Genomic DNA, 113,549 nt, shown 5'->3' with positions numbered 1-113,549 from the left:
CCACACGAGATTTTGCACTGGCACTGGGACGGGACGGGCAATTTGCAGGACTGCGCGCGACGCGGCCGTTACGGCTTGTTGGCCGAGTGGGCCAAGCGGGTTGGCGCGGCCGGCGTGGCAGTCGGGCACACCGCCGACGACAACATCGAAACGTTCTTGATGGAGCTTTCACGTGGCGCGGGGCTGGATGGGCTGTCCGCCATGTCGCGAGAGTTCAAACGCGATGGTGTGACGTTTCACCGACCGATGCTGCATCTACGCCGCTCTGACTTGCGCGACGTGTTGCAGGAGGCCGACATCACGTGGAGCGACGATCCGAGCAATGACGACCCCAGCTACCACCGCATCCGCCTGCGGCAACACATGGCCGCGCTAGAGGCGGCGGGACTGTCGGCGCAGATGATACTGACCTCCATCGGGCATTTGCATGACACCCGCCGTGGACTGGTGGAAAACCTCGCGCAGGAGTTGGACGGGCATTTCAAGCTGGACCGTGGCGATCTGTGCTTTGAACTTTCGTGGCTGGAGCAACTCTCGACTGAGCCGCAGCGTCGGGTTCTGAATTGCGCCCTTCGGTTTGTTTCAGGGCAGGATTACGCGCCGCGCGGAGCGAAGCTGATGCGCGTTTTGGCGGATTTGCGCCAGAAAGCCGTTCTGCATGGCTGCGTGCTGACATCCGCCGGCGACACTTTACGAGTGGCCCGCGAGTATGGCGCGGTTTCGGAACTTCGCGTGCCAACGACCGAATGCTGGGATGGCAGATGGCGGGTTGAAGGCCCGCACACACATTCCACAGAAATAGCGGCCCTCGGCGAAACCGGTTTGGCGCAATGTGGTGATGTTTGGCGTGATGCAGGACTTCCGCGCGTGTCGTTGCTTGCGTCGCCCGCCGTCTGGGACGGAGACGTGCTGCTGAGTGCTCCGCTCGCCGGATGGGACAACGGTTGGCGCCTTATGCCGCGACAACATGACCAAGACTTCCGAGAGTTTGTTTTATCGCATTGAACCTGCGCCACTTATCCCTATTTTAAGACCAACGGCTTTAGGTGACGTAAGTGTCTACGTCGGAGTCGAGCTGATTTAGGAGAATCCCCTTGGGCAACGCGAGACAAATCGCATTCTGGGTCGTACTGTTTTTGCTGATCCTGGCGCTTTTCAACCTGTTTAACGGCAGCCAATCCGCAGTGGACTCGCGCACGATCCCGTACTCGGACTTCATCTCTCGGGTCGAATCCGGTGATGTGAGCCAGGTGACGCTGGATGGTGAGAATATCATCATTCGCTCCGGCAACGAGATGTTCACGACGATCAAGCCTGAAGGCGTCGACGTGACCCCGGTTCTGTTGGAAAATAAGGTGGCGATTGAAGCCAAGCGTCAGGAACAAAACGGTCTTTTGGCCTATGTCGGAACGCTTTTGCCCTTCCTCGTGATTATCGGGATCTGGATATTCTTCATGAACCGCATGCAAGGCGGTGGCAAAGGCGGGGCGATGGGCTTCGGCAAGTCGAAGGCAAAACTGCTGACCGAAAAGCAAGGGCGCGTGACCTTTGACGACGTCGCGGGCATCGACGAGGCGAAGGACGATCTTGAAGAGATTGTCGAATTCTTGCGTAACCCGCAAAAGTTTAGCCGCTTGGGCGGTAAAATCCCTAAAGGCGCTTTGCTTGTGGGCCCTCCGGGCACTGGTAAAACGCTTCTGGCGCGTGCGGTGGCAGGCGAAGCAGGCGTGCCGTTCTTCACAATTTCAGGCTCTGACTTCGTCGAAATGTTCGTGGGCGTCGGTGCATCACGCGTTCGTGATATGTTTGAGCAGGCCAAAAAGAACGCGCCTTGCATCGTCTTTATCGACGAGATCGACGCTGTCGGTCGGTCCCGTGGTGCCGGCTACGGCGGCGGGAATGACGAGCGCGAGCAAACGCTGAACCAGCTTCTGGTTGAGATGGACGGCTTCGAGGCCAATGAAGGTATCATCATCGTGGCGGCCACCAACCGTCCCGACGTGCTGGACCCTGCATTGCTGCGCCCGGGTCGGTTTGACCGTCAAATTCAGGTTCCGAACCCTGACATCAAAGGTCGCGAAAAGATTCTGCGCGTTCACGCCCGCAAGGTACCGCTTGGCCCTGACGTGGATCTGCGCATCATCGCGCGTGGCTCCCCCGGGTTTTCCGGCGCAGATCTGGCGAACCTCGTGAACGAATCCGCGCTGATGGCGGCCCGTGTCGGACGTCGCTTTGTGACGATGGAAGATTTCGAAAGCGCCAAGGACAAAGTCATGATGGGCGCCGAGCGCCGGTCGATGGTGATGACCGAGGACGAGAAAAAACTGACGGCCTATCATGAAGCAGGGCACGCGATTGTGGGGCTGAACGTCCCGCAACATGACCCGATCCACAAAGCGACGATTATCCCTCGCGGGCGCGCTTTGGGTCTGGTGATGAGCTTGCCAGAGCGGGATCAGCTTTCTGTGTCGCGGACGAAATACACGTCGAAAATCGCGATGGCGATGGGAGGCAAAGTTGCTGAAGAACTGAAATTCGGGCCGGAGAATGTAACCTCCGGTGCGACCTCGGACATCCAGCAAGTCTCCAAAATTGCCCGTGCGATGGTGACGCAATTCGGCTTCTCTGACGAGTTGGGCCATGTGGATTACGCCAACGAGCAGCAATCTTATCTGGGCCCATACGGCGGGGGCACGAACCACTCGCAAGAAACCCAGAAGATCATTGACCAGAAGGTTAAGGAGCTGATCGACGAAGGTTACGAGACCGCCAAGCGCGTCCTGACCGAAAAGAACGAAGAATGGGAACGTCTTGCTCAAGGTTTGCTTGAGTACGAAACGCTGACAGGCTCGGAGATCAACAAGGTGATCGCAGGCCAACCGTTGAACCGCGGCGACGACGAAGAGGATGACACGCCTGACAGTGGCGCTACCTCGGTCGCCGCGATCCCGAAGACCCGCAAACCCAAGACGCCGAAATCTGACGGCGGCATGGAGCCGGAGCCTTCGGCGTAAGCCGTAGCGACAAGTGAAAAGTTCTGGAAACGCCCCGCCATTTGGCGGGGCGTTTTCTTGTGAACCACGATGTCACAGAGTTTGATTGGACGGGCGATCTGCTGTCCCTCAAAATCCTTTGAGAATTTTGAACGGAGACCCGCCGATGCCGGCTTTGATGAAAACGAAACACACTGGCAAAATTGTTTGGCTGGGGCGCGTGGAGAGTCGTGCTGCGGGGTTGCGGTCAGCTCCGGTGTCAGAGGTGCAGGTCGGCTTCGCCGGGCTGGAGGGGGAAGATCACGGCGGGCTGACACGACCGTCCTGCAGCCGAGTGACTTCGCAATACGCCAAGGGCACCCAAATCCGAAATACGCGCCAGGTTTGCATCGTGTCCGCCGAAGAGATGGCTGCGGTCGCGGCCAAAATCGGGGTGGACAGTTTCAATCCTGAATGGTGCGCGGCCAATATCGTGATTGAAGGGATACCGGATTTCACTCACATTCCCCCGTCCTCGCGCTTGCAGACGCAAGACGGGACGACCTTGACCGTCGACATGGAAAACCGGCCCTGCCATCTGCCTGCGCCTGTCATTGACGAGGATGCCCCTAGCCACGGGCGTGCGTTCAAGGCGGCGGCCAAGGGCCGTCGCGGGGTCACGGCCTGGGTGGAGCGGGAAGGCCCGCTGCGTGTGGGTGACACGGTCACGCTGCATATACCCGATCAGCGGGCGTGGTCCGGAGATTCTGACTGACTTGGCGGTGTTTGGCTCCATTTGGAGCCTGCTGTTTCCCATCTGAAACCCTTTCACCGCTATAGGCCGATTCCAGTGTCCTAAATGTCGGAATTGCAGTGTGGCTGCGGCCCCGTCCCCGATATAGGCGAAGGGACATAATAGCGCCGCAGCGCATTGCGCAGGCCAAGGGGAGACAAAACATGAGTTTCAAGACGGATATCGAGATTGCCCGCGAGGCCAAGAAACGCCCGATTCAAGAGATCGGTGCCAAGCTGGGCATCCCCGAAGCCGACCTACTTCCCTTTGGCCACGATAAGGCGAAAGTGTCTGCCGAATTCATCGCTGCCCAACGGGGCAAGAAAGACGGTAAACTGATCCTTGTGACTGCGATCAATCCGACGCCCGCAGGTGAGGGCAAAACCACAACGACCGTAGGTCTGGGCGATGGCCTGAACGCAATCGGCAAGAAAGCGGCGATCTGTATCCGCGAAGCCTCGCTGGGGCCATGTTTCGGGATGAAGGGCGGGGCCGCTGGCGGCGGGTACGCGCAAGTTGTGCCGATGGAAGAAATGAACCTGCACTTCACAGGCGATTTCCACGCGATTACCTCGGCTCATAACCTGCTGTCGGCCATGATCGACAACCACATCTATTGGGGCAACGAGCTGCAAATCGACGAACGACGCGTAACTTGGAAGCGGGTCTTGGACATGAACGATCGTGCGTTGCGTGACTGCGTAACGTCACTGGGCGGCGTGGCCAACGGCTTCCCGCGCCAGACCGGATTTGACATTACGGTGGCCTCGGAGGTGATGGCGATCTTGTGCCTTGCGATGGATCTGGACGATCTCAAGAAGCGTCTGGGCGACATCATCGTGGCCTACCGCCGGGACCGGTCCCCGATCTATTGCCGCGACATCAAGGCTGACGGTGCGATGACCGTTCTGCTGCAGCAAGCCATGCAGCCGAATCTTGTGCAGACTTTGGAGAACAATCCTGCCTTCGTGCATGGTGGTCCGTTTGCCAATATCGCGCATGGCTGCAACTCGGTGATTGCCACAACAACGGCACTGAAACTCGCAGACTACGTTGTGACCGAAGCGGGGTTCGGGGCTGATCTGGGCGCTGAGAAGTTCATGAACATCAAGTGTCGCAAGGCCGGTTTGGCGCCTGACTGCGTGGTTTTGGTGGCCACCGTGCGTGCTATGAAAATGAATGGTGGCGTGGCGAAGGCTGATCTGGCTGATGAGAACGTCGATGCCGTGAAGGCGGGTTGTTCCAACCTTGGGCGCCATATCGAGAACGTCAAATCCTTCGGCGTTCCTGTTGTGGTCGGGATCAACCACTTCTCGGGTGACTCTGATGCGGAAGTTGCCGCGGTCAAAGCCTACGTTGAAAAGCAGGGGTCCGAGGCAATATTGTGCAAGCACTGGGCACATGGCTCTGAGGGGGTCAAAGAACTGGCGACCCGAGTGGCAGAGATTGCCGACAGCGGGGCGGCACAATTTGCACCGCTTTACTCGGATGACCTGAGCCTGATGGAAAAAATCGAAACCATCGCCAAGCGTATCTACCGTGCCGACGAGGTGCTGGCAGACAAGAAAATCCGCGACCAGCTGCGCCAGTGGGAAGAGGCGGGCTATGGCCACCTTCCGGTTTGTATGGCGAAGACGCAGTATTCCTTCTCGACCGACCCGAACCTGCGCGGCGCGCCGGTTGGTCACTCGCTGCCTGTGCGTGAAGTGCGCTTGTCGGCAGGGGCGGGGTTCGTGGTCGTCGTCTGCGGCGAGATCATGACGATGCCGGGCCTTCCACGGGTTCCGTCTGCGGAAGCGATCATGCTAAACGATGCTGGCGAAATCGAAGGTTTGTTCTAAGAGGTGGTGCGGGTGTGGGGGCCATCGAGGCCCCCACACCCGCGTCGCAGCTTGGGGCAGCTTCCCTGCGCTCCATAAGAGGGCGCGACGTGTATAACTATGACGGAGACGACAGGCATGAGCGCGCATATCATTGACGGGAAGGTCTTTGCGGCCAAGGTGCGCGGGCTTGTCGCGGACGGAGTTGGCAAGCTGAAGGCCGAGCACGATATCGTTCCGGGATTGGCGGTTGTGCTGGTCGGCGAAGACCCCGCAAGTCAGGTTTATGTGCGCTCCAAGGGGAAGATGACTGTTGAGGTGGGAATGAAGTCGGTCGAGCATCGGCTGGAGGCTGACACATCCGAGGCCGACCTGCTGGCGGTGATCAAATCGCTGAATGAAGACCCGTCGATTCATGGGATTTTGGTTCAGCTTCCTTTGCCAAAACACTTGAATGAAGACCTGGTGATCAACTCGATCGACCCTGCGAAGGATGTAGACGGGTTCCATATTTCCAATGTCGGGCTGTTGGGCACTGGGCAGAAATCGATGGTCCCTTGCACGCCGCTGGGATGCTTGATGATGTTGCGCGACTATCATGGTTCTTTGTCTGGTATGGACGCGGTTGTGATTGGCCGTTCCAACATTGTTGGCAAACCTATGGCACAGTTGCTGTTGGGCGATAGCTGCACGGTGACGATTGCCCATTCGCGTACGAAAGATTTGCCCGACGTGGTGCGCCGCGCTGACATCGTTGTGGCCGCGGTGGGACGCCCCGAAATGGTGCCGGGCGACTGGATCAAGCCGGGGGCGACTGTGATCGATGTGGGCATCAACCGCCTCGACGCGCCAGAAAAGGGCGAGGGCAAGACCCGTCTTGTAGGGGACGTTCATTACGAGAGCGCCGCTGCGGTTGCCGGTGCGATTACCCCTGTGCCGGGTGGTGTGGGGCCGATGACCATCGCCTGCCTATTGGCCAACACGCTGACAGCTTGCTGCCGCGCTAATGGTCTGTCGGAGCCGGAAGGTCTGACCGCTTAAACCGGAACAATTGTGCCTTGCAGGGCGGCGATATGCGTTTCAGCGTCGCCGTTCAGTGCATAGACATCCGCCTGCACCACAATCAGGCGCCTGCCCGCCTTCAAGACTTTTCCGACGGCCTTGAGTCCGTCTCCTTGCGCCGGTGCAAGCAAGTTAATCTTCATCTCGGAGGTCAGCACTTCTTTGCCCGCGTCAACAAGGGTGAGGGCCGAGTACCCAGCCGCGCTATCGCCAATGGCGAAGGTCAGCGCAGCGTGGGCAAAGCCGTGCTGTTGGGTCATGCTGTTCAAAATCGGGGCCTTGATCACACACCGTCCGGCTGAGACCTCTGCGAGCGTAGCGCCTGCTGTCACCATCATGGCCTGTCGCGCGAAACTGACTGCGACGTCGGTCTTGTAGTTTGGGTTGCGTGGCTGAGGGGACATAGGCGCTCCGATCGTGGGTCTGGCCAAGCCTAGCTGCGCGGCATCGGGATTTCCACTGCGGATGCGCCGGTGAGGATCGCGCGGGCCGTGGGCTGCATCAGTGCCAGAAGCGGCTTGGAGGTTGTCCGAAGGCCGCCGGTGAAGGTGCCGTACGCAGGAAGGATCAGGCGTGTGTCATCATACAGAAAACAGGGGCGCGTCACTGCGCGCCCGCGCATCTGTAGGCTGGCTTTGGGATGGTAGTGCCCCGAAACTTCGCCGCTGGGGGAGGTGTTCTCTGCGATGTGCCGGAAAACAAGCGGATCAAATTCTTGTTGCCTGCGGTGCGTTCCGCCAAGAGACAGCGGGCCAGGGTCGTGATTGCCTTCGATCCAAGTCCAGTTTCGGCCGGCCATTAGGCGGGTGATCCAATCAGTGATCTGCACGGGCAGAGCCTCGCCCGCTGCCAGGTCATCAAAGCTGTCGCCAAGGCAAATCACGTGCTCGGGACTATGCGCGTCCAGATCGTTTTGCAGCCGGGTGAGTGTGTCGATGGTCTCGTAAGGCGGCAGCATCTGGCCGCTGCGTCTCGCAATGCGCTCGGATTTGCCCAGATGAAGGTCCGAGACGATCAGCAGACGCTGTTCTTGCCAAAGCAACGCACCGGACGGCAGGGCTGCGAGCGTTGTGCCGCAAAAGGTGAATTGCTTCATTGCAATCCTGCCTGCGCCATGAGTTTTTCGGCTTCATCGGCCAGGATGCGTTCTTCTGCTGCGCCTTTGATTGGAACACGCCCGATTTCCAGAAATAGCGGCGCTGCCAGTGGTGTGGCGCGCCCAAGCACCAAGTGGTCGATGACGCCTTGGGTTCGGGTGAGCATGTCCTCGATACGTCCGAAATCTATGAGGCCTTTCATAGCCTCCTCACGAGTGATGTCGAGCATGAGGTGATCATGGTCATATTTGCGCAAGGTGTCGTACAGGATGTCAGAGGAAAACGTGGCCTGACGCCCTGATTTGCGTTGGCCACGGGTCATGCGGTCAATCAGCCCGGCAATTATCGCGGAGGCGCGGAACGTGCGTTTCATCACGGCATTTCCGGCAAGCCAGTCCTCCAACCCGTCGCGCAAGTTCTCAAGTTTGAAGAGCGGCGCAGGATCGGTGACCGGTTGCAATCCCCAGATCATAGTCGCGTAATCCGTCGCAAGAAAGCCGAGAGGATCCAGACCTTGGTCTTCCATGCGTTGGGTCAGCAAAAGCCCAAGGGTCTGCATCGCATTGCGGCCCGCGAAGCCATAGATCACGGTGTAGTGGCGTTCGTCTTGCGGGAAACTTTCAATCAAGAGCCGTCCCGGTTGCGGCAGCTTGGACCGGTCGCGTTGAAGCGCCAGCCATTGCGCCGTGTGTGCAGGCAAGTCCGGCCATCTGTCTTGTTGGAATATGCGCAATATGCGCTCGCTCAACTGCGTTGAAGTTGCGAACTTGGTGCCCGAGAACGTGGCGATCTTGGGGGTGCTGGAGGCGCGGCGGGTGACTTCGACGGTCATCTCGTTCAGCCCTTCATAGCGCACGATCTGGCCGCCGATCAGAAACGTGTCTCCTTGGGACAGGGTTGAGGCAAACGCCTCCTCGACTTCGCCCAATGGCGCGCCGCCGCGTCGATTCTTGAGCCGTACTTTCATCATTTCTGTGTCGATGATTGTGCCGATATTCATGCGGATTTGCGCGGCACTTCGCGGATCGCGAAGCTGCCATTTGCCATCGCGCTCCACGATGCGCTGATAACGGTCATAGGCGCGCAAGGCGTAGCCGCCAGTTGCGCAGAAATCGAGACAGCGGTCGAAGTCCAGACGGGCGAGGCCGACATAGGGGCCTGCCGTCGTGACTTCGCGAAAAAGATCGTTCGCGTCAAACGGGCCAGCGGCGGCGCAGGCCAGAATATGCTGACACAGTACATCACGCGGACCAACCCCGCGCGGGTCGCCGTCAAGATCATGTTCTTTGACAGCATCCAGTGCGGCCTTGCACTCGACGATCTCAAACCGGTTCGCAGGCACCAAAAGCGCCTTGGACGGGGCGTTGTATCGGTGATTAGCACGGCCGATCCGCTGCACGAGGCGTTTGACGTTCTTCGGCGCACCGATCTGGATGACCAAATCCACGTCGCCCCAATCGATCCCCAAATCAAGACTGCCAGTACAAACGATGGCCTTAAGACTGCCTTCAACCATGGCCTGTTCCACCTTCAGGCGCTGCTCTCGGGCGAGGGACCCGTGGTGGATGCCGATAGGCAACTGATCCTCATTGGCGAGCCAGAGGTGGTGGAAGAACAGCTCTGCCTGCGCACGGGTGTTGTGAAAGATCAGCGTCGTGTTGTGCTGTTTGACCTGCTCTAGCACGGCGGGGATGGCATAGCGCCCGCCGCCGCCGGACCAAGGCGGGGCCTGTTCGGTTTCCAGCATCGCGATGTCGGGATCCGGGCCAGGATCGGCGTGGATGATTTGGGTCGGTTGCAGGTGACGCGCCAAAAAGCTGGCAATGGCTTCCGGGTCTTCAACCGTTGCGCTTAGGCCCACGCGGCGAAGGTCAGGAGCCAGAGATTGCAAGCGGCTCAGGCCCAACATCAATTGATCACCGCGCTTGCTTTCGGCAAGAGCATGGATTTCGTCAACCACGACACGTTGAAGGCCCTCGAAGATGCGCGGCGCGTCCTCGTAGCTGAGCAGAAGGGCAAGGCTTTCGGGTGTGGTTAGCAGGATGTGGGGAGGGTCGGCCCTTTGACGGCGCTTCTGGGTGTAACTGGTGTCGCCGCTGCGGTCTTCTATGCGGATGTCTAGTCCGATCTCCTCGACCGGAGTGCGCAGGTTGCGCTTGATGTCCGCTGCAAGGGCTTTCAACGGAGAGATGTAGAGCGTGTGCAGCCCGCGGCGTGGCGAGTCGTGCAAATCTACCAGCGTGGGCAAGAACCCCGCCATGGTCTTACCACCGCCGGTCGGGGCAATCAGAAGCGTCGAAGGGTCCTGTGCCGCATCAAGCATCGCTTGCTGATGGGGATGGATGTCCCAGCCTCGGGCGGCGAACCAATTGCGGATGGGCTGGGGCAGATCAGACATGCCCCAGATATAGTCCGCTTGTCGGCTTTGGTCAGTGCTTAATCTCTTCGTCTTTCACATACATGTTGGCCCATGCACGGTCGATCAACTCGGGGGTCATCTGATTGGGGATGCCTTCGTACTCGCAAACAGCAATCATTTGGTCGATCAGGAAGTTCGCGTGATAGTTCGCGTAGACATTGTCGATGGTCGGGTATCTGACTTTCAACAGGTGGATCAGCGCCGCCTCATTCAAAGGCATCTTCTTTTTCTTGGCGACCATTGCGAACACTTTGAGGAACTCTTCCTGCGTTGGGCCGTCAATTTTGATCTTGAAGAAAATACGACGCAGGGCCGCGCCATCGAACATTTCGTTGGGGTGGAAGTTGGTCGAGAAGATCACGAGCGTGTCGAATGGCACCTCGAATTTCTCGCCCGATTGCAGGGCCAGAATATCGTATTCGGCTTCCATCGGAACAATCCAACGGTTGATCAGGGCCTGCGGTGGTTCTTCCTGACGGCCAAGGTCGTCCACGATGAACACGCCACCGGTCGACTTCAGCTGAAGCGAGGCTTGGTAGGTGCGCGAAGTGGCGTTGTAATTCAGGTCGAGCATGTTCAGCATCAACTCACCACCGGTCATAACCGTGGGGCGCTCACACATAAGATAGCGCTTGTCATACCGGTTATCGGTGCGGCGCAATGAAGTGGTCAGCTCGGCCACGTCTTCGATTGGTGTGTGCACAATCGGGTCAAAAAGCGTTACAACTTGCCCAGCATATTCAATGCATTGCGGGATATAGATCATGTCGCCAAGCGCATCGCGGATGCCGTTGGAGATCGCCGACTTACCGTTGCCGGGTGGGCCGTAGAGCAGAATCGAACGGCCGGAGCTTACGGCTGGACCAAGATCGTTCAGCAAATGCTCGGGCAGGATCAGGTGACCCATATTGCTCAACAGTTTGTCACGGGTGATCTGGATGTTTCGAACAGATTGCTTCTTCACCTGCTCTTTATACATTTCCAATGGCACGGGCAGGGCACCGTAATATTCGGATTGGGAAAGCGCATCGAGCGCGCGCGATTTGCCCGCATCCGACAGCTGGAACGCCATTTCGGAGCCGGAGCCTGCGTGCAGCGTACCTTGTGCTTCGATCAGTTTTTGTTCCCGCGCGATCTCAACCAATTGTTGGGTTAATGGCAGGGACAGGCAGATAGCCTCCGCCATGTCTGACACGTGCTCCAAGTTTTTACGGAAAACCGTTTTCAGCAGGATATCCCGCATCATCACGATGCTAAGGCCTGTATCTTTCAAAGACTTCGGGGGAACCGGCGCCTGAACGCCCGTGGTTGTGTGCATATTCATGTGCTCTGCCTCGCGTGCCGATTATCCGGCATCCTTTCCCTAACTTTACTGTTTTCGCTGCGTCCAAACAACAAAAACCGATCTCGCTTCAAAAAGCGGGCCAGCTGCGCTAGCCTTCGTGAATAATGAACACCGCCAACAGGGCGGGACGTGAGGACGATGGGCATGGACGACGGTATGGATAAGGCCGGAGCAAGGCTTTTTCTTGTTTATCTACTAGGGTTGGTCGCACTTATGGGGGGGCTCGCCTTGGCAAAGGGCGGGCTTTACGTTGACCGCCACGAGGGTGACACCCTTCATTTGATCGAAATTCTGTTGAGGATGTCCGAAGGGCAGTGGCCGCATCTGGATTTTGTTACCCCGTTGGGGGTGCTTGCCTTCTTACCAATTGTGGCGTTTGTCTGGGCCGGTTTTGGCGTGGGAGCAGCCATCGTGCTGGGGCAAATCAGCGTGGCTTTGATGCTGGTTCCGATGGTGTGGTGGCTCGGGCGCAGCCGCTTGACGCGAGGCATGGCTTACGGTGTTGGCGCTTTGGTGATGGTGTTGGCCTTGGCGATGATTCACGGGGAAGCCGCAGCATCTTTGTCGTTGTCGATGCATTACAACCGTTGGGCATGGGCGTTTGCCTTCGTGGCGATCCTGGTCGCCGTGTTAGAGCCGAAACATGCCAATAACCAATGGGTTGACGGTGTTATCCTTGGCGTCGCGTTCAGTTTTTTCGTGATGGGAAAGATCACCTACGGGGTCGCTTTTGCGCCGGGTGTTGCGCTGGCCTTGGTGCTGCGGGGCCAATGGCGGGCGATTTCTGTTGCGCTGGCGGTTGTGGCGTTGTTCGCCATTGCCCTGACGTTCATGGCAGGTCCTGCGATGTGGTGGGCTTACCTAGGCGACCTGGCCTTGGTGGCAAGTACCGATATCCGGCCAAGGGCGGGCGTTGATCTTGCTACGCTGCTTACCGCGCCGCAATACGTCTTGGGCAATGCTGTACTGGTGCTTTCAGTGTTGGTTCTACGGCGCGGGGTCGACCCCAAGTTGGGTTTGGTTCTGATGCTTTTGGCGCCGGGTATGATTTACGTCACCTACCAAAATTATGGAAACGATCCCAAGTGGTTGGCGCTGCTTGCTGTGATGATCCTTGCTGTATCGCGCACGCCACAGATTATTGCCTTGGCGGTGGTTGCATGCACTCTGATTGCGCCCTCCTTTTTCAACATGGCGACCAGCCCCGCGCGGCACTTCGTGGCCAAGGAAGGCACGTATCGCGCCCTGTTTTTCGAGACACCATATGCCGACCGCCATGGGGACTTCTTTACCAAGGCGGAACGGGTGAACCGCATTCTCAAACGCGTCCCGATGCAGTTTGAAAGTGAGGAGTTCGCCTATCTGAACACGCTCGCCGCGCATTTGCCACCTGCAGAGTTTCAGGGCGAGGGGCTTGCATCCTGCGTTCAAGAACTCGGGCTGATTGGCGCCTCTCATGCGATGGCGCGCGACTTGGATCGCGCGGGCTTGGCCGAGGGGAAATCCGTTTTTGTGGCGGACACGTTTGGCAATTTGTGGATGTTCGGAAATCTATCGCCAACCAAGGGTGCCGCGCCGTGGTATTACGGGCGGCTAACAGGATATGACGCAGCAGATTACTTTTTGATCCCGACCTGCCCGACCACCCCGCAGGCTTATCGCTCGATCCTTAAGGATGTGGAAGCGCGAGGCGAGGTTTTGACAGAGGTGCGGCGCACCGAGCTCTACATCCTCTACGCGCGGCCCTGATTAAAAGGCGGCGCGCGCCAGATAGATTACAAGGGTCACCGCCAGCGGCAGACCCATCGGGAAGTCACGGGTGCGTTCCCAGCTTTCCCAATTCGGGGCGAGCTTGCGCAATGGTGTGACGCGGGCCAGACGGTGCAGGATGAAGGCGGCGATAGTCGTGATCGCGAAGAGTGCCGCGACGACGGTTCCGTCCGTGGCTGCGACGAACGGGGCCATGGCCGCCGCGAACTTCGCGTCCCCTGCGCCCACCACGCCGGTGATCGTCATCAAGAACCCCACGGCCAGCACAATGGCGAAATGAGCGTAGCGCCAGAGGTAAGCGTCAAGCGGTAGGGTCAGAATGCCAACGATGGCGAAGAGCACCAGCAAGGCCAAAACGGCCTTGTTCGGAATTTTCATGCGGGCCAGATCGCTCCAGGCAACCCAAGCGGAAATCAGGGTTGCGAGGGGCAGGGCCCATAGCGCGAAGGTCGCCATGGGTTAGCTTTCAAGCGTGCGCAAGGAGCGGATCGCCGCCTCGAAGTGCTGCGGATGAGTCTCGATGGCTTCTTCCAACAGGGTCTTGCCAGCTTCAACATCGCCTTGCTTGATCGCCGTCAGTGCCATGGTGTGCAGCAACTGCGCGCGCTCGGTCTGAGTCACCTGAATAATCGGCAGCGTGTAGTTTTTACGGGCGCCACGGGCCAAAACCATGTTGTTCTTGGCGGTGAACAGGCTTGGATCGTAGGTGATCGCCTCGCCAAACAGGCGTTCAGCTTCGTCGTAGTCACCGCGTGTGAGCTTTGAGAAACCCCAGTTGTTCAGAACCGAACCAGGCGTGGTGGTCAGGCCAACGGCAGTTTCGTAGAAGCTGTCGGCTTTCTTCCAGTCTTTGTTGGTGTCGGCGATGATCGCTTCTAGACGATACCGCTCAAAGGTCTCGAAAGTCGGTGGAATCTGGTTAAGAACCTTTTCGGCTTTTTTCCATTCACCCTGACGGATCAGCGCATTTGCGTAAGAAATGCGATCGTCATTGGTGGCTTCGGGATGTTTGGTAATCTTGGCCCAGATGACACCTGCTTCGGTCGCGCGTTTGGCGCGCAGAAGCGATTGGCCAAGGCCACGCTGAAGGTCCAGACGCTCCGGATCTTCGCGGCTTGCTTTTTGGAAGTAGGTCACCGCCTCGTTCGGGTCGGCAACGGTCAGCATGATGTCGTTGAGATTGCTCTCATCGATAACATTGACGTTCTTGAGGGTTTTGCTGAAATCGCTCTTCTCGCGTTTTTCGCAAGCGGTTAGGGCAATCACGCTGATTAGGCACAGCATGCCTGTCTTCATGTGGCGCATGGGGCGTCCTCTACTCTGCTCTCAATGGCCTTTGATCAGGGTGCCTTAAGGATCAGGTAGCGGCCGTTACCGCGTCTCACCAAGTCAAAAGCTCTTTCGTCTTTTTCTGAACTATATGCAGGGTTTTCAATTTTTGCGAGCGCGCGTCGAAGGTTTTCCCGGATTTCGTCAGATTTGCCACTATCAAGGGCAAATGCGGTCTTGAAGACGCGGCTGGCCTCGCCGGCTCGCCCGGTTTCCATCAGCACGACGCCGAGATTATTCCATGCAGGAACAAAGGTTTGATCGACTTTGATCGCTTGGCGAAGCAGCTTTTCCGACTGCCCGAGACGGCCAAGGCGCAAGTTGGCGGACCCCAATGCGCTAAGTACATCAACATTTGTTCCTTGTTCGCCTGCAGCTCGAAGATAGGCCTTCAGCGCCAGTTCGAATTGGCCTGCTTCCATGAGACGATGCCCAACGCTTAGGCCGTCGACGGATTGAAAGCGGGTGACATCGCCACTCGGTGGAAATGGATCAGCCCCCTCGCCAAGCGAAGGGGCCTTTTCCGCGCATCCTGCGAGGGTTAGTCCAATTGTAAGTATGCCCACCCAATTTCGCATGTTTATCCGCCGCCACCGTTTAGGTTCTTATAGATATCGTAGATCGACGGGCCGATCAAAATAATCAAAAGCGGTGGCAAACAGAACAACATCGTTCCGAGTGTGAGTTTGGTCGGCAACACGTTCGCCTTCTCTTCGGCGCGCATCACACGCTTGTCGCGCATTTCCGAGGCGTAAACCCGGAGGGCGTCGGCGATGGATGTACCAAAGCTGGTTGATTGGATCAGCACGGTCACAAAACTGGACACATCCGGCACGCCTGCGCGCTCGGCCATGTCCCGCAGCACCGAGATACGGTCCTTACCGGCTTTCATCTCGTTGGCGACCATTTGGAATTCATCTGCGAGGGCGGGATAGCCGGCACGAATTTCAGCGGCCACACGGATGATGGATTGGTCAAGTGCCTGGCCCGCTTCGACGCAGACCAGCATCAGGTCGAGGCTGTCGGGAAAGCCGCTTTCGATTTCGGTTTGACGTTCCTGACGGCGACGCTCGATCCAGTATTTCGGCAAGTAATAACCCGCACCACCTGGGATAACGATCGCAAGGATCAAATCGCGAGTCGACATGTCGTCGCCACCGAGGATCAGAACATAGAGCAGACCGCAGGTCAGGAACAGCAAGCCAAGGGCGAATTGCGCGAAGTGGAATGTGCGCACGGCCGATTTCTGCTTGTACCCAGCCTGCAAAAGCTTGAGCTTCATCCCCGCCAGTTCCTCGACGTCTTGCGGTTCAAGGAAGTTGGCGAATTTGTCGAGCTTGTCCGTGCCGCCCGCAGTGCGCAGGGATGCGTCGCCCGACTTTTTCGAGCGCGGGCCGTTGCGTTTGGCTTCTTCGCGGATGCGGTCCAGCGGGTCTTTGCGCTTCTTGAGCATGCTGGGGAGCGTGACGAGCACCATGATGATGCCGAGCATCCCGACTGCTAAAAGAGGGCCAAGTTCGCCGAAATTTTCAACGAGCAGGGTGTTAATGGTTTCGATAAACTGCATCTCATTACACCTTGATGTTGACCATGATGCGCATGAAAATCATGTTCACCACTAGGAATACGCCTACCACGATACAGGCCGGGATAAAGAATTCGGTCTCTTTCACCTCGGTATAATAGTCGGGCTCCATGATGTTGATGCCGACCAAAGCCAGGAGCGGGAAGACCGACAGGAACATTCCGGACCACTTGGCTTCAGCGGTGATCGCCTTCACGCGGCGGAACAGCTTGAAGCGGGCGCGGATCACCTGTGACAGCCCGTGCAAAATCTCTGCAAGGTTACCACCTGAGGTCTGCTGAATGGTCACGGCCACCGCAAGGAAGCGCAAATCCTGCATGTCCATACGTTCGGCCAGGTGTTTCAGGCTTTCGGAGACGTCACGCCCGTAGGCTGATTCATCCGCAATCACGCCAAATTCAGTCCCAAGCGGATCGGCAACTTCTTTGGCGACGATGTTGATCGCCGACGAGAAGGGGTGACCCACGCGCAGGGAGCGAACCATAAGTTCAATCGCATCGGGAAGCTGTTCTTCTAGCAGCGCCAGGCGCTTCTTAGCTTTGTTGTTTACCCACACGTAAACTGCGCCGACACCCATAGCGAGCGCGATCAGCCCGCGCACAGGAGCTGCGGCTTCGGTCATTTGGGTCAACACGCCGAAGATGACACCGGCGAGCACGAACATCATTGCAATCAAGGCCATCGGGGAGAAGGCGATATTGGCGCGTAAAGCTTTGTCGGCCAGCATGGAGTAGAGCGGTATGCCGCCCGAATTCATGTGCTGGTTCATCTCCTTGCGGAGCTGTTCAAGAACCTTTTCGCGCGACCCGCCCTTCGAGATCATATCCAGCCGGCGGTTAACCTTGCTGTTGAGGCTGATCGACTTGCCGAAAATGACAAGGTAGATTCCCTCGATCAGCATCAGGACGCCAACGAAGATTATGCCGTATAAGAGTGGCTCAAAACTGATTTCCATAACTGGTTACTCCGCTGCGATCGGTTCGTAGATCGACGCAGGCAGGTCGTAGCCCCACTGCTTGAACCGGTCGGAATAGTGCGAGCGCACGCCTGTTGGCGTGAACTGGCCAATGATTTTACCATCGGGTTGAAGGCCCAGTCGCTGATAGCGGAAGACCTCCTGCATGGAGATAACATCGCCTTCCATGCCGGTGATCTCGGTGATTGACACCATGCGGCGGGAGCCGTCTTGCAAACGTGACGCTTGCACAATCAGGTTCACAGCCGACGAAATCTGCGCGCGCACCGCTTTGATTGGCATCTCAATCCCGGCCATCGCGATCATGTTTTCAAGACGGGACACCCCGTCCCGCGCCGAGTTGGCGTGGATCGTCGTCATTGAGCCGTCGTGGCCCGTGTTCATGGCTTGCAACATGTCGATAACTTCTTCGCCACGCGTCTCACCCACGATGATCCGGTCAGGACGCATCCGAAGGGCGTTCTTCAGACAATCGCGCTGCGAAACAGCGCCTTTGCCTTCGACGTTAGCGGGGCGGCTTTCCATACGGCCCACGTGAACCTGCTGGAGTTGAAGCTCTGCCGTGTCTTCGATCGTCAGGATACGTTCGGAGTTGTCGATGAATGACGACAGCGCGTTTAGCGTGGTCGTTTTACCCGAACCTGTACCACCGGAAACGATGACGTTCAGGCGGCAGGCCACTGCGGCTTGCAAATAGGCCGCCATTTCTTCCGAAAAGGCGCCGAATTTGACCAGATCGTCAATCGCGAGCTTCTCTTTCTTAAACTTACGAATGGAGACCAGCGAGCCATCTACAGCGATCGGGGGCACCATGGCGTTGAAGCGCGATCCATCTTTTAGACGGGCGTCGACATAAGGGTTTGATTCATCCACGCGACGACCCACTGCCGATACGATCTTGTCGATGATGCGCAAAAGGTGCTTTTCGTCTTTGAAGCGGGTGTTGGTCAGCGACAGCTTACCGTCGCGTTCGATGAACACGCGGTTGGGGCCATTGACCAGAATATCGTTAACGGTGTCGTCTTTCAGAAGCGGTTCTAGCGGGCCTAGGCCCGTCACTTCGTCAAATAGTTCCGCGTGCAGCGTCTGGCGTTCTTCCTTGGTCAGGATGATCGCCATTTCCTCCAGACCCTCGGCGCAGATCGCTACAATCTCGGCCTTCAGGTCTGCCTCTGGCGCGTTTTCGAGCGCTGCGAGGTTGAGGTTGTCGAGCAATCGGTGGTGCAGTTCCGAGCGAACCTCTTCCAGGCGTTGGCGACGCTTAAGCTCTTTGTCCTGCGCAATAACTTCTGCCGGGGCGATTGGCGCCTTCGTTTCAGCTTTGCGCATGGATTTGATGGCTGACGGCTTTGGAGAAGCGGCCGGAGCGGGTGTCGGTTTTGCTTGTGCCTTAGGATCAGCACCTGGTTTTTTGTATCGCGAAAACATACTGTTAAACCTTTGTTATCCTGTGGCTTCCGCCTGATTTGTTTCATGCAAAGACTGCGCGAGCTTGGCGATTTCCTTGCGTAAGGGGTTCTTGGATGCGGTATCGACAAGCGGCAGGCCGTGATCGCAGCTTTGTGCCACCTGCTTGCCGCCGTCCGGCATATGCAGCTCAATGGAGATATCGAGGCTTTCTGCCATACGTTTGGCGCGGCTTTTGCCGGACAAATCCGTAAACTTCGGTGCGCGGTTGAGAACGTAACGGATCTTTTCGTAAGGCAGATCCTCGGACTTGAGCGCGCGGATCATGCGAAGCGTGTTCTGTGCAGAGCGCAGATCAAGTTCCAACATGCCAAAGTAGACATCCGACATTCCCAACACGGTTTCGGTCCATTGGACGAGTGTCGAAGGCATGTCGATGATGACATAGTCAAAGTTGCGGCGCGCGGTTGCGACCAGCTTTTCGATGTCCTCAGGGCTGACCATGTCGAGCGGGATCATGTCCGCCGGAGCTGTCAGAACCTTCACCTTTTCGTTGAAAGTCAAAAGGGTAGCGCGGAATGCGTCATCATCCATACCGTCAATATCTGACAGCATTTCCAAAACGGCGTCACGTCGCGGCAAGTCCAGATATGTCGATGCGGAGCCGAACTGGAAATCCAGATCAAGCAGGCAGACACTGACTTCGGCCTTTTTGTCGACTGTCGCCAGTTCCCAAGCCAGGTTCACTGCGAAAGTGGAAGCACCCGATCCGCCAGCAAGGCCGTGGACAGGAAGCACGATACCTTCGTTGGTGCCGACCTTTCCTGTCGCAACATGCTCGGGGGCCGCGATTTCCGGGGCGGCAACAACTTCCGCGACTTCTTCAACGGTGTTGATCCGTGCGATTGAGTCGTGGAGTGCGCCTTCGGGAAGCGGGTAGGGGACAAAATCGTTCGCTCCAAGCTTCAGCAACTGGTGTAGCGCGATCGGAGAGACGTCTTCGGCGATCAGGATCACCTTTACACCAAGGTCTTTGGCCCTGCCGATGATATCACCAATGAGTGTCAGATTGGATTCATCAGAGCTGTCTACTGCAACGGCGATGAACTCCAATTCCGAGGCGTCGGGCTGGGACAGGTACGCATTCGCGTCCTCGAAGCTCAGGTCGCCCCATGCTTCGCCCAGTTCTGTTTCCATATCTTCGATCAACAAATCAAAGTTCTGCACGTCGCGGGCGACGGTACAGGCGGTGATTGGTGCCGGATCGGTCTGTAAAGCTACACTGCTCGTCATGCCTAGAATCCCATTTGGCCAAAACAGGGCCGGGTTCGTGTTAACGAGGGCACCTTTCTTAAGGGTTAGCGCCCCCGCCAACTGTTTGCGGAATTAAAACCAACATGCCGTCTTAACGCGGATTGTGGCTTATCTCATGACAAGGAATGCTTAGGAAAAGGGGCGATAATGGGGCTAAATTAGCGAAAAACTGAGGTATTATTTCCGTTATTGCACTATTCGCTCACGCGCGAGGGTTTCGTCGCTCTTCGCGGTTTGTACATATTCGCGCAGAACCAGCACGCCGTACTTGCCATTCAGCAACATTGGGCTGCCTTCTACGAAGCCGCTGACCTCGGTCACAGTGCGGCGATTACGCCGTTCCGGGTTTTCGGTCAGGATCACAGGCCGTGTTTCACCAAATGACGCCACAGCTTCAAGCCGCGAGCGGCTGATACCTTGTGATGTCAGGAAATTCACAGCAGCCTTTGCGCGGCGCAGTCCCAATGCCTTGTTTGCGGCGTTGGAGCCGACAAGGTCGGTATGCCCGTAAACACGGAATCGAACTTCTGGGAACTGACGGATCCAGTTTGCCTGCTCCAAAAGGGCGGCGCGGGCGTTGGCATCCAGCTGGGACGAGTTGAACTCGAAGTTCACCTGGGTGTTCACGTCATTGGCAAATCGGGCGCCGAGCGTTTCAGCGACAGAAATCGAGCCATTGGCGATCAGCGTGTTGGTCATGGTCGGGTTGCCGAAGCCACCTTCGTCCAGTTCCGCGCCAGCTTCACGTTCGAAGCTGTCGCGAGGGGCGGAGCAGGCGGAAAGACCCACCGTAAAAGCGGCGATCAGAGCGATTGAAGAGGTGGATTTAAACATCTGATATTACTCCAAAACATAGCCGTAGGAGCCAGAGAAGTCTTGGCGTGCAACTTCACCGGTTGTCGTTTTGCGGGTCCGCACTTCGCGGGCGATCTTACCATTCAGGAAGAAATCACGCTCGGTGGGGGGGCGGACGCGGTCGGTCGATACGACAAGGCTATTGCCTCGGGTCGGTGAGACCAGATGTGCAGTCACGATAACGACCAGTTCCGATTGACGACGTTCGTAGTTTGCACTGCGGAACAAGGCGCCAAGGACTGGAATGTCACCGAGCCAAGGAACTTGGCCCGCCACGTCGCGGAAGTCATCTTCCAAAAGGCCCGCAATTGCGAAGCTTTCGCCGTCGCGCATCTCGACGACAGTCGAGGACGCGCGTTTGGAGAACGCGTTTACCGAGAAGCCATTGTTTTGGACAACAACCGTCGGATCGAGACCGGACACTGCTGTGTCCAGCTTCAAGTTGATGATGTCTTCGTCCAATACGGTCGGTGTGAACTTTAGTTCAACACCAAACGGTTTGTAGCTAATCTTGACCGAGCCATCTTCTGAGATCGGGATCGGGTATTCGCCACCTGCAAGGAACGTTGCCTCCTGACCGGAGAGGGCGGTCAGGTTTGGTTCTGCCAAGGTGCGAACAAGGCCTTTTTCTTCAAGAGCTTCAAGAACAACCAAGGCGCGCAAGCTGCCGCTGCCGAAGCCGAACGAGAACACGCCGTTGCGTTCCCGGGTCGAGCCAACCGTGCCGGCGGTCCCGCCGGTGCCAAGCGAGTTAGCCAGGTTGGCAGAGTTCTGAAGTGTATTGGTAAAGCCATTCGCACCAAAATTGCCGCCACCGGTCTGGAAGCCCAAACTGGCAGACAGATCTTTGGAGACGGAGCGGCGCATTTCTGCAAACCGGACTTTAAGCATCACCTGCTGGGTGCCGCCAACGCTCATCAGGTTGGAAACTGCTTCAGGTGCGTAGCGTTCTGCCAAGTCTAGTGCGCGATCAAGCTTTGCGATGCTCGAAACCGTGCCAGATAAGACAAGACCGTCGTTCGCGGTGCGAACTTCGATATTCTCACCTGGGAGGATTTCGCGCAGGCGCTCTTTGAACTCTGACAGATCAGGCGAAACACGCACGGAGACGTTGGTGATCAGACGACCGTCTGGGCCAAGCAATGTGAGAGTTGTGCGGCCTGGCGACTTGCCGAGCACGTAAATCGTGCGGTCGGACAAGGTCGCGATATCCGCGATCGCCGGGTTGGCCACGGACAATTCGGCAAAGGGGACATCACTTTCGACGACCACGGCGCTGTTGATTGCAACGTTAAGTTTGCGTGCGGTTGACTGGTTGGTCACCTTAAGATTCTGAGCGAACCCTGTCTCTGGCACAAATGACGTAAGTGCGAGGCCGAATAGGCCTGCGCAGAAAAACTGCTTCATTTTCATTGTGATCCTGCCTCTCTGATCACTAGGTTGAACGGGTCTTTTGCCCATTTTCTCGAGAACCATGCGCGAATTCCGAATTTATTGCAAGAATCAGACGTTTACCGCACGTCTTTTATGTGGGTCTCTCGCAACACCACGCAATTTATAGTGGGTAATGACAAAGCGGCACCCCAGATGGGGTGCCGCAAGATCGTTTTTATTTGGCATGAATTTAGTCGGTGCAGGGGATCGGGATCTCTACGACGTCAGCCCCTTTGCGGGTTTTGATCGTACAGACCTTTTCGGCCTCTGCCTCGATCGTCTTCTCTTCCAGAATGCCAAGAAGCTGGTTCTGGTCGATTTCGACAGCTGCAACTTCGGTGTCGTCGCCAGCGCCAACGAGGGACAATGACAACCGGCCTGAAGACTGCGCTTGGGCCAAGGCGCCGACTTTCGCTGGTGTCGCGGCAACTGTCACAGTCCGTGCAATTGTCGGGGCAGAGCGGTCGCCATCGGCGATTTGGTCGACCGCCAGCAGTTTCAGGCGCGTGTCGATAAGTTTGGTCACTTCGCGACCGCGGCTGTCGCCGGTCCAATAAACGTCTACATGGTCGCCCGGTCGTAAGAAGCCTGACACACCCGACGACACGTCGACGCGAAGGGCGAAGGCACGCATACCTTTTTCAAGACGCGAAGAGACGCCGGCATCTTCGCCAGGCTCAGTCACCTTGGAAGCCATCACAGCTTCGTCTTTTTCCATGACGCGAAGGACAGTGCGCAACGCGCCAGTCGGTGGGAATAGGTCCTCGCCCTTCTGGAACGCACCTTCAGGAATTGCATTGTTGGGCCACGCGATAATTTGGACGTCGTCTTTGGTGAGCGTTTCACCATAAGAGATCTGGCGTTTCACCGTGAAGACGGCTTCCAGTGGAACGTTGCTTTTCAGCAATTTCTCCTGAGCGGCGACTTTTGCTTGGTATTGATCGAACCTGTTCTTGGCCATGTAGGCCGCGAAGCCCGCCAAGGCGACGCCGATAACCAGCACTAACCCGAATAACATTCTCATGTGTTGCCCCTTTTCAAATGTGTAACGTCCTGCCGCATTGATCGGGCAGGCTCACTCGTCTGGGCCCGTGATGCAGGTCAAATACGGCGAAATGGAGGAAGGAGCGTGGATTTACAGCGGCGGATTGCCCCTGTGGGCAGTTTAAAAGGAGGTGCTGATCAGCTGGCTGCTTAGAGTGGCTTCGACGTCACCCGAGAGGTCTTCTGTGCCGTCGATGACGACCCCCATCGATGCAAGCGCCAAGCCAATGACACCAGCTGCCAGAATGACCCAGTCGACGGTTACAGCTCCAGATTCGTCCGTCCAGAATTCGGGTAATTTAAAAGCCATGTCACTCTCCAAAACACGGGCATGCTGCTGCCCGTTCATCTTGGGTTCATATATCGCAGCCGATTTAGGCAAAATTTGGAACAAATAAGGCGGATCTGCCACAATTGCCCTACTTGGCAGAAACTGACCGTTTCCGATTCCGGCGCACGGAACTGCCTTTGCTTAAGGTCGCAGATACGAAAAAGGGCAACGTTCCCGAGAACGCGCCCTGTATCGAATTGCGCTAAGCAACAAGGATCGCCTTAGAATGTGGTGACTTTTTCCTGAGCCTTCAACTGATAGGCCCTGTCTTTTTCAAGCTGCTCGACGCCGCTGCTTGCAAAAACCATAATGGCAATGCTCAGCAGTCCGCCTGCTGCGGCGAGCATCATCATGTCAGAGCTGATCACGCCTGTTTCGTCGTCAGAGAAGTTTTTGATGAGTGCCTTCAGTTTCATGTTCGATCCCTCAAAGGTTTTGGTGTGGTTAGTGGTTTTTTCGGACCTGGTTGGCATCAATACTTGCATTGGCCTCAGTCAAATTGTTGTTTCTAAGTGAAAAAACATGTGACGTGTGAACTGGGTGAGAATTGGACGAAATTGGTTCTTTGTGGTGCGTCGTGGATTGAGGCCACGGGGCACAGAAAAACGAAAAGGCCGCGTTCCGAAGAACGCGGCCAAATCTTGAAGTCGCTTCAGGCGACGACCAACTTAGAAAGTGGTCGAGATACCTTGGCTGGTCAGCTGGTTTTCGATGTCGCCGGACAGGTCTTCCAGACCGTCGGAAACAGATGCCATAACAGCGATGCCGAGGCCAACGATGGCAGCGGTCAGAACAACCCAGTCAACAGTTACTGCGCCAGATTCGTCAGCTGCGAAATTTTTGATCATTGCGTTCAGTGTCATAGTGTATCCCTCCAAGGATGTAAGTTTAGTTCAGTTTCCAAGTTAACCTTGACGTTAAAGCGAACCGGCCAGCCTCTGTTCTAGACCGTGTCGCCGTCTTGGTATGCAGCATGTATCCCCCTCAATCGGGGCAAGAATTGGGCGCGAATGGTTCCTTTTCAGAGCAGAGTAAAAAATCGACCTAAAATCACTCAATTAACTGTTTATAAACGATTTTTAATTTTTCTAGGTCGTTTTTGGAGATGGAATTGTCGCCTGACCTGCGTCAATGCTGGCACAGACAAATTGATTGTTGCCGTGACGCGGTAGTATCGGCCCCAGATTTCTGACAGAGTGGAAAAAATAATAACAACAACGGCAGGTCGAGCAGGCTCATGTCGATATCAATGCGAGAGATTCTTCTCCTGATGGCCTTGGGCATCGGGCTTCCGGTTGAGGCCGCGGAGCAAAAACCTGCGTTTGGCGGGAACTTTACCTTTAAGAAAATCGCACCGCCAAAGAGCGGGACCAAGAAACTCATCACGATTCAGATCGAACCGAAGCCTGTCGTTGCCAAAACACCATCTGCTCCAAAAGCGGCAGACGGACCCGCAGCACCTTCTCAGCTCGATTGGTTCTGGGACGCAGTATCTCCGTCGATCGACGCCAGCCTGCCAGGCCGGTTCTCCAATGCGGTTGCGAGCCTCGGGAAAGCGCCAAAGGGCAAAGCAGTTTCGGCCCCGCGACTTGAAACCATGCAATCCATCGCGTCGCAGCATGGCACCACAATTTTGCTTGAGACGCTCAACAAGAAGATCTCACCAGCATTTGTATTGGCGCTGATCTCGGTTGAGTCGGGCGGGCGCATCGCCGCTGAAAGCAACAAGGGCGCGCAGGGGTTGATGCAGCTTATCCCTGACACCGCCGCCCGTTTCGGTGTGACGGACAGCACCGACCCCGCGCAGAACATAAAAGGTGGGGTGGCGTATCTGGAATGGCTGATGAACGAATTTAAGGGCGACCCTATTCTGGCGCTTGCTGGATACAACGCCGGCGAGAACGCTGTGAAGAAGCATAAGGGCGTGCCGCCATACGCTGAAACGCGGAACTATGTGCCGAAAGTGCTTGCCGCGTGGAAGGTCGCAAAAGGAATGTGCCTCACACCGCCTGAACTTGTGTCAGACGGCTGCGTGTTCAGAACAAAGGGCTAGTCCATGAATCGCAAACCTTTGATATTGGATGTCGATGGCACCTTTCTGCGTACAGATATGTTGTACGAGAGTTTTTGGTCCGCCATGGGGCGCGCGCCTGTTCAGGCACTCAAAACACTTGTGTTGAACATTTCGGATCGCGCTAAACTCAAAGCCGAAATGGCCGCGCTGGCCGAATGCCGCGTCGATCTGATGCCTGTCGCGCCTCAAGTTGTCGATCTTGCTGCGCAAGCGTCTGCTCAGGGTCACGAGGTTATACTTGCCTCGGCCTCGGACGCGTCTTTGGTTAACGCCTTGGCAAAGCATCATGGAGTGTCTGATCGGGTTTTTGCATCCGACGGCGTAACTAACCTGAAGGGCCAAGAGAAGGCGGATGCGCTTGTTGCAGCATTTGGCGCTCGCGGTTTTCACTATGCTGGTAACGAGGCAGCAGATTTGCCTGTATGGCGGGAAGCTGATGACGCAATTATTGTTGGGTCGGTGCCAAATGCGCGTGAGGAATTGGAAGCTAAGGGCCATTCAGTCACGGAACTTGCAGGAGGTTGGTCTTGGGCGAGCTTGATTAAAGCAATGCGCCCCCATCAGTATGTAAAAAACATCTTGCTGCTTCTTCCGATTGTTGCGGCGCACAACTTTGGGTTGTCTGCCTTTCTTCCAGTGCTTCTTGCGATGGTGTCATTCTCGGCAGCTGCGTCTTGCATCTATTTGGTCAATGACTTGCTGGATATCGATGCCGATCGCATGCACCCGACCAAGTGCCGTCGCCCCTTCGCCAGCGGTGCGCTGCCTCTCAGAGTCGGGATGATAGCTGTTATCGCTTTGGCTGTGATCGCTTTGGGGGTCGCCATTTGTCTCAACGCCGCGTTCCTTGGGGTTGTTGTTCTTTATATGGTGCTTTCACTTGCCTATTCGTTGAAGCTCAAGCGGATGCGCTGGGTGGATATCGCCACGTTGGCTTCCCTTTACACTATACGAGTGGTGGCGGGGGCAGCCGCGGCTGAGGTTTACGTCACCGGCTACATGCTGGTTTTCATATTCCCTGTGTTTGTCACCTTAGGCTGCGTCAAACGATTGACCGAACTCACTTTGGCGACCTCTGACGAGCGTTTGCCGGGCCGCGGCTATGGGCGACCCGACCGTTCCGATCTTCTGAACGTTGCAGGGCTGGGCATGTTCGGCTCTTTACTGGTGTTCTTCCTGTACACCTTCACCGATCAGGCAAGGTCGCTCTATCCGACGCAATGGCTGCTTTGGGTGGCGATGTTACCCATCGGGGGCTGGCTGTTTCGGATGGTGTCGCTGGGCTACAAGGGAAAGCAGGACTACGATCCGATCGTCTTCGCAATGCGGGACCGGCACGGAATATCACTTATTATCTTTACGCTGACACTGATGTTCTACGCAGCAGGGTTGTTCCAGAACGCCTTCGGCTTTTAAACGCTAAGCTTTTTGAACACTCGTTCAGGTATCGCTTTGATGATCCCCATGATGAGCCGCCAGAAACCGGGCGTGTAGATTTCATTCTTGCGCTTTTCGACCGCCTTCAGAATGTCAGCGGCGACCTTATCGGGGGTCGCTACGAGGAACATACCCTCGATCCCCCACGTCATTGCGGTGTCGACAAAACCTGGTTTCACAGTGATTACATGCCCACCCGACCGTGTCAGGCGGTTGCGTAGACCGCTTAGATAGGTGTGGAAGCCTGCTTTTGCGGACCCGTAGACATAGTTACCAATGCGGCCCCTATCGCCAGCAACCGAGCCGACGCCGACAACTGTACCGCCGCCGCGCTCTTCCATTGCGGGCGCGACAAGCTGGAGGAAAGTTGCAGGGCCGGTATAGTTGTCTGTCACAGTGCCTGCGATCAGCGACGGGTTTTCATCAATATCGCTTTGGTCGGGCATGGAGCCTACAAAGACCGCCACGTTAATCATGCCTTCCAAATCCGTCGCGCGCTCAACAATCGGCGCAAACGTCGTTTCGTCGCGTGCGTCGAAGCGGACAGCTTCCGCCAAAGGAGCACCGTTCACGGCACAATCTGAAGCGGTCGCGCTCAGGTCATCCATGTCACGGCCCGCGAGCAACACCTGCGCACCTGATTTAGAGACCGCGCGGGCAAAAGCGCGCGCCATGGACGAGGTGGCCCCGAGAATAATCCAGGTTTCGGTCATGCTTGGCTCCGGATATTCAGGCGGCGGGTTTGGTCGGTCTCGTAATGGCCGTCGGGGTCTTGCTCTTTGGCGATCTTGGCGAATTTCGCGACATCGGGATACATCTTCGGCAAGTGGGCGGCATCAAGGGTCGCATCTTTTGCTAGATAAACCCGGCCTCCGGCTTTCTCTGTGATTTCTTCCAACTCTGCGATCAGCATCTCCACGCGGCCACGGTTTGGGAAGTCGACAGCGAGCGTGTAGCCCTCCATAGGGAAAGACATCAGACCGGCGCGCCCGGGGCCCATACGCTTGAGCACAGCCAAGGGGGAGGCGAGGCCGGAATGGGCGATCTTGTCGAGCATTGCGCGCAACACGGGCCCTTCTGAGACCGGGACCACGCATTGGAACTGATGAAAGCCGCGCTTGCCGTAGAGCTTGTTCCACTGGAGCAACTTGTCGAGCGGGAAAAAGAACTCTGTGATCGGCTTCACACTGGTTCGTCCGCGTTCTGGGATCCGCCGGAAGTAGAGCGCGTTGAAAAGGCGCACGACAGGACTGGACAGAAGCCAGCCGGGCGCGTTGACGGGAACAGAACGCGCCGACTTTGCATCAGGGACAAGGCCGTATCCGGTTTCTGCCTCTTCCAAAACACCGCGGCCCAATGCATCCCCGCGGGCGGTCGCGTCGATCCAGCCTACAGTGTAGGTCGACTGCGATAGGTCCAAAGCTTCAAGGAACTGATCAAACGTGTCGATCCGACGCTCCGTCACAGTGATGATGTCGCCTTTGCAGGGAAGCAGTTTGATCTTCGCGGCCACGATGATGCCAGTCTGGCCCATGCCGCCGATGGTTGCGCGAAACAGCTTGGCATTTTTGGAAGGGCTCACCGTTGCCAGTTTGCCGCCATTCATCAAAGTGATCTCGGTGACATGCTGCCCGAAGGAGCCTGCGCCGTGATGGTTTTTGCCATGCACATCATGTGCGATGCAGCCGCCAATCGTCGCAAATCCGGTGCCGGGCATTACAGCAGGAAGCCAGCCGTCAGGGGCAAAGCGACGGGCAAGGTCGCCAATACGGGCGCCAGCCTCTACATGCAGAACGCCTGTGTCTGGATCAAATCCGAGCAGCCGGTCCATGCGCGTCATGTCGACCACCGACTTGCCATCGTTGAGGCATGAATCGCCATAGGAGCGGCACATGCCGATAGCGGGGGCGGGGTCATTTGCCTGAACGGCGCTGAGGCTTGATATCCGCTCCGGGCGGGCGACTTGGCTCGTTGCCTGATGGACCCGACCCCAGCCGGAATAGTTGAGTGTGTTCCAGATCATATCGTTTTCGACTTATGTGAGAATGCTTCGGCAAATGGGAAGGCCAGTGCGCCGACGGCAATCGCAAACCAAAGTGAGGTAATTCGAATTACAGTAGTGGCAGCAAGGGCGACATGGATTGGGACGCCATTCATTGAGAGCAGGACCATCATCGCAGCCTCCGCCCCGCCAAGACCACCCGGAGCGCCAGTAAGGCCACCCGCAAGGGTCGAGAACAAGAAGATGACGGTAGCGGTGGCGTAGCTGATGTCGCTGCCCATCCAATAGAGTAAGAGGTAGAGGGCATATCCTTCGGCCAGCCACCCGATTGTGCTGAGGACCAATGCAGGGATCGAGGCCGAGAGCGTGCTGAAACGACCCATAGATCGCGCGGCTTGGCGCAACCTAACAAAAGGGCGCGGCCAGCGGCGGATAACGCTATAGATGGCTTCGACCAATTTGGCCAAAAGTGTCGGCCGCGTCACCAAGACAGCCGCCGCGATGGCGATGGCGGAGACGGGCGCCGCACTGAAGCTGCCTTGACCGGAAAGAAGGATTGCCACGCCAAGAACCAGACCCATTGCCGCCAAATCAAACGCGCGGTCTGCAAGGGGGAGTGGCGTGACCCGTTCAAACTTCCAGCCGGTCATTCTGGTGATCCACCGCAACCGCACAAATTCGCCGACACGGGCAGGGGTGATCGTCATGGCAAAGCCTGCAATGAAGTGCAGGACGGAGTATCGAAGTGGAAGGTTTACCCCGAGACGTCGCGACAAAAGATGCCATCTTGCGCCGCGGATCAGGTAGTTGATCAAAGACAAGGCCAGTAAGATCGCGATCTGGGCTACCGACAGTTTGCGCAACTCGTCCCAGACAGCTTCCCAACCAGTCGCGCTAATCAGGCCAGCCAAGCCAAATATAAAGAGCGCAATCAGACCCCAAAACAATGCTCGATCACGCCAAGAGCGGCGTGGTGCCGCCAATGCGGTGGCGGGGAGGGGTGGAATGCTGTCAGCCAAAATCATCTCCACCGTGCGCTAGCAACAGAATAGGGCAGGATTATGAAACTGTTTCCAATTTCATAACACCAATGACGTTAACGCTATTGGATTCTCAAAAATCGGGAACTGCCGGTGCTGTTGTCGAAAAACGGAACGCTATTCGGCGGCAATGCAGATTTGGCCAGCGCTTCGACTTCGGCAAGAACCACTTCGGTAATAAACGGCAGGTTTAGCGCCCGCGCTTGTGTGATTGGAACCCAGTGCAGATGCCGCAGCTCGTCGCTTGCTTTCGAAAAGTCATCCAGATCGGCCGAGACCAGTTGATCCGCATCGGCCAGAAAAAAGCGCGCGTCAAAGCGGCGCGGACGACCGGGTGGGGTGATGGCGCGAAAGAAATAGCGCAACCCAGCTGTGTCGCCCAAGGTGAGCCCCGTTTCTTCCCAAGTCTCACGCAATGCGGCAGCCAGAAGGGCAGGGCCCGTGCCACCCAAGCGTGTGAGGCAGGTTTGGGATGGCACGCCGGGCAAAGCGCAAAGCGCATCTTCGGGGTCAACTGCCCCACCTGGAAACACGTACTTGTTTGGCATGAAGGCCGCGTTCTTGCCGCGTTGGCCCATAAGCACTTTGGGGATGTCATGCGCATCGCGCAAAAGCACGACGCTGGCGGCATCTCTGATCGGGGTGTCTGTCATGGACGCACTGTGGCGCGACATCCGCGCCGCATCAACACCTATCGCTATGCCGTCCGACCGCCAAACCCGTGCATGCGCTTCGCCCATTGGAGCGCCACGATGGCCCCTTTCAAGCGGGGCAGGAGGTACAGCGACAGTGCCACGCAGCCGACGGTAAAGATGCTGGCGACAACCAACGGATCCGGCTCGAACGTGAAGAATGTCCACAGCAGCAAGGGCGCCATAATATGGCCTACGATCAGGATCGTCAGATAGGCTGGGCCATCATCAGCGCGATGATGGCTCATGTGTTCTTGGCACACAGGGCATTCATCGCGGACTTTGAGGTAGCTTGAAAACATCGGCCCTTGCCCACAGGACGGGCAGCGGCGGGACCAACCACGCAGCATTGCCGGTTTCAAATCGCGTTCATTTTCTTCTGCCACTGTATCTCTCGCCATAAACTTGCACTTTCGTCGTAGACGGTCACCATAATCGCCGACGCGGATGAAAGCAGGGTGACAGGATGTCTCGGGGTGGCGCGGAGCAACTTTTTTCTCATACCAGCGACGGAACCCCAAATGTGGCTCGTTAAAGGTGCATAACGGCGGCCAAAGACGGCCGTCGAGAAGTAGAAAACTGGAGACTGAATAATGGCACTTTTGGCAGGTAACTTGAAAACGAAACTGGCATTGGCCGGCGTTGGCCTCGCACTCGCACTGACCCCGATGGTGGCGCAGGCGAAGGGTGGCCCACAAGGTCCACGCGTTGCTTTTGAAGAGCTTGACGCTGACGGAAATGGCAGCATCACCGAAGCGGAAATGCAGGCTCATCGCGCGGCGCGGTTCACAACCGCCGACACAGATGGCGACGGGTCGTTGTCGCGTGCAGAACTGGAAGCACAGATGTCCGCCGACAAGGGCGATCGCATGGGGCGCCGGTTGGACCGCATGATCGATAGGCTGGACACCGACAAGAACGGTGCGTTGAGCCAAGAAGAGCTGGCACAAGCCGGTGGTGAGCGCAAAGGCCGCGGTGGATTCTCTCGCCTTGATAAGGACGGCGACGGTGCCGTTTCGAAGGCCGAGTTCGAGCAGATGGGCAAAAAACGTCACGGTGGTCGTGACCACAAGAACTAAGATGGGTTTGGGCGGCCATTGCTGGTCGCCCAACCTTCCACAATAGGGTATCACCCATCAGGATGAATATGGCTCTGGATCAATCGGATCAACTCGACGACGACGCGTTGCTTGTTCTGTTCGCCAATGGTGACGGCGCAGCGGCGGAGGCGTTGACGGTGCGATTGTCTCCTCAAGCGCTAAGTTTTGCGCGGCGCATGTTGGGTGATCTGGCCGAAGCCGAGGACGTGGTTCAAGAAGCCATGCTGCGTTTGTGGCGTATTGCTCCGGACTGGCGCCCGGGCGAAGCCAAGCCGGCGACCTGGCTCTACCGTGTTGTGAACAACCTTTGCATCGACCGTTTGCGTCGGCGTCAAAGGGTCGATGTCGGGCTGGATGGCACGGCCGAACCCGCCGATCCGACGCCGTCGGTAGAGGCTCGGTTGATACAGGCTGACCGGTTAGCTGCATTGGATGCCGCACTGGAAATCCTTCCGGACCGGCAGCGTCAGGCGGTGGTTCTGAGGCATATCGAAGGGCTACAAAACCCCGAGATTGCTCAGATTATGGAAATTAGCGTTGAGGCCGTTGAAAGTTTAACGGCCCGCGGGAAACGGGCGCTGGCTAATGTGCTGGCCTCTCGAAAGGAAGAGTTGTCGTCATGACAGAGTCATCAAAATTGTCGCCCGAGCTTGATGCCGAGCTAGACCTCTTTTTCGACGCGGCCCGCGAGGCGGCACCTGTGCCGTCTTCCGGTCTCATCGCGCGCGTTCTTGATGATGCTCAGGCGGTGCAGAACGGGTTTCAATCCCCTGCCGTAACACCGCAGCAAAGCGCGCGTCCTTGGTGGCGGCAGCTTTTCGACGATATTGGGGGGCTTCCTGCGATGGGCGGGCTTGCAGCATCCGCGTGCGTTGGCGTCTATCTTGGTTTTGTGAACCCCGATTTGCCGACCTCATGGAGCAGCACAGACACGGCTGAAGCGTCTATCGAAGAAGGCGTGATGAGCCATGCGCTGCTGGGCGATCTGTATTGGATAGAGGAAGGGTGATGGACATGAATAGCGAGACGACCCGCACGCCGCGACGGGTGAAAATTGTTCTGGCGGTTTCTCTCGCCCTCAATGTGTTGGTGCTTGGGGCGGTTGCGGGATCAGCGTTCCATGACGGCGGGCGAGACCGTCGGAATTACTCAGATCGTAGCAACGATAACGCCGCTATCGGCATTTACGGCCGCGCGTTAGCGCGTGAGGATCGTCGGGCTGTCGGGCAGCGCCTACGCGCAGATCGCGGGTCGGAAGGACGAGAGATTCGTGCCGAGCTTGGTGATTTGGCGGGTGAAACTGCACAGCTGTTGCGTGCAATGCCGTTCGACAAGGATGCTTTTGCGGCTGTTCTTCTGCGTCAGCAGGCGCTTATCAAAGGCCGGTCTGACAATATGCAGGCCGCGTTGGTGGATCATATCGCTTCGATGACGCCCGAAGCGCGGATTGAATATGCGGATCGCCTTCAGGAAATCCTTGAACGTACGCCCAAGAAAAATCGCTCAGACAAGAAGTGACTGGCAACGCAGCGGCCGTCAGGCCGCCGCCACAATTGCTACGACATTCCGGCCGCGCGCTTTGGCTTGGTACAGAGCGCGGTCTGTTTGTTCCAGCATGTCAGAGATTGCTTTGCTGCCGTCTTGAATAGACAGTCCGACGCTGACCGTCACCCGCAATGGGGCAGGGTAGCCTTGCACCGCGATGTCTAGCGCTCCGACGGCTTTGCGCAACCTGTTGGCAGTGGCCGACGCCTCTGCCCTGTCAGTATTTGGGAGTGCAACCATGAACTCCTCCCCTCCGGTGCGGCAGATCAAATCGCTCTCACGGAGATTCAGGCGCAGCGTCTTTGCGAGGGTGGTCAACACAGCATCCCCCACCGCATGGCCGTAGCTATCATTCACATCTTTGAAGTGATCGACGTCGAACGCCAGAATGGCGAAGCTTGATCCAGTGGCAAGGCAATCGCGCTGCATCTTTTCCAAACGCGTCGTCGCATAGCGGCGGTTATAGAGGCCGGTCAAAGGATCGGTTACCGCCTGCACAAGGCTTTCGCGCACCAGCCGTTTGCAGTTGCGGACATTGCCGTGAACTCGGGCCTGCTTGTTTATGCGTGCGATTAATGCGGTCGATCTGACGTCCAACGCAACCACGTCATGTGCGCCCAAGTCAAACGCGCGCGCGACATCTTTAGCACTTGGCGCTGCGAGAAGCAGCATGATGCGCACGTCATGCATCCGAGTACGGGATCGCATTTGGCACATGATGGACAAAGCATGTTCGGTCGCGCCGGCTTCTGCAACGAGCACCACAACTTCCGGCTCGCACGGCGATTCATCAGGTTGCATGAGCATTGAAACTGATACGGATGAAACCCTGTCAGTTCCGCGCATGCGCTGCTCAATCGCTACGATTTTCTTTTGCACCTCATTACCACCTGTGAAGGGCGGATGCGCAGGAATATGCGCGATAGCGATATTTACAGATGGTCGATCTGATTGCCCCATTTCTTCCAGGGGCATACTTGGCTGGATACTGGGCGGATGAAGATCATGGGTATGTGCATTGTCCCGCATCAGGTTTCTGATCCGCGCGAGCAAAACTTCCTCAGAAAACGGGCGGTTCAAAACATCGTCGGCGCCGGCACTCAGACATTTTTCCAGAACATCGCAGTTTGCGGTCGAATTTGGCGCGTCATGCATGAAGAGAAATGTTGCGGCTGCCCCTTGCCCGCCGCGTAGTGAGTGCATCCATGCCAAGGCGCATTCGGCGGGTATTTCGACAAGAGCGGTAGAGATCAAGATCGCCTCAAACCGGTGTCTGCCAATCAACTCGCGGGCCTGAGGCACGCTGTCTGCGACGCTGACATCATAGTGAGCCAGCGAAAGCTTGGACTTGAGGACCATCCGATTTGTTGGCACGGGATCCAGAATGAGAATGCGGCCAGCCATATGTTGGTTTTCTCTGTGAAGCGGGAATCGTCTCTTGCTTGCCTCAAGTCTGATCTGCCAAGAGTTAAAAAAGCATTTACCATCGGGATCCCCACCATGACTCCTCAGAAGGCTGAACAACTCGCATTGTCTGCGCTCGGGTGGATTGCTGCCTCTGACGATTTGATGGGGGTGTTTTTGGGGGCGACCGGGTCTTCGATCGACACTATCCGCGCACAGGCGGCAGACCCGGAGTTTCTTGGGTCAGTGCTGGATTTTCTGCTGATGGATGACAGCTGGGTGTCCGGGTTTTGCGATTTTGCCAATCTTGACTACCGCCAGCCGATGATTGCGCGGCAGGTGCTGCCCGGCGGGGAGGTCCCCAACTGGACGTAAGCAACAGCGCGTTCGTGCAGCACCCCTTTATTTTGACACACAAAACCAGCCTATCTAACGTGCGCCATGCCGAAACGGCTTAGCACGCCTCCCAACACAAAAGGATTTGTCCCATGACGACCGGTTTTTTCGAGGGTCTATCCCCTATAGCGTTCGAAGGTGGCAACAGCTCCAACCCGCTTGCTTTCCAGCATTATGACCGCGACGAAGTCGTATTGGGAAAACGTATGGAAGATCATCTACGCTTTGCCGTCGCCTATTGGCACTCCTTCGCGTGGGAAGGCGGCGATCCGTTCGGCGGTCAGACCTTCGAGCGCCCGTGGCACCCGCAAGACGACATGGGCCGTGCGAAGCTCAAGGCTGATGTGGCGTTTGAGATGTTCGACCTGCTCGGCGTGCCTTACTTCTGCTGGCACGATGCGGACCTACGCCCGGAGCAAGGCAGCTACGCCGCCAACTTGGCCACCCTTGAGGAGATCACGGATTACGTCGGCGAGAAGATGGAGTTGCGCGACATTGGTCTGCTTTGGGGCACTGCCAATATGTTCAGCCATCGCCGCTGGATGTCAGGCGCCTCGACCAACCCTGATCCAGACATGTTCGCTTTCGCTGCTGCAACCGTGAAGGGCTGCCTTGATGCGACGCATAAGCTGGGGGGCGAGAACTATGTCTTGTGGGGCGGGCGTGAAGGCTATGAAACGCTTCTGAATACAGATCTGGGGCAAGAGCTAGACCATATGGGTCGCTTCCTGAATATGGTTGTAGATTACAAGCATAAGATCGGGTTCAAGGGTGCCATTCTGGTAGAGCCCAAGCCGCAAGAACCGTCCAAACATCAATACGACTACGACGCCGCGACCTGTATCGGGTTCCTGCGTAAATACGGGCTCGAGGATGAGGTGAAGTTGAACCTTGAGCAGGGTCACGCGATCCTTGCGGGCCACTCCTTCGAGCACGAGATCGCAGTCGCCGCGGCCGAGGGTATGCTCGGGTCAATCGACATGAACCGGAATGACTATCAATCCGGTTGGGACACCGACCAATTCCCCAATAACGTGCCGGAAGTTGCGCTGGCCTATTACCACATCCTCAAGGCTGGAGGGCTACAGACTGGTGGCACCAACTTCGACGCCAAGGTGAGGCGCCAATCGATTGATCCGGTGGATTTGATTGCCTCCCACGTGGGGGGCATGGACGTGTGCGCCCGAGGGCTGAAAGCCGCCGCCGCAATGATCGAGGACGGAGGATTGGAAAAGGCCTTAACAGAGCGGTACGCGGGCTGGTCGACCGCCAGCGCGAAGGACATGCTGAACAGCGACCTCGGGGCCATTCAAGCGCGGGTTTTGTCAGAGCAGATTAATCCGGAGCCCAAATCAGGACGCCAAGAAATCCTCGAAAACTACGTCAACCGGTTCGTTTGATGACGCGGAGCGAAAGCTCCGCTTTTATTATGGCGATGTCGCGCGATGCCCGTTTCGAAAAACTGATCGGTGGTGTGTGGGGTTGGCACACATAAGGCGCGCACGCGGTATCGGGCCACGTACACACCAACTGACAACTGGTGCGCAAAAAATAGGCGTTTGATCGGAAAAGCGCCTGAAATACACCCGACTCCGCGCCGCGCCATCATTTTGTTCTGCATCTGCATTGTTTTTGCGCCGCGCTGCCGCATTCCTGTCGATGCCCGACACGCTGTTAGACTTGCTAATGAGGCTGGGGGGTGTGTGACGACCCGATGATTTGGACATCTGACGGGGCGCCACACGGTTGCAACACTCTATGTTGCAGGGGGACCGTATGAGATGGGGACTTGCTCGGCAAGGTCGACCCAATCGCGCCGCCTGCATGGAAGGAACTCCATGAACACGCTTATGAAAACCTCATTCGCCAGCATACTGGCTGCCGGATCACTTGCGCTGCCTGCTGTCGCAGCAGACGACACGATCAAAGTCGGTGTGCTGCACTCGCTGTCCGGTACGATGGCGATTTCCGAAACCACGCTCAAAGATACCATGCTCATGCTCATCGACGAGCAGAACGCAAAGGGCGGTGTGCTGGGCAAGCAGCTCGAAGCGGTGGTTGTCGACCCTGCCTCTGACTGGCCTCTGTTTGCAGAAAAAGCCCGCGAGCTGCTGAGCGTCGAGAATGTCGACGTGATCTTCGGGTCCTGGACCAGTGTGAGCCGTAAATCCGCGCTGCCAGTTCTGGAAGAGCTGAACGGCCTGATGTTTTACCCTGTTCAATACGAGGGTGAAGAAAGCTCCAAGAACGTCTTCTATACCGGTGCTGCACCGAACCAGCAGGCCATTCCGGCCACCGACTACTTCCTTGACGAGCTTGGCGTCGAAAAATTCGCGCTTTTGGGGACAGACTATGTTTACCCGCGCACCACAAACAACATTCTCGCGAGCTACCTTGAAAGCAAGGGCATAGCGGAATCCGACATCTTCGTGAACTACACGCCTTTCGGTCACTCCGACTGGTCCAAGATTGTGGCTGACGTTGTCGCGCTCGGCGCAGACGGCAAGAAGGTCGGCGTGATCTCGACCATCAATGGTGACGCAAATATCGGCTTCTACAAAGAACTGGCCGCTGCGGGCGTGTCTGCCGATGACATTCCAGTTGTCGCATTCTCCGTGGGTGAGGAAGAGCTTTCCGGTCTCGACACGTCCAACCTTGTTGGCCATCTGGCGGCTTGGAACTACTTCCAGTCGGCTGAAAGCGACCTGAATGACGAGTTCGTTGCCAAGTGGAAAGCTCGAATGGGCGAAGAGCGCGTATTCAACGACCCGATGGAAGCCCACGTCATCGGCTTCAACATGTGGGTTCAAGCTGTCGAGAAGGCTGGCACCGCTGACGTCGATGCAGTGCGCACCGCGATGTATGGTCTTGAAGTTCCAAACCTGACGGGCGGAACGGCTGTCATGCTTCCGAACCACCACTTGGCCAAGCCGGTTCTGATCGGTGAGATTCAAGCCGATGGCCAGTTCGACATCATTAGCCAAACCGCAGAGGTTCCTGGCGATGCATGGACTGACTTCCTGCCAGAATCTTCGATCCTGATGTCTGATTGGAAAGATCTTGGCTGCGGTATGTACAACACCGAGACCAAAACCTGCGTTCAGACGCTGTCAAACTACTAATCCAGACACCGCAGAAAGGGGGCGTACCGCCCCCTTTCATCACAACGTTAGGCCCCCTCAAATGCGCATCTTCCTTCTGGCGATTTTCGCTATAGGTCTGTCTGTCCAACTCTCGGTGGCGCAGGGGCTCACTATTCAGAACGTGCTGCAAGAGCACCGCGACCTGATCGAAAAAAGCTCCCGCAAAACGATTGAGCCCGCCATCAAGGCACTCGCCGACAGCGGTTTGGAGCAAGCACAAAACGTGCTTCAGAAATGGCAATCGAAAGAGATGTGGCAGCGCAAAGACGACGGCCAGTTCTTCTATGGCGAGGAAGTCGAAAACAAGCAGGTCCGTCTGTTCCGCTTTGAAGATGCGACGCTCGTCGGCAATGTCGACAAAAGCGATCTGTCCCAACTCAAACCCAACAGCGGTATCAGGGCGATGATCGGCGAAGCGCTGGTGCAGTTCCAGTTGTCCGACCTGGATCCGGTGCGTCGGCGAGAGGCATTGCTTGCGATCCAGCGTGATCCTGCGGCGAGCCAGCTTGCGCCGCTGCGCGCCTCCATCGCGACGGAGCCCGACGCCGAAATCAAGGCGCATAAAGAACGACTGAACCAGCTTCTCACCATCGGCTATGATCGCGACGAGGCGACACGCATCGAGGCCATTGAAGCCGCGTCAGGGGCCATTTCCCTCGAACTGCGCGGCACGCTCAATCCCTTGGTCGAAACCCGTAGAATGGTCGTGGCGGGCAGCCCGCCAGATAACCTGAACATTGCCCGTGTGTTAATCCCCGGCAACGACGAGTTGTCGCAGGACGACGCATACCGCCTTCTCGTTGAAGCAGGGCTCGCAGAGCCTGTGGTAACAAACTCTGACATCGCAAGCGCCCTGTCTGCCAATGTAGAAGGCGGCCGCGTTGGTGGTGCCGCAATAGCGCAACTTGATACTCTGGAGCGTCGCGCCGGTGCCTATGACGCACTCGCGCAGGCTGGCACTGTGCCAGCGAGGGTCACTGATGAGCAGATCGAAGCGGCGCTGGCCGCGCACAGCTTTCTCGATGTGTTCGCCGACCCGTCACCAGCAGTCACTACAGCGGCGACCAAAGCATTGCGCGCCATCGAGACAAATGTCGCAATCAACCAGACTTTTGATCTGGCTTTGGATGCGCTGTCACTGGCGTCGATCTTCTTTCTGGCGGCGATCGGGCTGGCAATCACATTCGGGGTTATGGGGGTTATCAACATGGCCCACGGCGAGTTCATCATGATGGGCGCGTACACCGGCTATGTCGTGCAGCAGTTGATCCCGAATTATACCGTGTCGATCCTAGTCGGCTTGCCAATGGCGTTTGCGGTGACCTTTGCGGCAGGCGTCGCGATGGAGCGGCTGGTCATTCGTCACCTTTACAACAGGCCTTTGGAAACGCTGCTGGCGACTTTCGGGATATCTATCGCGTTACAACAAATCGCAAAGAACGTCTTTGGGACACAGGCGCGCCCGCTGACGTCACCGGCTTGGCTGGACGGGGCTTGGGTATTGAATGACGTCGTGTCGATCAGCTATATCCGGATCGCGATTTTCGGGCTTGCCCTGATCTTCCTCGCGATCTTCCTGTTCATCATGAAACGCACCCGATTGGGGCTTGAAACCCGCGCCGTGACCCAAAACCCGCGCATGGCTGCCAGCATGGGCATCAATCCTGACCGAGTGAACATGCTGACTTTCGGTCTTGGCTCTGGCATCGCCGGAGTGGCCGGTGTGGCCATCGGGTTGTTTGCCAAGGTCACGTCCGAACTGGGCAGTGACTACATTGTTCAAAGCTTCATGACCGTTGTCGTCGGCGGCGTCGGCAACATCTGGGGTACGCTGGCGGGGGCAACAATGATCGGCTTCCTGCAAAAAGGTATCGAATGGGGGAACCCGAGCAATACGCTGGCTGCCCAGACCTATATGATCGTCTTCATCATTATCTTCATTCAGTTCAGGCCAAGGGGCATAATCGCTCTCAAAGGCCGCGCGGCAGGGGATTGAGCGACATGGAACGTAGCTTCATTTTTCGCAATCCTTCGGTTCTGGTGTTCTTGGGTGGCCTCGCCATCTTCACCTTGGTGGTCACTGTTATGTCGGATGCGGCAGGCGGTGGGATGATTTCGACCAGCTTCGTCAAAACTCTGGGCAAGACCTTGTGCCTTTGCCTGATCGCGATCGCGATGGACTTGGTCTGGGGCTATTGCGGCATTCTAAGCCTCGGGCATTTCGCTTTCTTCGGGTTGGGTGGCTACATGATCGGCATGTGGCTGATGTATGCGCGCACACGTGACATTGTCGTGGCCTCCTTGGCCAACAACACGCTTCCGCCAACCGATCAGGAGGTGGTGGACGCCATCGGCAACCAGATCTTCGGTGTCGTGGGCAGCAGTGACTTCCCGCTGATCTGGATGTTCGCCCATAGCTTGACGTTGCAGCTGTTGCTGGTTGTTTTGGTGCCGGGGATTTTGGCGCTGATCTTCGGCTGGCTTGCCTTCCGAAGCCGCGTGACGGGCGTTTACCTGTCTATCCTGACGCAAGCGATGACCTTGGCCTTGGCGTTGTATCTGTTCCAGAACGATAGCGGTTTGCGGGGCAATAACGGGTTGTCCGGCCTGCAGAACCTGCCGGGGGCCGATGATATTCCGCAATCCACCATCTCGCTTTGGTTTCTGTGGGCCAGCGCCTTGGCGTTGGGGCTTGGTTACCTGCTCTCTGCGTGGGTTGTTTCAGGCAAGTTCGGCAGCGTCATTCGCGGCATTCGCGATGACGAGGCGCGGGTGCGGTTCCTTGGCTATTCGGTTGAAAGCTACAAGCTGTTCATCTTTGTGCTCACCGCCGTGATCGCCGCCATCGCAGGGGCGCTTTATTATCCGCAGGCAGGCATCATCAATCCGGCAGAGCTGGCCCCAATCGCATCAATTTATTTGGCGGTTTGGGTCGCCATCGGTGGGCGAGGACGGCTCTACGGTGCGGTCATCGGCACGGCCTTCGTCAGCTTGGTCTCGACCTGGTTCACCAGTGGTCAGGTGCCCGCGCTTCCTCTTGGGTTCTACACCATCAATTGGGTGGATTGGTGGCAGGTCGTTCTGGGGCTGTCCTTTGTCTTGGTCACGTTGTTTGCGCCCAAAGGCATGGGCGGGTTGGTCGATCTTGTAACGGGGCGCATTTCGCCGTCACGTCGCGGATCGGATCTGGGTCCAGATGCCGGATCCTTGCGCGAGCAGGAGGCTGAAAAATGAGCACATTACTAGAAGTGTCAGGTGTCTCGGTCTCGTTTGACGGCTTCAAAGCCATCAACAACCTTTCATTCAGGATTGGACCCGCGGAAATGCGCGCCATTATCGGCCCGAATGGCGCTGGCAAGACAACGTTCATGGACATCATCACAGGCAAAACCCGCCCAGACGAAGGCCGCGTCATCTGGGGCGAAAAGTCGGTCTCCCTGCTCAACATGTCCGAGGCAAAAATCGCGCAGGCCGGAGTGGGCCGAAAATTCCAGCGCCCGACCGTGTTCGAAGATCAGACGGTTTTCGACAATCTGCTTCTGGCGCTGAAGAAGGACCGCAGCCCGCTATCGGTGCTGTTCTACCGCCGCTCAAACGAGGACCGCGAGAAGGTCCATAGCCTCGCCGAAGAGATCGGGCTGACCAGCCAGTTGGAGCGCAAGTCGGGCGAGCTGAGCCACGGTCAAAAGCAGTGGCTCGAAATCGGGATGCTACTGGCGCAGGAGCCGATGCTTTTGCTGGTCGACGAGCCAGCCGCCGGCATGACACCGGAAGAGCGTGAACACACGACAAGCATTCTCGTTCAGGCCGCGAAAACACGCGCAGTGGTGGTGGTTGAACATGACATGGAATTCGTGCGCCGCTTGGAGTGCCGCGTGACCGTTCTGCACGAAGGGTCGGTGCTTGCCGAAGGCAGCCTGGATCACGTAACGAAAAACCAAGACGTCATCGACGTCTATCTGGGGCGCTGAGCTATGCTAAAGGTCGAAAATCTGTCCCTGCATTACGATGGCTCGCAAATCCTCTACGACATTTCGTTCGAGGCCAATCTGGGCGAAGTGACATGCGTGATGGGCACAAACGGTGTCGGCAAAACCAGCCTGCTTAAAGCAATCTCTGGCACCCATGCGCGGTCCGGCGGAACGATCGAGCTTGACGGCCACACCATTGGGCAGGACCCCGCACATAAGCTCGCAAAGCTCGGTGTCGGGTATGTGCCGCAGGGGCGTGACGTTTTCCCGCTTCTGACGGTCAAAGAAAATCTGGAATCGGGATTCGCGTGCCTTCCTGCGTCCGAACATGTCATCCCCGACCACATTTTTGAGCTATTCCCGGTTCTCAACGAGATGTTGCAGCGGCGCGGCGGGGATTTGTCGGGCGGGCAACAGCAGCAGCTGGCAATTGCGCGCGCCCTGATCACCAAGCCGAAGCTATTATTGTTGGACGAGCCCACAGAAGGGATCCAGCCCAACATTATTCAGCAAATTGGCCGCGTGATCGCTTACCTTCGGGATCGGGGTGACATGGCGATCATCCTAGTCGAGCAGTATTTCGAGTTCGCTTATGAACACGCTGACCAATTCGTCATTATGCGACGCGGCCAAGTGACCAATGCGGGTACCAAAGCCGATATGCCGAAGGATACCGTTTTGAAATCCGTGTCGGTGTAGACACCCACGATTAAAATTATATCAAGGGGTTCTGGAAAGGGAGAGGGCCAGATGGAGCTCCCACGAACCCTTGGAGGCGAGTACCGGAATCGAACCGGTGTACACGGATTTGCAATCCAGAAAGAACGAGCTCGAAAACAATGGCTTAGGGGTGCAAAACACCCCCTGACAAAAAGTGAACAAAAAGCGAAAGTTTCAAAGCTAAATTCGCCGGTTCAAAACGAAAAAGGCCCCGTCACAGCGGCAACTGTGAACCGGGGCCAAATAGAAAAAGCCTGTCAGCTTTCGAAGTACGTTAGCATGAGCCACTACCGCTCCGCAAACGCTCAGTCGGCTTTTTCGCGACCTCTGACCGGCGAGGTGGTCCAATGAGCTGGCGCATCGCAAACGAATGCGCAGAGCGTCGCTTTGGCAGTGCCGCGCGCAAACAGATCATCATGTTTCTTGCAGACAAGGCGAGCGATGACGGCTCGGGCATCTGGTGCTCCAAAGGAACGATCCAGCGCCACACAGAGCTTAGCGAGAGCACCGTCAAACGCACCATCATCGATTTCCTGCGCGAAGGCATTTTGATCGAGACAGGGCGGCGGCACTGCAAGAACGGCTACACCGTCATTTACCGCATCGTTCTGGAGCGCGTGTCCGCGCTCGAAGCCACGGCTGAGCCCGATATTGAGACGGGGGTCACTGTGAACCCCGTCCAGCCTGAACCCAGTACGGGGGCCACGGTGAACGGGGTACGGGGTTCACGGTGGACCCCAAACCATCCTAAAACCATCCATAAACCACCTACGCGCAGGCGCGAGGCGGCGGAGGAGGTTGAAGATCTTGAAGCTGAGAAGATCTTAGCGGCCTATCCCGAGGACAGGATCCGAGACCGGCGGAGCAGTCTGCGTTTAATCTCAGCGGCTGTGAAAGCCGGTGTGGAGCCCGATGACCTGCTTCAGGCGGTCAAAGCCTATGCGAAGGAAAGCGAGGGCTATACACGCAGCAAGGTCTGCTTCTCGGACAACTGGTTCAAGATGCGCCGATGGGAAAAGGGTCTTGCCCAGATACAGGCAGACCGCGAGAAAGCGCGAGAGGCCGAAGCCAAGGGGCGTGCCAGCCTCACCGAGTGGATCCACGAGCGCCATCCCCTGTGCCGTCATATCACCAATCGGCAGATCGAGGATCTGATCGGTTTGAAGCTGGTTACGCCTGAGCAGGTGCGCGCGGTAGGGCTGCAGGCGTGAGAGTTAGTCGCCTCGGCCACCTCTGCAATGATGCGATCGGCCTCGCCGCGTTCGAGAAGATAGGGTTCATGTTGTGTGCGATGCAGGGCGATACTGGCATCCGGATTGTCATCATTGACGTAGCTTTTGAGCGTGCGTGGTTGGTTCGCACCGGATTTATGTTGTAGGTCGGTGAGAGGTGCCAGCCACCCCGCCCCCGCAGAAATCCGTGATTGCGCATATGATCATCGATGTTCGTCACGAGGATGGAAAATACCACGCGTCTGTAGAGTTCCTCTCGGTCTTGGTCGGGAGTGACGCTTTCTGAGGCGATAACATCCGCCAGGTCCAAATAGCTGTAGCTTTCACCATCTCAGCCGCCCAGCATCGCCATGGCTGAGATGAACGGGATCCTGCCGTTATCGTTCCAGTCAAACCGATGGGACAAGAAAACCGGCTTGTCGCCAGCCATCTCAAGCGTGTGATCCGAAACCGTAACTCTAGCGCCTCTTGCCAGCTCCAGTGCGATGGCCTCCCAGCGTTCCACGCAATACGTGTCCGTCTCTTTTCGGGAACTTCGCAACAGAGAGACGACCTTGTTGGTCAAGGATACTGGCCTTTGGTCGAGCGCCCCCCAAGGAACTTCTAAGGTCAAACAGCATTTTTAGATTCTCGGTCGTCTCTTCCCCGCAAAGAACGCGCTGAGAGGCATGAAGTAAATCCCCGAGGCTCACGAGCTCAGGCACTCCTATGCCCTCGTGAGCTTGAAAGTCACCATCAACCTTGAAGCGCAATGCACCCAAACGGGTTTCGTCATTAACCCCAAGCAGGTAGAACGCAATCATCCTAAATAGAAAAGTAGTTTCATTGAAGCGTTAGCGTTTCTTCAATTTGGGAGTGCTGACGTAAATATAGTGTGGTGGCTTCAGGAACTAAATAATGGTCCGTCAGGGCAAAAAAGGCGACTATGTTCCTCAAGCGGGCGATCTAGCAGATGTGCAACTATTAATTGATTAAATCAAACCTAATGTGCAATGTTTAGCTGTATTGCTTGGAGGGCGATAAAGCCAGCCCCTCAATTTTTTACTAATTTTTGGGTGGTCGCTATGATTTTTCGAACAATTTTCGCTGTTTGTGTATTTGGATTGGTCGCTGCGTGCGAAGATTTGCAAAAGGACTTGGATGCCGCACTCGGAGCGCCGCACTATACACTTTGTGGCGGTGGGACGAGTAGGTGTTGTGATGCGACTGATGGACGCCTCATTGATGGTGGGACTCGTTTAGGTCACTTCTGTGCCTCATCGACTACGGAATGTCGAACCCGAGCAACTGAGGTGTTTCCAGATGCACTTGACCTGCGAACAGATATGCTTAGCGAGACTCAGCGTAACGAAGACTATCTAGATTGTCGGCCTGTCAAGCAGGCTGGATTGCTTGAACAATCTCCCGCTTCTCCTTCAATCAGGTTTGCTTTCGCGCTGCATACACTGCGCAGCGAATACGAAGCTGGCACAGTACGTATTTACCGTGCTGATACTAGCCTTCCGCTCAGCGACCCTTACCAGTGCAAAAGCCATTGTGAAGCCAACAACGCATTTTGTAACGAGACAAACCTAGAAGGGGAGGCCGACACCTTTCAGTCTCTAATGGAGGAGATTGAAAGTGTTGGGCCGAACGGTGTTCTTCCAAAATCGACAGTCATGGAGCTATTTGACCAAGAGGTCGATGACTGTGGCCGAGGGGACATCTTTTTTGAAGGCAATACAGTACGAAACGCTGGGGAGGAAAATTGTGTCGCCCAGATTGGTCAGGGGGACGACCAGATTTCACTTTTATTTGCCAAAGATTTTTCAGCGTCGGTTTCCCGTGAAGATGGCATTAATTTCACAATAGACCCGCAAATGTCACCCGTAGTTATTGAACATAGCGACCAAACCTCGCTTTTAAATGGCAACCTCACCTTTGTGGGTATGGAGGATGCTTCGATTACTGTAAGAATAGGAGACCACTGCATTGCTTCCAATTTTTAGTAGAAGAATTTTCTTGGCACTTGGTTTGTCAGCAATCACTACGTCAACCGTTGCCGAAGAATTTCAGTTCATGGCCGATTGGCAAACTATGGTTGATGGCCCAAAGATGATGTCTGACCACATTGAGGGGCTTGATGCGTCAACTGCGCCGTTTCAGCTTCTGTATATTCAAACGCGCTTTTTTAACCAAGGTACGCTCTCAGACGGCGTCACAGAAATTGACACGACTCGAATGGAAATTAGCCTAGTTGCTCGCATGAAAGATGGCGGTGCGCAGCTTGCAGACGAGATACGTCCTTATATGCCCAGACCTGGGTGCAACGATAGTAACAGTATTTCCGCCAATTTTGACCATAATTTTTCCGGAGATTTAGACCTGCGGTCTAACCAAAACCGCACTATCACATACCAGGCAGTTGCACGTGGCACAGAGAGAGCTTGCGACTGGCCGAAGCCAACCTACGGAACCTGGAGAAAGAACTTCTCGTTGCAGTACTCCATTGCCCTTTCAAACGGCTTCCTTTCGTTCACTCCAAATGTAGACGCTGGGGCAACGATTATTAACACTAGAACAGCAGGAAAAATTGGGCGGGAAGCCTTACGAATTTTAGACCAGCTTGCATCAATTGGTAACGGTAGTGTTCTGGTCCCAAACCCAGAGCGGGACGCGGCACAGATGGATGTTTCGATAGCTAATCGAATTTCTCGGCTGAACGAGGTGTTGTCTGGACAAGGGCTAACACTGCCAGAAGAAGGATTTTTCGCCGAAGGTGGAGAATTTTTTGATATTTCGACGAAATTTTCATGGTCGGACACAAGCCGTTTCTATCGAGACCATATAACGACTGATAGTTGTGGGCGCGTATCTGAGTCCAGCCAATATTTTGTTCGGTTTGACTATACTACACCGGAACCAATATCGGCGAAATTAGCGAACAATCTTTCGAAGAATTTGATTGAGTATTTAGGCGCCTACGAAATTGGTAATGGTCACGTCCCTGGGTTGGCTTTGGCCGCCGATGGGAATCGCTCCGAAACATATTGCAGGCCTCCGCAAGCTGGCTCTGGCTGCTTTCGGACGTCCAACGGATATGAGTGTCGGATTGAGCCGTGATGACATGAGTTTACATCCCAAGGCTCAATTGGCGTTTGATGCGGCCAATGCTACGTTTGCGACTGTGACCAACAAACCCGATGCTAAGATTCAATTGACCAGCTCAGTTCGGACGGTTTCGAAGCAATTTGAACTGTACATCGGCTATCTTCGTTTCAAATATTTTGGTGCTAGCAAACCTTTTGCACCAGCAAATAGACCTGGAACATCAAACCATGAGTATGGTTTGGCGGTAGACATAAAGCTTGGTCAATCAAACGAGGAAGAAGCAAGACAAGCCTTGACCGCCAACGGCTGGGTTTTGCACAAGAACCCGAACGATCCCTGGCACTACGACTGCTCTGGAATCAAGGAGTGGGGAGAAATCCAAGCGCAAATCAAGAAAGTACGAGACACAGCATCGCAGGACTTTGTTGTGCTCTTTGACCCTTATTTGAAGAGCGAGCAGGAGTTGAATGAAGGCTGGCCTGATAGGCAAGCTATGCTGAGTGCTCTTAATGCAGCACAACGGACATATTCCGAATTGGTGCAGCGTGAAAAGACGATGAAGGGCCAAGAGATCAAGTTAGAGCGCAACATCGTGCAGGCCCAAGACAAGCTGGCGAAGGAAACGGAACGTTGCAGAAAGTTCAAAGTTGAGCGTGTCGAAGGTTATGAATACACTTTGTGTCCAAATAGGAATCCATTGCCTCAATGTACAGGTGATGAGCACCTTCCGTTCAGGAATCGGTACTTGAAGGAAAGGAAGCGCCGGGAGGATAGGCTGCGGCTCTGGGAGCAAAAAATTCAGAGGGGCAAGCAAGTACTGGAACGCGACAAACAGCAGCTAGAAGATTTAAGAAAGAGCTTAGCTCAGTTGGCAGTGAAATTGCCGCCTGCAAAGGCTGACTTCGACAGCAAGAAACGCGCATATAATGCTAAGTTAGAAACATTCAAAGGGGACGTGGAAAAAGTCGAAGACTTTGAATCTAAACAAAACGATAGAATAGCTGGCCTCCAAAAAGTCGTTGATGCGACCATTGCGCTTTGGTGACTTAAAGCTCCTAACGCGCAGTCACATGCTAGCAATAGTATGTAGACCAAAAGTCATCACGCCTGCAGCCCCGCCGCACGCACTTGCTCAGGCGTCACCAGCTTTAACACGATCAAGTCCTCGATCTGCCGGTTGGTGATATGGCGGCACAGGGGATGGCGCTCGTGAATCCACTCGGCGAGGCTGGCGCGACCTTTGGCTTCGGCTTCTCGTGCCTTCTTTCGGTCGGCCCATATCTGGGCAAGCCATTTCTCCCATCGGCGCATCTTGAACCAGTTGTCTGAAAAACAGACTTTGCTGCGGGTGTAGTAGCCCTCGCTTTCCTTGGCGTGGGCTTTGACCGCCTGCAGCAGGTCATCGGGTTCCACTCCGGCCTTCACGGCGGCTGCGATCATCCTCGGCGAATTTTCCTGTTGAAGCGGTGCTCACACCGCGTCTTGCATGACTGCCCGCTTATGGCTCAATTTGAGATAGGGTTGTCGTTATGTCAGAAACGGCACTGTTTTCTGAGATACGGCCCATATTGGAGTTGCCGCTTATGGTCTTTGGGTCATATATCTTAATTATGACTTGAGAATCATATTGACATATTATGATCTAAAGGTCATATTGGGTGATGGGAGAATAGTCATGAAGCACCTCGTTCGCACGTCAAAAAATTTGGGCCACGCAATTCGCGAGGCTCGGAAAGCCAAGAACCTGACCCAGAAGGAGCTCGCCTCGATGAGTGGTGTCTGGCAGGAGACGATTTCCAAGATCGAGAACGGCAGCGGGGGCACCAAACTGGAAACGCTATTTGATTTGATCGCGGCCTTGGATCTTGAGATCATGGTGACCGAGCGCAGCAAAGGCGCATCAGACGGGCTTGAGGATATATTCTGACATGGGTCGCAAGCGCAGCTATACGCCACTGAACGTCTTTCTTAACTCGCGGCTCGTGGGTCAGTTGGTCCGTGAACCTTCTGGCGGCGTCAGCTTCAGCTATGCACCAGCTTGGCTCGACTGGGAACACCGGATGCCGGTGTCTTTGTCGTTGCCATTGCAAGAGACCCGCTACAGCGGCGCACCTGTGATGGCCGTCTTTGACAACCTGTTGCCCGACAGTGACCTCATCCGCCGAAGGGTCGCGGAACGTGTGGGGGCCGAGGGCGTAGATGCCTTCAGCTTGCTGTCCCAAATCGGGCGGGACTGCATCGGCGCGCTTCAGTTTCTGCCTGATGGGCAAGAGCCCCAGCCAATGTCTGAGTTGACTGGTGAACCTCTTGACGAGGCGCGGATTGGGGCCATTTTGAACGAGCTCGACCTCGCACCACTGGGAATCCGCCGTGAGAACGACTTCCGAATTTCTGTCGCTGGCGCACAGGAAAAAACGGCCCTTCTTCGTAAAGATGGCCAGTGGATTGAGCCAACCGGTACGACGCCAACCACCCACATCATCAAGCCCCAAATCGGTAGGCTACCCAACGGCATGGACCTGTCCGACAGCGTTGAAAACGAATACTTGTGCCTGAAGCTGATGGAAGCGTTTGGGCTTAGAGCTGCAAATGTCGAAATGGCTCAGTTTGGCGACAAGAAAGCCTTGGTGGTTGAGCGTTTTGATCGGCGCTGGACGTCAGATGGCCGCTTGATCCGTCTGCCGCAGGAAGATTGCTGCCAAGCGCTATCTGTTGTGCCTACGCAAAAGTACCAGAACGAAGGCGGCCCAGGTATCTCTGACATCATGGAACTCTTGTTGGGTAGCGACGATCCCAACAAAGACCGGTACGATTTTTTTAAATCCAACGTTCTGTTCTGGCTGCTGGGTGCGACAGATGGCCATGGTAAGAACTTCAGCGTCAGCCTTTTGCCTGGCGGCCGTTTCCGCATGACACCGCTCTACGACGTTCTGACGGTGCAACCGACAGTCGACGCCCGGCAGATCGAGCGGAAATACTTCAAACTGGCCATGAACTTCGGCAACTCGAACCACTACAAGGTTTCGAATATCGTGGGCCGCCACATCGTGGAGACCGGCGTGCAATCCGGCTTGTCCCGCGCAGTCGTGCAGGGCCTGTTCGAAGAACTACAGGAGACCTCGCACGCGATCATTGAGGCCACGTTCAATCAGCTTCCAGAGTGTTTCCCAGAGGCGTTGCTTGCTTCGATCGACGGTGCGCTTAAGGCTAGATTGGACCTGTTGAACTAAAGCTGGTTGCGCTTGCTTGGTGCCAAGATGCGTCTTTTCGATGGTAGAGGACTTCAGTCAGGTTGTCGTAGCCGACTCAGATCCTCAATGCCGCGTTTCTGATTGCTGAACATAAGCGGGCAGCCGTGCGAGACGCGGCGCAAGCACCACTTCAACAATAAAATTCCCCTGCGCCAGCGCATTCCTCGCGAGGCAATCTTCTCGCTGACAGCCCCTTGGTGCCAGCTTTGGTCATGTTCATCGAAACACTCAAAGTGAGGATCAAAAAATGGCTACTCAAATTCTGAAACTGAACGTCAAATCCGGCGAAAAAGACGGCAAGAACTTTTGGGACCGCTGCGGCGTTCTCTTCGTCAACACCGACGACAGCGGCAACATCACGTCGATCAACGTCAAACACAGCATGTTCCCCGATGTCGAGATGGTCGCATTCCCGCGCCGTGACGACGATCCGGTCACCGAGTGACCTCAGCGCCAAGGCGGGTTTCCCGCCCTGGCTTACTGGCAACACTTCACTTGATTTGCTTATCGATAAACCCAAGCGTATTGGCGTTCTCGATCAAAGTTCGCGTTTTCGCGCGGTCCAGCCCGGACGGCACCTCGGCGTCGATTTCGAGCTTTAGTGTAACCTCGGCATTCGGGATCGTAGTAAGCTGCTCAACGATAGCTTCAATGATCTGCGCCATATCCCTTGAAGGCCGATCCGAGGAGAGCATGACAGTTCCTAGGAATCGTGTAGGTTCTCGTTCTGGCGTCGCAGGTGCCGGTCCAGTTGCAGTTGGATTGGCACCAACAGTGGATATGGCCGCCGCCGGACTACTTGCAGATGCCGGACTATCGTTAACTGGGGTAACAGATGGTTTTGGTCTGTTGGCTTCAGCGATCTCTTTCTTGATGATGACAGCTTCATTGTCGATCGCGACCAGCGCCATCGAACTTTTTTCTATAGCAATCCCAACGTATTCTTCAGACGTTTCATCCCATCGTTCGGCGTAGGCAAATGGCCCGGGAATCATCCCACCAACCGAAGCCTGAACTCCCCTAATCAAGGTGTCTCGCCCTTTGAGCCTTGGGAGATAGGTGTATCTGTTCAAATACTCCCAAACCTGACCAAGGCTAAGATGAGGCTTGCCATTCCAAATGTATTTTTCCAACTCTCTGTTGAGTCTTTCGGGACCGATCTCTGGCAAGAGTGCTTCGTCACTGACAAGCTTCTTGCTTGCCCTGCCCAATACCCCGTCCTGCGCGGATATCCGGGTCGTGGTGAACGCCACATCAGTCTGAGCCGTATCTTGATAGGGGTAGATTAGATACGCCCATGTTTCCTTCAACCTTGTGCTAACAGTGTCCTGCGCCTCTTTTGCTTTGTCTTTGGAAAGAGCAATATCGCTGCTCTTGAGGTCAAGCCGCCCGTTGTCGGTATCTCTCATGATACCAGTCCAAGCCAGAGCTGCGCGCATCGCATCTTTGAGACTTTCGAGCTGACGGTTGTCCGCTGCGATAAAGACCAAAGTGTTTCTGTAGACGCGAGGCGTGTTTCCCCGCTGAAGAAGAATATCCTTACACTCTGCCATTGCGTCTGAACCGTCACGGCCGTTGTGTGGATGATCTACCCCCAGCACGACAGCTCTTACGCCTCCGGGGTCATCCGGCACTTCGCCAGAACTATCCGGCGCAACTTGGACTGTCTCAAAGTGCCCACGATCCCCTATTGAATTGATATATTTTCCAAGGGCTTTATCAATTTCAACAAGTACGAGAGCTTCTTCGAGCTGGCCAGCCCGATCAGCGGCCATTCGGTTCAAGCTGGGCGACGTTGAATACCAATATCGTCCAAGGTCGCCATGCATGAATTTTGCCTGGTTTGTCATGCGGCGAAGGGCGTCGCCAAATATCGCTACTTTTTCACCAGGTTGTACAACGCCAAGGTTGATCTGTTTGTCGTCCAAGCCTTTGTTCTCTTGCCCTTCCATCGGAGCAGTTCCCATAAACACCGTTCGCGCAACACGTCGGGTGGCCGAATACCGGTTCAGGTTCGGGGCTGATTGGTCGATTTTGTAAGGCGTGGAATTCGCACCGTCGATATCCCCGGCGATGATCGACTGCCATGAAACATCAAGGTAATGCAGCAGTTCCGGTTCAACCCGTGCGGAACTGATTGCAACACTGCCGGGCATGATCATCACTGAAGGATCGTTAGACATCCAAAGTTCGTGGATCACCTGCGCCATCAGCCGCAAAACACCGCGCGTTCTCTGGAACCTCTCCAGCGAACCCCATGCAGTGAAAAGATGGTCGAACAGATCTGGGTGGATCGGATAGGCCTTAGCAAGTTTGCGTCGGTAGTCTTCATCTGCACATCCTTGCGGGAAGTCATTTGGATTTTCTCGATACAGCTTTGCAAACTGCTTCAGGGTGTTGTCCCGGTGCATGTATTTGTCGCTTGGGATTTCCTTGAAGAGCCGACGCCGGACGATCTCGTAGCTCTCTTCTTGCGATGCTGGCCGCCACGAGCTTTCTACGCGGCTGAACGTCTGCTTCAAACGGGCCAATGCCTGATGCCCGCCTTCGCCACCGACTTCGATCTGTGACGCAGGGAGCGATGCAACAAGCAGTGTCATCGGGGATGCTTTCACAGCCTCTGTCAAAGCCTGAACAAACGTTAAGTTTGCATCGAATGAACCCGACGGAAGGTCGTCCACACGGTAGATCTGGCGGAGGTAAGCAACCCATTCGTCGATCAGGATCAGGTTTGGTCCTGTTTGACGAAATAGCTCCTCCAACAGGTTTGAACCCGGCGCTGTCCCTCTTTCGTCATCATCAGCAACCAGTGCATAGCCTTCTTCACCGCCCAACTGGAACGCCAACTCGCCCCATGTTGTCCGGATCGGTCGCCCGTAGTCGCGCGTCCTCTTGTCCACATTTGCAGGCCCATAAGATGTGCCCACTAGCACAGCTCGGTTCACCTTGTCGGGCACAACCAACCCTGCGCCACTCAATAACTGGTCCAGCCCCGGCAAGTCCTGTGCCTTTGTGCCACCGACCATATGGTAAAGCGCCAACATCGAGTGGGTCTTGCCGCCACCAAAGTTGGTCTGCAATTCGACCACTGGATCGCCGCCCTTACCGCACAGGCGTTTTGCTGCTCCTAACAGCAATGTACTTAGTCCATCTGTCAGATAGGTCCGCGCGAAAAACTCGGAGGGGTCTTTGTATTCGGACGGCGCACTACCGTTGTGAACCTTCGCCAGATCAGCAGCAAACTCGGCCTGCTGGAACTCACCTGTTGCTACGTCTTGATGCGGCTCGACCACTTCACGCCAAGGCAATAACCCGGCGTAAGTTTCAACAGAAATGTCATTGGCCTTCGTTTGACGTCGCTCTTCATTCCGCCGCAGCTCTTCGAATTTCACGCGTAGGATCGCATCGCGGGCGTTACCGACCTTCTCGGCGGCATCACCAGCGCTGACTGCTTCTAAAAGCCTCCGCATTGAGTCCAGTGCTCGCTCTGCATCGTCATAGGTGAACTTACCGTCATGGGCCCACTTGTGGCGGACCTCCAGCACTTCGTTGACTAGAGCGCGATGGGTTCGATCCAACGTTGCGCGGAACGCATCGTTCCAGAACCGGTCCATGATCTGCAACAGCTTCATGGTATCTAGCGTCGTCTTATCACCGCCCTGAATCTTCAAGTGCGGGAATGCTTCCATCAGCCGTTTTGGGGCTTCATCGCCCAGGGCGGCCTGCAAACAGCGCAGCACATAGGGTTGCAGCGCAGGCTGCATGTATTCCATCGCGTCGTTGATGTACTGTCGGGTGCTTTTTGCCATTGTCAGAGATCCATCCGCGCTTGGCGGTTCTTATCGGTGAGAGTGATTGTCGCGGCTTGGCGGGTGAGTTCAGGCCAGACGGCGATCAGCCCGTTGTAGGCCGTCGCCTCTTTGGCATCCTGTCGTTTGTTCGCGCAGACATCGTAGAGGTAGTAGGCGAGGTCTTTGACCATCTCGGCCTTATCGCCTCCAAGCTTTTTGAGCAGTTCAGCGGCGGCGTACTCGCCATCGTTTTCCAACGCACGGATTAGATACTGGCAGGCTTCCCAGACGGTCAAATGATCATCGGTTTCGGGGTCCCAATCCGGGTCCAACTCGTCCCGTTTCAGGATACGGACCTTACCTGCACTGCTTTCGATGATGCCAGCGTGTTTCACGCTCTCGACTGAGATACCACGGGCGCGGGCGAGGTTGTCAGCGGCACCATATTCGCTTTTGCCCAATCCATGCTGCTCGAACCATGTCGCGGCAAAGCGAGTGTCAGGGTCCAGGTCACCGTGCAGGTCGTTAAGAAACTCATCGAGCTGCGCGTTGATTAATTGTAGCGCTGTCTTGACGCTCATTGGGGTGTCGTCGGCCTCCAGAACTACAGCGTAGCGAGAGAACACGCCCATGCCGGGGCCAATGGCCGATTGTGGCATGTCGGCGGGTGAAACGTTGGCGGCTTGCAGTTCTGAGATTGCAGGGGGGAGTTCCCGTTTCAGAGTGCGCAAAAATTCTGCCCGCGTGATGGTGTCGGCAGTCGCTCCCTTCTTACGACAGACAAGAACTACCGAGTTGGCGAGGGCATTGGTGCCAGACGCAATCATTCGATTAGCTAGCTCTGTGCGAACAGGCCAAGTTCCGACAACCGAGAAGCCAGCGTTAATTACGGCTTGTAAGAATGTTGCCCACCCAGTTGAGCTAATCCCTTCTGCTTTAATTTCGCTCTGCTTAAACGCATAATAAATGGTCGCCGGAAATCCATCCGGCGAAACTGCGGCCATCCGCGAGATTGCTTCAGTCATGCCTGAAAGGAAATATTCCTCAGCTTCAGACTTGCCACCATGTCGATATGGAGCTGCAATCAATTCGTCTGTTTTCGGAGTTGCAATCAAGCCAAATATATCTGGATATGTCTCGCCGCAGATCTTTTTTAACCAGACGTAGAAGAAGTCAGATAGGTCAGCATATCCAATATTATCATAGTAGGGCGGATCGGTCGAAATCACGCAGTCGAAACCCGGATTAATATGGCGGGCATCTATCTGATTCACTGAACCGATATTGGAGGCATTACTGATAACTCCTTTGGAAGTGTAATCTAGTGAATTATGAAAACTTCCCGATTGTGTTGAAAATGGATTGGTCTCCGTGAAATCCCAAGTCATGGCTATTGCTTGGCGAGAGAAAGTATTTCTTGTTTTTGTTCCCCATGTCGGCCCACCTGCATCCCAGGTACAGATTGTGCTCATTCGATCCGCTTGACTGCTAACAACAAAAGCGAGGTAGGTTGCTAACGCATCAGTGTAAGCCGCAGCGCCTAGTCCACCCTCCCTTAAACGCTTCGAGTCATTGTTCTTGAAGGCATCCTGAGCGGGCTTCATAGCTATCGTTTGAACCTCTTGAACAAGGTCACTGAAGGTGTTCAGGGCAACTAGTTGGCGGGACAAGAAAAGATCACCGTAAGTATCGAGACCATAATTCGAGACGTTGACGCGTGTCTTGCCATGCAGTTTTGTGTCTGGCCTCCAGTCTGCCTTAACTGATCTTGCCAACTTCTCATGTTCTAAGCTCGGATCCAAAAATATTCGGCCGCGGGGGCCTTCAGCGACCACAGCGATCAATACGTCCTTCAGCGTGCCATCTTGACCCGATTTCCGAATGTAGTCGTACGAAATAGGCGCTCTAGATAACTGGCAGATGAACCCAAGCCTTTTACCCGCCGCAGAGCCAGATTTTGCTTTTTCAATTTCCTCTTTTGTTCCTCCAAACCGGATGCGGAACGAGATTTTTTTGTCAGCTTTCGATACTACAGGCTCAACCCAAGCTTCTTGGCCTTTTTTAGCACTCAACAAAAACGTTGACGCGAGCGGCACGTGTACGTCTGCATATGCTGGGTCTGGGCTTGGCACTGTTCGTGCCCAAATCCATGCAATCACGGTTGCTTCACCACCGCCTTGCGCTTCGGGCAAATCTATTTTTGGAAAGAGGTGCCCAATCCGCTTGTAGGCTTCTTCGCGCATCCACGCGCCATAATACCGGACATCCTCGGCTAGCCCTTCAGCATTCTTATATTCCCCAAATCCACGCTCTTTCTCACCGGGATGGATCGGGGACATATCTTTGAACTTGGGCGGTATCTCGATCATCGCCTTGCCAATCATCACAGCTACCGGGTTCAAGTCAGACCCGTAGGCAGGCAACCCGAGCCGCTGCGCCTCCAGCGGGATCGACCCACCGCCCGAGAACGGGTCATAGACCGGCGGCAGCTTGCCATCGCAAGAGCGCATGATCTCGTTGCGGGCGCGGGTCAGCACTTCTTCGTTGGTGGAATTCTCCCACTTCACCAGATCCTCAATGATTGCGAACAACCGCTTGCGCTCAGCTTCCACCGCCTCGTCGGTCGGGAACTTGTCCGGGTGGCTGGATGGATCATCGACAAGCTGCGCAAACAGCACCGCGCGACACGCCGCCAAAGGCCTGCGCGCCCACCACAGATGCAAGGTAGAAGGATGCCCATGCCGGATCGACTTCTCCCGCGCTGAGGCTGCATTGATCGCCTCCAACGGAATGGCGACCTCTATCAGTTTTTTCTTGTACTCAATGCCGCCGCTTTGCACGTCCGCTCACTCCTAATTTCTGGGCTGAGCCATTACTAGCTCTACCCCCATGCCAATGCGCGCAAGTTCTCTTGCCACAAGTAGCTTTTCACTAACTTCTCTAGTGCGCTCATCCAGAATCCGTTCATCTGCGATTGAAGATCGCCGCTGTACCAACCGACCACGAATCTCATCTTCTGCATCACGAATTTTGGCCGGAATAAGTTCCCGCACATCGCTCAGAACTCTATCGACGCTCTCATCTAGTTCTTCCGTCCCCCGCGACGACAGCTCAGTCTCCAAGGTGCCAGCGACCTTTTGAAAGCCTCTGGATTCGATCGAAATTGGCTCTGAACACCTATATGCCACACTAAGGTCGTGCGCGTATGAAACATTATGTTGTGTGTCGTCTGGAAGAGGGCCAATGGCGAGTGGCGAAAAATAGGCTGTTTGGATGTGCACTGTTCCAGCAACATAGGCAGCATTGAAATCTTCCATATGCTGAAACGTTGGCGACGCGTAATAGACACAATTTGGAAACCTTCGTTCCCAATCAATTAGATGCTGATGCTGTGGTGATTTATCTCGCCGCATTAGTGGCATCCGAAAAAACGGCGTGTTGATACCCGCCAGCCCTAGTTGCGCAACCTCCCTAGCGTTGTTCTTTACCATTTTGCTTGGAAGTTTGAACTGGAAGAACATCGGAACGCCGGGCAGATCGATGCGGACATCGTAGCCGAGCCTAGCTTCCTGCACCAAATTAGGAAACACAGGCGCTCCGGTAGGACAAATTGCGGATGAACGAACCAGATTTTCTGTAATCGCATACCCAAATGAAAATTCCGTATAACCGAGTATCATTTTGGCTCCTCTGCACGCTCAAGGAGCCGCTTGATGTGAAACTGGATTGCGTTCTGATCGAAAGGAGGTTCGCGGGTATCGAGCGCCCCATAGACGTAACGCGGAGGATGCACGAAGCCGCTATTGACCTGCACAATAGCAAGGATGAACTGGTCCGATTTGTTCAGCGACGTGATCAGCTCCTGCCTTGTGATGATAACCGTGTCAGCTGTGTCGATGCGCCCCTTCACCTCTATAAACCGCATGTGGTCGGTGTCAGGATCATAAGACGCAATGTCATAGCCGACCTTCTGCGCAGAGACGTCCTCGGGCTGGTTGCCTAACGCACGCTCGGCTTCCATCACCGCGCCCATAGCTTTCAGCTCGATCTTGCGCCGCGCCTCTGGGTCTTCGGAAAAACCGGAAACCAGTTGGCCGGGTGAATTATGCAACAAAAGGCCACCAGGAACGACGATCATTCCACCACGAACGCGGGGAGGTTGAGACGAAATAAAGCGCTCTTGTTCAATAACTTGCATGCGGCTCTTCAACCGTTCTGCGAGGTCTTCGGCACGACGATCTGCATTCTGCCAGTTCAGCCGGGTCTTCTTCCCAGCCCGCTCTTGTTCCCTCAGTTCCGCTGCGCGTGAGTCCCAGTAGTTGATCTCTTTCTTGAGCCGTGCCTGAACTTCATGGGCCACCTTGTCGATTTCGGGGAGGCGGCGCGTTCGGACTTCGGCGACATGAGCCTGAGCGAGTTCGACCGTAGCGAATTGCACGACCCGCTTTTCCAGATTGGTGCGAAGCCAGTCTTCATCCAAGGCAGCGTGGACAGAACTGATCTCTTCAGCGGATGCGGGTCGCAAATTCAGGTGCGGCGCGATGCCCGCGTTCGACACATTGCCAGCCTTGTCGACAGACGCAAACTGAAGCTTCTGCGAGATGACAATGGGGTCTCCGGCCCGCGCTGGCCGCCCGTCTTGAACAGAATGCTCCAGCAAAAATAGGGCTGCAATGTCTGTGCCGTCGTCAGTGTCATCGACCAGCACCGCACCCTGCTTCATTAAATGATCATTTTGCTCGCGAACAATGCTGATGACCGCATCAAGTAACGGATGCCCAGGAAAGATGAACGCGGCAACAGGCTGTTGATTGATTTTAGCTTTTTCAAAGCAAATACGTTCATACTTTTTTTGAAGAGGTGCGCTTGATCCGATCTGCCGATCCCGCTCTCGGACGACTAGCGGAACATGGGTGATCTCCCATCTGCCATCTTCTCTGGATTTGATCTTGCCTCCGAGCCTTTGGAAAGCCTCCACGAAGAAACTTTGAACATGGTGCGGCTGCAAGCGCTGCGCATCGGCGCGCTCCATGTCGAGCCGAAGTTCCTGAACGCGAGCTTCCGGCATGGTGTCGCTGGTGAGTTGGCGTTTCTTCAGAAGCTCCAAAAGGTGGGATTGGTCTACTGCACCATCCACGGTTTGAAACAAGCGCGCCTTGACCTCGTCCTGCTCACCATACTGGATCGCTTCAAAAAGCAGATCCTTTAGCGCACGTTCCTCAAACAACTCTCCGAGGACGTCATAAACTCGACCTCCGAGCGCTTCGCGCGCAGCTTCCAGTTTCTCCAGCAACCGAGCATAGACTTCACCTTCTCGGGTATCATTGGCGACAAGGTTCCAAAGGTGACAGACTTCAGTTTGGCCAATTCGATGAATGCGGCCAAACCGCTGCTCAATCTTGTTGGGGTTCCAAGGCAAATCGTAGTTTACCATCAGGTGTCCGCGTTGAAGATTCACGCCTTCGCCTGCCGCATCGTTTGCAATCAAAACCTGTAGATCACGGTCTTGCATAAACCGTTCAACCACTTTGCGCCGTTCTTCCCGTGACACGCCGCCATGAATGACATCAACGACATCAGGACGGCCCAGCCTAGCAACAACTTTCTCACGCAAATACTCTAGCGTGTCTTTTGGCTCGGTAAAAATAATCAGTTTACGCCTGTGGCCATCTGGATCTCGCATGAGGTCGTCATCTAGTATCCGATCGAGCTGCTGCCATTTAGCGTCTTTACCCGACCGCAGGACTTGAAGCGCCATCGCTTCCAATCCTTTGAGAGTTTCTACTTCAATTTCAAGCTGCTCAACAGTTTCAGCGGTCGTCGCGCCTGTTGCAACGATATCTTCGAGATCGTCGATCTCATCTTGGCCAAATTCATCCAGATTGCTGATCATCTCTTCGTAGAGTGACGCCCCACCAAATGAAGATCTTGCGCCACTTTTGGCCAAACGTGCTTCAGCCAGTTCGGCTTCTAAACGCTCGCGCCTTCGTTTCAGTGATTGATAAATCGCGGCAGGACTCGAAGCCAGACGGCGCTGAAGAATTTGCAGAGCAAATCCTACGTTATTGCGCTTCCGTCCGTCTTCTTCTGCAAATCGTTGCACGCGATTCATTTCGTTGCGTACATACTCAGTTACAGCCGTATAAAGTTGCGCCTCGTCTGCTGAAAGCTCGTACTTTGCCGTGTAAGCTTTGCGTTCGGGGAACAGTGGTCTGCCATCAAACCTCAAGAGCTCTTCTTTTGTGAGTCGTCGCATCATGTCTTCGACATCTGCCATGTGGACGCCGTCCCGGAACCGGCCTTCGAAGCGGTCTCCATCCAACAATGCCATGAATAGCTGGAAATCCTTCTCTTTGCCATTGTGAGGCGTGGCAGTCATCAAGAGGAAATGGCGGCAAACTTTACCTAGCTGTTGTCCTAGCTGGTATCGCTTCGTGTATTTGACCTCATTCCCGAAGAATGTCGCCGACATCCTGTGGGCTTCGTCAACAATAATCATATCCCACTCGGACGATGACGTCAGCTTCTCAAGTAGGTCATCATTTCGTGCCAAGACATCCAACCTGGCAATTAACCTGTTGTTGTCGTTGAAAGGATTACCAGATCGAGAACCCTCGATCATGTCTCGGCTCAGAATGTCAAACTCAAGTCCGAACTTTTCGCCCAGTTCATCTTGCCACTGTTCAACCAAGCTGCCTGGAGCAACGATAAGACAGCGCTCTAGATCACTCCGCGCTATTAGCTCTTTAATCAGAAGACCAGCCATGATCGTTTTGCCTGCACCCGGATCGTCTGCCAGCAGGAACCGCAACGGCTGGCGGGGGATCATTTCACCGTAAACAGCCGAAATCTGATGGGGGAGAGGGTCCACAAGGCTGGTATGAATTGCGAGATACGGATCGAAAAAGTGCGCTAGCTTGATCCGATTGGCCTCAGTTACCAGTCGAAGCAGCGCACCATCCGCGTCAAACGACCAGTTTCTACCAGCACTCTCAAGTTCCAGTCGGTGTTGATCATCGCGATAAAGCGTTGTCTCAGCAATTGAGCCGGACGCCGTGCGATAGACAATGTTTACGGCCTGCTCACCGATCCACTCGACGGACACAATCTCCACAGATGTTCCGGGAGCAATCCCGCTGAAGCGGCCTCCAGGCCGAATGTCCTCTAGATCCGTCAACTGCTCGACTCGCTTTCAATTCAAAATTCACACCCAAGGCAATCTACAAAAATGTATCCTGAACGAAATTGAATGGAAACGAACGATCGCCAATAAAGTCTAACTAATTCAATAAAAAGAATTGTTCTGGGACTGTTCGACTGAAGGTCCAAACTGCTAGACGAAGACTTGGGTTGACTGGTTGTGCATTCGTCCATCTCTGCAAGAATTGTGGTGTCCCATGGCTCACCCTCGACACTCTAACGCCCGCCTTCCAGCCTTTTTGTTTAAAACAGCCACCGGTGCTAGGTAAAGTTGAGCCCGCGCTTCAGCGCGCGGGCGGCCAGTTTCAATAGACTGCACCGGTTTTCAACGGGCTGTTAGCCCGCTCACCCCGATCCAGACATCATTCCTTTTTTTGGGTCCGCCCAACATCCCCGACCGTGGCGGTCAACCTTAGTCCATCCCCAAAATCAGACACCAATTTCCCCTGTCTCGTGCGCGAGCCATTCCTCGCGGGGCAAATTGGCGTCTGATTTTGGCGCAGACATTTTCTTCGCAAATGTGGCCGATTGACAGCCCCGTTCAGGGCCGTGGGTCGGGCTTTGCCCTCTCCCACTCTGTTCCGCCGAATACATGCGTATTCGGTCAGATCAGGTGGCCGAGGCGCAGCCCATCGGCGGAAGGGGGCGCGAAGCCTCACCCGCGTCACTTTGATCGAGGAGGCCACAAATGGCACCGAAGTTTGATGTTTATGCCCATGTCACCGACACCATTATTGCAGAGATCGAGGCAGGCACGCCGCCATGGCGCAAGCCTTGGACCGGAAATGCGTCCGGCATTGCCCTGCCGACCCGACACAACGGGGAGGAGTATCGCGGGATTAATATCCTGATGCTCTGGGTCATGGCGGCCAAGCATGGTTATTTGTCCGGCCGCTGGATGACCTACAAACAGGCGCAGGAGCTGAGCGGCCAAGTTCGCAAAGGCGAAAAGTCGTCGACTGTGGTGAAGTACGGCACATTCACCCGAGAGAACGAGATGGGCATTGAGGAAGAGCTTCCCTATGCGCGCGCCTATCGTGTGTTCAATGCGGATCAGATCGAGGGTTTGTCAGAGGATTACTACATCCGGCCCGAGGCCCCGCGCGACCTTGGCACAGCGAAAGATCCAGAGCTTGAGGCGTTTTTCAGCCGGACGGGGGTGGATATCCTCACCAGCGACGACCCGCGCGCCTATTACAGCCCCGCCAAAGATCACATCCACATGCCGCCGATTGGCACCTTTCACGATGCCGCAGGCTATTATGGGACTTTGGCCCATGAGGTGATCCATTGGACCGGCAGCGAAAAGCGGCTGGAGCGGATCAAGAAATTTGCGAACCGCGAAGCCTATGCCTTTGAAGAGCTGGTGGCGGAAATTGGCGCTTGGTTCCTTGGGGCTCAGATTGGCGTCGCGCCGGAATTTGACCAAAGCGCCGCCTATGTCGAAGGGTGGTTGAAAGCGCTCAAAGAGGACAAACGGGCGATTTTTCGCGCGGCGTCTGAGGCGCAGAAAGCTGCCGACTTTGTTTTGCACGCAGCAGACCAAAGCAAGGAGGTCGCAGCATGACACCGGACTATCACAGCGATGATTTTTCGACTGCGCGTCTGGAAGATACCGTCAGCTTGCGGAGCGCTGCCCGTGAGGCCCGCGCCACGCTTTACGCGGTGTTGAACCGGCTGGAGCTGAACGATCTGGACGGCGAGGAGCAGCCCTATATCGACGATTGTCTTGGGGCTCTCGCAATCCTTGAGGAGGCGTTGCGATGACCTTGGAAGAGATCAAAGCAGCAGTGGACGCGGGCAACCGCGTTCACTGGGTCAGAGTTTGTCCACGTCCAAGCCCGCTTGAATTAGGCGAGGGGCAATCTTTTTCATCTTGGCAAATTCTGTGCCAAAGGACGTTCCGATCCCCAATCCTTCGCAGAACTCTTTCCCTGTGACGTTCTGAAGAGCATTGTGGTGCTTAATGACTTGAAGATGCAGCTCGGCCACGTACCCGTTGCGCGGTGATTTTTCGAGTGCCTCGCCGATTGAAGCCAATGTTGTGGTGATAGCCATGATTTCCCTCCTGTGCAATATGCATTTAGCTAAAAGCATATTGCATAAAGCAAGTCAAGCTGAAACTGCCGCGATGGCGGGCAGGAGTATTGTGATGATCCAGCACTGATCGATGGATGGGCGATCTATGTCCGAGTTGAGACCCCGGACGACCCGCAACAGCCCTTTGATCTGCACGAGCTGCCCGATCATCAAACCTATGCCAGCGCCGAAGACGCGGCCCGCGCAATAGCGCTGCAATTGCTTGGCGATGCTGAGGCGTGGAACCACGATTAGCGGTGCCACTCCTTGCGCATGTGGCCGGGCTTTGCCCGGCGGTCGCACCTATGGCTGCTCCAAGCGGAATACAGGCAAGAAATAGGGGTGATTACTTCACATGGGCCGACCGCGCGCGCCACGGCACAAGCGACTGACGCAGAACCAGCGTTTTGCGATCGTGCGCAAGCGTGCCGAAGGGGTGCCGATCGAGGATCTGGCCCGCGAATTCGGCGTCACGACCCGCAGCATCTTCTACACGTTGAAGGCCGATCAAAGCCGCAAGCTGGATGCGCGGGTGCGCTCTGAACTGGTGAATGTCCGGCTCACGCCAAAGGAGTTGGCGAGCTTTGATGCCGTGCTGACGCGGCATGATATCACCTGCCGGGCGGAGGGATTACGGCGACTGATCCAAGCGTCAAACGATCTCTTTGTTCCCGACGATGAACTGGCCAATCAGATGCAGGGGCTGTCGGCCTCGCTCAATCGCACCGGCAACAATATCAACCAAATTGCGCAGCGCATAAACGAGGCAAAGCGCCAGGGTCAGACGCCGCCCTATGGCAATTCCGCCCATGGTCAGGTGCGCGCATTGGCCGGGCTGATCTTCGACATCGCCGATCAGGTTCAGGACATGGCGCAGCGGCGACGCTGCGCGCTCTCTGGGGAGGTTGCCCGCGTTCTGGGGGGCTTTGCCGATGGCCCGGAATAGCGCTGTAGTCGCCGCGCAGGAGGCCTTCTTCGATCGGGACTGGAGCCGCATTCGCGGCAGCGTCCCGCGCGCCCGCGCAAAGCAGATGGCGCGCGCGGCCATGGGGCATTCACCCGCGATCTTCAAAGCCATTCGCGATGGCGGCACACACAACAAAGCGCAGCTGCGCAACCAGTTGGAATACCTGACCACTAAGTCGAGCTTCATCATTGACAGCCGTGGCACCTATGACGGCCAAAGCGTTCTGTCAGCCAAAGAGATCGAGCAGGTCACGCGCCGGTTTTCAGCGCAGTGGAATGAGGGGTTCCACCCGAAGCTGGGACATACCTCACATCTCTTGATGGCTTTCCCAATTGGCACGCACGGCGAGGATGTCGCCGATATCACGCGCGAGATCTGCGAGCGGTTCTTTCAAGGCGAAGGCAGCCACTTCGACTACATCGCGGCCGTGCACGAGGATCGGGATCACCCGCACGCGCATATCGTTTTGAACCGGCGCAGCAAGGATGGGGAGTTCTTCTTTCTGAAGGAAGGCCACCACTTCAACTACGACGGTTTTCGCGAGGCTATGGTCGAGGTGTCGGACCGCTTTGGGCTGCGCCTTGAAGCGACCCGAAAGCTTGAGCGCGGGGTCACGACGCAGAGGCCAAGCGATTTAGAGCAGCGTCGCGCGGAATCCACCGGCCAGAAGCTGACCGAGCGTGAGCGCGTGGGGCCAGAGCTTGACCGTGCCTTGGCTGAAGTCGCCCAGAACGCGCGGCTCTATCGCGGCCTGGCTGCCGAGGCCTCGCGTGAGAACCAGCATGACATTGCAGCTGCCTTGGACAAGGCCGCGACGCTATTGGCGCAGGGCAAACAGATTGAAGCAGTTGGAAAGGTATATGGCATGGCCGAAGAACAGCATTCGTTTGATGAGGTCGTGGATGCCTTCCACGACAAGATCAACCAGGCCGAACGCATTGTAGCGGACGCCCCGATGGAGCGGCGTGCCGCACTGGAGCATGAGTTGAACGACATCTATCGTTCCTTGTCACATCTGAGCCCAATGGGAACGCAGTCCCATACCTTGCTCGAGGACGCGTCCCAAAGTGGGATCTATTCCGCTGCGAATATACGGGCCGAGGCCCAAGGCGTTTTGCAGGATCCAGCTCTGGCAGAACGTCTTCAGCAGGCTTTGAACGGCACCGGCATTGAACCGCAAGAGGTGACACGTCGTGTCGAAATCGGTGCGGGCAATGCCGCGCTCGAGCGGCAATGGCTCGGACAGGATTTGAAGGCGATTGCCGAAAAGGAGGGCTTTGACCTGTCGCGCGCCGATGAGCTCGAAAAAGCGATCGACCGTCTCGACCAAGTGCACAGTGATCTTGGTCGATTGTTGGCCGATGCTGAGGTTCTCAAGGACAGTGGGTCGGTGGAGTCTGACCGGCAGGAATCCATAATCGACCGGCTGCCGCCGACCACCTCTGGCATCCTGAGCCGTTTGAGAGATGATCCGACCGCAGATCCATTTCGCAGCGATCTGGAACGCACGACCTTGCGGGCCGAACTGGAGGATCTGGTTGGTGAAGAGCAGGCCGCCGACTTGGCGATTGGTGATGAAACCACGCTTGAAGAACACATCGAAGACCGCCTGGACCGGCTCTATGCGGCCAAGGCATATCTCCAGAGCGATGCCGCTCTGGCGAACAGCGTGGCGATGGAGCATGTCCTCGACGAAATCGCCAATGAAGAAATAGACGTCCGACGCGAGCGGCATGTCGATGCCGACGGCGAAAAGGGTGTGACGCATGGGTAAGGCGCGGATCGCACTCGGCGTCATGAGCTTTGCTCTTCTGGGCGCGGTGCTGGGCTATGTTCTGGCGTCGGCCTTTCTGACGTTTCGCTGGTTCGGGTTCGGGGCGGATATTGATTTCCTGATGCTGGCGCGCAGCTATGGGGTTCTCCGAATGACCCATCCGGCCGATATGCAGATTGTTCACTTGATCGTGGGGAGCAGCACCTGCGCCGGTGTTTTGCTTAGCGCTGTGTTGATGAACGACGCGCTGACCAAGTTCGGTGAAACCCACTGGCAGCACATGTCAGAGATGAAGCGGAGCGGCTTTTTCGGCAAGCCTGGCCACGGCTTTGTCCTCGGCAAAATGGGCAAGCCAAAGAGCCGCAAACCCTTTGTCATGTCCAAGGTATTCCCCCATGCCTTGATCGTCGCCCCTACCGGGCGTGGCAAAACGACGGGTTTTGTTATCCCAAACCTTCTGACCTATCAGGGCAGCGCCGTGGTGCTGGACGTGAAGGGCGAAAACTTCGAGGCGACGGCGCGTCACAGAGCATTGCAGGGCGACAAGGTTTTTCGGTTCGCGCCCACTGACTGGAAGGATGGCCGATCACACCGCTACAATCCCTTGCTGCGCATATCAGCGCTGGAAAATGTCGACCGCCAGCAGATGGAGCTGCAGCTGCTGGCCTCATTGTTCCTGCAAGCGGATAACGACCGGGTCCAAGGGCTCCTTGATGGCGGCATTGACCTATTTGTGGCGGCAGGGCTTTTGGCGTTTGAACGAAAGCGGCCGACCTTGGGCGAGATCTACCGCATCACGGCGTCAGGCGGCGACAAGCAGAAAGAATACCGTCGCCGCGCCGATGAAGCGGTCAACCCAGCCGCCAAGCTGATCTTCATGCGCATGGCCTCGACCAACAACGACACGCTAACGTCCTACCTGTCGCTCTTGATGACATCTGGCCTCAAGCAGTGGTCGAACCCCGCCATCGACCGTGCAACCGCAACTTCAGACTTCGATTTTTGCGAGATCCGCAAGACACCGTTTTCGGTCTATCTCGTGGTTGAACCGCTCATGGCGAAACCCCTTGCTCCGCTGATCCGATTGTTCTTCTCGGACTTGCTGGCATCGCTGCAGGACCATGAACCTGGCAAGGACGAAACTTGGCCGGTGATGATTATGCTCGATGAGTTCAATCGCCTGGGCAAAATGCCGATCGTGCTCGACAGTATCGAGACCCTGCGCTCCTACCGCGCCAACCTCGCGATCGTCACCCAGACCATCCCTGCGCTCGATGAAATCTACGGTGAAAACGCCCGCCGCGCCTTGCAGGGTAACGCGGGCATCAAGCTCTATCTGACTCCCTCAGATGAAAAGACGATCGAAGAGCTCAGCAAAGCCGTCGGCAAAACCACCAAGCGAGTTGTGACCCGCTCGCGCTCGGTCGGCCGCAACCCCTTCGCCGGGCGCAGCATGTCCGAACGGACCGAAGAAACCGCTCTGCTACCCGAGGATGAAGCGCGGCGCATGGATCTTGATGACATCGTCTTGGTGGCCGACGCGCAAATGCCCGTGCGCGCCAAGCGGATCAAATACTATGAGGACCGGTTCTTTAAGCAGATATTCGACAAGCAAACCGGCGATCTGCCATATCCCTCAGCGGGAGACCAGATGCGCGGGCTGCAAGGGCAGATCAAGGCGCTGGAGGCTAAGATTGGAGCGCTTGAGATGCCGAAAGCGGTTTCCAGTAACTGCTCTGGAGGTGGTGGGAAGCGGCGCGACGAGATCGATGGTTTGGTCAATGAAGAGCGGGATGAGCCAACCGAAGACAAGCCTAGTTTGGACGAGTATCAAGCAGGAGCTGAACGGGTAGAGAGGTTTATGGAAGAGGCGGCTCAGGGTTAAGGGCGGAGAGCCGATCTTCGCAGAAGCGCAATATTGTCACTTGCAAATGGGGAGGAAGACCTCGGCTGCGCGAAATCGAATTCTGCCTTGAGCACATTCGATGCAGGGTTCTTTCAACGCTATTGAAACGTGTGAGCTTGTTCTTTCATTGCGCACAACCTAAAGTTAAGTGATTGAATTCGTGTGCTCTTGGCAATCGATCGAAACCCTAAGCGTTTGGTGCTCATTGACCTTAATTAGGAACTTTAAATGGCTCGTATCCGAAAATTAGAAGTATACAGTTTTAGAAGCATCCAGAAACTGGTTTGGTTTCCCTCCCCTAATATGAACTGTCTGGTCGGTCCCGGTGACAGCGGTAAATCCACAGTCTTGGACGCAATTGATTGGTGTTTGGGAGCTCGGCGCAACCTCCCTGTCACGGATGCAGACTTTTACAATATGTCAGTGGACGACGAAATTATCGTTCGAGCAACTATCGGTGACTTGCAGGATGGACTGAAAACGCTTGATACTTATGGCCCCTTTTTGTTGGGGCTCGACAAGGAGGGAAACCTTGAAGATGAACCATCAGAGGGTTCAGAGACGGTCCTTACGGTTCAGCTTACAATTAGTGACGACCTAGAGCCACAATGGCATTTGAAATCTGACCGTGCGGAAGCTCAAGGCCTATCCAGAGGCCTGACATGGGGCGACAGGGTTAACATTGCGCCCAACCGTATAGGCGTTTTTGCAAATCAACATCTCGGATGGCAACGCGGTTCAATCTTAAACGCACTAACGGAGGAAAAAGCTGATGCATCTGCGGCACTGGCTGACGCAGCGCGGCAAGCTCGGAATAGCTTTGGTGACACCGCAGGTGACCAGTTGAAAGATACGTTAGGCATCATCTCAGGTGCGGCTCAAGCCCTTGGCGTTGATGTTGGGGATACAGTTCGAGCGATGCTGGACGCACACTCTGTGAATTTTTCAGGAAGCACTATTTCGCTGCATAGTTCAGAAGGTGTCCCGCTCAGAAAGTTGGGCCTTGGATCAAGTCGCCTGCTCGTCGCTGGACTGCAAAATCGGGTTGCCGAGACGGCGTCGATTGCGCTGGTCGATGAGGTGGAAATCGGGTTAGAGCCACATCGAATTTCGAAATTTCTTTTGGAGCTGGGTTCTAAGACCGAAGCAACGTTATTTCAGATATTTATGACGACCCATTCGCCAGTTGTTTTACGTGAGCTGAGCGGGCCACAGCTCTACGTTATTAGACGTGGAGATGAGCATTCAGTTGTTCAAGCGGGCGCTGATGACGCAATTCAAGGTACGCTTCGCATCGCGTCTGAGGCCTTTCTAGGGACTAACGTGCTGGTTTGTGAGGGGGCAACCGAAGTCGGACTGATCCGTGGTATTGACCGTTATCGGGCAGAGGGCGGGCACTCGACATTTGCCGCAGCAGGTGGCGTTTTGGTCGATGCTGGTGGCGTAAGCAAAATCTACCGATCTGCGATGTCTTTCCTGAAGTTGGGATATAATGTAGCTACCTTGCGGGATGATGACGTCCAACCCAAAGAAAAAGATGAGAGAGATTTTGTTGGCGTGGGTGGGAAGGTCTTCAAGTGGACGGAAGGCTGGGCAATCGAGGCTGAACTCTTTGATTGCGTTAGTGATGAAGCAGTCTTGCAGTTATGGTCATACGCGAAAGAACTCCAGGGAGAGCAACGGATATTAGATCATTTACGGACCGCATGCGAAGGACCGATCGATCTCAGCAACTGGTTCAATGAAATAACCGAAGAGAAACGCAGGCAGTTGGCGGCAGCTGCCGGTAGCGGTTCTTGGTTCAAGCGAATTTCCCACATGGAGGAGGCCGCCTATTCAATTATCGGTCCAGATTTAGATAACTGCGTTCACTCCGAGTTGCCGGATCTACTAAGCGAAATTCTCAAGTGGTCAGGGGCCATCGATGGCTGATGTTGATCTGCTAACTATCGAGCGTGGGATGGTTATCGCCCCCGCTGGGTGCGGAAAGACACAACTCATTGTAGAGGCGCTTCGCAGTAACCAATCCGACAAACCTATTTTGGTCTTGACCCACACGAACGCTGGGGTGGCAGCCCTGCGGCAGAGATTAGCCAAGGAGAAGCTACCAACTGGTGGTTACAAGCTGGCGACGATTGATGGTTGGGCGATAAGGTTGGTTTCGACGTTCCCCGAGCGTTCAGGATATGATGGGGGCGCAAACCCCAAAAAACCCAACTATCTAAAGATCAGGAAGGCCGCGTGGAGCCTTCTTAAGGCAAACCACATCACTGATGTGCTACAAGCAAGCTATTCGCGCATCTTGGTTGATGAGTATCAGGACTGCTCTCACAATCAGCACGGCATCATGTTATATGCTGCGAAACATTTGCCCTGTTGCGTCTTGGCGGATCCGATGCAAGCAATATTCGGTTTTGGGAATGACCCGCTGGCTGATTGGGATAAGCATGTTGCAAAACATTTCCCAAAAATTTCTGAGCTAGATACCCCCTGGAGGTGGCGAAATGCCGGAAACGAAGAGCTTGGGCAGTGGCTCTTGTCTGTGCGAAAAGCACTGCTTACAGGCGGTGCCGTTGATTTGGCAGCAGCCCCCAAATCAGTCAAATGGGTCAAATTGGATGGCGACAATGATCATTCAAAACTTGTTGCTGCGGCCCGATGTGCTCACAAAGCAAAGAACGAAACCTCGCTAGTAATTGGCGACAGCATGTCAGCAGCAAGCCGATATAGGGTTGCGAAAAATGTTCCCGGTATTGTCGCAGTTGAACCAGTAGATCTCAAGGATCTCACCACGTTTGCAAATGGTCTAGATTTGTCTGATGGGTATTCAGTCCGCGAGACGTTAGACCTTGCTGAGAGCCTAATTACCAACATTGGTTCCGAGGGAGTCCAAAGCCGCATGAAAGCCATTAAAAGCGGTAAGGCGAGAACGGATCCGAGCGAGCTAGAGTTACTTGCTCTAGAAGTTGAAAAAGCGCCTACCTTTTCTGGATTGGCTAGCATCCTGTCGTGTTGTTCGGCCCAAACCGGATCGCGTTGCTATCGGCCTGGCGTCTTGCGCGCAACCCTCCGTGCGTTGTCTTTGGTTCAGTCAAACGCGGCATTGACCTTTAGCGAGGCAGCCATTCAAATTCGCGAAGAAAACCGCGCCGTCGGGCGTCAACTCCCCTTAGCTGCTATTGGCTCGACGTTACTTTTGAAAGGGCTGGAGGCTGATCATGCTGTTGTTTTGAACGCCGATCAACTTGATGCACGAAACCTTTATGTTGCGATGACGCGTGGAGCCAGAACGATAACTATTTGCTCAAAAAATAGCTTGCTGAATCCGTGACAGTATTGAATGGCTGCTTTGATGAAGCTGCATCGGAATGTGTAAAACCCCAACAGATGCGGGCTCTGCGCCGGTAACGCTAGATCTTTGGATTGTTTGGGGGGCAAGATGATCTAAAGCATCGCGTCTAAGGTCGAAATATGGTTGATATGACCGGGGCCAGAGACCGGATTTTACTATGACGATGTTAGGCGACGAAGACCTGCAGTCACTTCAGCAAGAAGTTCAGCGGTTGCTGGGTCGATGCATGTTACGGCTACAACAGTATGAGCGGCTGATTAAAGCCATGGTGGCGCATCATAAGGTCTCAGGACCGTTTCATGACTTGGAGCGGGCAAAGGCAACGCAGATTGACGAAGCGGCCCGCAAGACGCTCGGCACCTTGGTTGGTGATCTCCTTGTATCGTATGTCGTTGCCAATGAGATCGGCCCTCCCGAAATGACGACAACAAATTCTCCAGAGAATGTCAATTGGTTCGCCATGCAGATGTCACTTGGCTTGCCGGATGCAGAGTTCGTCCGCGTTGAGAGTGATCTGAGAGAAATGGTCCTTCTAAGGAACAATTTGGTTCATCACTTCATCGACCAGCACGACCTCTGGAGCTCGGATGGGTGTCGTCGCGCGAAAGATGCGCTAGTCATCGCATACAACCGCATCGACCAACACATCGGGCAACTTCGGGAATGGGCTGAAGGCATGGAGAAAATGCGGCAGGCGTTGTCAGAGATCTTGCAGTCGGAGGAATTTAAAGACGTTCTTGTTAACGGAATTGCTCCCAATGGAAAAGTAAATTGGGACGCCTCGGGCATTGTGAGCGTCTTGCGAGAAGCATTTCGTGCATTAGCTGTCGATGGTTGGGCACCTGTGGCTGAGGCTGGCAAATGGGTTGCCAAGCTCTACCCTGAACAACAGCCTGCAAAGTATAAATGCCAAAGTTGGCGGCAGGTCGTGCATAATGCATCCATGTTAGAGCTTCGGTATCTTGAAATAGATGGACAGCGCACCGCCTGTTATCGTGAGAAGGATAGTTCCGCGACGCAGCAATAATTTCGCTAACGTTGCATGATGACTATGTTTTATCCGACAGCTGCTTTGAAGTCTGCATGGCTACAAGTTCGATCTTGTGATTGCAGGGCAAGTGCTGAAACCCTATTCTAGACGCTTAGCCCGTGCTGCCACACGCTGAACCATCGAAACAGTTGCGCCGCCCGCTTGCCTTATCCCAGCTCCTGCAATCTCGGCATTCGACCTGCTCCCAAACCGTGCTCGCGCCCGTGACCCTTTGGTGCCAATCAAGCCCTTTGCGAACCCTCCAGGACCGGGAATGCTTGGCGGTCCGGCCATCATGAAGTTACCCGAGATTGAGCGCACGATCAGCGGGGTGGCGATGATCATGCCGCCTGCGAGGAACATCATCATGAAAAAGGGCACCAGTGCGCCGATGTTGCTGGCCCCGGAGGGATCTCCGAGTTCGGTCATCAACGAGCGCGACATTCCGACGACCGTCGAAAACACTCCGGCGATTACAAGGGGGTAGAGCGCATAGGATACCGTGCTGGACAGCCAGCGGTGGAAATAGTCCTTGCTGACATCAAAAAGCGAAAGCGCGATCATGATTGGGGCGATGCCGATCATAAAGGCTAGCATGATTTTTGCGAAGATCAGGACAAGCCCGCAGAGCGCGCCGATGACGCCCAAGAGGAATGCGCCGATCGCACCGATGAGGGCTCCGGCCATCCAATGCATGTTGTCACCGGCCGCATTCAGGTAGTCGCTAAATTCTTCGATGAGTTCATCAAAGGCCTCTGCGAAATAGGACGCACCTGCGCCGCCGCCGCCGAGCCCCGCTACCATTCCGCCCGCAAGCTGGTCGAGCCCATCGATCAGCGCGCTGGCCACCGCGTTGAATTGCACCCAGTTCATCGCGAACAGTGAGATGAGCATGAGTTTAAGGGCAAACCAGAACGCGGTGCGCCCATCCATGGATTTGTGCTGAAACACCATGTTGAGGAAGACGCCGATCACGGCGAGCGTCGATGCCACGGCAATGACGCTGCCCAGCTGACCGGCGACGTTGCCAAAGGTGGTTTGGGCTGCGTCTTCCAGAAAGCTGTCGGTTGTCTCTACCATCCAGGTGACGACGCCCATCGGATCCTCCTCGGTCGGGCTTAGGCGCTGTCACCAATGCGACGTTTCAAGAAGGCCTTCAGGATATGCTCGCCGTCGAAATCCGGCACGACCGAGACAAGCTCCCAGCCATCTTGGCCAAGGGCGGTCAGCTGCGCTTCGATTTTCGGTGGCTTTGTCTTGGCGGTGTTGATCTGTTCAATCTTGTATTCAAACATGGGCTGGTTCCTTTGAATGGGCCGGATCAACCGGCAGGTAGAATTCGGTGATGCCGCGCGCGCCTTCATGGCGACCGGCCTGGATGATGACATCGATCGAGCGTGTGATGTAGTCGTTCATGTCCTGGTAGGTCATGGGCACATCGGTTTTCAGGGCGGCGATGGCGAGACGCTGGACCGCCAGCTGAGGCGTTTCAGCATGCAGGGTGGTGAGTGAGCCACCATGGCCGGTATTGATCGCCTCGAGGAAGGTCATGGCCTCTTTGCCGCGCACTTCGCCCAGGACGATACGGTCCGGCCGCATGCGCAGGGTGGAGGTCAGCAGGACATCGGCGCTGCGTGTGGCTTCGTCGCGGTCAGACATCAGCGTGACGACATTGGGCTGCGTTGGACGCAGCTCCGCGGCCTCTTCGATCGTGATAATGCGCTCGTCGGCGGGCACGAATGAGAGAATCTTGCGCGCCGTGACGGTCTTGCCGGTCGAGGTCCCGCCAGACACGATCATATTGAGCTTGTGGATGACGCAGAACTTGATCGCGGCGTCGATGTCGCCGGTGGCCACGACATCTCGCAGCTCGGCATTGCGCTTGCGCCTTGCGCCCTCGTTGCTGCGTTCTTTGCCAAAGAGATAGGACAGCTTGATCTGCTCCAATGGCAGGTCGGTGAAGAAACGAAGGGAAATCGCGTAACCGCCATCGACGGCGGGAGGCTGAATGACTTGCGCGCGGATCGGACGGTCACGGTAGGTGATGCTGACTGACACAATCGGCTTGGTACGGCTGAGTGTGGTGTTCGCGGCGGAAGCAATCTGATTTCCCAGGTCCTTGATCTCGTTCTGCGAGAGCTGTCGATTGACGCGCCGCATAAAGTGATCCCCCTGAAACTCCGCCCACAACGTGCCGTCGGGGTTGATGCAAAGCTCGATCAGCTTCGGATCACGTGCCTCGGGGATCTTGTCCATCGAGCTTTGCAGATAGCTAGCCGCCATGATCAGAAGATCTCCAAATCACGATCGACCATTACGGTGACACGGGCACCTTGATCGACGTAGATCAGGGGAGAGACAGAGAGATATTCGCCAATCACGCTTTGCGCGCTGTCTTGAAGGTCTTCGCCAATGCCCTCGAGCACATCAGAGGTGATCTCATCTTCGGTGTTTTGATCTGCCACAGCAGGCAAGGCTCCGATCAGAGATATCAGGGCGGCTGACCCAAACCGCGTGCCGAAACGACTGTCGACGAAACCGGTCGTGCCGGACCGCCCCAGTTCATCACCACCAAAGGCGCTGATTTCGACGGTCTGGTTGCTGGGCAGAATGATCCGATCCCAGGCGATGGTCACGCGTCGTTGCGCTATGTCGAGACCGGATTGATACCGCCCGATCAGGCGTGCACCGCGCGGGATCAGGATCCGCGAGCCGTCATAGGCATGGACATCTTCCGATACCATCGCGCGGACCTGACCGGCGAGCGAGCTGTCGATTGCGGTTTCGAGCACCGCCTGGATCATCGTGCCCTGAACAACCGTGTTTGACGGGTTCACGATCACTTGGGCCTGTGTCACCTCGGCAGGTTCAGCGCCATTGCGGACAAAGTCTGTGTCGCCATCAAGCCGCCGCTGCTGCGCGGCGGGTTCATTGTTGCCGCCTCCGGTGCCGCCAAAGGCGATGATTGGGCTGGCGATACGGGCCTGCAGCTCCTCAAGCTCTGCTTGCCGCCGCCGCTCGAGCTCTTGAAGGCGCAGTTCTTCGGCCGTGGGGCCGGTTGGTGCGGGCGTGCGAGGTGATTCAAGGCGTGCGAGTTCCAGATCGTTCTGCAGACGCTGGATTTGCCGGGCACGTTCTTCCAACTCTTCGCGCAAGGCGGCCTGCGTTGCTGCTGCCTCGCTTCGCAACGCATCGATCTCTGCGCCCAAGGTATCCAGTGCCTCGAGGTCGACGGCAGGGGCCTCAGGTACTGGTGCGTTGCGCAGTGCTTCAAGCTCGGACCGCATAGCGTCCATTTGCGCGCGCAGCTCTTCTGTCTCGCTGTCTGGTTTTGGCTCCGGCGGTGGGGTTGTGTCAATCGGTGCAGGCGTGGGCTCGAGCGCGCCAAAGCCCGGTCCTGCCGTTTGGAACTCATCCGGTGAGGCGGTTTCCAAGCTGTCGGGTTCAGAGCCGTCAGAGAACAAGAGCAAGAGACCACCAAGGGCCACGATCGCCCCGATGCCTAGGGCAATAGTGACAACGGACGGTCTCGATTTTCGGTTTTGTGGTTTCCCTTCAAGCGCTTCGAGGCGTTTCTTAAGCTCAGTCGTTTCACTCATCGTGGTTTGCCTCGCTCATCTCTTGCACGCAAATCTCGTCCTCGCCGAGCCTGAGAACCCATCGATCGCTGACACCTGACACGCGGATCACGTCGTCTGGCCGCGCGAGAGCATTCACGCTCCGCTCATTGCCCCCAGACTATCGAAAGATCGCGGGAAGCGGTGCGTTCGCGGCAAAGCGGAAATAAGTGAAGGTGCCATCGTCCCAGATTTCGCGTGGGGTGATCTCGGATCGTGCGCTGACGCCATAGGCGTGATTTGCTGGCGCGCCTGCAGCCACACGCGATTGCCGAGGGGCCGCCTCGGGATAGGTGAAGCGAATGACGTAGAAGGTCGGCGAGCTCGCCTCGGTGACGTTAAAGTAATAGCTGCGCCGATTGGTGTAGACGGTGATGTTTGTATGCGCGCCGCGCGAGACTGGCTTGATCGCAAAGGCCTGGCCGCCGGGTACGCCGTCCAGGAGGAACCCTTCAGTGTCGCCCGCAATGATCGAGCGGATGGTCTCACCCTGACCGAATTCAATGCTGGTCACATGGGTCAGGCTGGTGCGGATGCGGTAGACCTGCCCATCTTGATAGGTGGCCAGCCGGACGCGGGCATCATAGGGACCTTGGCGCGGCTGGATTTCGGCATTGGCGGTGCCAGCAAGTGGTACGAGGAAAGCGAGGATCAGGAACAGGCGGCGCATTTGTTACTCCAAACGATCTGAACGGATCGCGTACTCGGTGACGGTGAAGCCGAAAGGGTTCTGCCAGACATCGTCGATCGACCGACTATTCTCGGGCCGAAACTCAAACATCAGGGTTGCGGTGAAGAACCCGTTTTGACTGCCGCGCGGCGAATTGAGCCGCTTGCGAAGGCGCACCTGGGCACGGTTGGCGCTGATATGGGTGATAGACAGAACCTCGACTTCAAGGCGCGCATCCGTTCCATAGCTATCCGGCGGATAGGCCTCATGGCCGCTGGTCCAAAGCGCGCGCAGCCCTGCGGCGGCCGCGCCGTCCGACTGGTCCAGGACCCGCCGCACGCGCAAGTCATTGTCGAGCTGATTGTATGTCTCTCGATCAATGACATAGCGGTAGACCTGTGCCTCAATGATAGCGGGGCGTTCCGTGAGTGAGACCGCTTCAACCACGGCATTGGGGAGGGCCATGCCGGTTTCGCTATCAAAGGGCACGATCATGGGCGGCGGGTCCACGTCGAATAGGGCGACAAGAGCAGCGGCGAGGCAACCTGCCATGCCAAACGCCATGCCTGTCAGCCCCAGTTTCTGCCACATGAGCTCGCGTCGTCGTGCGCCGTAGACGAGCTCTTCTTCGATGATTTCTGCCTCGCTGTTCATGGGATCAGTCCGCGCGCAGGTCTGGCAGGGTGAAGTCCATGTAGCGGCGCTCTTCGGCCAGCGTGGCGGCATCCACCACGCCGGATTGACCTGCGCCGACGGTCTGGATGGCTTCGAGCTCCCACATGCGCGTCATGGCGATGGCCAGCTCGGCTGTGACGCGGGTGTTGTGATCGACGGCTTCTTTGAGCGTTTCCATGTCGGGGATCAGCGAGACCAGCTGTTCGACCCGTTCGAGGGATTGCGCGGCCTCTTCATAGCTGTTTTCAGCCGCAGCCGACATCACCGCCCCGGTGCCCGCCTGGCTGGCAATACGCTCGGCTCCCGGATTGCCACTGCTGGCCATGTCGGACAGGCTGTCTTGGTCAAAGCCTGCATCCTCCAGCGCCTGTGTCATGCGCCCTTCCATTTGAGGGGCGGCATTGCCGATGAGGCCGCTGAAATCGCCGCTCTGGATTTGCCTGATGGTGCCCAGAAGATCGCCGAATTCCTGATCGAGAAGCCCGTCGAGATCACCACCCATGGCCATTTCAATGATGTCCGTCGCGCCGGTCAGGGCAGCGTAGGCCTCATTGAGCGTGTCGAGTTGCTGCTGCACCAGGTCGAGCTGCTCGAGAAGTGTGTCGAGCTGATCGGTCTGGATCCCGAAATCTTCGAGCATCTGCTGCAGCTGACGAATTTCCTGCGCGATGTTGCGTGTGTCTACTGTCGGAACGCCTTGGGCAGATACGGGTGAGGCAACCAGCAACGCGCAGGTGGCAACGGTAAAAAGAAAGCGGATCATCGAAGGGCCTCCAGATCGAATTGCATGAAGTCTTGTTCGCGCGCCTGCGCGGCCGCCATGGCCAGCTCTGCGGCGCTAAGCGGGCGGGTATGGGCGGCCTTGAGGCGCGTGCGGATGGCGATCAGGCGAGCGAGTTCCGCCCGCGCATAGGTGTTGAGCGACATGGCCGCGTGAATGTCATCTGTCTCACCAATGCGGGTTATGATGTCCTGCACGCGCAGTGCGGCCGCTTGCACCGAGACCAGTGAGTAGTCGCCATAGACCCCTGCGCCGAAGGACGTCAGGCTCATTGTAGAGTTGGCGAGTAGAACAGGATCAATCGTGCCAAGCGCATCGACGCCGCCGACACGGGCGAGGTAGAGGTTGTAGCGCTCAGGGATGACCTGAACGTAGTGCTGAGTCTCGGCAAAGGGCGGCACGCCACCGTAGCGCTGCACATTGCCGGGACCGGCATTGTAGGCCGCGAGCCCGTGAATGATGTTGCCCTCAAACATGGCCAGCATCTGCGCCAGATAGCGCGCACCGCCGGTGACCTGGATGTAGGGGTTTTCATGGTAGGCCGGGTAAATCCCGAGATCCTGCGCGGTGCCGGGCATGATCTGGGTCAGGCCGAACGCGCCAACTGGCGAGCGCGCGCCGATTGTAAAGCGACTTTCCTGCCAGATCAGCGCCTGCAACAGACAACGCCATTGTTTGGGCGATAGACCCGCTGCGCGTACGCCGGACATATGGTGCGTTTCCTGAGCCGCGCGAATGATCAGCTCTTCGATCGAGCCCGAAGCATCGCCGAACATCTGTGCAGCGCCGGGGTTTGGGTCGACTGGACCGTAAAGCGTCTCTGCAGCGCTCTCTGGCGATGAACCAGCTTCCAAACTCGCGACAAGTGCGCCTGAGTTTCCGCTGGCCAACGTCGCGGCATCAAGGATGTCTTCCAATGCCCGGAGTTGGTCTTGCTCGAGCTTTTCAAGCTCTTCTTCTTTGGTCAATCGATCCCGCTGCAGAGCCAGATCCTGGTCGCCCTGCTGCAGTACGCGCTCGCGTTGCAAAAACATGCCCGCATCAAACGTGGGCACGCCTTGGGCATAGGCCAATGGCGCGGCGAAACAGACCAAGCCCGCAAAGATATGCAGGCGGTGCTTACTCACTGAGATTACCAATTGGCCCGAGCAGCTCGAAATTGCAGTTGCTGCCGCTGACTTCTGCAAAGGAGTTGATGAAGCATTCAGCTTCTGACGGCCTGTATTCCGCGCAAGCTGTCAGGGTCAAAAAGGTGAGCGTCAGCACGCATAGTCTACGCATCAATCTGTCTCCAAAAATCGGGGTTCTGGCGATAATCTTCACCAACCAGCGCTTCGCCTTTTTCCATGCCGCCAAGGATCGTGAGGTAGGGGCCAAGGGCGCTCAGATCGGCGTCGATCACCACCGAGCCTTGATCATCGCGCACCAGCGCCAGACGGGAATTGCTGCCTGTGCCGAGCAGAACGCTGAGCTCTTTTTCGGTAAGGCCCAGCATGGTGTAATCGCTGGCCGAGGCGCGAATGTTGGGCAGCAGAAGCTGCGTCGGCACGGCCTCGACAATCGTCTTGCCAGTGCGGGTTTTCTCGAGCTGGCTTGCGTATTGGGTCATCATCACGACGACCGCGTTCTGTTTGCGCGCCGTGACCAGCCAGTTGCTCAGCCGGTCGGCAAAATACGGGTTGTCGAGCGCTTTCCAGGCCTCATCGATGATAATCAGCGTCGGTTTGCGATCCTCGATCACCCGCTCCACCCGCCGAAACAGGTAGGACAGGACCGCCATGCGTTCCTTCTCGCTTTCGCTGTCGAGAATGCCGGTCAGGTCGAACCCCACGACATCACCATCGAGCGAGAAGGTATCTTCAGAGCTTTGCCCAAAGATCCAGCCATAGCGGCCATCCGCCGTCCATTCCTGAATCCGTTCGAACAGATCCCCTTCATCTGCCCCAGCGACAAAGAGCGAGGCTAGGTCCTGCCAGTTGCGCAGCGCGGCATCGCTCGCCCCGGCGTTCTGGCGCACCACTTCTTGGATGCGATTGATCTGAACAGGGCTCAGGGGCTTGTCGGCGCGATGCAGCAGCGTGGCCAGCCAATCCGACAGCCAGGCTTGCCCTCGCCCGTCGATTTCGGTGCGGAGAGGGTTGAGACCTGTGGCTTCACCCGCCTTGATGGCGCTGTAGCGCCCACCATTGGCCCGTACCGCCATTTCCATGCCTGCGCGATAGTCGAAGACAAAGACGCGCGCGTCGCAGCGACGGGCTTGGGTCATGAGGAAGGCTGACAACACCGATTTGCCGGAGCCAGGGCGTCCCAGGATCAAAGTATGACCACCGGTCGGTTCTTTGTCCGGCTGACCCGTCTCATGGTAGTTGAACAGGAAGCCTGAGCGTTCAGGCGTTGGAAACAGAGTGATCGGCTTGCCCCAAGGCACTTTGTGTCCGGGTTTGCCCAGTTGACCGCGATGCAGCGCTGCGAAGTCGGCAAAGTTCGTGTTGGTGATGGCGGCCTTGCGGCTGCGCATCTGCCCGTTGCCCGGATGCAGCGCAAAATAATGGGTCCGCGCCGCAAAGCTCTCGTTTACGAGATTAACGCCTTCACTGGCCGCGATGTTGCGTACTTCGGCGGCAATTGCTTCGAGCTTTTCTTCGGTCGCAGCAAAAACCGTGACCGTCATGTGATGATCGCCAAAGCTGAGCCGCTTGGACTCCAGATCGTCCAGCGCGTCGATCAGTTCTTCGGCGAGGGAAATCGCGCCATCATCGCTGGCCTTCATCAGCCGCTGTTGGCGCTTGATCCGGCTGGCCATGATGTTGCTGTTAATGGGTGAGAAGGAGTGCGTGACCACCATGTCGACGGGCAGGTTCAGCTCATCGAACATGGTGCAGCTGGTTTTGGCCGGGTAGGTTTTGATGGCAAAGCTCGTACCAAACCGCTTGCCCGCCGTCCCATCGTCCAGCGTAAAGCCTCGCCCCTGAAACGTGACGCGCGTGTTGGCCACGTCCTCGGCAATGATGCCAAAGCGGGATTTTGCGAAGAGCGGTCGTTCCTGGCCAATGTTGAGCGCGCCGAGGAACCCGAGCAGCTCGCCACGTTCAGCGCTGAGCAGACGCGGGTTCATCTCCGCGAAGGATGAGAGCAGAAACCCGACGACTTCTTCGAGTTTGCGCAATTGCTTGGCTGTCTGGTCTTTCAGCTGTGCGATTGAATCTGCACGCTTCAGGCGCAGCCGCGCGCCGAGGGGAGGACGTTTCAGCACCGTGAGCGTGAGGGTTTTGTCTCGAAGGCCTGCCCGCGCCGTGGCCGTTTGCCAGCGGGTGTCCAGCTCTTGCGCAAACCCCTCGTTGGGCACCGGCTGCAGCGCGGTCTCAATCGCTTTTGAAACCTTGTGAACGTAGAAACTGTAGTCCGGTCCAATCTGCACGATGATCGCAGCGAAGAGCGCGCGGATCTTCTCCAAATGCGCGTCATCACTGGTCATGCTGTTGACGCCATCAAGGCGGATACACTGGAACAAAGCATTGCCGCGCGTGCGGATCGTTACGTCATTCACGAGGCTGACATAGGGCAGCATGCTGGCCATCGGGCGCTCTTTGCGCGCCCAATCCGGCAGCATCGCAAGATCATCCGAAGGATCACGGAGCATAGCTGTCCCCCGAATGGATCTTGCGGTTCGGGGTTGGTGGCGTCTCCTGCAGCGCTGTAACCATCACCTCAAGAAAGGCCGGATCCCAATCCGCCGCCCTCCACAAAGCAGGATAGGCCAGAGCGGCGATAAGGATCACCGGCCAGCTCTGGACCCAGAGAAACAGCAACACAAACCCGAAGAGCCAGACCATGGCATACATGATCGGCAAGCCGATGAGCTTTGGCGGCCGGATCAGACCGAGGAAGAGGCGAGTTTGCGTTGCCATGCCGGATTTACGCGCCCCAGATCGCGGTCACAATGGTCGGCGCAGCTGCAATGCCTGCAATCGCAACCAGCACCCAAAGGGCTTGGCGGAAGTCGAGGATGCCAAAGAGCCAGGAGAGGAACACACCGATCAAAGCCAAGGTGCCGATGACAATGCCCAAGGGGCCGGTGATCGTGTCGACGATCCCCTGCAAAAGGTTTTGCACCGGAGAGAGATCGATGCTCTGCGCAAAGGCCGGGTTGGCAATCATCAAGCTGGCCAGCGCCAGCGACAGGATCGTGCGGAATTGTGTGTGCATCAGGAGGCTCCAGTCAGTCGGTCACGCACAGCCATGACCCGGCGCACGTGATTTTGGGTTTCTTGGTAGGGAGGGATGCCGCCATAACGCGCGACCGCGTTCGGCCCCGCGTTATAGGCGGCGAGCGCGAGTTCGGGCGTGCCGAACTGTGCCAGCATCATGAGAAGGTAACGAGCAGAGCCATCGAGGTTGGCCTGCCAGTCATGGGGATCCACACCAAGCTGCGCAGCCGTCGCAGGCATCAACTGTCCGAGGCCAATCGCACCTGCGGAACTGCGCGCATTCGGGCGATAGGCGCTTTCGATCTCGATATTGGCTTGGAAGAGGGCCTGCCATTCGGAAACAGACAGACCGGCGCGGCGCAATGCGGGGTGCCCGCCATAGCGATGCGCGGTGCTTTCAAGGGCTGCAAGGATTTCGGGGCGTGGAACGGCGCGGGTGGGTGCAGGAGACGGTTCTACAGTCTCAGGAGCTGCAAAAACGATCAACTCTGGTGGGTTTGCACCAATACCATCGACGTAGCTTTGCGCAAAACCTGATTGGGGTGCTTTGGTCTCCAGCTGGCCATCGGCCCGCATGGAAAGCACGAAGCCTTCAGAATAGGCGGGGGCAGCAAGGAATGCTGCGAGGACGGCAAGGGGCTTAGCTCGCGTCGTCCAGGTTGTGAGAGGCGATCTTGCCTTCGAACATAGGGATGGAAATGATCGAAGCGCCAAGCCCGGCAAGGAAGCTGGATAGGCCGTTGATTGTCTTGAATTCCCGCGCGGCCATGTTGTTGCGCGCGGTAACGAGCAAGCGGCGCGTCTCGCCGTCTGGCGAGACGCAATGCACGGTCCAAACTCCGGACCATTGAGCACCTGTTCTTGTGGGCGTAACTCGGCACACGACATCCGCCGAATGTCCTTCGGCAAGCAGTGTGCGCAGCCCTTCTTCGCTGACAACATTGGGGGCGTCTTGCATCAAATTCATAGGATCGAGCCTTGCAGAATTGTGCATTGGCCCGGCAGTCCCTCATGGACTACCCAACCGATACAATATTATAACCTTGCAATCAATAGGTGCAATTTGCATTATTGCGCCTTTCATGCGTTGAAACGAATTTACTGCAACGGAGTGGCTGAGCCAAGATAATATGGTGCTTTTGAAACAAACATGGCTGGCTCTGGCTGTTTTGAGTCGGGGGTCAGCCTCGATCGCGGTCAGTTGCCTGCCGCCTGCGCCGCCATGGATGCCGACCGATCCCGATGATGTCAGGGCATATGCTGACCTGATGAGGCGTGATGCTGAGGTGTATTTTGCCGATGTCGAGCGGTACTTCCGTTGCCTTGACTAGCAGTGGCGAGAGGTCTTCGAACAAGCGCGCGAGGTCAATGGAGAATATGCGCGCGTTTTGAAGATTCTAGGCAGCTTTGATAAATGACACCTATTCTCACGGTAAAGAAATCCATCGTTTGACTAGGCGATTGTTATTTGATGGTGATGACGGATACCGGTGCGCACTCTAGCAGTGTTCGCCGCAGGAAGTTGACTGCGGATCGAAAACAGGCAGTCCATTTCGGCATCATTGCAGATGGATAGAGAACACCGTCCGTGTAGAAAGCGACGGGAAAACACCAAGAAGCCAAACGGTGGCCTAGGAGTTTAGGATTGGCATAGCAAGAGCTTTGAGGCTGATGAAGCGTATATCATCACCGATGGGATTCTTTTGGGCATGCGATCATAGCCCTTGATTTTCTACAGATTTAGCTGCTTCTCTAGCAACAAGTAGCTGTGGGGGTAACGTGTACAGGCTTGCAGAGTATCAAGAGGGGCTAAGGAGCCGAGAGAGCGCTATTTGGTGCGAATATTTTTCGCAAGAAGTCGAGCAATACTGTTTGGAATTCCTGCCTAACCTAGTCTTCGTTCGCCATGAAGCATTAGCATCTCACGCTGCAGTTAGACGTTTAAGCTTTGAAGCCAACAATCCCACAAAGTTGAAGATATATGTAAATGTTAACAGTCATTCGTTGCGGCAATTTTTGAACAAACGGTTCTACGTACGGGAAAACAAACTATATTCTGAAGATGGTCAGACAAGCGCCGACATTTTTGACCCATTTAGAGACGCGCACGGAGAACGTTTTGCATTTTGCTTTGTAGACAGCTCTTGGCGTTGCGATAGGCCAACAAGAAGCTATCCGGCGGCAACCACTGCAATGATGCAGTCAGCGTTTTCAACCCACCCCGGTGAGTTCTGTTTGGCATCACCAATGATCCGGTTTGACAACTATAGGCGGCTCTGGACAAAGGGTTACCCCTTCCCAAGTCAAATACTCAGGTGGGCGCACGAAAATCAGGCGGAGTTTCGCACTTCTCTTTCTGCACTTCTGAGGACGCTAATTGATTTGGCACAGAGTTCGCTTGGGCCAGTGATCGAACACGACAAGCTCACGCAGCACTTGACTCGTTACTATCGCCGCATCCGCCTAGTGTCGAGCACGCCAACCCAGGTTTTCAAGCTCAATAGTTTGGCCGATAGGGCTGCAATTGCTTCAATCGCGCACAACCGAGTTAAGCTTCAGTTCCGATCAACGGGAGCCGCTTCAGTAATAATACAGGCCATGGAAGCCGTTGCAAAAGATATCTTGGAGATAAATGGGGGGGGTGCAGAGTTTGAAACAGGCGCAAGAATAACGGCCGCTTCCGAGTTCAAGAAATTGACACTTTCAATGTGCCGTCAACATAACGCGTTCCTAAAAGACCTAGAGCCCAAACTAATTGCGAGGAGCAACGACTAAATTATGAACGCTAACTTCCTAACTTACGACTCTTCTTTCACCTGGGGAATCATGATTTCGCTATTTTTGGCGGGTTTGCCGATGTTGTTTTCGCAAGGGCGAATCAAGGAACTTGGTATGTTCTTTTTGGCGGTGCCTGCGAGCTGGGCCTTCGGTCTGTTTTTCCACCCAAAAGACGATCATTTTTGGGCAGCAATGCTAGTGTTGATCCCTTACTTGGTATGGCGGCACGCATCTATTAACTCAAGAAAAGCGGCCAGGGAAGAGCGGGTAGCATATCAGTTGTCAAGCTTCGGCCTGAGTCGCTTTGACGATGTAAAAGAAGCGGCTCTTTGGAATGAAATAGAAAGCTTGATAACAGACGACGGAACAAAGACTTTAATTTTTGGTGGACCGGGAGAGGGCCTAATTTCATCTTCAGCAGGTTTCCGACGGTCGATTGTTAAGGCACTTAGTCTAGCAAGATCTCCTGTTGAAATTGTGGTAAGGGAAAATTTCAAATCTATTCTAGAATCTCAGCTTTCGACTATACTCGAGGATCCCAATGCTCGTGTACACTATTCAAATGAAGAACTGCCGATGCTGGCTTTTGGACTGGGTAATTACTATTTTTTTGCATTCGGCGGTGCAACCGAAGTTGAGAAGCCGTTGTGGAAGGTCTCTAAATCCGATCCTCGATCGGAGGGCATCACGGCCTCAATAGGTGCGTACATTCGAAAGTCCTTTGCAGAGGATTGGAATGCACCGAAAGGCATAGAAGTTGTTTCTCGCGCGAATGACTACCATTCCAAGGTCGCTGCGGTCGAAGAGCATGCTCGTCAAGTCGACAAAATAGTAAAGCGCATCAGTATTGTCTTCAAAAGCGAAGAACACATCCGTTATATCGCTTCAGCGAGATACGGAGAGAATTCTAAGCAGTACCAGACCTATGTGAATTCACAATTGTCTCGACGTGATAGCTTTATGACGCGACTTAGAGATGGAAGGTTCGAGCAGCGAGAGCTGTGTTCTTTGGACGGTTTCTTGGCTCATCTTCGAGAACCTACACATGCCGGAGTGGACCAGATATCGAAAAGTTTCATAATTTCTCAAGTTGAGAATTTAATACAAGTGCTCGAGGAATTTGATGGGCGCTACAGCCTGGGATTGACGCGCAGCCGATTGCCATTTCGTTATTCCATTTATGACGATAAATCTGTTGTCATGCACGAGGCTGTGGGTGCTGCGGATTTACACCGGATCAACTCAATGTTTGTCACGGACAATCGCGCAGTTGAAGCATTTCAGCAAGAGTTCGACTACCTTTGGTCCATGGCCGAGCCGACAATGAGGAGCAACAAGGATGTAGTTGAATTTCTGAAGCACGAGATAGCGAACTTGGAAGGATGAGGAAGTTACTATGGAAAGCGATGACATATTTGAGAAGTTTGATGCTGAGCAGATGAAAGTCTTTGAGACCAACTTCTGGATGGTGGTCGTAAGGCACAAGCAAATCACACTAGGAAGCTGTGTCGCGATCTGTAAGCGTCAAATCAGTAGTTTTTCGGATCTATCTGCTGATGAATGCGAAGATTTACAGCGCGTCTACTCGAAGTACGAAGGACTTTGCGGCCGAGCTTTCGGAGCTAAGCAGTTCAATTATCTTGCTTTGATGATGAAGGATCCGCATCTACACTTCCATATGATTCCTCGATACCCTGAAGGAGTTCACTTCGAAGGCGAAGACTGGCGCGACGAAAGTTACCCAAAGTTGGTTTCAATGAAACATCCGTTGGTTGATATCGAAGTTAGAAAGAAAATTAGGAGCGCACTTGCAGAGGCGATTTGAATCCGCTGGAATTATGGCAGCTGGAAGAGGGATGCGTCTAACTGGCGGACAGCATTCGAAGCCAATGTTTCCCGTGCTTGGCAAGCCACTTATACAACATTCAATCGACTACTTGCTCAAAGTTGGTGTGAAGCGCTTGGTGGTTACAAAACGAATCAATGATGATGAGTTGGGTGATTATTTGGAAAAAGTTCAGGGTTTCGACGATATAGTTGTAGTCGAAAAGGACACCAAAGCGGCCTTCGAGTCCTTCGTTGCCCTGCAGAACAGTCTATGTGGAACGGACCATTTGATCCTAGCAAGTGACTTGTTGATTGCAGATTCAGCTTTCGAAGATTTCGTGGAGGCTTCCTCCTCTAAATTGGCATCGTCGCAAATGTGCCTTCTGGTATCTGAGTTGATATCAGACGATAGGCCGATTTGGGTAGGCTTAGGCGATGACGATTTGGTGGTAAGGTATGGAAAGCGGATCCCTCCAACTGGGTTGGTTTTTGGAAATTTACGCGCCGTTCGAAGTGACTTTTCTATTCCTGAATCAGCCAGTGACATTACTTCTCTAAGCGATCTTATGAGCCACTTAGTCGAAAATGTAAGTATCGACATAACGGCCATAGCTGGGGGCCCCACCATCGACATCGACTCACTCGAAGATGTCGACGCTTGGGTATCATTAAGCCATGACTGAGCAGGTTATCGCCTTGGTTGGAATGCCAGGTGTCGGGAAATTTCGGGTTTCTGACGCGTTTGCCATATTGGGTTACAAGAGCTATGAGATGAGTTCGGTGATCAAAGGCGCACTAGCTTCCGAAGGCATTGCTGTTTCTCCTGCATCAATGAAGCAGAAGTCATTCAGTATTCGTGATGCGCACGGTGAAGCTGCAATAGCAGCGGCAATTTGGGGGCAGATCAGTTCAGATGCCAGAACCAGAGTGGTTGTAGACGGCATCCGAAGTATGGCTGAGATCGAGTATTTTAGAGAGCGGGTTGATCGTTTTGCGGTCGTCTTTTGCTTTGCCCCGACCGAAGTTCGGCATAACCGTATTCTTGCTAAGTCAAAGAAAATCAGAACCAAAGATGAAGTCAGGTTGCTTGACGCTAATTCCATAGCGCTAGGCATTGGTGAAGCGGCCCTATTGGCAGACTACTTACTGGACCTTACCGAGACTTGGGGAGCGGCTTCATCAAATAAGGTTAGAACCATTGCTGAATCGCTAGAGAAACGAGAGGACCTGCCGACAAATGAAGGTTAGATTTCGGGGTCCGAGTTTCGTCCTAGGCAGCAATCACGCTAATGGCGTCAAGAAAGATGATCATGTGTTTTCAAGGGCGGATGTTGTCTTCGAAGAGAAACTAACGCCCGAAACCGTAAGTGGAGTAATCGGGCGTCAAAAATTCATTCTCCTGTGTAAAACCGGAGGGATGGCAAGTCACGGAGCAGTGTACTTCCTCGCCGCCACAAAGAACAGGCAGTTGGATGGTATTTGCGCTACTAATTTTTCGCACGAGTACTGGGCTGCGATTGTTGAAAGGATGAGGTGTGTGAGTTGGGAAGATGGTAACCTCATCTTTCAGGACGAACTAGGTCGATCCATAGGTGACTATATTGGTGTTCAAGAGCAATCCTTGGTTGAATCACAGCATAGCTTTTCGGAGTTGGAAGCCAAAGGTGTATGCTATCTTCCCAGGAGAAGGATGGGCGCCGGGGAGTATCAAATTCGACATCCTTCATGTGAGATATCCCTCCGAAATTTAGGCTATCCGTCTGCACGTGCCTCTCATGCGCCAGATGGTCGAGTTTGGTACCAAAACGCTCCCTCGGTTGCTACGCTTAGATCAATAGTCGCAGAGCCGAAGTTGGGGCAACTGCACCTTGATCGTGTCGTAGAGCTTTACGATCGCATTCTCCGTCTCCTTGTTGAATTTGATAATAGTCTGCCTTCTGGCGATCTGCGCATTGAAGATGCCAAAGAGCAGTTGAACATCTTGGTATCTGCGGCAAAGCAATATTACACAGAGTTCTTCTTTCTTCATGACACTTACGATTACCTGCTGGAGAATGTTGCGCGGCAAGCGGCAGCTTGTTCTCCAAAGATGAAGACGGCAGTTGTGGATAAACTTCTCCAATCGTCTCAGGTTGTGGGGCACTTTGTCGAAAGGCGGGAGTTTCCACGCGTAGAGAAGGGCGCGTTCTCCGCCGATCCGATTACCTCATTGCCGCAATTAAGCCTGTTGGAAGAAACGTTTAGCTCGCAGAAACTCGGTAATGCATGGTTGAAGGAGAATTTCTTAGAAGAAGATTTTACAAGCCGTGAGCACCAAGAACAGTTCGAGGACTTGTTCTTGTATGCTGTGCGATTTTTCGTTGCGAAAGAGCGACGGTTTCTTATGAACAAATGCCTTTATTCGCGCATATCATGGCTGCTTAGGTGCTTTTTCCCGTCATTGCAATCATTGAAGAGAAATAGAAATGTCCTGGATATTCCTGAAATAGCAAGTTTTGTTGCGGAGGTAGCGTCAAATGCCAACGGAAGAGGATAGCTACTTAGTAGCTTTGGAGGATATCATTAAAAGCGCCGGGAGCTGGCGCAGGTTCGGAGCCAAGGCGACGAACCTTTCGAAGTGTTTGTCCATGGGGGTGCCGGTACCAAATGCTTTGGCTGTAGACGTCAAGATCTTAAAGCTGATCGAAGCCGGTAGGTTCGATACGACCAAAAGCATTTTTGAAAAGCAACTGGTTCCTTGGCTGCTGTCGATAGATGGTTTGATCACAATTAGATCGTCAGAGTTGATCTCGCCGGAGTTAGCCGAAACCGTTAGTGGCCACTTTCAGACAATACGGCATCAGTCGGCCGTGTCACTCGAGATACTAGAGGCTCTCCACAAATTAACCGAGCAAACTGCAAACAACCCAAAGCAGCGCTCCGATGTAAGTTCAACAGTGCTTTTTCAAAAGGAAATTCAACCAAGCCTTTCTGGCTACTCTCGAATGTCACGAAAAGAGGGGGTTAATTCTTGGATTATCCAAGGGGACTTAGCTCCGCTTATGTCAGGCGAAGCTCACGGAGAGTTTGTTAAGATACCCGCCGCAATAGAAACGGACGATTGGGATGAGTTTTGGTGTGAGGAAGAAGGTTTGCTATTGGTTGAGCGAGTCTCATTTGCGTCATACGTTCCCCAAATGAGCAGCAGTTTTACTTCGCTGTTTTTAGCCTTTGGTGATTGTTCCGTAGAGTGGTGTATTGACGATGACCAACTTTGGATCCTTCAGGTTCAGCCAACTGATTTTGCCGAGATCAGCTGAACCTTCCTATTCTTGCGAATTTTCTTGTGAGATAGTGGGGTGGCTTAACTTTCTATACTTCGCATTTTCACCGAATGTGTGGAGTGCGTTATTGCCTTGGCTTTCAGGCAGAGCCAAACGAAGAGCCGCATTTGGCAATAGCGCCTGAAAACCTGGAAATTTCTTGGAGCCATGACGCAGATACTCAAAACGGATGTAACCATTATAGGTGGAGGCCCTGCCGGGATGCTCCTGTCGCATTTGCTCGGCAAATCGGGAATAAAGTCTATCGTCATTGAACGTAAGACAAGGTCGCATGTTCTTGGTCGCATTCGTGCAGGCATGCTTGAAGCTGGCACTGTCGACGTCCTTAGGCAGGCTGGGTTGGCTGATCGCCTAGATCGCGAAGCCGTGGTTCAAGAAAAAGTTCACTATGGTTATGAAGGTAAGGAAACGCTAGTTTTGGATCTGAAGGCGTTTACCGGCCGATGGCTTACGGCTTTTGGACAAACCGCGCTGACAGAAGAGCTTTATGACAGCCATGACCGTGCCGGTCGCCAATTGTTTGACGATGTGTCAGATGTACGGCCACAAGACCTCTTATTGAAGCCTTTCACAACCTTCACCAAGAACGGTCAACGATACCGAGTCGATAGTGAGTTTGTTGTTGGATGTGATGGATCTTACAGTGTCTGCCGGAATACCATCCCCAAGAATCTCCGGAGAGAATGGGTCAGAGAATATCCGTTTGGATGGCTTGCGGTCCTGGCCGACGTCCCGCCTATGCCGCAACTTTTTTATGCCCGCCATTCTGAAGGTTTCCTTTTGGCCTCGAAACGGACGCCACAGCTGAGCAGGTATTATGTACAGGTGCCAGTGAAAGACGCAGTGGAAGATTGGTCCGATGATCGCTTCTGGAAAACTATCTTCCGCCGACTCCCAAAGACTTATCATAGTCATGTGACAACCGGCCCTAGTATCGAGAAATCAATCGTGCCGCTGCGCAGCTATATCTCAGAACCGATGCAGTATGGTCGCCTTTTCCTTGCTGGAGACGCAGCCCACATCGTACCTCCTACCGGAGCCAAAGGGCTAAACTTAGCCGTTTCGGATGTCTACTATCTACATCGCGCGCTTGACGCAGCGTATAATCACAAAGATCCAACGATGCTAGAAGAGTATAGTCAAACAGCACTTCGTCGCGTTTGGTCGGCCGTCAATCTTAGTTGGCGTTTGACCGAGATAATGCACGTATTCCCAGGCGAAAGTTCTTTAGAGGCCAAACTGCTGGAAAACGAGTTTGACCTCTTGCTGGAACGCCCTTGCAAGCAAGCGGCCCTTGCCCAGGAGATTGTGGGGCTGCACCTCTAAGGAAAATGCTTTTTTTCGAGCAGGATATCGCTTGGTACAGATCGTTGCATGGACTGCTGCAGGTGGCGGCGAAAACGCTCACGTCTGGCTCTCGATATTTCACCGCTTGATGGGCTCGAGCTTCATCAACATTAAAGAGACAGCGATGACTGGGAGTTCGCGGTAGGCTGGTACTTTTGAAATTGTGTAAATTCCGCTCTCTAGTCGCGCTGCCAATCAAAGTGAGTATCCGTTGGTTGATCTGAGCAGTTCAGCGTTTCAGGAAGGCAATCACGATACAACGCTGTTTGCGTCTCGCCGTTATCCCACTGATACAGCAGACCGATTTCTTCGCCAGTCTTAACACATGTAATGCGACCGATCGCTTCGGCCGTTGAGCGAATACTTTCAAGTTCGGGCAAAACTAGCCCCTCTCGTTAAACAGTTCCTTGGGAGCGATGTCGAGTGCATCGGCAATCCGCTCCAGAACATCGATTGATGCTGAATTTTTCGCGAGTTCGATCTCGCTGATGTAGCTGCGATCCAGGTCGGCAGCTAACGCTAATTGTTCTTGGCTCAACCCTCTGAAATTTCTAAGATTCCGGATATTTAACCCGACTTTTTCCCGCAATTTCATGACCTGTATTCGGCCAGATCACAAGAACCGCTCTACGGAATATATTCCACAAAACGCGCGCGAGCCTCATAAAGAACATGCTCGCATATGGTGTAGAAGCGGGGGGTGGCGGTAGGATGCCAATAATGCAGTAATGTAATCAAAAGGCAATTATTGACATGTGGTGCAAACTTATCAGGAATTGGACTGCCGGAGCTGCTTTGGCTTTGATTTCAACCGTGGCTCCACAAGCGGTAAAAGCCTATCAGGTTGACTGCGCCATTCTGCTTTGCCTTGCCGGTGGGTGGCCCGCGTCAACAGAATGCGCCCATGCCCGCGCCGTGTTCATCCGACGGATCACGCCCTGGCCGATCGAGCCGCCTCTGCAAATCTGGCGTTGTCCTATGGGTGTTTCTAAGCGCGCACCATTGCAGAGCATGGCCACTATAGTCTGGGAAGCCAGCAACCAAACAGATCGGACGCTCGGCCAAGTCATTCTGACACAGGTAGTGGAAGATGGTGCTGATATAGACATTAGTGGCTTTGAATTCGATTTTGTGCGCTCGATCCGCGTTTGGGATGTGCGGCATTACAGTCATCGCGAACGCGGTCGCGACGATGATTGCTCTGAGAGTTACAATATGCGCCTCGGGACCTATGGCACGCAGGGTGAGTTTAGCTGGCAACGAACGACACCAGCAGCGGCCCCGCAATGGGTGCTGCCGTCGCGACGGTGTTCGTCATCGAATTGGCGTCGCGGGGTCGGCGTTGAATGGGAAGATCACGAAGGCAACCATGGATACGAGTGGGTGGCCTACTAAGGCTATTCCCCGATATCCTTCATGCGTTCCGAAATATCGCCCGCAATACGCTCGTAAAGGGCGGCTTGCTTGTCTCTGGGTGAGCCCGGTTTCGGGCTTCTCCGTCGGATTCGTTTGGCGAGCCAGAATAGCATTCGGGCTGCGGGATCGCTGATGTTTTCCGGGATTGGCGCGGGGTAGTTTTCTTCAAGGAGGGCAACGACCTCAGCGTTCATGCTACGGTGGTTGCTCTCGGCCGCAAGCCGTATCCGGTCACGAAGGCCATCCGGCAATCGCACGATGAACTTGTCCTGATTTTGAGCACTTTGTTCTGACATGGTGGCACTGTGCCATAAAATTTGATTGACGCAATAGTGGCTAAGTGCCACTAATAGGTTTTGGTTTCAACCTGGAGGCGTTTTATGAACAGTCGTAAACCAATGCAGCTTCGGCTTCCACAAGAGCTCAAAGAGTGGATCAAGGCGGAGTCCGATCGCAACGGCAACTCCCAGAATTCTGAAGTGATCCGCGCCATTCGCGCGGCAAAGGACAGGCGCTCTACACCTAGAGCAATTGGAAATATCATTATGGATCAGGGCGATAATGCGCGTTGTTAACCCAGTTAGAGAGGTGTTGGTACTATGACCAAAGCAAGTGCACAGACGAAAGCGAAACAAGCGGCCTCGGCCTTTATCCGCGAGGCGCGGGAGGCAGGTTGGCAACGCGCGAAGTTCGAGATCAAACCCGATGGCAGCGTCATCGTTGACGCCAACATGGTGGCGGCCGAGGCAGCAGACGACTTCCTCAATAGTGATTTGAGAATGGGCCAATGACCCGCAAGAGCCTGCCAAAATACGTCTACAATGACAGAGGATACCTTCGGTTCATCCGGCGGTCGCGTGGTATCTCCGTCATGATGCACGAGGAGGCGGGCACGCCGGAATTTTGGGATCACTACAATCGACTGCTGAAGGGAAAGCCAGCGCCTGCGCCGGTGAGGCGCAATTTTGAAGCGCTGATTCTTAGCTACTACGAGAGTGACGCCTACAAGAAGCTGAAGCCCCGGACGAGATCCGACTATCGGCGCTACATCAGCCACATTCGTGAGATTTGGGCCGAGAAAGACCCGGCCAGGATCGAAACCCATCACATTTACGAACTGCACCGCGCCAATGCGGATCATTGGAGGCAAGCCAACTATCTCGTTCAGGTCATGGTCGTCTTGATGAACCACGCGCGATTGATTGGCTTTATCAAGAAAGAGCATGGCAACCCGGCGAAGGGCATCCCGCTCTTTAAGCAGCAGAGCGACGGCTGGGAGCCTTGGCCAGACGATGTTCGTGCCGAGTTCGAAGCGCTGGCTTCAAAGAGGGCGCGGTTGGTTTACGAGCTTTGCGTTGGTACAGGCCAACGCATTGGCGATGTCGTGAAGATGAAGTGGGAGCACTTCTCCGATGAAGGTTTCGATTTTACGCAGGGTAAAACCGACAAGCCGTTGTGGATCCCGCTTACCGACCGACTGAAAACCCATCTCGAAGGCATCGCGCGAACAGACGGCACTCTTGTGACCGACGCGAAGGGTCGACCAGTGAGCTACCGTATCGTTGCCGAGGAAATGCGTACCATCAAAAGGAATATGAAGCACGAGAAGGCGAGCTACTACAAAACGCACGGGCTGAGGAAAAACGCGACGATCGAGCTGTATCTGGCAGGATGTGATGACGAGATGGTCAAGGCTGTCACAGGTCACTCAGGCGTTGAGATGCTGAAAAAGTACGGTGGGCCGATCCGGCAAAGAGAGCTCGCGAAGCGCGCTCAAGGGGCAAGAAATCAAATGGAACGAAGCAAGACCGAAACGTGAAAGTTTCAACGGTTGTTTCAAAAATGGCAGTGAAGGAGAGTTAGGATGACGCAAGTCATTGGTTTTATTGGAGGCGAGTACCGGAATCGAACCGGTGTACACGGATTTGCAATCCGCTGCGTAACCACTCCGCCAACTCGCCCTATGGTTTTTGCTTCTCTAAACTAAGCCCTGGAGCCGTGCAAGAGCTTAGGAATGTCGCCGCGACCAATTGTTGTTGGCTTTGATGTCCGGGACATCTCAGGTTCTGAAATGGCGCACAGTTATTGCGCATTTTCGACGGCTTCTCCGTCTAAAGCTTGTGTCAAACCCGCCGCTTGGGTTACTTCGGCGTTGCCCGGTCCTCGGATCTGTGTCAAACCGTCTTTAACTGAAACTAGACTAATGAGTTTAGTATGATCGACAACTCTGCAAACCGGACGATGATGGTCGACACGCAAGTGCGCCCTTCCGACGTTACGAAATTCCCGATTATCGACGCCATGCTGACAGTGCGCCGCGAAGCTTTTGTTCCAGAGAGCAAGCGCAATGTGGCCTACGCGGGCGAGAATATCGATCTGGGCAATGGGCGGGTCGTTCTTGATCCACGCACCTTTGCCAAGATGCTTGACGCATTGGATATCCAGCGGAGCGATGTCGTGCTCGATATTGGGTGTGGGTCTGGTTATTCCGCAGCAATTTTGGCGCATATGGCGGACGCTGTTGTTGCAGTCGAGGAAGACGAGAGTTTGGCCAGCGACGCAGAAACCGCCTTGTCCGAGCAGGGGATCGACAACGCGGTTGTGATCACCGGCCCGTTGGCGAAAGGTGCCGCGAAACACGGGCCTTATGATGTGATCTGCATCGAAGGCGCAGTGTCGCGCATCCCCGATGATCTGGTCGCGCAACTCAAAGAGGGCGGTCGCATTTTGGCTATCTTCGCGCAAGGCGCGTTTGGCGAAGCCCGGTTGGGGCGGAGTATTGGCGGGAGAGTCAGCTGGAGTCTTGCGTTCAACGCTGGCGCGCCGATTCTGCCGGGCTTTGGGTCCGAGCCGGTGTTCTCCCTCTGACTGCTGATCTGCTGGGCGTTGTTGCCCGTACATGAACAAGGGCTATTTCGAAGGCTCTTAAGGAAATGATGGATTTGCATGAAACGACGTTATTTTGGCAAGGCACTCGTCGGGGTTTTCCTGCTTTGCGCTCCGCTTCAAGCAACTGCTGAAACGCTCGCGAGTGCGCTGACTGCGGCTTACAATAATTCAAACCTGTTGGAACAAAGCCGCGCACTTTTGCGCGCCGAGGACGAAGACGTTGCAATTGCGCTCTCGGCCCTGCTTCCGCAAATCAGTGGCCGCTCAACCATTACCCTAAGCAATCCGGCGACTGTTCGCGATAATCTATCGTCGACGATCTCGCTGACGTTGGACCTGTTGCTTTGGGACGCGGGCAAATCCGCATTGGCGGTAGAGGCTGCAAAGGAAACTGTTCTCGCTGCGCGCTCCGATCTTACTCAGCAAGAACAGGCTGTGCTCTTGGACGCCGTGAATGCCTATGTCCAAGTGCTGCGGGATCAACGCGTTGTGCAGTTGCGCGACAGCAACCTGCGTCTGATCACCCAAGAATTGCGCGCCGCGCGTGACCGCTTCGAAGTGGGCGAAGTGACGCGCACGGATGTTGCTCAAGCCGAAGCACGTTTGGCCGCAGGGCGAGGTGCCTTGGTTGCGGCGCAGGGCGATTTGGCTATTACCCGCGAACTCTACAAGGTTACGGTAGGGCGGGCGCCGTCAGGTCTGACTGGTATCTCACGTTTGCCTGAGCTGCCCAAATCGGCAAATGCCGCGAAAGCCACGGCCAAACGCGTGAGTCCTCTGATCGAACAGGTTCAGCACCAGATACGCGCCAATGAGTTGAACTACGCGGCGGCAAAGGCCAGCACGCGCCCGACGATCAATTTTTCCGGCGCGTTGTCTCATTCCTCAACAACAAACAACAACTCCAGCGTTGGTCTGACCATGTCGGTGCCAATTTATCAGGGCGGTCAGCTGTCCGCTTTGGTTCGCAAATCTTTGGCTGCGGTTCACGCCTCCAAGGCTGTTTTGAACCAAACTGCGCTGGTGCTCGATCAGAACGTCGCCAATGCATGGTCGCGCCTTGCTGTGGCCAATGCACAAGTCCTGTCGGCGGACCGTCAGATCAGGGCTGCGCAGATTGCATTTGATGGCGTGCGTGAAGAGGCCAAGCTGGGCTCCCGAACCACGCTGGATGTGCTTGATGCGGAGCAGGCATTGTTTGACGCGCGGACGAATCGTGTCGTCTCAGAAACGCAGGTTTATTCCGCTGCTTACGGGCTTCTTGCCTCAATGGGGCTTCTGACGGCTGACAATCTCAAGCTGAAAGTGGATCGTTATGATCCCGCCGAGTATTACAACGCCGTTAAAAACGCGCCTGTGCCAAGCTCCAAGGCCGGTAAAAAGCTTGATCGCATTCTGAACCGCTACCAAAAGAACTGAACAATCTAACGATCGGTTGTCAGGCGGACACGCGACAGGTAACTTACGTAAAAAGTGCAGAGGCTGAGTATATGTCCGATCCGGTGACCAACGTAGATGTGGAAGATGTCCTGTCCTCTATTCGCAGGCTCGTGTCTGATACAAATGCAGGGCATCGCGAGGCTTCCAAAACCGAAGATCAGCCAGAACCAACCGATTCTGTAGAACCTGCGCCGGAAGAGGCCAAGCCTGCCGAAGCCCTGATCCTGACCTCCGCCTTGCGGGTTAATTCTCCGACCAAAGACCAGCCGTCAGAGACGCCCCATACAGAGATGCCTAACTTCCGCCATCGCGTTTCCGGCGACACGCCAGAGGTTGCGGATGACAACGCCGCACCGGTTTCGGATCACGCGGATTGGCCGTCGATGGCGAACGAAGACTATTACGAAGATGATGAAACGTCCGAGAGCGCTCCGGTCATCGATTTTATTCGCCATAGTCGCAAAGTAGATGTCGAACCTGAGACTGTTGCTGAGGTCGAAGACGCTTGGGCGACCGACCTTTCAGAACATTCCGTCGACGATGAGGGCGATCATCCGGAAGAGGCTGCTTCCGACGAGGACCAGCACGAAGAAGCGTCCGAAGCAAGCGAGCAGGAAAGCCCCGAGCCTTGGGCCAACTTTGATGGCGATGACTTCGACGATCTTGAAGACGAAGATGACGAGCCAGAGACTATCGACGAATTATCGAATGACTCGGTTGAGATTGATCACGATGCAGACGACGCGGAAGAACTCTCTGAAGCATCTGACGAAGACGATTTCGAAGACACTGACATTCTGGCCGAGGAGGTGGTATTCGCATCGGCCGCTGCGGCTTCAGTGATGCCCAATTCAGATGAAGAAGAAACCTCAGAGGTTGATTTGGGTGATTTCGATGAGAGCGTGATCGACGAAGATGCGCTACGCGACCTCGTAGCAGAAATCGTGCGCCAAGAACTCACCGGTGAATTGGGGGAGCGCATTACTCGCAATGTGCGCAAGCTCGTGCGCCGTGAAATTCATCGCGCGCTGCTGACCCGCGAATTCGACTAGCCGCTGACAGGCGACGGGGCAGGGATATCCTGCGCCAGATCGAACAGCGCTTCAATATCCAGATGTGCCTGCAGATGGTCTGCCAGCGCTTCCAGCGCGGTCTCAACCGAAGCGCCGTAGTCGTTGACTTGGGACGCGCCGCCGAGCTTTTCCAGATAGGCGCGCCGGAACGTGTCAGACGTGAAAAGGCCGTGGATATAGCATCCTTCCACCTTGCCATCAGCAGAAGATGCACCCGCCATCGCACCGTCGATTTGCAACCAAGGCCGCTGTGTATCTGCGCCCTCGGTCGTCCCGATATGGATTTCGTAACCTGACACGTTCGCCTCTGATGCCAAATGCTGGCCTTGCACGTCCGCGAGCCGTTTGAATGGGGCCATGGTGGTCTCGACGTCCAAAAGACCCAAACCCGCCACAGAGCCTTCCGCGCCTTCTATTCCGTCGGGGTCAGATATGGTGAGTCCCAGCATCTGATAACCGCCGCAGATGCCCAGAACATGCCCGCCGCGCCGCACATGCGCGAACAGGTCGATGTCCCATCCTTGGGCGCAAAAATATGCCAGATCGCCCATGGTCGATTTCGACCCTGGGATTAGCACCAGATCGGCATCGCCGGGCAGCGGGCGTCCCGCTTCGATAATCTCCACGGACACACCTGGCTCCATCGCCAGCGGGTCAAGGTCGTCGAAATTCGCAATGCGAGACAGCTTGGGTACCACAATCTTCAAGACGTCGCCGCTGCGCGAGGTCGAAGTGATGTCCATCACATCCTCTGCCGGAAGCTGCCACGCGTCCGCGAACCAAGGCAGGACCCCCAAAGCGGCCCAGTCCGTGCGATTCTCGATCTCGACCATCCCGTCGTCGAACAGGCTGACATCTCCGCGAAACTTGTTGATCATAAACGCTTTAATGCGATCTCGGTCCCCATTTGGCAGCACCGCATGGGTGCCGACGATTTGGGCGATGACGCCGCCGCGGTCGATATCGCCGACAAGGATTACGGGAATGTCCGCAGCCTCGGCGAAGCCCATATTCGCGATGTCGCCGGCGCGTAGGTTGATTTCGGCGGGGCTTCCGGCGCCCTCGACCACAATTAAGTCGGCAGTTTGCGCAAGGCGGTGAAAACTCTCCAACGTTTTCGACAAAAGCTGCGGTTTGGCTTTGGCGTAGTCGCGGGCTTTCAGCGTGGCAAACCGCTTGCCTTGGACGATCACTTGCGCCCCTACATCGCTTTCGGGCTTGAGCAGCACGGGATTCATATCGGTGTGCGGTACAACTCCGCAAGCGAGCGCCTGCAACGCTTGCGCTCGTCCGATTTCGCCGCCGTCTGACGTGACTGCGGCGTTGTTCGACATGTTCTGGGGCTTGAAAGGCCGCACGGTCAGGCCTCGGCGCGCAAACACGCGGCATAGACCCGCGACGACCATGGACTTGCCCACGTTCGAGCCTGCCCCCTGAATCATGATAGCCTTGGCCATGGTCTCTCCGTTCACGTCGCACACCCGAGGTGCCGCGAAAGGGCAGGGAAGTAAAGGGCGCGCCTTAGATTGCCTCTTCCTTTACTGCTTCCATCACCACATGGGTCGAGGTGTGGGCAACATGGGGCAGGGCGCTGACACGTTCGCCAAGTATCCGGCGGTATGTTTGCATGTCCGAGGTGCGCACCTTGAGCAGATAATCAAACTTGCCCGCGATCATGTGGCACTGCTCAATTTCCGGGACCTTCAGGACGGCGTCGTTGAAGGCTTTCAGGGCCTTCTCACGTGTGTCGTCCAGCTTGACTTCCACAAAGGCGATATGGGCCAACCCCAGCTTGATCGGGTTAAGCTGGGCTGTATATCCGCGGATGAAGCCGGCTTTTTCCAACCTGCGCAGCCGCGTCTGGGTCGGCGATTTGGAAAGGTTGATCTGTTCGGCAAGGTCCGTCACGGTTATGCGACCGTTGGCAGATACAGCTTTCAATATCGCGGTATCGTAGGTGTCTAGCTCGTCAGTCATTTTGCCTGATAATTCTCGAATCTACGGGAAGGATGTGACTACATTTCTGCAGGACAGTGTTCATTTTGGCAATAGGGGGCGTAAGCTAGTCGAATATCCTGCTGAGAGGGCTTTGCAATGACACAACTGTTCGCCGCCGATTTGCGCCACGATATGCGGGCGCAAATGCTTCCAAATGAACGCGAAGTGCTGGACCGTTTGATTGCCACGGCGGGACTGTCGGAACAAGACCGCGAACGGATCGCCGCGTCGGGTGCAGAGCTCGTGTCGCAGATTCGTCGCTCGGCCAAGCCGGGGTTGATGGAGGTTTTCCTCGCAGAATACGGGCTCTCCACTGACGAAGGCGTCGCCTTGATGTGCTTGGCCGAAGCGCTGTTGCGGGTGCCGGACGCCGACACCATGGACGCGCTGATCGAAGACAAGATCGCGCCATCTGACTGGGGGCGCCATCTGGGGCACTCTGCGTCGCCTTTGGTCAACGCATCGACATGGGCGCTGATGCTGACCGGCAAGGTGCTGGAGGATGACACGCGCGGGATCGCAGGTCAGGTGCGCGGAATGGTAAAGCGTCTGGGCGAGCCGGTGATCCGGACTGCTGTGGCACGGGCGATGAAAGAGATGGGCCGCCAGTTCGTTCTGGGCGAAACCATCGGTAAAGCCATGACCCGCGCCGAAGCACGGCAGGGCGAAGGCTATACCTATTCCTACGACATGCTTGGCGAGGCGGCGCGGACTGACGCCGACGCGTTGGGTTATTTCGACGCCTATTGTCACGCAATCGAGGCGATCACCAAAGCGGCGACGCATGGAGACATCCGCGCAAACCCCGGCATCTCGGTCAAGCTCTCGGCGCTGTATCCGCGGTATGAGGCGACCCATAAGGATGGCGTTATGTCCGTTCTCGTCCCACGTCTGTCGCAACTTTGCCGGATGGCAGCAAAAGGTGGCGTAGGGCTGAATATCGACGCGGAGGAGGCGGACCGTCTCGACCTGTCGCTCGACGTGATCGAGGTAGCACTTTCGGATGCGGAACTCGAAGGTTGGGACGGCTTTGGTGTGGTGGTGCAGGCCTATGGCCCACGCGCCAGCTATGCGATTGACTGGCTCTATGCGCTGGCCACGCGTTTGGATCGCCGTATCATGGTCCGCCTCGTGAAAGGGGCCTACTGGGATACAGAGATCAAGCGCGCGCAGGTCATGGGCCTGAATGGCTTCCCGGTCTTCACCCATAAGCAAGCGACCGACGTGTCCTACATCGCAAATGCCCGCAAATTGCTGGGGCTGACCGATCGAATCTATCCGCAATTTGCCACGCACAATGCCCACACCGTCGCCGCGATCCTTGATATGGCTCCTGATCACGGGGCGTTCGAGTTTCAAAGACTCCACGGCATGGGCGAGCGTCTGCATGACATTGTGCTGAAGGCCGAAAAAACCCGCTGCCGGATATATGCGCCTGTTGGTGCACACCGTGACTTGCTGGCCTATCTGGTCCGCAGGCTGCTGGAAAACGGCGCAAACAGCTCCTTCGTGAACCAGATTGTCGACGAAGCTGTGCCTGCGTCGGTCGTGGCCTCTGACCCGTTTGCGGAGTTGGCTGACCTGACCTTCCCCGCCGTGACGCTTCCGTCCGATATTTTCCCGGGGCGTCAGAACTCGCAGGGCTGGGATTGGACCGATCCGCGCGACATGAACATAATCGACAGCGCGCGCAGCAAGACCCAAGGCACGGACCTGTCGGCCATGCCTTTGACGGTTGCAGCACCGAACGGTGGCACCGCGCGCAAGGTGTTCTCACCAGCCACACCAAATGATCTGGTCGGAACAGTTCAACTGGCATCTGCAGATGATGCGGCGACAGCGGTGCGCGAGGCAAAGCCTTGGCAAGCCACCGCTTCAGAGCGCGCGCGGGTGCTGCTCAAAGCCGCTGATCTTTACGAGACCAATCTGGGCCGCATATTCGCGCTGTTGGCCCGCGAGGCTGGCAAAACCATGCCCGACTGTATCGGCGAATTGCGCGAAGCCGTGGACTTCCTGCGCTACTACGCGGGCGAGGCGGGAAAGCTCACCGGTCCCGCGCGCGGCCGGTTCGTCTGCATCTCGCCGTGGAACTTCCCTTTGGCCATCTTTACCGGTCAGATCGCTGCGGCTCTGGCTGCTGGCAACGCCGTGCTGGCCAAACCTGCCGAGCAGACGCCGCTGATCGCCCATCTGGCCACGTCGCTCTTGCATGAGGCGGGGGTGCCTTTGGCCGCCCTCCAATTGCTGCCCGGTGGCGGGGAGGTGGGTGCTGCATTGACCGACCAGCCCTTGGTAGACGGGGTGTGCTTTACCGGCTCCACCGCGACGGCGATGCGCATCCATCAAAGCCTTGCCCAGAATGGAAACGCGGCAGCGCCGTTGATTGCGGAGACCGGCGGACTTAACGCGATGATCGTCGACAGCACCGCCTTGCCCGAGCAGGCGACGCGCGACATCGTTGCCTCCGCCTTCCAATCGGCAGGTCAGCGCTGTTCGGCGTTGCGATGCCTTTATGTGCAGGAAGACGTGGCAGACGGGCTGATCGAAATGCTGCGTGGTGCGATGGACGCACTGACAGTGGGCGACCCTTGGGATGTGGCCACGGATGTCGGCCCGATCATAGATGCAGCCGCACGCGACAAGATTGCGGGATACATCGAAACCGCTCGCGCAGAGGGCAGGGTGCTTCACGAGGTGAGCGCGCCGAAAACCGGCACCTTTGTCGCCCCGACGATGTTGCGCGTCAGCAGTATCGCCGAGATGAAAGAGGAAATCTTCGGACCGGTCTTGCACGTTGCCACTTTCAAATCGCACCAACTGGATCAGGTGATCGACCAGATCAATGCCACGGGCTATGGGCTGACCTTCGGGCTTCATTCGCGCATTGATGACCGTGTCCAATCCGTCGTTGATCGTGTCCATGCGGGCAACATCTACGTTAACCGCAACCAGATCGGGGCGGTAGTCGGCTCGCAACCGTTCGGCGGCGAAGGGCTTTCCGGCACCGGCCCTAAAGCTGGCGGACCGCTTTATCTGACCAAATTCACCCAAAGCGCGGGCGCACCGATCCTGCCGGATGTGCAGGAAATGCCCGGGCCAACGGGCGAAACCAACCGCCTGTCCACTCAACCCCGTGCGCCATTCCTGTGCTTGGGGCCGGACGTTCAGGCGCAAATCGATGCGGTGCAGGCAGCGGGCGGCATCGCGCGCCAAGGTATGCTGGAAGAAGTCGCGACAACGCCAGACATCGCAGGCGTTCTGTGGTGGGGGGACGAGCAGACGGCCCGCCGCTTGCGGCAGGACCTGGCAGGGCGCGACGGCCCGATTTTGCAGCTCCTCAGCGAAGTCCCGCGCCCCTGTGACACGCTGGCGGAACGGCATGTGTGCATTGATACCACAGCGTCAGGTGGCAACGCGGCATTGTTGGCCGAGGTGGGCGCTTGACCCTTCGGGCCCAATCGTTCAGCGTCGCGCCATGTTTCCAATTCGCGATCACAACCCGTCCGAACGCACGCCTTATGTGACCTATGCGCTGATAGCGCTGAACCTTGTGATATTTGCCAGCTACTGGCCGCTCTTCAGTGACCAGCAGGCCTTGGCGGTCTTCTATGACACATGGGGTATGCGGCCTGTCGAAGTCAGCAACGGGGTGGAGGTTTATACGCTACTTACTTCCATGTTCTTACATGGCGGCATCATGCATCTAGTCGGTAACATGCTGTTCTTGTGGATTTTTGGCGATAATCTCGAAGATCAGATGGGGCATATTGGCTTTGCCGTATTTTATCTCGCGGCAGGTATCGGGGCGGATATCGGGCAGCTACTGGCAGATCCGAGCAGCCCGGTTCCGGTTGTCGGGGCCTCTGGCGCAATTGCGGGCGTCATGGGGGGCTATCTGCTGCTCTTCCCCAAAGCGCGCGTCGATATTGTCCTGATCATCGTGATCTTCTTCAAGGTGTTTTCGGTGCCCGCTTGGGTCATGCTTGGCGTTTGGTTCGGACTGCAACTTTTCAACGGTGTCATCAATCTGGGCGGGACCGGTGTCGGGGTTGCCTACTGGGCCCATGCCGGCGGCTTCGTCGTGGGATTGCTGTTTTGTTTGCCCTTGTGGCTCAAACGCGGGGGTGCCGGATATTGGCAAGCCACGGAAGGGCACCCGCCACATCCAGAGGCTGAATACCGTTCTTCCCTTCCAACCGTCACGAGGCGCAAATGAGCGCGGCTTTCGCTGTCGTCCCCTATGGCAAATGGCCAAGCTGGGGCATCGCCAAGCTGTCCTTGGATGATCTTGTCTGGCCATTAGGGCGCCCCGACCGGTTGGCGCATGGCACCGTTGCACACCTTGGGCCGGACGATCATCTGATCACCTTTCCCCGCAAGCCGATGTTCTACCTTCCTTGGCCGGGTGTTCGGGCGAACGTGTCCGTGATGATTGTGGAGCCCGACGTGGTGCATGGTCACCATCTGAAGAACGCCCAGCGGATGCGCTGGCGGTTCGAACATATCCTGACCAAGAACGCCGAACTCTTGGCCGCCGCCCCGAACGCGCTGCATTACGTCTTTGGCTTCACCTTTATTGACGACATAGACAGCATCAATCCCGAGAAATCCAAGATGACATCGCTCATCGCCTCCGCCAAGCGTGATCTGGAGGGGCATAGGCTGCGTCACCAGATCGTGGATCATGTGCGCGAGGCAGGTTTGGACGTTGATGTCATGGGGCGCGGTTACAAGCCCTTCGAGCGCAAGCAGGACGGGCTGGAAAGCTACCGTTATTCCGTTGTGATCGAGAATATTCGCGAAAGCGATTACTTCACCGAAAAGATTGTCGACTCTGCTTTGTGCAAGACTGTCCCGATCTACTGGGGCTGCCCCAACATCGCGCGCTTCTTCAATCCTGACGGTATGATCATCTGCCAGTCCGAGGCCGATATCCGCGCTGCCTTGCAGCAGGTCAGCAATGACGATTATGCCGCCCGCCGTGCCGCCATCGCTGAAAACGCAGACCGCGCCAAGTTTTATGCCGACTATCTACGTCGCGCCGCCCTCACCGTCCAAAACGGGGAGCGCTGCGTCTACGCTTGAGCGCGGTGCCACTCTTCCCAAACGAACGGATAGCACCAAGCCTCTGTATGGGTCTGTGCAAGATCAGCGCGCACGCTGTCCCTGAGCGCCCCGTCGCTTTCGCGGAACTGGTGGAACTGGACCTGCACAATCCCGAACCGCGCGAGATCACCTGAAGCGGCCAAGGCTGGCAGCAAGTCATACTCACCGCCTTCGATGTTGATCTTCATCAGGTCGATCACCGGCGGCTCGAACTCTGCCATGAACCCCGCAACGGCGCGGACTTCGCCTGTGACGGCATTGGCAACGTCATTCACGGCCGACGACGCATCGCCGTCGTCGGACAGATGAAGTTGGCCAGCTTCACTACCCAAGGCAAAGTCATGAACGATGATCTTAGGGTTGTTCTCGAACCGCTTGACCAGCGCCGCTGCAAAGGTCGGATGCGGCTCGAACACATGCACGGTGGAGCCATAGCGGCTATGAATGTCGTGCGCCCAGTTGCCCTCGAACCCGCCGACATCAAACACAACGCTGTCTGGGCCCAGACCTTCGAAGACGTAGCGTTTGGCCTCCATCTTGTCGCGCTTCCACTGCTTGTAAGCGTCGTAGAAGACCTTCCGCCAAGGATCACGACGCAGGCGAAGCCAGTGCTTGAGGGAAATACGCATTCAGGTCCGTCCGCATTTAAGGTATTCGGTCGCACAGCTATGACAAACACGGCCACGTAGGGCAAGCCTTCGGCCATCGGAGTGGGACATGATCTACAGCAGAATCTTTGGTGGATTGGGGAACCAGCTGTTCCAGTATGCGGCTGCACGGGCTGTTTCACTGCGGCAAGGAACTGAGTTGGTGCTTGATACACGTCTTGCCCCTCCCGGGTCTCACTGGGCCTATGCGCTAGACCATTTCAATATTGCGGCTCGTGTTGCCACGCCGCCTGAATTGCCCCCCGGCAAGGATCAGAAACTCAGCTATGCTTGGTGGCGGGCATTCGGGCGCAATCCCAAGTTCATCAGGGAAAAGGGACTAGGGTATCAGGATCGCATCGCCTCTGCCCCAGATGGCAGCTACCTGCACGGCTATTTCCAGTCCGAGCGCTATTTTTCGGACGTGCTGGACCAAATGGGCAGCGAGTTGCAGATTGTCACGCCGCCTGACACTCAGAACGCGGAATTCGCAGATCGCATCGCCAAGGCCGGACATACGGTATCGTTGCATATGCGGCGCGGGGACTATCTGGGAACGCCCAAGTCCAACGCGACCTATGCGACCTGCGACGAGGCATACTACCTGCGTGCTTTGGAGAAGCTGTCTGTGGACGGGGCGGATCTGAAGGTGTTCGTGTTCTCTGACGATCCGGACTGGGTCCGCGAAAACCTGACGCTGCCGTATGACATGACGCCGGTCGGCCATAACGGTCCTGACAAGCACTATGAAGATCTGAGGCTCATGTCATGTTGTCGGGATCATATTATTGCCAACTCTACCTTCTCGTGGTGGGGCGGTTGGCTGGATCGCAGGCCCGAAGCGCGTGTCGTCGGGCCTGCAAAATGGTTCAACGATCCGAAACTGGCAAATCCGGACATCCTGCCGGAGCGTTGGATCGCCGTCTAAACGCTTACGCGCGCTCGGAATATTCCATCGACTCGGTGTCGACGATGATATCTTCGTCGACGCCGACAAACGGCGGCACCATGATGCGCACGCCATTGTCCAGAACCGCAGGCTTGAAGCTCTTGGACGCTGTCTGACCTTTGATCACCGGCTCTGTCTCGACGACTTTGCAGGTCACTTTCTGTGGCAGGGAGGCGTTCAACGCTTCGTCATTGTGGAATTCCACCACAGCAATCATGCCGTCTTGCAAGAATGGACGGCGATCGCCCAGCAGATCGGCCGGAAGCTCGATCTGTTCGTAGGATTCGGTGTCCATGAATGTCAGCATTCCGTCCGTCTCGTATAGGAACTGCTGGTCTTTTTGCTCAAGGCGAACGCGCTCTACCTTGTCTGCACTGCGAAAACGCTCGTTCAATTTCGAGCCGTTGCGCAGGTTTTTCATCTCAACTTGGGCAAAAGCACCGCCTTTGCCGGGCTTTACGTGGTCCACCTTCACGGCAACCCATAGGCCACCATTGTGCTCCAATACATTGCCTCCGCGGATTTCGTTTCCGTTGATCTTGGGCATTGTGTCATTTCCTTGGCAAAAGGTTGATAGATTTCGGAACAAACCTATATCTGGGGAGTTATAGGGAGGCAAGAAGGCTAAATACGGTTAACGGTGACGCTAAGTTATGCGCCTGTTGCATGGGTGGTATTCCAGAAATGCAATGACGAATCGGATAGTTTCTGTCACAACCGTCTTCACGCCCGAAGATACAAGAGCAAAAAACAAAGGAAACGAAATGGCTGCTGATTTCGTTGATGGCAACGCTTTCAACTTTGAACAAGGACAACGCGCACGCAAACTGTTCGCTGCTGTGGTTCTTGCTGCACTCGATGACGCGATTGCAGACGATAAAAAATATGGCAATGGCCCCGAGCAGATCGCCCGTTGGGCGCGCTCTCGCGATGGCCGCGAAGTGCTGAGCTGCGCTGGTATCGACCCCAACGAACGGGTTGTGTCCGGTCTGATGGCATTCGTTGGCAACGGTGTTCGTACGTCCGTTGCCCTGTCTCGCGAAGAAAGCGAACGCCGGAGCCAAGCCGAAGCTGCATAAGGCTGGCCCGAAGCAAGATATTGAAACGCGTCCCATCGGGGCGCGTTTTTTTATGCTTGCGTCAAACTGAAGGAACAGTTGGTACCCGCGGCCGGACTTGAACCGGCACGACCGTTAGGTCCAGGGATTTTAAGTCCCATGTGTCTACCATTCCACCACGCGGGCACGAGGGGTGGCGAGACCATAGCGGGGTGCCGCTAGGGCTTAAAGATCAAAGGTCGGTTTCTATGTCGTTTTCTTTGTTATGCGGCAGCGGAATGATGCGGTTGCGTTCGGGCAACCAAGGATTGAGCAGCAGCGCCTTTCGCAGTGCAATCTGGCCCTCTCGCGTCTGCCCAAGCTGCATCAGTGCCAAGGCCCGTCCAACGATTGCACCAATATGGTCGGGGGTGAGTTCTACCGCGCGGTTCAAATCCTTGAGTGCGGTCTCGTAATCTTCACGAATGAAGTTCACAAACGCCCGCTGGTTATAGCCTTCGGCGTAGTCGGGGCAGTAGTCGATCAGAGCGTCAAAATCGCTCAGCGCGCCGACAAAGTCATAAGACGCGCGCCGCTTCATGCCGCGATCCAGAACTTCTTGCGCGGTCTCATCGGGCGCCGTCGCCCAGATACCCCACAATTCGTTGGTGTATTCCCGCGCTTGGGTTTCGTTCGTGGCTTCTGCAACGAGCGCCATCAACTCCGTATGGCGCGCGCTACGCTCAGGCGGAGGAGGGCAAGCGGCAAACGCAGCGACAGGCAACAGAAACGGCAAGAGATACAAATAACGCATGTTCCGATGGTGCGCTTGAAATGGCTCAGGTCAAGTCCGGCGGCGGTAAGTTTTTCGTCAGATGCCTTGAGACGTGATTTTTCGAGATCGGAAAGCACGGACAGCCAGAGCTTACTATCTCTCCACATCCTCGAAAATGGGTGATAGCCAAGCGATATGCTTACGCCGCCAACCTTGCCCGCCTTAGGGCTTTCGATTCTGTCGCTTGCCGTCGGGGCTGCGGGCGCAGGGCTTGGCTATCTGGTTCAGCTACCCTTGTATATGTTGACCGGCCCCGCCGTTCTGGTTTCGGTGCTGTCGTTATTTGGCCTGCGCATTGGCATCGTGCCCTTCGTGCGGGACATAGCGTTCCTGTTCATCGGGATCGGTATCGGCTCAGGCGTGAACGCAGAGGCGGCAGCGGCGATGCTGCGGTGGCCACTGGCGTTTGTGGCTCTTGCGGTGATGCTGGTTCTCGCGATGATCTTGTGCCGCGCCCTGATGGTAAAGGCTTTCGGCTTTGATCAACGCAGCGCCGTGCTGGCATCCGCGCCGGGGCACCTGAGTTTCGTTATCGCATTGGGGGAGACCTATGGCGTCAACCTGACCCGCGTGACCGTGGCACAATCCGTTCGGGTCCTGCTGCTCACACTTACGGTGCCTGCAATCGCGGCGCTGATGGGACTGGACATGTCACAGGGGCTGGCGCCGCAAGGGGACATCCTCGGCCTTGGGCATATCGCCGTTCTGGTCGTTCTGTCTTTGGTCGCTGGCTGGGGATTAGAGCGTCTGCGCGTCCCCGCACCCCTGCTGATTGGCGCGATGCTGGTCTCGTCTGTCGGGCATCTATCGGATCTTGCCCCGGGCGTGCTGGAGCCGAAGGTCACAATGGCCTGCCTTGTGACAATGGGCACGCTGATCGGCTCCCGCTTTGGCGGCACCACGCCTGCAATGCTGTTCCGTTATGCAGGCGGCGGTGTGGCAATCACGGCCTTGACCACGGTCCTTGCAATTGGCTTCGCAGTTCCAGTGTCTCGCTTTTTGGACATGCCATTGCCCCACGTCCTTGTCGCCTTCGCTCCCGGAGGGCTGGAGACCATGATCGTTATGGGAGCGGTTCTTGGTGCCAATCCCGGTTTCGTTGCGGCCTGCCATGTCGGGCGGCTTCTTGTTCTGAGCATCCTGATCCCGATCATGGCTGCGCGGGCAGGGCGCGACGCGTGATCGCCTATCTGGGATTGTTCTTCTCTGCCCTGATTGCGGCCACGATCCTGCCCATGCAGTCCGAGGCCGTTCTGGTTGGGCTTCTGACCACCAAAAGCTATTCTGTGACGGCATTGCTATTGGTCGCCACGGTCGGAAACGTCTTAGGCGCCGTTATCAACTGGGCGCTCGGGCGTTTCTTGTTGCGGTTTCAGGATCGCCGCTGGTTTCCGGTGACAGAACCTCAACTCGCCCGCGCCGAGGGCTGGTATCACCGCTATGGCCGTTGGTCGCTATTGGGAAGCTGGCTGCCCATCATCGGCGACCCGCTCACCGTGGTCGCAGGCGTGTTGCGCGAACCGATCGGGCCATTCCTGCTGCTGGTGACGCTGGCAAAAGGCGGGCGCTACCTTGTGCTGGCGATGGCGACGCTCGCTTGGCTGTGACGGGAGTTCTGTTCGCCCAATCAGACTCTAGCGTCGCGATCAGCCGCTGAATTCCGCCGGACCGGCACGCGAGGTCACCTCTTCTTAAGTCGCAACCGTCTGGTCCGGCCTTCAGCGAGGATAATGACCGAGTTGTCGCCGATTGCCTTCACGACCCCACCCAACGCCGTGTCGCCGGTTTTGATCCGAACTATGTCACCAGTCGGTAGACGTAAAAGCGCGCCCAGATCGTTCTCTTTCCCGAAAATCCCGATGACGGTCTCGCGGTCAAGGTTCAGACGGTTCGGCTTCGTCGCCAACTCCCCAACCTTGTCCAGCGGGGTATCGTCAGTTATTTCATCCGGCTCCGGCGGGCCAACAGATTTTACTTCCTTCGACTTAGACATCCCGTTTCCCCCTGTCTTCGCGAAGGCAACGTGACAAATCCGAACAAAGGCTATTGCCGTTTCAATTGGCAATCCATTCGGTCTTATGTTCTGCGCTGAAAATGAAGGCTGAAAATGCACTTCCTTTAAACGCGCAGCGCGGCACTACTTGGCCCTCGTTACCTAGATCAGGTAGCCCAAGCCATTGGGTCAGGTTTGTAAAGCTGTCGGATTCCACGCAAATCGACTGAAAATCGCGGTTTCTTCATAAAATTCGCGAAAATTAACCGTGATATGGAAACGGTGTTTTTCCAGATTTGGCACTCCGCCAATAGAAAACGCCATAGTGCTGCTGCATTCGGGTCGAACGGCACCAGATTCGAAACGTCTGGCCCCGTCCGATTTTCGGCTCCCGATGGAGGTTCGACCTAGTCGCGCACGCCCGAGAAACGCGCCGCCCATTCTTCGCGTTGATCATCGGTGATCTTGGCGAACAACACCTCCGGGACGGTGAAATCATGACCGACTGGCAGCGCCCCAAGGGCGGCTTCTACGTCGTCAGGCCAGCTCATATCCAGCGTATTCATGCCGGACAGCATCTGTGCCGCCGCGTTGGGAATGAAAGGCGCGGACAAAACCGCGTATACTCGGATCAGGTTCAGTGCCAGCCGGATCTGCGCAGCAGCCTGCGCCGGGTCTTCCTTGAAGGTCGACCACGGGGCTACTTCTTGCAGATACTCGTTGCCTATGACCCAGATGGAGCGCAGTTCAGCCGCCGATTTGCGCACGTCCATCGCGGCCATATGGCCCTCATAGGCGCGGATTTTCGTGGTCAGATCTGCGATCAATGCCTGTTCGCGTTCGCCGTAAGTGCCGCCCTCAGGCACAGCAGGGCTGAACTTTGAATTACAGAACTTGGTGACGCGTGACACGAAGTTACCCAGCACGTCGGCCAAGTCCTTGTTGACCGAGGCTTGGAAGTTTTCCCATGTGAACTCGCTGTCCGAGGTTTCCGGCGCATGGCTCAGCAGCCACCAGCGCCAGTAATCGGCAGGTAGAATGTCTAACGCCTGATCCATGAAAACGCCGCGCCCCTTGGAGGTCGAGAACTGGCCGCCATCATAGTTGAGGTAGTTGAACGACTTGATGTAATCGACCAGCTTCCAAGGCTCGCCGGACCCCATGATCGTGGCGGGGAAGCTCAGCGTGTGGAACGGGACGTTGTCCTTGCCCATGAATTGCACATAGCGCACGTCATCGGCGCCTTTATCAGTGCGCCACCAGCGTTCCCAGTCGCTGTCGTTCAACCCGCGCGCGTCGGCCCATTCCTTGGTCGCCGCGATGTATTCAATCGGCGCGTCGAACCAGACGTAGAAGACTTTGCCTTCCATCCCCGGCCATTCGTTGTCGCCGTCTTTGACTGGCACGCCCCAGTTCAAATCGCGGGTGATCCCGCGATCGCGCAGCCCGTCTCCGTCATGCAGCCATTTCTTGGCGATGGATGTCGTCAGAACGGGCCAGTCGCCCTTCGAGCTGATCCAAGCGTCCAGCTTATCCTTCAGCTTGGATTGACGCAGATACAAATGCTTGGTCTCGCGCACCTCCAGATCGGTGGAACCGGAAATGGCCGAGCGCGGGTCAATCAGGTCAGTCGGGTCCAACTGCTTTGTGCAGTTTTCGCATTGGTCGCCTCGGGCGCTGTCGTAACCGCAATTGGGGCAGGTGCCTTCGATATAGCGATCCGGCAGAAAGCGGCCATCGGCGATAGAATAAACCTGCTTCTCAGACACTTCTTCAATGTAGCCTTCGGCCTTCAGACGCCCTGCAAAATGCTGGGTCAGCTTCTGGTTCTGTTCACTGGACGACCGCCCGAAATGATCAAAAGACAGCCCGAAACGGTTGGCAATATCGGCTTGAACCTGGTGCATCTCTGCGCAGAACTCGTCCACCGGTTTGCCAGCCTTCGCGGCGGCCAGCTCAGCAGGTGTCCCGTGCTCGTCCGTGGCGCAGATGAACATGACCTCGGCCCCGCGCGCGCGTTGGTAGCGGGCGTATAGATCGGCAGGAAGCTGGGAGCCCACGAGGTTTCCGAGATGCTTGATCCCGTTGATATACGGAATGGCAGAGGTGATGAGGATACGGGTCATTTGGTCGTCCTTGGCGGGTGTTCGCTTGGTTTAGCCCAAGGCTGCGCGTCGTGCCAGAGAAGGAT

The 113,549-nt window shown here is 55.8% G+C and carries 111 protein-coding genes, 2 tRNA genes and 1 pseudogene (1 of these 114 only partly in view); 56 read left to right on the top strand and 58 right to left on the bottom strand.

Features of this window, described 5'->3' with window-relative positions:
• The 5 genes from tilS to folD form a co-directional block, all read left to right on the top strand.
• Positions 1-1,005, top strand: the 3' portion of a protein-coding gene (tilS, locus tag BM352_RS16855) for a tRNA lysidine(34) synthetase TilS (protein ID WP_090219216.1). The gene continues 219 nt to the left of window position 1, outside the view; only the last 1,005 of its 1,224 coding nucleotides appear in the window; its start codon lies beyond the left edge, outside the window; the stop codon is at positions 1,003-1,005.
• An 89-nt stretch (positions 1,006-1,094) separates the two neighbouring features.
• Entirely contained in the window at positions 1,095-3,014 is a 1,920-nt protein-coding gene (gene ftsH, locus BM352_RS16850; RefSeq protein ID WP_090219213.1) for an ATP-dependent zinc metalloprotease FtsH, read from the top strand.
• A gap of 145 nt (positions 3,015-3,159) precedes the next feature.
• Positions 3,160-3,747: an MOSC domain-containing protein gene (locus BM352_RS16845; protein WP_090219210.1), complete on the top strand. Its 588-nt coding sequence runs from the start codon at positions 3,160-3,162 to the stop codon at positions 3,745-3,747.
• A 182-nt stretch (positions 3,748-3,929) separates the two neighbouring features.
• Positions 3,930-5,606: a formate--tetrahydrofolate ligase gene (locus BM352_RS16840; protein ID WP_090219208.1), complete on the top strand. Its 1,677-nt coding sequence runs from the start codon at positions 3,930-3,932 to the stop codon at positions 5,604-5,606.
• Positions 5,607-5,723: 117 nt separating this feature from the next.
• Positions 5,724-6,626 (top strand): bifunctional methylenetetrahydrofolate dehydrogenase/methenyltetrahydrofolate cyclohydrolase FolD, encoded by a 903-nt coding sequence (gene folD / locus BM352_RS16835; protein WP_090219205.1) that lies wholly within the window; start codon positions 5,724-5,726, stop codon positions 6,624-6,626.
• Here the strand turns inward: folD and BM352_RS16830 are convergent.
• The 4 genes from BM352_RS16830 to BM352_RS16815 are packed head-to-tail and all read right to left on the bottom strand — an operon-like array spanning position 6,623 to position 11,487.
• The gene (locus BM352_RS16830; protein ID WP_090219202.1) at positions 6,623-7,051 is read right to left on the bottom strand and encodes a PaaI family thioesterase; all 429 of its coding nucleotides are present in this window, start codon (positions 7,049-7,051) and stop codon (positions 6,623-6,625) included. The genes folD and BM352_RS16830 overlap by 4 nt on opposite strands.
• A gap of 29 nt (positions 7,052-7,080) precedes the next feature.
• Positions 7,081-7,743, bottom strand: a complete 663-nt coding sequence (gene pdeM / locus BM352_RS16825) for a ligase-associated DNA damage response endonuclease PdeM (protein ID WP_090219200.1) — start codon at positions 7,741-7,743, stop codon at positions 7,081-7,083.
• Entirely contained in the window at positions 7,740-10,142 is a 2,403-nt protein-coding gene (locus tag BM352_RS16820; protein WP_090219198.1) for a ligase-associated DNA damage response DEXH box helicase, read from the bottom strand. Before BM352_RS16820 ends, pdeM begins: the two co-directional genes overlap by 4 nt.
• A gap of 31 nt (positions 10,143-10,173) precedes the next feature.
• Positions 10,174-11,487: a P-loop NTPase family protein gene (locus BM352_RS16815; RefSeq protein ID WP_090219196.1), complete on the bottom strand. Its 1,314-nt coding sequence runs from the start codon at positions 11,485-11,487 to the stop codon at positions 10,174-10,176.
• Positions 11,488-11,652: 165 nt separating this feature from the next.
• On the opposite strand from BM352_RS16815, the gene BM352_RS16810 reads away from it, so the two are divergent.
• Positions 11,653-13,257, top strand: coding sequence for a hypothetical protein (locus tag BM352_RS16810; RefSeq protein WP_090219194.1), 1,605 nt, complete (start codon positions 11,653-11,655; stop codon positions 13,255-13,257).
• On the opposite strand, the gene BM352_RS16805 is transcribed toward BM352_RS16810, so the two are convergent.
• The 13 genes from BM352_RS16805 to BM352_RS16745 form a co-directional block, all read right to left on the bottom strand.
• The gene (locus tag BM352_RS16805) at positions 13,258-13,734 is read right to left on the bottom strand and encodes a prepilin peptidase (protein ID WP_090219192.1); all 477 of its coding nucleotides are present in this window, start codon (positions 13,732-13,734) and stop codon (positions 13,258-13,260) included.
• A gap of 3 nt (positions 13,735-13,737) precedes the next feature.
• Complete coding sequence (locus BM352_RS16800; protein ID WP_090219190.1) at positions 13,738-14,583, bottom strand: tetratricopeptide repeat protein; 846 nt, start codon at positions 14,581-14,583, stop codon at positions 13,738-13,740.
• Positions 14,584-14,618: 35 nt separating this feature from the next.
• The gene (locus BM352_RS16795; protein WP_090219188.1) at positions 14,619-15,185 is read right to left on the bottom strand and encodes a tetratricopeptide repeat protein; all 567 of its coding nucleotides are present in this window, start codon (positions 15,183-15,185) and stop codon (positions 14,619-14,621) included.
• 2 nt (positions 15,186-15,187) lie between these two features.
• Positions 15,188-16,174, bottom strand: coding sequence for a type II secretion system F family protein (locus BM352_RS16790; protein WP_090219186.1), 987 nt, complete (start codon positions 16,172-16,174; stop codon positions 15,188-15,190).
• Between the two features lie 4 nt (positions 16,175-16,178).
• The gene (locus BM352_RS16785; protein WP_090219184.1) at positions 16,179-17,147 is read right to left on the bottom strand and encodes a type II secretion system F family protein; all 969 of its coding nucleotides are present in this window, start codon (positions 17,145-17,147) and stop codon (positions 16,179-16,181) included.
• Between the two features lie 6 nt (positions 17,148-17,153).
• Entirely contained in the window at positions 17,154-18,596 is a 1,443-nt protein-coding gene (locus tag BM352_RS16780) for a TadA family conjugal transfer-associated ATPase (RefSeq protein ID WP_090219181.1), read from the bottom strand.
• 15 nt (positions 18,597-18,611) lie between these two features.
• A complete protein-coding gene (locus BM352_RS16775) occupies positions 18,612-19,868 on the bottom strand; it encodes a CpaE/TadZ family protein (protein WP_090219179.1) in 1,257 nt (418 codons plus the stop codon).
• Between the two features lie 207 nt (positions 19,869-20,075).
• Positions 20,076-20,723 carry an OmpA family protein gene (locus BM352_RS16770; RefSeq protein WP_090219177.1) on the bottom strand — a complete coding sequence of 216 codons (648 nt, stop codon included), beginning with the start codon at positions 20,721-20,723 and terminating at the stop codon, positions 20,076-20,078.
• Between the two features lie 6 nt (positions 20,724-20,729).
• Positions 20,730-22,157 carry a type II and III secretion system protein family protein gene (locus BM352_RS16765; protein ID WP_090219175.1) on the bottom strand — a complete coding sequence of 476 codons (1,428 nt, stop codon included), beginning with the start codon at positions 22,155-22,157 and terminating at the stop codon, positions 20,730-20,732.
• A gap of 211 nt (positions 22,158-22,368) precedes the next feature.
• The gene (gene cpaB / locus BM352_RS16760) at positions 22,369-23,202 is read right to left on the bottom strand and encodes a Flp pilus assembly protein CpaB (RefSeq protein ID WP_090219173.1); all 834 of its coding nucleotides are present in this window, start codon (positions 23,200-23,202) and stop codon (positions 22,369-22,371) included.
• A gap of 141 nt (positions 23,203-23,343) precedes the next feature.
• Entirely contained in the window at positions 23,344-23,532 is a 189-nt protein-coding gene (locus BM352_RS16755; protein WP_090220376.1) for a hypothetical protein, read from the bottom strand.
• Between the two features lie 242 nt (positions 23,533-23,774).
• On the bottom strand, positions 23,775-23,969 hold the full coding sequence (locus BM352_RS16750; RefSeq protein WP_139229861.1) for a hypothetical protein: 195 nt from the start codon (positions 23,967-23,969) through the stop codon (positions 23,775-23,777).
• 252 nt (positions 23,970-24,221) lie between these two features.
• The gene (locus BM352_RS16745) at positions 24,222-24,416 is read right to left on the bottom strand and encodes a Flp family type IVb pilin (protein ID WP_090219169.1); all 195 of its coding nucleotides are present in this window, start codon (positions 24,414-24,416) and stop codon (positions 24,222-24,224) included.
• A gap of 386 nt (positions 24,417-24,802) precedes the next feature.
• Between BM352_RS16745 and BM352_RS16740 the strand changes: the two genes are divergently transcribed.
• On the top strand, positions 24,803-25,606 hold the full coding sequence (locus tag BM352_RS16740; RefSeq protein ID WP_090219167.1) for a lytic transglycosylase domain-containing protein: 804 nt from the start codon (positions 24,803-24,805) through the stop codon (positions 25,604-25,606).
• A 3-nt stretch (positions 25,607-25,609) separates the two neighbouring features.
• Positions 25,610-27,043, top strand: a complete 1,434-nt coding sequence (locus tag BM352_RS16735) for a UbiA family prenyltransferase (protein ID WP_090219165.1) — start codon at positions 25,610-25,612, stop codon at positions 27,041-27,043.
• Here the strand turns inward: BM352_RS16735 and BM352_RS16730 are convergent.
• From BM352_RS16730 to BM352_RS16710, 5 genes are all read right to left on the bottom strand, one after another.
• Positions 27,040-27,777 carry an SDR family NAD(P)-dependent oxidoreductase gene (locus BM352_RS16730; RefSeq protein WP_090219163.1) on the bottom strand — a complete coding sequence of 246 codons (738 nt, stop codon included), beginning with the start codon at positions 27,775-27,777 and terminating at the stop codon, positions 27,040-27,042. The two genes, BM352_RS16735 and BM352_RS16730, sit on opposite strands and share 4 nt — an antisense overlap.
• On the bottom strand, positions 27,774-29,087 hold the full coding sequence (locus BM352_RS16725; RefSeq protein ID WP_090219161.1) for an FAD-binding oxidoreductase: 1,314 nt from the start codon (positions 29,085-29,087) through the stop codon (positions 27,774-27,776). The genes BM352_RS16730 and BM352_RS16725 overlap by 4 nt, the downstream gene beginning before the upstream one ends.
• Positions 29,084-30,091, bottom strand: coding sequence for a lysylphosphatidylglycerol synthase transmembrane domain-containing protein (locus BM352_RS16720; RefSeq protein ID WP_090219159.1), 1,008 nt, complete (start codon positions 30,089-30,091; stop codon positions 29,084-29,086). The genes BM352_RS16725 and BM352_RS16720 overlap by 4 nt, the downstream gene beginning before the upstream one ends.
• 77 nt (positions 30,092-30,168) lie before the next feature.
• Positions 30,169-30,780, bottom strand: coding sequence for an NUDIX hydrolase (locus BM352_RS16715; protein ID WP_245781043.1), 612 nt, complete (start codon positions 30,778-30,780; stop codon positions 30,169-30,171).
• 23 nt (positions 30,781-30,803) lie between these two features.
• Complete coding sequence (locus tag BM352_RS16710) at positions 30,804-31,199, bottom strand: DUF983 domain-containing protein (RefSeq protein WP_090219156.1); 396 nt, start codon at positions 31,197-31,199, stop codon at positions 30,804-30,806.
• Positions 31,200-31,391: 192 nt separating this feature from the next.
• Here BM352_RS16710 and BM352_RS16705 point away from each other — a divergent pair, with 192 nt between their 5' ends.
• From BM352_RS16705 to BM352_RS16690, 4 genes are all read left to right on the top strand, one after another.
• Positions 31,392-31,877 (top strand): EF-hand domain-containing protein, encoded by a 486-nt coding sequence (locus BM352_RS16705; RefSeq protein ID WP_090219153.1) that lies wholly within the window; start codon positions 31,392-31,394, stop codon positions 31,875-31,877.
• A gap of 62 nt (positions 31,878-31,939) precedes the next feature.
• Positions 31,940-32,521, top strand: a complete 582-nt coding sequence (locus BM352_RS16700) for an RNA polymerase sigma factor (protein ID WP_090219151.1) — start codon at positions 31,940-31,942, stop codon at positions 32,519-32,521.
• The gene (locus tag BM352_RS16695) at positions 32,518-32,907 is read left to right on the top strand and encodes a hypothetical protein (RefSeq protein WP_090219147.1); all 390 of its coding nucleotides are present in this window, start codon (positions 32,518-32,520) and stop codon (positions 32,905-32,907) included. The genes BM352_RS16700 and BM352_RS16695 overlap by 4 nt, the downstream gene beginning before the upstream one ends.
• Positions 32,907-33,416 carry a periplasmic heavy metal sensor gene (locus BM352_RS16690; protein ID WP_090219144.1) on the top strand — a complete coding sequence of 170 codons (510 nt, stop codon included), beginning with the start codon at positions 32,907-32,909 and terminating at the stop codon, positions 33,414-33,416. The genes BM352_RS16695 and BM352_RS16690 overlap by 1 nt, the downstream gene beginning before the upstream one ends.
• Positions 33,417-33,434: 18 nt before the next feature.
• Here BM352_RS16690 and BM352_RS16685 read toward each other — a convergent pair whose 3' ends face one another.
• Complete coding sequence (locus tag BM352_RS16685; RefSeq protein ID WP_090219142.1) at positions 33,435-34,847, bottom strand: diguanylate cyclase; 1,413 nt, start codon at positions 34,845-34,847, stop codon at positions 33,435-33,437.
• 96 nt (positions 34,848-34,943) lie between these two features.
• Here BM352_RS16685 and BM352_RS16680 point away from each other — a divergent pair, with 96 nt between their 5' ends.
• The 8 genes from BM352_RS16680 (at position 34,944) to BM352_RS16640 (ending at position 44,288) form a co-directional block, all read left to right on the top strand.
• Positions 34,944-35,222: a DUF3572 domain-containing protein gene (locus BM352_RS16680; protein ID WP_090220372.1), complete on the top strand. Its 279-nt coding sequence runs from the start codon at positions 34,944-34,946 to the stop codon at positions 35,220-35,222.
• Positions 35,223-35,335: 113 nt separating this feature from the next.
• Positions 35,336-36,643, top strand: a complete 1,308-nt coding sequence (gene xylA, locus BM352_RS16675; protein ID WP_090219140.1) for a xylose isomerase — start codon at positions 35,336-35,338, stop codon at positions 36,641-36,643.
• A 438-nt stretch (positions 36,644-37,081) separates the two neighbouring features.
• Positions 37,082-38,365, top strand: a complete 1,284-nt coding sequence (gene urtA / locus BM352_RS16665) for an urea ABC transporter substrate-binding protein (RefSeq protein ID WP_425434542.1) — start codon at positions 37,082-37,084, stop codon at positions 38,363-38,365.
• Between the two features lie 61 nt (positions 38,366-38,426).
• Positions 38,427-40,382, top strand: a complete 1,956-nt coding sequence (gene urtB, locus BM352_RS16660; protein WP_090219134.1) for an urea ABC transporter permease subunit UrtB — start codon at positions 38,427-38,429, stop codon at positions 40,380-40,382.
• Between the two features lie 5 nt (positions 40,383-40,387).
• Positions 40,388-41,620: an urea ABC transporter permease subunit UrtC gene (gene urtC, locus BM352_RS16655; protein ID WP_090219132.1), complete on the top strand. Its 1,233-nt coding sequence runs from the start codon at positions 40,388-40,390 to the stop codon at positions 41,618-41,620.
• Positions 41,617-42,357 (top strand): urea ABC transporter ATP-binding protein UrtD, encoded by a 741-nt coding sequence (urtD, locus tag BM352_RS16650; RefSeq protein ID WP_090219130.1) that lies wholly within the window; start codon positions 41,617-41,619, stop codon positions 42,355-42,357. Before urtC ends, urtD begins: the two co-directional genes overlap by 4 nt.
• Positions 42,358-42,360: 3 nt before the next feature.
• Entirely contained in the window at positions 42,361-43,056 is a 696-nt protein-coding gene (gene urtE, locus BM352_RS16645; RefSeq protein WP_090219127.1) for an urea ABC transporter ATP-binding subunit UrtE, read from the top strand.
• A gap of 368 nt (positions 43,057-43,424) precedes the next feature.
• Entirely contained in the window at positions 43,425-44,288 is an 864-nt protein-coding gene (locus BM352_RS16640; protein ID WP_090219125.1) for a hypothetical protein, read from the top strand.
• Here BM352_RS16640 and BM352_RS19315 read toward each other — a convergent pair.
• Both BM352_RS19315 and BM352_RS18845 read right to left on the bottom strand, forming a co-directional pair.
• Positions 44,248-44,619: a HipA domain-containing protein gene (locus BM352_RS19315; RefSeq protein ID WP_090219122.1), complete on the bottom strand. Its 372-nt coding sequence runs from the start codon at positions 44,617-44,619 to the stop codon at positions 44,248-44,250. The genes BM352_RS16640 and BM352_RS19315 overlap by 41 nt on opposite strands.
• A 21-nt stretch (positions 44,620-44,640) precedes the next feature.
• Positions 44,641-44,814 carry a HipA domain-containing protein gene (locus tag BM352_RS18845; protein WP_139229860.1) on the bottom strand — a complete coding sequence of 58 codons (174 nt, stop codon included), beginning with the start codon at positions 44,812-44,814 and terminating at the stop codon, positions 44,641-44,643.
• Between the two features lie 820 nt (positions 44,815-45,634).
• Here BM352_RS18845 and BM352_RS18840 point away from each other — a divergent pair.
• Genes BM352_RS18840 through BM352_RS16620 form a run of 3 tightly spaced genes read left to right on the top strand, consistent with a single transcriptional unit; the run spans position 45,635 to position 48,444 of the window.
• Positions 45,635-46,297: a hypothetical protein gene (locus BM352_RS18840; protein WP_139229859.1), complete on the top strand. Its 663-nt coding sequence runs from the start codon at positions 45,635-45,637 to the stop codon at positions 46,295-46,297.
• Positions 46,298-46,310: 13 nt separating this feature from the next.
• Positions 46,311-47,411, top strand: coding sequence for a hypothetical protein (locus BM352_RS19035; protein WP_175500717.1), 1,101 nt, complete (start codon positions 46,311-46,313; stop codon positions 47,409-47,411).
• Complete coding sequence (locus tag BM352_RS16620; protein WP_175500716.1) at positions 47,401-48,444, top strand: D-alanyl-D-alanine carboxypeptidase family protein; 1,044 nt, start codon at positions 47,401-47,403, stop codon at positions 48,442-48,444. Before BM352_RS19035 ends, BM352_RS16620 begins: the two co-directional genes overlap by 11 nt.
• Before the next feature lie 56 nt (positions 48,445-48,500).
• Here the strand turns inward: BM352_RS16620 and BM352_RS16615 are convergent, their stop codons facing one another.
• A complete protein-coding gene (locus tag BM352_RS16615; protein WP_245781013.1) occupies positions 48,501-48,839 on the bottom strand; it encodes a hypothetical protein in 339 nt (112 codons plus the stop codon).
• A gap of 235 nt (positions 48,840-49,074) precedes the next feature.
• On the opposite strand from BM352_RS16615, the gene BM352_RS16610 reads away from it, so the two are divergent.
• The 3 genes from BM352_RS16610 to BM352_RS16600 all read left to right on the top strand — a co-directional run bounded on the left by BM352_RS16610 (position 49,075) and on the right by BM352_RS16600 (position 51,095).
• Positions 49,075-49,326: a helix-turn-helix domain-containing protein gene (locus BM352_RS16610; protein ID WP_090219112.1), complete on the top strand. Its 252-nt coding sequence runs from the start codon at positions 49,075-49,077 to the stop codon at positions 49,324-49,326.
• Between the two features lies 1 nt (position 49,327).
• Positions 49,328-50,629 carry a type II toxin-antitoxin system HipA family toxin gene (locus tag BM352_RS16605; protein WP_090219109.1) on the top strand — a complete coding sequence of 434 codons (1,302 nt, stop codon included), beginning with the start codon at positions 49,328-49,330 and terminating at the stop codon, positions 50,627-50,629.
• 268 nt (positions 50,630-50,897) lie between these two features.
• Entirely contained in the window at positions 50,898-51,095 is a 198-nt protein-coding gene (locus tag BM352_RS16600) for a hypothetical protein (protein WP_090219107.1), read from the top strand.
• Positions 51,096-51,141: 46 nt separating this feature from the next.
• On the opposite strand, the gene BM352_RS16595 is transcribed toward BM352_RS16600, so the two are convergent.
• Genes BM352_RS16595 through BM352_RS16580 form a run of 4 tightly spaced genes read right to left on the bottom strand, consistent with a single transcriptional unit; the run spans position 51,142 to position 61,618 of the window.
• Entirely contained in the window at positions 51,142-54,459 is a 3,318-nt protein-coding gene (locus BM352_RS16595) for a DUF499 domain-containing protein (protein ID WP_090219105.1), read from the bottom strand.
• Between the two features lie 2 nt (positions 54,460-54,461).
• A complete protein-coding gene (locus BM352_RS16590) occupies positions 54,462-57,281 on the bottom strand; it encodes a DUF1156 domain-containing protein (RefSeq protein WP_245781012.1) in 2,820 nt (939 codons plus the stop codon).
• Positions 57,282-57,293: 12 nt separating this feature from the next.
• Positions 57,294-58,121 carry a hypothetical protein gene (locus tag BM352_RS16585; RefSeq protein ID WP_090219103.1) on the bottom strand — a complete coding sequence of 276 codons (828 nt, stop codon included), beginning with the start codon at positions 58,119-58,121 and terminating at the stop codon, positions 57,294-57,296.
• The gene (locus BM352_RS16580) at positions 58,118-61,618 is read right to left on the bottom strand and encodes a helicase-related protein (RefSeq protein WP_090219101.1); all 3,501 of its coding nucleotides are present in this window, start codon (positions 61,616-61,618) and stop codon (positions 58,118-58,120) included. Before BM352_RS16580 ends, BM352_RS16585 begins: the two co-directional genes overlap by 4 nt.
• Before the next feature lie 711 nt (positions 61,619-62,329).
• Between BM352_RS16580 and BM352_RS16575 the strand changes: the two genes are divergently transcribed.
• Together BM352_RS16575 and BM352_RS16570 are read left to right on the top strand one after the other, a co-directional pair.
• Positions 62,330-63,208, top strand: a complete 879-nt coding sequence (locus BM352_RS16575) for an ArdC family protein (protein WP_090219098.1) — start codon at positions 62,330-62,332, stop codon at positions 63,206-63,208.
• Positions 63,205-63,408 (top strand): hypothetical protein, encoded by a 204-nt coding sequence (locus BM352_RS16570; RefSeq protein WP_090219096.1) that lies wholly within the window; start codon positions 63,205-63,207, stop codon positions 63,406-63,408. Before BM352_RS16575 ends, BM352_RS16570 begins: the two co-directional genes overlap by 4 nt.
• Positions 63,409-63,459: 51 nt before the next feature.
• Here the strand turns inward: BM352_RS16570 and BM352_RS16565 are convergent, their stop codons facing one another.
• Both BM352_RS16565 and BM352_RS16560 read right to left on the bottom strand, forming a co-directional pair.
• The gene (locus BM352_RS16565) at positions 63,460-63,699 is read right to left on the bottom strand and encodes an HTH-like domain-containing protein (protein WP_090219093.1); all 240 of its coding nucleotides are present in this window, start codon (positions 63,697-63,699) and stop codon (positions 63,460-63,462) included.
• A gap of 54 nt (positions 63,700-63,753) precedes the next feature.
• Positions 63,754-63,984: a hypothetical protein gene (locus BM352_RS16560; protein ID WP_139229858.1), complete on the bottom strand. Its 231-nt coding sequence runs from the start codon at positions 63,982-63,984 to the stop codon at positions 63,754-63,756.
• Between the two features lie 91 nt (positions 63,985-64,075).
• Here BM352_RS16560 and BM352_RS16555 point away from each other — a divergent pair, with 91 nt between their 5' ends.
• The 6 genes from BM352_RS16555 (at position 64,076) to BM352_RS16530 (ending at position 72,746) form a co-directional block, all read left to right on the top strand.
• Positions 64,076-64,666: a helix-turn-helix domain-containing protein gene (locus BM352_RS16555; RefSeq protein WP_090219089.1), complete on the top strand. Its 591-nt coding sequence runs from the start codon at positions 64,076-64,078 to the stop codon at positions 64,664-64,666.
• On the top strand, positions 64,653-66,461 hold the full coding sequence (locus BM352_RS16550) for a relaxase/mobilization nuclease domain-containing protein (RefSeq protein ID WP_090219086.1): 1,809 nt from the start codon (positions 64,653-64,655) through the stop codon (positions 66,459-66,461). Before BM352_RS16555 ends, BM352_RS16550 begins: the two co-directional genes overlap by 14 nt.
• Positions 66,454-68,346, top strand: coding sequence for a type IV secretory system conjugative DNA transfer family protein (locus tag BM352_RS16545; RefSeq protein ID WP_090219084.1), 1,893 nt, complete (start codon positions 66,454-66,456; stop codon positions 68,344-68,346). Before BM352_RS16550 ends, BM352_RS16545 begins: the two co-directional genes overlap by 8 nt.
• A 249-nt stretch (positions 68,347-68,595) precedes the next feature.
• Positions 68,596-70,299, top strand: a complete 1,704-nt coding sequence (locus tag BM352_RS16540) for an ATP-dependent nuclease (RefSeq protein WP_090219082.1) — start codon at positions 68,596-68,598, stop codon at positions 70,297-70,299.
• Positions 70,292-71,698, top strand: coding sequence for a UvrD-helicase domain-containing protein (locus BM352_RS16535; protein WP_090219078.1), 1,407 nt, complete (start codon positions 70,292-70,294; stop codon positions 71,696-71,698). Before BM352_RS16540 ends, BM352_RS16535 begins: the two co-directional genes overlap by 8 nt.
• A gap of 247 nt (positions 71,699-71,945) precedes the next feature.
• A complete protein-coding gene (locus BM352_RS16530) occupies positions 71,946-72,746 on the top strand; it encodes an OST-HTH/LOTUS domain-containing protein (protein ID WP_245781011.1) in 801 nt (266 codons plus the stop codon).
• 102 nt (positions 72,747-72,848) lie between these two features.
• Here BM352_RS16530 and BM352_RS16525 read toward each other — a convergent pair whose 3' ends face one another.
• The 14 genes and pseudogenes from BM352_RS16525 to BM352_RS16465 form a co-directional block, all read right to left on the bottom strand.
• A complete protein-coding gene (locus BM352_RS16525; RefSeq protein WP_090219077.1) occupies positions 72,849-73,847 on the bottom strand; it encodes a TrbL/VirB6 family protein in 999 nt (332 codons plus the stop codon).
• A gap of 20 nt (positions 73,848-73,867) precedes the next feature.
• Positions 73,868-74,044, bottom strand: a complete 177-nt coding sequence (locus tag BM352_RS16520) for a DUF4177 domain-containing protein (protein WP_175500715.1) — start codon at positions 74,042-74,044, stop codon at positions 73,868-73,870.
• Positions 74,037-75,032: an ATPase, T2SS/T4P/T4SS family gene (locus BM352_RS16515; protein ID WP_090219072.1), complete on the bottom strand. Its 996-nt coding sequence runs from the start codon at positions 75,030-75,032 to the stop codon at positions 74,037-74,039. Before BM352_RS16515 ends, BM352_RS16520 begins: the two co-directional genes overlap by 8 nt.
• Before the next feature lie 2 nt (positions 75,033-75,034).
• Positions 75,035-76,348, bottom strand: a complete 1,314-nt coding sequence (locus BM352_RS16510; protein ID WP_090219070.1) for a TraB/TrbI/VirB10 family type IV secretion system protein — start codon at positions 76,346-76,348, stop codon at positions 75,035-75,037.
• Positions 76,341-77,036, bottom strand: a pseudogene (locus BM352_RS16505) (TrbG/VirB9 family P-type conjugative transfer protein). The gene BM352_RS16510 and the pseudogene BM352_RS16505 overlap by 8 nt, the downstream one beginning before the upstream one ends.
• Positions 77,037-77,039: 3 nt before the next feature.
• Entirely contained in the window at positions 77,040-77,690 is a 651-nt protein-coding gene (locus BM352_RS16500; protein ID WP_090219067.1) for a VirB8 family type IV secretion system protein, read from the bottom strand.
• 4 nt (positions 77,691-77,694) lie between these two features.
• Entirely contained in the window at positions 77,695-78,474 is a 780-nt protein-coding gene (locus tag BM352_RS16495) for a type IV secretion system protein (RefSeq protein WP_090219064.1), read from the bottom strand.
• On the bottom strand, positions 78,471-79,619 hold the full coding sequence (locus BM352_RS16490; RefSeq protein WP_090219058.1) for a lytic transglycosylase domain-containing protein: 1,149 nt from the start codon (positions 79,617-79,619) through the stop codon (positions 78,471-78,473). The genes BM352_RS16495 and BM352_RS16490 overlap by 4 nt, the downstream gene beginning before the upstream one ends.
• Positions 79,612-79,773: a hypothetical protein gene (locus BM352_RS19030; RefSeq protein ID WP_175500714.1), complete on the bottom strand. Its 162-nt coding sequence runs from the start codon at positions 79,771-79,773 to the stop codon at positions 79,612-79,614. The genes BM352_RS16490 and BM352_RS19030 overlap by 8 nt, the downstream gene beginning before the upstream one ends.
• Positions 79,766-82,132 carry a VirB4 family type IV secretion/conjugal transfer ATPase gene (locus BM352_RS16485; protein WP_090219055.1) on the bottom strand — a complete coding sequence of 789 codons (2,367 nt, stop codon included), beginning with the start codon at positions 82,130-82,132 and terminating at the stop codon, positions 79,766-79,768. Before BM352_RS16485 ends, BM352_RS19030 begins: the two co-directional genes overlap by 8 nt.
• Positions 82,122-82,400: a VirB3 family type IV secretion system protein gene (locus BM352_RS16480; RefSeq protein WP_090219052.1), complete on the bottom strand. Its 279-nt coding sequence runs from the start codon at positions 82,398-82,400 to the stop codon at positions 82,122-82,124. Before BM352_RS16480 ends, BM352_RS16485 begins: the two co-directional genes overlap by 11 nt.
• A gap of 7 nt (positions 82,401-82,407) precedes the next feature.
• Positions 82,408-82,698 (bottom strand): TrbC/VirB2 family protein, encoded by a 291-nt coding sequence (locus tag BM352_RS16475; protein ID WP_090219049.1) that lies wholly within the window; start codon positions 82,696-82,698, stop codon positions 82,408-82,410.
• Positions 82,698-83,276, bottom strand: a complete 579-nt coding sequence (locus BM352_RS16470; protein WP_090219045.1) for a lytic transglycosylase domain-containing protein — start codon at positions 83,274-83,276, stop codon at positions 82,698-82,700. Before BM352_RS16470 ends, BM352_RS16475 begins: the two co-directional genes overlap by 1 nt.
• Before the next feature lie 64 nt (positions 83,277-83,340).
• Entirely contained in the window at positions 83,341-83,658 is a 318-nt protein-coding gene (locus BM352_RS16465) for a hypothetical protein (protein WP_245781010.1), read from the bottom strand.
• An 821-nt stretch (positions 83,659-84,479) separates the two neighbouring features.
• Between BM352_RS16465 and BM352_RS18835 the strand changes: the two genes are divergently transcribed.
• The 8 genes from BM352_RS18835 to BM352_RS16420 all read left to right on the top strand — a co-directional run bounded on the left by BM352_RS18835 (position 84,480) and on the right by BM352_RS16420 (position 91,954).
• Positions 84,480-85,475, top strand: a complete 996-nt coding sequence (locus BM352_RS18835) for a hypothetical protein (protein ID WP_139229857.1) — start codon at positions 84,480-84,482, stop codon at positions 85,473-85,475.
• 3 nt (positions 85,476-85,478) lie between these two features.
• Positions 85,479-86,864, top strand: coding sequence for a hypothetical protein (locus BM352_RS16450; RefSeq protein WP_090219036.1), 1,386 nt, complete (start codon positions 85,479-85,481; stop codon positions 86,862-86,864).
• Positions 86,865-86,874: 10 nt separating this feature from the next.
• Positions 86,875-87,303, top strand: coding sequence for an HIT family protein (locus BM352_RS16445; protein ID WP_090219034.1), 429 nt, complete (start codon positions 86,875-86,877; stop codon positions 87,301-87,303).
• A gap of 13 nt (positions 87,304-87,316) precedes the next feature.
• Positions 87,317-87,988, top strand: coding sequence for a sugar phosphate nucleotidyltransferase (locus tag BM352_RS16440; protein ID WP_139229856.1), 672 nt, complete (start codon positions 87,317-87,319; stop codon positions 87,986-87,988).
• Entirely contained in the window at positions 87,981-88,553 is a 573-nt protein-coding gene (locus BM352_RS16435) for a nucleoside/nucleotide kinase family protein (RefSeq protein WP_090219028.1), read from the top strand. The genes BM352_RS16440 and BM352_RS16435 overlap by 8 nt, the downstream gene beginning before the upstream one ends.
• The gene (locus BM352_RS16430; protein WP_090219025.1) at positions 88,543-89,841 is read left to right on the top strand and encodes a hypothetical protein; all 1,299 of its coding nucleotides are present in this window, start codon (positions 88,543-88,545) and stop codon (positions 89,839-89,841) included. Before BM352_RS16435 ends, BM352_RS16430 begins: the two co-directional genes overlap by 11 nt.
• A complete protein-coding gene (locus BM352_RS16425) occupies positions 89,822-90,604 on the top strand; it encodes a hypothetical protein (RefSeq protein WP_090219024.1) in 783 nt (260 codons plus the stop codon). Before BM352_RS16430 ends, BM352_RS16425 begins: the two co-directional genes overlap by 20 nt.
• A 171-nt stretch (positions 90,605-90,775) precedes the next feature.
• The gene (locus tag BM352_RS16420) at positions 90,776-91,954 is read left to right on the top strand and encodes a 4-hydroxybenzoate 3-monooxygenase (protein ID WP_090219021.1); all 1,179 of its coding nucleotides are present in this window, start codon (positions 90,776-90,778) and stop codon (positions 91,952-91,954) included.
• Positions 91,955-92,154: 200 nt separating this feature from the next.
• Here the strand turns inward: BM352_RS16420 and BM352_RS16415 are convergent, their stop codons facing one another.
• Both BM352_RS16415 and BM352_RS16410 read right to left on the bottom strand, forming a co-directional pair.
• The gene (locus BM352_RS16415) at positions 92,155-92,355 is read right to left on the bottom strand and encodes a hypothetical protein (RefSeq protein WP_090219018.1); all 201 of its coding nucleotides are present in this window, start codon (positions 92,353-92,355) and stop codon (positions 92,155-92,157) included.
• Positions 92,356-92,357: 2 nt separating this feature from the next.
• Positions 92,358-92,570 carry a helix-turn-helix domain-containing protein gene (locus BM352_RS16410; RefSeq protein WP_090219016.1) on the bottom strand — a complete coding sequence of 71 codons (213 nt, stop codon included), beginning with the start codon at positions 92,568-92,570 and terminating at the stop codon, positions 92,358-92,360.
• A gap of 416 nt (positions 92,571-92,986) precedes the next feature.
• On the opposite strand from BM352_RS16410, the gene BM352_RS19180 reads away from it, so the two are divergent.
• Entirely contained in the window at positions 92,987-93,370 is a 384-nt protein-coding gene (locus BM352_RS19180; RefSeq protein ID WP_245781009.1) for a hypothetical protein, read from the top strand.
• A 2-nt stretch (positions 93,371-93,372) separates the two neighbouring features.
• On the opposite strand, the gene BM352_RS16400 is transcribed toward BM352_RS19180, so the two are convergent.
• Positions 93,373-93,687, bottom strand: coding sequence for an Arc family DNA-binding protein (locus BM352_RS16400; protein WP_090219010.1), 315 nt, complete (start codon positions 93,685-93,687; stop codon positions 93,373-93,375).
• Positions 93,688-93,771: 84 nt separating this feature from the next.
• Between BM352_RS16400 and BM352_RS16395 the strand changes: the two genes are divergently transcribed.
• Genes BM352_RS16395 through BM352_RS16385 form a run of 3 tightly spaced genes read left to right on the top strand, consistent with a single transcriptional unit; the run spans position 93,772 to position 95,210 of the window.
• Positions 93,772-93,966: an Arc family DNA-binding protein gene (locus tag BM352_RS16395; RefSeq protein WP_090219008.1), complete on the top strand. Its 195-nt coding sequence runs from the start codon at positions 93,772-93,774 to the stop codon at positions 93,964-93,966.
• A gap of 24 nt (positions 93,967-93,990) precedes the next feature.
• Complete coding sequence (locus tag BM352_RS16390) at positions 93,991-94,182, top strand: hypothetical protein (RefSeq protein WP_090219006.1); 192 nt, start codon at positions 93,991-93,993, stop codon at positions 94,180-94,182.
• Positions 94,179-95,210, top strand: coding sequence for a site-specific integrase (locus BM352_RS16385; RefSeq protein ID WP_090219003.1), 1,032 nt, complete (start codon positions 94,179-94,181; stop codon positions 95,208-95,210). The genes BM352_RS16390 and BM352_RS16385 overlap by 4 nt, the downstream gene beginning before the upstream one ends.
• A gap of 68 nt (positions 95,211-95,278) precedes the next feature.
• On the opposite strand, the gene BM352_RS16380 is transcribed toward BM352_RS16385, so the two are convergent.
• A tRNA-Cys gene (locus tag BM352_RS16380) sits at positions 95,279-95,352 on the bottom strand.
• A 253-nt stretch (positions 95,353-95,605) separates the two neighbouring features.
• Between BM352_RS16380 and BM352_RS16375 the strand changes: the two genes are divergently transcribed.
• The 3 genes from BM352_RS16375 to BM352_RS16365 all read left to right on the top strand — a co-directional run bounded on the left by BM352_RS16375 (position 95,606) and on the right by BM352_RS16365 (position 98,772).
• Complete coding sequence (locus BM352_RS16375) at positions 95,606-96,259, top strand: protein-L-isoaspartate O-methyltransferase family protein (RefSeq protein ID WP_090219001.1); 654 nt, start codon at positions 95,606-95,608, stop codon at positions 96,257-96,259.
• 78 nt (positions 96,260-96,337) lie between these two features.
• Positions 96,338-97,699, top strand: coding sequence for a TolC family outer membrane protein (locus BM352_RS16370; protein WP_090218999.1), 1,362 nt, complete (start codon positions 96,338-96,340; stop codon positions 97,697-97,699).
• A 71-nt stretch (positions 97,700-97,770) separates the two neighbouring features.
• On the top strand, positions 97,771-98,772 hold the full coding sequence (locus BM352_RS16365; RefSeq protein WP_090218997.1) for a hypothetical protein: 1,002 nt from the start codon (positions 97,771-97,773) through the stop codon (positions 98,770-98,772).
• Here the strand turns inward: BM352_RS16365 and BM352_RS16360 are convergent.
• Together BM352_RS16360 and BM352_RS16355 are read right to left on the bottom strand one after the other, a co-directional pair.
• Positions 98,769-100,250, bottom strand: a complete 1,482-nt coding sequence (locus BM352_RS16360; RefSeq protein ID WP_090218995.1) for a cobyric acid synthase — start codon at positions 100,248-100,250, stop codon at positions 98,769-98,771. The genes BM352_RS16365 and BM352_RS16360 overlap by 4 nt on opposite strands.
• A 64-nt stretch (positions 100,251-100,314) precedes the next feature.
• The gene (locus BM352_RS16355; protein WP_090218992.1) at positions 100,315-100,770 is read right to left on the bottom strand and encodes an Lrp/AsnC family transcriptional regulator; all 456 of its coding nucleotides are present in this window, start codon (positions 100,768-100,770) and stop codon (positions 100,315-100,317) included.
• Between the two features lie 117 nt (positions 100,771-100,887).
• On the opposite strand from BM352_RS16355, the gene putA reads away from it, so the two are divergent.
• The 3 genes from putA to BM352_RS16340 are packed head-to-tail and all read left to right on the top strand — an operon-like array spanning position 100,888 to position 105,876.
• Positions 100,888-104,235 carry a bifunctional proline dehydrogenase/L-glutamate gamma-semialdehyde dehydrogenase PutA gene (gene putA, locus BM352_RS16350; protein WP_090218990.1) on the top strand — a complete coding sequence of 1,116 codons (3,348 nt, stop codon included), beginning with the start codon at positions 100,888-100,890 and terminating at the stop codon, positions 104,233-104,235.
• 31 nt (positions 104,236-104,266) lie between these two features.
• The gene (locus BM352_RS16345) at positions 104,267-105,007 is read left to right on the top strand and encodes a rhomboid family intramembrane serine protease (RefSeq protein ID WP_090218988.1); all 741 of its coding nucleotides are present in this window, start codon (positions 104,267-104,269) and stop codon (positions 105,005-105,007) included.
• Positions 105,004-105,876, top strand: coding sequence for a glycosyltransferase family 10 domain-containing protein (locus BM352_RS16340; RefSeq protein WP_090218986.1), 873 nt, complete (start codon positions 105,004-105,006; stop codon positions 105,874-105,876). The genes BM352_RS16345 and BM352_RS16340 overlap by 4 nt, the downstream gene beginning before the upstream one ends.
• Here BM352_RS16340 and BM352_RS16335 read toward each other — a convergent pair.
• Positions 105,867-106,526 carry an FkbM family methyltransferase gene (locus BM352_RS16335; protein ID WP_090218984.1) on the bottom strand — a complete coding sequence of 220 codons (660 nt, stop codon included), beginning with the start codon at positions 106,524-106,526 and terminating at the stop codon, positions 105,867-105,869. The two genes, BM352_RS16340 and BM352_RS16335, sit on opposite strands and share 10 nt — an antisense overlap.
• An 88-nt stretch (positions 106,527-106,614) precedes the next feature.
• On the opposite strand from BM352_RS16335, the gene BM352_RS16330 reads away from it, so the two are divergent.
• Positions 106,615-107,472 carry an alpha-1,2-fucosyltransferase gene (locus BM352_RS16330; RefSeq protein WP_090218982.1) on the top strand — a complete coding sequence of 286 codons (858 nt, stop codon included), beginning with the start codon at positions 106,615-106,617 and terminating at the stop codon, positions 107,470-107,472.
• 4 nt (positions 107,473-107,476) lie between these two features.
• On the opposite strand, the gene efp is transcribed toward BM352_RS16330, so the two are convergent.
• A complete protein-coding gene (gene efp / locus BM352_RS16325; protein ID WP_090218980.1) occupies positions 107,477-108,040 on the bottom strand; it encodes an elongation factor P in 564 nt (187 codons plus the stop codon).
• A gap of 217 nt (positions 108,041-108,257) precedes the next feature.
• Between efp and BM352_RS16320 the strand changes: the two genes are divergently transcribed.
• Positions 108,258-108,572 carry a DUF6280 family protein gene (locus BM352_RS16320; RefSeq protein WP_021099617.1) on the top strand — a complete coding sequence of 105 codons (315 nt, stop codon included), beginning with the start codon at positions 108,258-108,260 and terminating at the stop codon, positions 108,570-108,572.
• 79 nt (positions 108,573-108,651) lie between these two features.
• Here the strand turns inward: BM352_RS16320 and BM352_RS16315 are convergent.
• Both BM352_RS16315 and BM352_RS16310 read right to left on the bottom strand, forming a co-directional pair.
• Positions 108,652-108,737: transfer RNA gene (locus BM352_RS16315), tRNA-Leu, on the bottom strand.
• A 46-nt stretch (positions 108,738-108,783) separates the two neighbouring features.
• Positions 108,784-109,344: a tetratricopeptide repeat protein gene (locus BM352_RS16310; protein ID WP_090218978.1), complete on the bottom strand. Its 561-nt coding sequence runs from the start codon at positions 109,342-109,344 to the stop codon at positions 108,784-108,786.
• A 156-nt stretch (positions 109,345-109,500) separates the two neighbouring features.
• Here BM352_RS16310 and BM352_RS16305 point away from each other — a divergent pair, with 156 nt between their 5' ends.
• Together BM352_RS16305 and BM352_RS16300 are read left to right on the top strand one after the other, a co-directional pair.
• Positions 109,501-110,547, top strand: a complete 1,047-nt coding sequence (locus BM352_RS16305) for an AbrB family transcriptional regulator (RefSeq protein ID WP_090218976.1) — start codon at positions 109,501-109,503, stop codon at positions 110,545-110,547.
• Positions 110,544-110,972 carry a YqaA family protein gene (locus BM352_RS16300; protein ID WP_217643025.1) on the top strand — a complete coding sequence of 143 codons (429 nt, stop codon included), beginning with the start codon at positions 110,544-110,546 and terminating at the stop codon, positions 110,970-110,972. The genes BM352_RS16305 and BM352_RS16300 overlap by 4 nt, the downstream gene beginning before the upstream one ends.
• A gap of 74 nt (positions 110,973-111,046) precedes the next feature.
• Here the strand turns inward: BM352_RS16300 and BM352_RS16295 are convergent, their stop codons facing one another.
• The gene (locus BM352_RS16295) at positions 111,047-111,358 is read right to left on the bottom strand and encodes a hypothetical protein (RefSeq protein WP_090218973.1); all 312 of its coding nucleotides are present in this window, start codon (positions 111,356-111,358) and stop codon (positions 111,047-111,049) included.
• Between the two features lie 407 nt (positions 111,359-111,765).
• Positions 111,766-113,484: a methionine--tRNA ligase gene (gene metG, locus BM352_RS16290; protein ID WP_090218970.1), complete on the bottom strand. Its 1,719-nt coding sequence runs from the start codon at positions 113,482-113,484 to the stop codon at positions 111,766-111,768.
• Between the last annotated feature and the right edge of the window lie 65 nt (positions 113,485-113,549).

Source organism: Litoreibacter janthinus (assembly GCF_900111945.1).
GTDB lineage: Bacteria > Pseudomonadota > Alphaproteobacteria > Rhodobacterales > Rhodobacteraceae > Litoreibacter > Litoreibacter janthinus.
The sequence above is the reverse complement of the archived record's forward strand: the minus strand, read 5'-3'. Positions and strand labels throughout refer to the sequence as shown.

Excerpts from the sequence above, each read along its gene's own strand:
- BM352_RS16845 (WP_090219210.1), top strand. The coding sequence starts at position 3,160 with ATGCCGGCTTTGATGAAAACGAAACACACTGGCAAAATTGTTTGGCTG.
- BM352_RS16840 (WP_090219208.1), top strand. The coding sequence starts at position 3,930 with ATGAGTTTCAAGACGGATATCGAGATTGCCCGCGAGGCCAAGAAACGC.
- folD (WP_090219205.1), top strand. The coding sequence starts at position 5,724 with ATGAGCGCGCATATCATTGACGGGAAGGTCTTTGCGGCCAAGGTGCGC.
- BM352_RS16830 (WP_090219202.1), bottom strand. The coding sequence starts at position 7,051 with ATGTCCCCTCAGCCACGCAACCCAAACTACAAGACCGACGTCGCAGTC.
- pdeM (WP_090219200.1), bottom strand. The coding sequence starts at position 7,743 with ATGAAGCAATTCACCTTTTGCGGCACAACGCTCGCAGCCCTGCCGTCC.
- BM352_RS16820 (WP_090219198.1), bottom strand. The coding sequence starts at position 10,142 with ATGTCTGATCTGCCCCAGCCCATCCGCAATTGGTTCGCCGCCCGAGGC.
- BM352_RS16815 (WP_090219196.1), bottom strand. The coding sequence starts at position 11,487 with ATGAATATGCACACAACCACGGGCGTTCAGGCGCCGGTTCCCCCGAAG.
- BM352_RS16810 (WP_090219194.1), top strand. The coding sequence starts at position 11,653 with ATGGACGACGGTATGGATAAGGCCGGAGCAAGGCTTTTTCTTGTTTAT.
- BM352_RS16805 (WP_090219192.1), bottom strand. The coding sequence starts at position 13,734 with ATGGCGACCTTCGCGCTATGGGCCCTGCCCCTCGCAACCCTGATTTCC.
- BM352_RS16800 (WP_090219190.1), bottom strand. The coding sequence starts at position 14,583 with ATGCGCCACATGAAGACAGGCATGCTGTGCCTAATCAGCGTGATTGCC.
- BM352_RS16795 (WP_090219188.1), bottom strand. The coding sequence starts at position 15,185 with ATGCGAAATTGGGTGGGCATACTTACAATTGGACTAACCCTCGCAGGA.
- BM352_RS16790 (WP_090219186.1), bottom strand. The coding sequence starts at position 16,174 with ATGCAGTTTATCGAAACCATTAACACCCTGCTCGTTGAAAATTTCGGC.
- BM352_RS16785 (WP_090219184.1), bottom strand. The coding sequence starts at position 17,147 with ATGGAAATCAGTTTTGAGCCACTCTTATACGGCATAATCTTCGTTGGC.
- BM352_RS16780 (WP_090219181.1), bottom strand. The coding sequence starts at position 18,596 with ATGTTTTCGCGATACAAAAAACCAGGTGCTGATCCTAAGGCACAAGCA.
- BM352_RS16775 (WP_090219179.1), bottom strand. The coding sequence starts at position 19,868 with ATGACGAGCAGTGTAGCTTTACAGACCGATCCGGCACCAATCACCGCC.
- BM352_RS16770 (WP_090219177.1), bottom strand. The coding sequence starts at position 20,723 with ATGTTTAAATCCACCTCTTCAATCGCTCTGATCGCCGCTTTTACGGTG.
- BM352_RS16765 (WP_090219175.1), bottom strand. The coding sequence starts at position 22,157 with ATGAAAATGAAGCAGTTTTTCTGCGCAGGCCTATTCGGCCTCGCACTT.
- cpaB (WP_090219173.1), bottom strand. The coding sequence starts at position 23,202 with ATGAGAATGTTATTCGGGTTAGTGCTGGTTATCGGCGTCGCCTTGGCG.
- BM352_RS16755 (WP_090220376.1), bottom strand. The coding sequence starts at position 23,532 with ATGGCTTTTAAATTACCCGAATTCTGGACGGACGAATCTGGAGCTGTA.
- BM352_RS16750 (WP_139229861.1), bottom strand. The coding sequence starts at position 23,969 with ATGAAACTGAAGGCACTCATCAAAAACTTCTCTGACGACGAAACAGGC.
- BM352_RS16745 (WP_090219169.1), bottom strand. The coding sequence starts at position 24,416 with ATGACACTGAACGCAATGATCAAAAATTTCGCAGCTGACGAATCTGGC.
- BM352_RS16740 (WP_090219167.1), top strand. The coding sequence starts at position 24,803 with ATGCGAGAGATTCTTCTCCTGATGGCCTTGGGCATCGGGCTTCCGGTT.
- BM352_RS16735 (WP_090219165.1), top strand. The coding sequence starts at position 25,610 with ATGAATCGCAAACCTTTGATATTGGATGTCGATGGCACCTTTCTGCGT.
- BM352_RS16730 (WP_090219163.1), bottom strand. The coding sequence starts at position 27,777 with ATGACCGAAACCTGGATTATTCTCGGGGCCACCTCGTCCATGGCGCGC.
- BM352_RS16725 (WP_090219161.1), bottom strand. The coding sequence starts at position 29,087 with ATGATCTGGAACACACTCAACTATTCCGGCTGGGGTCGGGTCCATCAG.
- BM352_RS16720 (WP_090219159.1), bottom strand. The coding sequence starts at position 30,091 with ATGATTTTGGCTGACAGCATTCCACCCCTCCCCGCCACCGCATTGGCG.
- BM352_RS16715 (WP_245781043.1), bottom strand. The coding sequence starts at position 30,780 with ATGTCGCGCCACAGTGCGTCCATGACAGACACCCCGATCAGAGATGCC.
- BM352_RS16710 (WP_090219156.1), bottom strand. The coding sequence starts at position 31,199 with ATGGCGAGAGATACAGTGGCAGAAGAAAATGAACGCGATTTGAAACCG.
- BM352_RS16705 (WP_090219153.1), top strand. The coding sequence starts at position 31,392 with ATGGCACTTTTGGCAGGTAACTTGAAAACGAAACTGGCATTGGCCGGC.
- BM352_RS16700 (WP_090219151.1), top strand. The coding sequence starts at position 31,940 with ATGAATATGGCTCTGGATCAATCGGATCAACTCGACGACGACGCGTTG.
- BM352_RS16695 (WP_090219147.1), top strand. The coding sequence starts at position 32,518 with ATGACAGAGTCATCAAAATTGTCGCCCGAGCTTGATGCCGAGCTAGAC.
- BM352_RS16690 (WP_090219144.1), top strand. The coding sequence starts at position 32,907 with ATGGACATGAATAGCGAGACGACCCGCACGCCGCGACGGGTGAAAATT.
- BM352_RS16685 (WP_090219142.1), bottom strand. The coding sequence starts at position 34,847 with ATGGCTGGCCGCATTCTCATTCTGGATCCCGTGCCAACAAATCGGATG.
- BM352_RS16680 (WP_090220372.1), top strand. The coding sequence starts at position 34,944 with ATGACTCCTCAGAAGGCTGAACAACTCGCATTGTCTGCGCTCGGGTGG.
- xylA (WP_090219140.1), top strand. The coding sequence starts at position 35,336 with ATGACGACCGGTTTTTTCGAGGGTCTATCCCCTATAGCGTTCGAAGGT.
- urtA (WP_425434542.1), top strand. The coding sequence starts at position 37,082 with ATGAACACGCTTATGAAAACCTCATTCGCCAGCATACTGGCTGCCGGA.
- urtB (WP_090219134.1), top strand. The coding sequence starts at position 38,427 with ATGCGCATCTTCCTTCTGGCGATTTTCGCTATAGGTCTGTCTGTCCAA.
- urtC (WP_090219132.1), top strand. The coding sequence starts at position 40,388 with ATGGAACGTAGCTTCATTTTTCGCAATCCTTCGGTTCTGGTGTTCTTG.
- urtD (WP_090219130.1), top strand. The coding sequence starts at position 41,617 with ATGAGCACATTACTAGAAGTGTCAGGTGTCTCGGTCTCGTTTGACGGC.
- urtE (WP_090219127.1), top strand. The coding sequence starts at position 42,361 with ATGCTAAAGGTCGAAAATCTGTCCCTGCATTACGATGGCTCGCAAATC.
- BM352_RS16640 (WP_090219125.1), top strand. The coding sequence starts at position 43,425 with ATGAGCTGGCGCATCGCAAACGAATGCGCAGAGCGTCGCTTTGGCAGT.
- BM352_RS18840 (WP_139229859.1), top strand. The coding sequence starts at position 45,635 with ATGCTTAGCGAGACTCAGCGTAACGAAGACTATCTAGATTGTCGGCCT.
- BM352_RS16615 (WP_245781013.1), bottom strand. The coding sequence starts at position 48,839 with ATGATCGCAGCCGCCGTGAAGGCCGGAGTGGAACCCGATGACCTGCTG.
- BM352_RS16610 (WP_090219112.1), top strand. The coding sequence starts at position 49,075 with ATGAAGCACCTCGTTCGCACGTCAAAAAATTTGGGCCACGCAATTCGC.
- BM352_RS16605 (WP_090219109.1), top strand. The coding sequence starts at position 49,328 with ATGGGTCGCAAGCGCAGCTATACGCCACTGAACGTCTTTCTTAACTCG.
- BM352_RS16600 (WP_090219107.1), top strand. The coding sequence starts at position 50,898 with ATGGCTACTCAAATTCTGAAACTGAACGTCAAATCCGGCGAAAAAGAC.
- BM352_RS16595 (WP_090219105.1), bottom strand. The coding sequence starts at position 54,459 with ATGGCAAAAAGCACCCGACAGTACATCAACGACGCGATGGAATACATG.
- BM352_RS16585 (WP_090219103.1), bottom strand. The coding sequence starts at position 58,121 with ATGATACTCGGTTATACGGAATTTTCATTTGGGTATGCGATTACAGAA.
- BM352_RS16575 (WP_090219098.1), top strand. The coding sequence starts at position 62,330 with ATGGCACCGAAGTTTGATGTTTATGCCCATGTCACCGACACCATTATT.
- BM352_RS16570 (WP_090219096.1), top strand. The coding sequence starts at position 63,205 with ATGACACCGGACTATCACAGCGATGATTTTTCGACTGCGCGTCTGGAA.
- BM352_RS16565 (WP_090219093.1), bottom strand. The coding sequence starts at position 63,699 with ATGGCTATCACCACAACATTGGCTTCAATCGGCGAGGCACTCGAAAAA.
- BM352_RS16555 (WP_090219089.1), top strand. The coding sequence starts at position 64,076 with ATGGGCCGACCGCGCGCGCCACGGCACAAGCGACTGACGCAGAACCAG.
- BM352_RS16550 (WP_090219086.1), top strand. The coding sequence starts at position 64,653 with ATGGCCCGGAATAGCGCTGTAGTCGCCGCGCAGGAGGCCTTCTTCGAT.
- BM352_RS16545 (WP_090219084.1), top strand. The coding sequence starts at position 66,454 with ATGGGTAAGGCGCGGATCGCACTCGGCGTCATGAGCTTTGCTCTTCTG.
- BM352_RS16540 (WP_090219082.1), top strand. The coding sequence starts at position 68,596 with ATGGCTCGTATCCGAAAATTAGAAGTATACAGTTTTAGAAGCATCCAG.
- BM352_RS16535 (WP_090219078.1), top strand. The coding sequence starts at position 70,292 with ATGGCTGATGTTGATCTGCTAACTATCGAGCGTGGGATGGTTATCGCC.
- BM352_RS16530 (WP_245781011.1), top strand. The coding sequence starts at position 71,946 with ATGTTACGGCTACAACAGTATGAGCGGCTGATTAAAGCCATGGTGGCG.
- BM352_RS16525 (WP_090219077.1), bottom strand. The coding sequence starts at position 73,847 with ATGGGCGTCGTCACCTGGATGGTAGAGACAACCGACAGCTTTCTGGAA.
- BM352_RS16520 (WP_175500715.1), bottom strand. The coding sequence starts at position 74,044 with ATGTTTGAATACAAGATTGAACAGATCAACACCGCCAAGACAAAGCCA.
- BM352_RS16515 (WP_090219072.1), bottom strand. The coding sequence starts at position 75,032 with ATGGCGGCTAGCTATCTGCAAAGCTCGATGGACAAGATCCCCGAGGCA.
- BM352_RS16510 (WP_090219070.1), bottom strand. The coding sequence starts at position 76,348 with ATGAGTGAAACGACTGAGCTTAAGAAACGCCTCGAAGCGCTTGAAGGG.
- BM352_RS16500 (WP_090219067.1), bottom strand. The coding sequence starts at position 77,690 with ATGAACAGCGAGGCAGAAATCATCGAAGAAGAGCTCGTCTACGGCGCA.
- BM352_RS16495 (WP_090219064.1), bottom strand. The coding sequence starts at position 78,474 with ATGATCCGCTTTCTTTTTACCGTTGCCACCTGCGCGTTGCTGGTTGCC.
- BM352_RS19030 (WP_175500714.1), bottom strand. The coding sequence starts at position 79,773 with ATGCGTAGACTATGCGTGCTGACGCTCACCTTTTTGACCCTGACAGCT.
- BM352_RS16485 (WP_090219055.1), bottom strand. The coding sequence starts at position 82,132 with ATGCTCCGTGATCCTTCGGATGATCTTGCGATGCTGCCGGATTGGGCG.
- BM352_RS16480 (WP_090219052.1), bottom strand. The coding sequence starts at position 82,400 with ATGGCAACGCAAACTCGCCTCTTCCTCGGTCTGATCCGGCCGCCAAAG.
- BM352_RS16475 (WP_090219049.1), bottom strand. The coding sequence starts at position 82,698 with ATGCACACACAATTCCGCACGATCCTGTCGCTGGCGCTGGCCAGCTTG.
- BM352_RS16470 (WP_090219045.1), bottom strand. The coding sequence starts at position 83,276 with ATGCGGGCCGATGGCCAGCTGGAGACCAAAGCACCCCAATCAGGTTTT.
- BM352_RS16465 (WP_245781010.1), bottom strand. The coding sequence starts at position 83,658 with ATGCAAGACGCCCCCAATGTTGTCAGCGAAGAAGGGCTGCGCACACTG.
- BM352_RS16450 (WP_090219036.1), top strand. The coding sequence starts at position 85,479 with ATGAACGCTAACTTCCTAACTTACGACTCTTCTTTCACCTGGGGAATC.
- BM352_RS16445 (WP_090219034.1), top strand. The coding sequence starts at position 86,875 with ATGGAAAGCGATGACATATTTGAGAAGTTTGATGCTGAGCAGATGAAA.
- BM352_RS16440 (WP_139229856.1), top strand. The coding sequence starts at position 87,317 with ATGGCAGCTGGAAGAGGGATGCGTCTAACTGGCGGACAGCATTCGAAG.
- BM352_RS16435 (WP_090219028.1), top strand. The coding sequence starts at position 87,981 with ATGACTGAGCAGGTTATCGCCTTGGTTGGAATGCCAGGTGTCGGGAAA.
- BM352_RS16430 (WP_090219025.1), top strand. The coding sequence starts at position 88,543 with ATGAAGGTTAGATTTCGGGGTCCGAGTTTCGTCCTAGGCAGCAATCAC.
- BM352_RS16425 (WP_090219024.1), top strand. The coding sequence starts at position 89,822 with ATGCCAACGGAAGAGGATAGCTACTTAGTAGCTTTGGAGGATATCATT.
- BM352_RS16420 (WP_090219021.1), top strand. The coding sequence starts at position 90,776 with ATGACGCAGATACTCAAAACGGATGTAACCATTATAGGTGGAGGCCCT.
- BM352_RS16410 (WP_090219016.1), bottom strand. The coding sequence starts at position 92,570 with ATGAAATTGCGGGAAAAAGTCGGGTTAAATATCCGGAATCTTAGAAAT.
- BM352_RS19180 (WP_245781009.1), top strand. The coding sequence starts at position 92,987 with ATGGCCACTATAGTCTGGGAAGCCAGCAACCAAACAGATCGGACGCTC.
- BM352_RS16400 (WP_090219010.1), bottom strand. The coding sequence starts at position 93,687 with ATGTCAGAACAAAGTGCTCAAAATCAGGACAAGTTCATCGTGCGATTG.
- BM352_RS16395 (WP_090219008.1), top strand. The coding sequence starts at position 93,772 with ATGAACAGTCGTAAACCAATGCAGCTTCGGCTTCCACAAGAGCTCAAA.
- BM352_RS16390 (WP_090219006.1), top strand. The coding sequence starts at position 93,991 with ATGACCAAAGCAAGTGCACAGACGAAAGCGAAACAAGCGGCCTCGGCC.
- BM352_RS16385 (WP_090219003.1), top strand. The coding sequence starts at position 94,179 with ATGACCCGCAAGAGCCTGCCAAAATACGTCTACAATGACAGAGGATAC.
- BM352_RS16375 (WP_090219001.1), top strand. The coding sequence starts at position 95,606 with ATGATCGACAACTCTGCAAACCGGACGATGATGGTCGACACGCAAGTG.
- BM352_RS16370 (WP_090218999.1), top strand. The coding sequence starts at position 96,338 with ATGAAACGACGTTATTTTGGCAAGGCACTCGTCGGGGTTTTCCTGCTT.
- BM352_RS16365 (WP_090218997.1), top strand. The coding sequence starts at position 97,771 with ATGTCCGATCCGGTGACCAACGTAGATGTGGAAGATGTCCTGTCCTCT.
- BM352_RS16360 (WP_090218995.1), bottom strand. The coding sequence starts at position 100,250 with ATGGCCAAGGCTATCATGATTCAGGGGGCAGGCTCGAACGTGGGCAAG.
- BM352_RS16355 (WP_090218992.1), bottom strand. The coding sequence starts at position 100,770 with ATGACTGACGAGCTAGACACCTACGATACCGCGATATTGAAAGCTGTA.
- putA (WP_090218990.1), top strand. The coding sequence starts at position 100,888 with ATGACACAACTGTTCGCCGCCGATTTGCGCCACGATATGCGGGCGCAA.
- BM352_RS16345 (WP_090218988.1), top strand. The coding sequence starts at position 104,267 with ATGTTTCCAATTCGCGATCACAACCCGTCCGAACGCACGCCTTATGTG.
- BM352_RS16340 (WP_090218986.1), top strand. The coding sequence starts at position 105,004 with ATGAGCGCGGCTTTCGCTGTCGTCCCCTATGGCAAATGGCCAAGCTGG.
- BM352_RS16335 (WP_090218984.1), bottom strand. The coding sequence starts at position 106,526 with ATGCGTATTTCCCTCAAGCACTGGCTTCGCCTGCGTCGTGATCCTTGG.
- BM352_RS16330 (WP_090218982.1), top strand. The coding sequence starts at position 106,615 with ATGATCTACAGCAGAATCTTTGGTGGATTGGGGAACCAGCTGTTCCAG.
- efp (WP_090218980.1), bottom strand. The coding sequence starts at position 108,040 with ATGCCCAAGATCAACGGAAACGAAATCCGCGGAGGCAATGTATTGGAG.
- BM352_RS16320 (WP_021099617.1), top strand. The coding sequence starts at position 108,258 with ATGGCTGCTGATTTCGTTGATGGCAACGCTTTCAACTTTGAACAAGGA.
- BM352_RS16310 (WP_090218978.1), bottom strand. The coding sequence starts at position 109,344 with ATGCGTTATTTGTATCTCTTGCCGTTTCTGTTGCCTGTCGCTGCGTTT.
- BM352_RS16305 (WP_090218976.1), top strand. The coding sequence starts at position 109,501 with ATGCTTACGCCGCCAACCTTGCCCGCCTTAGGGCTTTCGATTCTGTCG.
- BM352_RS16295 (WP_090218973.1), bottom strand. The coding sequence starts at position 111,358 with ATGTCTAAGTCGAAGGAAGTAAAATCTGTTGGCCCGCCGGAGCCGGAT.
- metG (WP_090218970.1), bottom strand. The coding sequence starts at position 113,484 with ATGACCCGTATCCTCATCACCTCTGCCATTCCGTATATCAACGGGATC.